Below are 115,343 nucleotides of genomic sequence, written 5' to 3'. Positions count from 1 at the left end.
CAGCTGAATATCTGCTATTTTTGCTAATTCTTGTATCCAGCGTTCTTTTAGAGCGAACAAATAAGCTGCTTTTTGTTCAAAGGCAGCAAATGACAAACGTAGCGCTTTTGTCATCGCCACAATCGCTGCGACATTTTCAGTGCCTGAACGCATTTGTAGTTCTTGACCTCCCCCTGCTAAAAGAGGAGATAGACGAATGCCGTTGCGAAGGTATAAAATTCCTGCTCCACGTAAACCATGAAATTTATGGGCGGACATCGTACATAGATCGATATGCGCCTTTTTTAAATCAAGAGGAACTTTTGTCACTCCTTGTACATGATCAACATGAAACACGATTTTCGGATGTTGCTTAAGCAGCTGACCAATTTGCTCAATCGGCTGGATCGCCCCCACTTCATTATTAACATGCATGACGGAAACGAGAATCGTCTCTTCGCGAATCGCGCGAGCCAGTTCGTCTATGTCTATGATCCCTTTTTCATTCACCGGCAAATAGGTTACTTCAAATCCCATTTGTTCAAGCTGTCTGCATGGCTCAGCCACTGATGGATGTTCAATCATTGTTGTAATAATATGGTTTCCACGCTGGCGATACTGGATCGCAGCACCTTTAATGGCAAAATTATTGGCTTCTGTTCCTCCAGACGTAAAAATGATTTCATTCGGTTTAACCCCTAACAAAAAAGCCGTCTGTTCCCTTGATTGCTCAAGCAGCCTTTCCGCTTTCATTCCAAGCTCATGAAGTGAAGAAGGGTTGCCAAAATATTTTGTAGCAACCGTCATAAATGAATCGATTGCTTCAGGAAATGGCTTTGTTGTAGCGCTATTGTCCAAATAAATCACGGCGGCCATTCCTCCTTTAAAATCATGATGCCGATACATGTTCCTAAAAATAATCCGTCTTTAATAATAAAAATAAAATCGTTGAACCGCAATTACATTATTCACGAAAAAACCGATAAATATCTCAGGTGTAGATATTTATCGGCCCCCCTGCTGACAAACGTTTTCATCCCGCATTACTCGCCCCGCTTGTCCGCTCTCATAAACGGCTTGTTTTGATTCGCCACTTCGCTCGGCGGCGTTCCTTATCTGCCAAGCATTTCAAAAATAATCCAAGGACAAAATGGAAAGAAAACAGTGGTAGACAAAGTCAATATGAACTTTGTCTACCGTACCATTTATCGATTTCTTCTTGTCATACTTTTTGCTTCAGCTCTTCTTTTTCTGTAAGAAGCTGGCGGACACGTTCCAATGCGCCGGGTTCGATTTTTTCAACAGTTGCTACCGCTTGTTCAAGCGCTTGCTCATAATCATAATTTCGAAATAGCATTTCAGCTTCTTCTAAGCCCTCTTTTACGGATGGATGCCGACGGCGGTAACGGTTTCCATATTGAATGACTTTTTCCACCAGATCCGCCTGCTCGAGCATGACAAATGTGCGTTCACATACGCGTTCTACTAAAATTGACGCTTCTGCAAGCGTTTGATTGACAGCCTCCATATTCAGGGGCTTGTCGTTCAGACGCAAAGCCACCTTCGTCAAAAGCGCCTTTGCTTCATCGAGCTGCAGTTTATAAGCTTCTGGAAGACCCGGCAACCGGCTTTTTCTTACCAAACGAACCGCTTCCGATAGCTTTTTTCTCATCGACTCAAGCTGTTCGCGTGCAGCCAGCTCATCCTTGCGCAAAGCTTGAAGCATTTCCCGGAACTGTTCATGCTCTTCTTTCATTGTTTGGATTTGGGCAAAAAGCTGCTCTAACTCCTCTTTAATGACGGAATGCGCGGTTTGTTCTCCCGCCATTCGATCTTGAATTAATGCAAAACGTTTGACAAGGTGCTGAATTTGTTTTTCAATGCTGCGATGCTTTTCAAGATCTTGAGCAGACAAATGGTAACTTTGCTGAACAAATAACGTTTCTGCTTCCGTCTGTTTTGATTCTTCGCTTAAATGACGCAGTTGCTCTTCAATATGAGGGATTTCTGTTTGCACATATTGATGTGCAAACACTTCTTTTTCGAGCAGATCGTAAAGAGTATCGATTTCTTCTTTTATTTCTTCAATTCCTTGCTTCGCTTCTTCAATGCGAAGATCGTGAATATAGCTGATATATTGCTTTAATTTTTCTTGCTTCTCAGCGGCTTCCTGCTCAATTTGAAGATGTTCAAGAATATAGCCCGTTTCCTTCATTTCTCTATACCCATCTAGAAGTTCAGTCAGCTGTGCCGGAATCGCTGTCTCGCATTCATTTAACAGCACAGGAATATCCTGAAGCATTTGCGCCAACTCACTCAGCTCGTTTTTTAAGCCAATTACTACTTCTCTTGCCGCTAAATAATTTCCTGAGCTGGTCAGCTCCTCAAATTTTTGAAATTCAGCATGGGCGCTTTCCATTTTTTCCGTTAGCTTTTCCTCAGCCGCTCCAAATGTATGACGATAAGCAAGCAGCGTTTTTTTCGTTTCTCGATAAGCCGCTTTAAGCTGCTCGATCTCTGCTCGATTCTGTTCTTCGCTGCCAATAAGATCGTTCAGTTCGGAGAGGATGGTTTGAATATCCTCTTCTACTTTTCGGAGCGTTTGTTCAATCTCGCGCAGCACACCTTTCGCTTTCGTATAACGATATTTTTCAAGAAATTCTTCCGCATCAAACAACCTTTCTTCCACTGCAGGAAGCTGAACGGCTGCAATGTCATCCCATTGCTGACGCCATTTTTCAAATAGCTGCTCTGTCTCCCCTGTCATATTCAGCTGCTTTACTTTCGAAAGCTCATCCGTGACAGGACGATTCATAATGGCGATTTTCCATGCTTCCAATCGATCAATCTCACGATAGATTTTCTTTTTATAAATGTAGTTATATATCATCCCCCCGCTAACGAGGAGTAAAATCACAATTACACTTTCCATAAAAAGCCCCCTTGCACCCGAGTTAGTCGATTCAAAATAAAGAGTGGTTTATCGAGAAGGCAAAAGCATTGAAATAATGTTTTTTTAATGTTTTTATGATACCATGTTAACGACACTTTTTGACCAAAATTTTTAATTTTTTTTACAGAAATCTTCATTTTTTTCACTATAAAAGCGAACAGGGGGAATCTATTTTGCGCGATGGGCACATTCATACGCCGTTTTGTCCGCATGGCAGCCGCGATTCATTTGAGCAATATATCGAACGAGCGATCCAACTCGGATATAAAGATATTTCATTTACCGAGCATGCTCCATTACCAGCAACGTTTGTCGATCCTGTTCCCGCTCAAGACAGTGCAATGCCATTATCACAGCTCGAAAGCTATTTGGTCACATTGCAAAATTTAAAGTATCGCTATAAAAGCGACATTACGATTCGGGTGGGACTTGAAGTTGATTTTATTGCTGGTTATGAAGAAGAAACAGCCCGTTTCCTTGAAACAATCGGTCCTGAACTGGATGATAGCATTTTATCTGTACACTTTCTCCCGCTTGATGATCAATATGTTTGCATTGATTATAGCGCTGATATGTTTTCTAAGATCATTCAAGCTTTCGGCTCGATTGACCGCGTATACGAAGCCTATTACCAAGTGCTGTTGCAATCTATTGCTGCTGATCTTGGCCCGTATAAACCAAGACGAATTGGCCATATGACATTAATTCAAAAGTTTCAAAAACAATTTCCTTGTTCCGTTTCGCTGAAGGAGCACATCCTGTCCATTCTTGACGAAATTCAACGCCGCCGTTATGAAATAGACTACAATGGAGCAGGAGTGAAAAAGCCGCTCTGTCAAGAACCTTATCCGCCTCATTGGGTTGTTGCTGAAGCCATCAAGCGAAACATTCCACTGATTTACGGTTCGGATGCTCATTGTGCCGGCGATCTTCATCAAGGAAGAGACATGATGATGGCTCGAGCACTTTTTATTTGAAATTCTTTTTCTATCGTCATAAAATAAGCGCATATCCAATTTCTATTCATGCAACTTAAAGATTAAACAATCGGTGCCTGCAAAAACGCACGGTCGGGAGACAAGTTGGTAACTTGCTTCGTTCACCCGATCATCGACTGCTCACATAAGAGCATATGTTGAGGGATCAAGTGATATCGATCATCGTTGCATGTCATAACTAGCATCACGGGTTCGGATTGTTTTTTAGTCAGTAGATGGCCGGCAGCAAAACCATTTCATATAGGTCTGAAGACGGGTGGCATGAACTTTTGTCGCGTGTTTAGAAAGTCAGTGAACCTAGCTTCGACCGTCTTTTTTTCTAAGACTACCATTAAATCCTCAAGATGCATGGATACTATAAAAACTGATTTCATATTTCAGCAGAAAAATTGATTGTAATCAATCCGACATCAGTATGATTTTTTATTCATACTATCGAACATAGGAAGAAACGTCATCCATTAAACAAGGTTGGCCCTCCTTCTCTTTTTTGTCGCCTGCTAGTAGGGCAATCATGCGTATAAACGCTTTTCAGGTAAAAAAAACAGTCAATGGCTTGCCGTGATCACCGCAGCAAAACAAGAGCATCATCTGCTCATTGGGGGATCCATGTTAATGCATCAAATGACGGCTATATCCCCCTAAATATTGCAACAACGAAGGGAGCGATCTTATTGTTTCATGCCATCACTTATAACGGAACTAAAGAAGAAAATTACCATTTAGTGATTAAGCAGCTGCGCTCGCTAATGGAAGGAGAAAGCAATGTCATTGCTAATCTAGCCAACGCTTCAGCTTTGTTGTATCAATTTTTAGATGAAGTGAATTGGGTCGGCTTTTATCTAGCAGAAGAAGAAGAGCTAGTACTAGGTCCATTTCAAGGGCTTCCAGCATGCGTACGTATTCCATTTGGCAAGGGAGTGTGCGGAACAGCAGCAAAAAATCAACAAACAGAGCGCGTTCCTGACGTTCATCAATTTCCAGGACATATCGCCTGCGATGCCGCCTCTCAATCGGAGATCGTCATTCCTATCATAAAGAATGGAAAATTAATCGGCGTTCTCGATATCGACAGTCCAATCAAAAATCGTTTTGACGAAATCGATCAGCACTTTTTAGAGAAATTTGTAGAGACGTTAGCCGATTCTTTGTCATGATCCCCACCAAGCACATAAAAGGAATCCATATATCAATTAGGATTCCTTTTATGCCTTATACTGATGATGATAATCTTTAACAAATACGCAATTTTTTCCTGACCGTTTGGCCATATAAAGGGCTTCATCAGCTCGTTTAAACAATTCCGTCGCTTCTTCATGACGATTTTTTTTCCAATAAGAAACACCACAGGAAACAGTGACAGAAGGATGGGTTTCCTCTCTCACCTTAATCGCAAGGCGATTGGCAACAGAAATGCCTTTTGTAAGACCGACTTTTGGCAAATAAATAGCCAGCTCTTCTCCTCCCCAGCGAGCGCCAATATCGCTTTCGCGAATGTTTTGCTTAATAATATCTGCTACTTGGATGATGACAGCATCTCCCGTTTGATGTCCGTATGTGTCATTGATTTCTTTAAAATTATCGATATCCACTAAAATAAACGTACCGAACGCATCTCTTTCCATTGATTTTTGGAGCTGTTCATCTAGATAATGACGGGAATACAATTTGGTCAAATAATCTGTCACTACGAGGCTTTCCAATTCCTCCCGCAGCATAGCATTGGCGAAAGCCAGCGTGGAATGATGAATTAATGATTGAAGCAGCTTAAACATTTCAAATGTAAAATAATAAGGCTGACGATGCAAAACGATGACGACTCCTTTTAATACTCTGTTTTGCACCATTGGAACAGCCATTAGCGAACGAAAAACAGGGGCGGATGACGATGCGTCTATTTTAGCCTCTCCTAAAAACACCATGTCCCGTTCTGTGCGAATTCGTTTTGAAACAAATTCAACATACTTTTTCCCTTGACGCGTGCGGAAAAAGGGTGTACTTCCAGGCTGTAGCTTTTTTTTATCAGAATCAAACAAAAAGAAACCGACTTCTTCGGCACCAAATGAAAGCTTAATCTGTTTGACCATAAATTCCAAAGCGTCCTGTAAGCGCAAATTAGCATTCAAACAATGCATCGTTTCGTTAATCAACTGCAAATCGGCAACCAGCCTGCGTGACTGCTCGTACAACTTCGCGTTCTCAAGCGCGCTTCCCGCAGTATTTGCCAACAATGAAATGAAATTAATTTCACTTTTCGGGAACTCCATAATATGTGGTGCAATAATTTCAATAACTCCATAAACACCTTGCGCACCTTTGATCGGTGCGTACAAAATTGATCGCTGAAGAGCAATAGAATCCTCAATTTGAACCTTTCCGGTTAAAAATGCCTGCATGGCTCCCATGTTTTCATCGGCATCTTCAAACATAATTGTTTTGATTGGCAAGCGGTCATGATATTGATGATCGTGGGACAAAAATAAATAGTATGTAAACGAAGGATAGACTTCTTGCAATGTTTCGATAATTTCTTCCAAAACATCTTCAATTTTCATTGATGCATGAATTTTAGTTGTGAAATGGTGAAGGAGCTCATATCGTCTTTCCTCTCCCAATCCTCGCGAAAATTTCTTCATTTTGCTAAACAACCGAGAAAAGTCCGCTTCAATTTGTTCGAGAAACGAAAGGCTCCATTGCCGCTTTATATAGATAAGCTGCAAAACCCCTAAAAACTCTTCAGAATGCCAAAGAACAATTTGTGCAGCTGTATATTGTTCATCGCGCTCATAGACATGGACTTTTTTCATCGAGCTATCTTCGTGAAATTTGGTATTAGGTAAAAAGTCGTAAAAAGGTTCTCCTTCTTTTGTCGTAACTTCGGGATAAAAGACTTTTTTAAAAGGATCAAATAAAAACAGCGTGGCTTCCTCTAGCATAAACTCCTGCTTCAGCAATAGAAGCAAGTGCATCATAACTTTTGAAAAATGGTCGTACTCCTCATACGACAGCATCCAATCAAAAAACTTTTCTTTAAAAGCTGTATACGCCTCTTTCTCCTCTATTTTCATCATTCCATTCACCTGCATCTATAGTCTTGTCTCTGTAACAAAAACACCGCCATTTATTGAAAAGAGTGAAAGTTTTTTTCAAAAAATTACATCTTTTATTATACCATACGAACGGACTATAAAGAAATAAAATGTTGAGGTTGACTTTATTTTATAAAAATCATATAATATCGTTTGTGTAAAATATAGCAGCCTATGTGGTCACCTTTATTGGTTCATTTTGTTCCTCTTCGTCAAGAGGTGTATCGTGTAACTCTTAGCTGCTAGAGCGAGGATACATGAAAACAAAATGGCCTTAATTGTTGATTCACGTCTGCTTTTATTTTACCTAAAATAAAAGCAAAAGGAGGAGCATTATGGCTCGTTATACAGGTCCAACATGGAAAATTTCTCGCCGTCTTGGCATCTCATTAAGCGGTACAGGTAAAGAGTTGCAAAAGCGTCCTTACCCACCAGGCCAACATGGTCCAGGTCAACGTAAAAAACTATCTGAGTACGGCTTGCAGTTGCAAGAAAAACAAAAGCTCCGTCATATGTACGGTGTAAATGAACGCCAATTCCGCAAAACATTTGACGAAGCTGGAAAAATGGCTGGTAAACACGGTGAAAACTTCATGATTCTTCTTGAATCTCGCCTTGACAACCTTGTTTACCGTTTAGGCCTTGCGCGTACACGTCGTCAAGCTCGCCAATTAGTGAACCATGGTCACATTCTAGTAAATGGAGGCCGTGTAGATATTCCATCGTATCGCGTGAAACCAGGACAAACTATTTCTGTTCGCGAAAAATCTCGCAACCTTCAAATCATTAAAGAAGCGTTAGAGGTTAACAACTTCGTTCCTGATTACTTAACATTAGATGCTGAAAAATTAGAAGGAACATACACTCGTTTCCCTGAACGCTCTGAGCTGCCAGCTGAAATTAACGAGGCATTGATCGTTGAGTTCTACTCTCGTTAATGTGAAAAATCCCTCTGGAGTATTCCAGAGGGATTTTGTTTACTATGATTTATATTGGATCAAATGGTACTTTTTCTTACCGCGTCGGATTACGGTAAACTGTCCTTCCACACGGTCCTCTTTTGTCAAGACTTTATTCACATCCTGTACCCTTTCGCCATTCACATAAATCGCGCCATTTGTTAAATCCTCACGCGCTTGTCGTTTCGATGAAACAATTCCGCTCGTGACAAGAAGTTCAAGAAGAGACACTTCCTCTGCTTCTCCTGTATACTCGAATGATGGAACATCGTGGAATCCTTGTCTAATCTCATCTGCTGTCAACTCAGAAATGCTGCCGCTAAATAAGGCCTCGGAAATTTTTATGGCTTGCCGCAGCGCCTCTTCTCCATGTACAAGCTTTGTCACTTCCTCCGCCAATGCTTTTTGCGCTGTGCGTTTTTCTGGCGCTTCCTGTAATTCTTTCTCTAGCTGTTCAATTTCCTCTTTTGTTAAGAATGTGAAATACTTCAAGTATTTGATCACATCCCGATCATCTGTATTAATCCAGAACTGGTAAAACTCATATGGAGACGTCTTTTCTTTATCAAGCCAGACAGCGCCGCTTTCCGTTTTACCAAACTTTGTTCCATCCGCCTTCGTGACTAAAGGAAGCGTCAAGCCAAATGCCTTCGCTTCTTCTTCCGTCTTGCGGATTAATTCTAATCCTGCTGTAATATTCCCCCATTGGTCGCTTCCGCCAATTTGCAGCCTGCAATTTTCATTTTGATATAGCTTTAGGAAATCAAAGGATTGCAAAATCATATAGCTGAATTCTGTAAAGGAAATGCCCGTTTCAATTCTCGATTGAACAGATTCCTTCGCAAGCATGTAGTTTAAGCCAAAGTTTTTTCCGACATCCCGCAAAAACGAAATAACATCCAAAGAACGAGTCCAGTCATAGTTGTTCGCAATTTTCGCTGGATTTTCCGCCGTATCAAAATCTAAAAAGCGAGATAGCTGTTCTTTGATTTTTTCGCTCCATTGCTGTACAATCTCTTTTTCGTTCAATGAGCGCTCGCTTTTCCTTCCACTTGGATCACCAATGAGGCCGGTTGCTCCACCAACGAGCGCAATAGGAAAATGTCCTGCCTGCTGAAATCTTCTTAAAGTCAAAATCGGTAATAAATGGCCGATATGCAGGCTATCAGCTGTCGGATCAAATCCGCAATATAAGCTGATTTTCTCTTCAGATAATAATTTTTCTAGTCCTTCGTGATCTGTGACTTGATTGATAAGCCCACGCCACTCTAATTCATGAAGTAAATTCATGCGCTTCACCTCTCCATAAAAATTAAAAACTCGTCCCTCCACATTGAAGGGACGAGTGTTGATCGCGGTACCACCCTACTTAGAGAGCATTCTGCTCCCTCGCTTGTTTGGATAACGGCCTCTCACCGTCTTTTGCTACTGAGCATTCGCAGAGCCGTTCGCAAAAGAAGCTCCAGGAGGTAATTCGCGTCTACCTTTGCACTGGTTCACACCAACCACCAGCTCTCTGAAACAGGGAGATAAACACTACTCATTCCTGTCATCGCTTAAATCATTCATTTTAGGATATACATGTTTTTACCACAATCCATTTGAATTGTCAAATATGATCGCAAAAAAGGACAAAAAGTCATAATATTTGACATTTTATATGATATAATAAAACTAATTTTTATTCTCTTACATTTGCCGTTAGCTTTCCAACCGAATGGATTTGGCTTTTTCTCAAAAAAAACCGAACGCCTTTTGCTGCATGATTGTGTAAAAGCCTTTACATGGAACGATTCGCTCCATCTATTCGTGAAGGATGAACTTCATGAACCGGGAAAGATGGATTCATTAGCATGCTTGTGGCGTAAGGTCAAATCGCTCACCCGTTGTCCTTGTGCTGCACGAAATCAAAAACTCACGGTCGAAAGGCAAGCCGGTCATCACCTGCTCACACAAGGATAAATGTTGAAGCGTCCATATTGCGACATGCTCAACTTATACTGGGACATTCACATATTTTTTAAGACATACTTGATTTTTATGGAGGCAAACATGGAACAGCCAAGACAACCGTTTTCCCTGCAAAAAGCGTTGCGAAACCTATATATCACGTATGAAATTGTGTGGAATGTTTTTCTTGTGTTCATCATTTTGCTTATTTGCGCTGCCTGCTTTGCTTTCGGAGTCGGTGCTGGTTACTTTGCCTCTTTAGTAAAAAATATGCCGGTTCCATCGTATAAAGAAATGAAAAAGGATATTTACAACTATGAAGAAACGACCCATATTTATTTTGCTAATCAGGTATACTTAGGCAGCTTCCGTTCCGATTTAGAGAGAGAGGAAGTGTCGTTAAAAGAGGTGTCCCCCTATGTTATTCAAGCGATTATCGCTACAGAGGATGAATACTTTTATACTCATCGCGGCGTAGTTCCAAAAGCAATTGCGCGCGCTTTGTTTCAAGAAGCAACGAATTCCTCCATGCGCACAGGCGGCAGCACGCTGACACAACAGCTTGTCAAAAATCAAATTTTGACAAACGAGGTATCTTTTGAACGCAAAGCCAAAGAAATTTTGCTTGCCCTCCGACTTGAACACTTTTTCAAAAAAGAAGAGATTTTAGAAGCGTATTTAAATGTGGTTCCATTCGGGAGAAATTCATCCGGTCGCAATGTTGCCGGCATTCAAGCAGCGGCAAAAGGGATTTTTGGCATTGACGCAAAAGATTTAAACTTGGCGCAGGCCGCTTTTTTGGCAGGTCTTCCACAAAGCCCATTCGGTTACACTCCGTTTACGAGCGATGGGCAAGTAAAAAAGGATCTTTCTCCAGCTCTGGAACGAATGAAATTTGTATTAAAGCGAATGAAAAGATTAGGCTATATTTCTCAAAGCCAATACGAAGAGGCTTTGAAATATAAGATTGCACAACATTTTGCACCGCCGCAGCCATCGCCATTTGAAAAATATCCATGGCTTACAATGGAGATCGAACAGCGATCAAAAGATATTTTAGCAGCTGTTTTAGCGCAAAAAGATGGTTATGAGAAAAAAGATTTACAAAACAATGCTCCCCTTTATCAGGAATATATAGCGAAAGCAGAAAAGCAACTACGGCAAAATGGATACGATATTTATACGACCGTTGATCAAGATATTTACGATCGCATGCAATCGATCGTCGCCAAGTATCCGTATTTCGGCCATGACGTGATCAGAACAGAAACCAATCAAGCGGGGCAAACCGTTCAGAAGACCGAACCGGTGGAAGTTGGAGCCATGCTCATTGAAAATAAAACAGGAAGAATCATCAGTTTTGTCGGCGGTCGAGACTACCACCGCCAGCAATTAAATCATGCGACGCAAGCCTATCGTTCAAATGGCTCCACGATGAAACCGCTTTTAGTTTATGCGCCAGCTATGGAAATGGGGGTTGTTCAGCCTGGTTCTGTCATTCCCGATGTAGATCTGTACGTTTCGACACCGAGCGGCCCATATCGTCCGAAAAACGCCGATCGCCGTACGCACGGGCTTGTATCCGTGCGACAATCTTTGCAGTATTCCTACAATATTCCGGCTGTCAGAACCTACATGAGAACGATTCATCAACGGCCGATCGCCTATTTAGAAAAAATGGGATTTACCAGCCTGACCCAATCGGATGCCTCCAACCTCTCGTTAGCTCTCGGAGCTTTAACAAAAGGGGTAACGGTCGAAGAGAACGTGAATGCATATGCGACCTTCGGCAACTCTGGAGCGTTTGTCGATGCTTATTTAATTGAAAAAATCGTCGCTAAAAACGGGGAAATCGTCTATCAACATCATAGCACTCCTATTCCCGTCTTCTCCCCGCAAACTTCCTATTTAATGATCGATATGATGCGCGATGTTATTCGCCAAGGTACAGCGGCATCCCTTCCGTCATTTTTAAAATTTCAAGCTGACTGGGCGGGAAAAACAGGGACGGGACAAGACAATAAGGACGCGTGGTTTGTCGCTACTAATCCTAATGTCACGTTTGGCGTTTGGATGGGCTATGATACACCTGCTCCATTGGAACAAACATATAAAGGGCTTTCTTACAGTAAACGAAACTTGTTGCTCTGGGCGCAGCTAATGAATGCAGCTTACGATGTCAAGCCAAGCTTGATTGCTCCAAAGCAACGGTTCAATATGCCAGGTGGAATTGTCCGCCGTGCCTATTGCTCGGTATCCGGACTTGTTCCATCAGACAGCTGCCAAAAAGCTGGATTAGTACGCTATGATTTATATAACACCAAGTTTACACCAAGAGAAGAGGATCGCTCCTTAACAAACGGGCGCTTTGTTGAAATCAATGGAAAGCGTTATGTAGCACTTGCTACAACGCCACGAGAATTCACAAAAGATGGAATTATATTAAGCAAGCAGATGCTCGACAAGCTCGGTATTAAGGAAGCAGATGCTGCAAAGCTGTTTCCAGATTCTTATACAGCAGCTGAAGAATTAAAAGAGAATGGCAAACGGCCAGATTCCCCTACAGCACGCTGGTCCAATCAAACATTGATATGGTCTGCCCTCCGTGAACCTGATGTCATCGGGTATCGAGTATACCGAGCGATTCATGAAGGTGCTTCGTTCCAAATGGTCGCAGCCATTAGAGCCGGCCAGCCGCTATCCTTTAACGATGGATTAGGCTCTGGTGTTTATTATGTCACGGCCGTTGATATTGCTGGAAAGGAATCCTCTCCTTCCAATGTGGTTGTCAAACAGACGAAGCCGGCAGAAACACCAACAACAACCAAACCATCCTCCTCGGCTCCTGCCTCAGAGGATGCACCATAGATACATTTTATACGTAATAACGAAAAACGGCTGACCCAATATTCGCGTCAGCCGTTTTTGCTATAATCATTAATCTTCCATCGTCGACAAATCTCCTGTCGGCAAGTTCAATTCCCATGCTTTTAACACGCGGCGCATGATTTTGCCGCTTCGTGTTTTCGGCAATTTATCACGAAACTCAATTTCCCGCGGAGCCGCATGAGCCGCTAATCCTTTCTTGACAAAAAGACGAATATCTTCAATCAATTCCTCAGACGGCTCATAGCCATCGCGCAACGAAATAAAGGCTTTAATAATTTCTCCTCGCACTGGATCAGGCTTTCCAATGACGCCTGCTTCAGCAACAGCCGGATGTTCAACAAGCTTACTTTCTACTTCAAACGGCCCTACGCGCTCTCCTGATGTCATAATCACATCATCAATCCGTCCTTGGAACCAGAAATAACCGTCCTCATCCATATAAGCCGAATCTCCCGACACATACCAATCCCCGATAAAATAGGATTCATATTTTTGCGGATTGTTCCAAATTTCCTTCATCATGGACGGCCAACCTTTGCGGATTGCCAGGTTCCCCATGCGATAAGGAGGCAATTCGTTTCCTTGATCATCAATGATCGCCGCTGTTACTCCAGGAATCGGCTTACCCATTGATCCAGGCTTGATTTCCATACACGGATAATTGCAAATGAGCTGTGCACCCGTTTCTGTCATCCACCACGTATCATGAATGCGGCGATGAAATACCTTTAATCCCCAGCGCACTACTTCCGGATTAAGCGGTTCTCCTACGCTTAAGATATGACGAAGTGAGCTCAAATCAAATTGTTTAATAATTTCATCTCCTGCTCCCATCAGCATTCGAAAAGCCGTCGGAGCGCTGTACCAAACCGTCACGCCGTAATCCTCGATTGTTTGATACCATATTTCCGGGCTGAAGCGTCCCCCGATAATCACGTTGGAAGCACCGCAGAGCCACGGGCCGAAAATTCCGTAAGAGGTTCCTGTTACCCATCCTGGATCCGCCGTGCACCAATATACATCATCCTCTTGTAAATCAAGCACCCATTTCGCTGTTTGATAATGCTGGATCATCGCATTGTGAACATGCAAGACGCCCTTCGGTTTTCCGGTAGAGCCAGATGTATAGTGCAAAATCAATCCATCCTGCCGATCCACCCATTCAACGTCAAAATGCTTACTTGCTTCATTCATGCGCTTTTTGAAGTCGATATATGGACCTTCCTCTTTAATTTGATCTCCCACTAACAAAACATACTTTAAGGCCGGAAGCTCATTGACAGGAACGCGCGGCAGCAATTCCGGAGTGGTGACAATGACCTTCGCTTCGCTGTCTTCCAGGCGATCGCGAACAGCCCCTTCCATAAACGCTTCAAATAACGGCCCAACAATCGCTCCTGTTTTAATTGCTCCAAGAACAGCAAAATACAACTCTGGCGAACGCGGCATAAAAACGAAGACGCGATCTCCTTTTTCTACTTCAGCGACTTGTTTGAATACATTGGCTGCCTTATTCGACCATTCTTTCATTTCTTTGAACGTATATTTTTCCTCGCGCGAAGCATCTCGATAATAAAGTGCGACTTTATTTTTCCGGAATGTCTCTACATGGCGGTCAATCGCCTCATAAGCCATATTTACGCGGCCTGTTTCCGACCATGAAAAATTTTTTTCAGCCTCTGACCAATCAAAATTTCGATAGGTTTCCTCATAATTGGCTAAATTGTGCTCCCCTTGTATGACTGATAGCGTTTCCACTTTCATTCCCCTATTTCCCCCTTATGTAAATGATTACATTTCCATTATAGTATAACTCATATAAATTCTCAATTTTTAAAAAATTAACTTTAAAAACAAAGTTTTTTGAAGTTTTTTTGAAAACGCTTTATCTTTCTTTTTTTCATGTATAATGGAACTGTGAGAAAAGATAACCAGGTGGTGACTGAATGGAACATAAAAAAACATATAATGCCAAAGAACTAAAAACTCCAAGAGGCACGCTGATCATCGAAGGGCCGGTGCCGCCCGAAAAGCTAGCAGCCTATGAATTTCACCATGACTTAACCGCATTCCGACAGCCAGAGCAACAGCATAAAGCACTGATCGAGATTGCTTGCCTTCCTGAAGGAAGGATTATCATCGCCCGCCATCATCACACCATTATCGGCTACGTCACATTTCTTTATCCTGATCCGCTTGAGCGCTGGTCTGAGGGTAACATGAGCAATTTGATCGAACTGGGGGCCATCGAGGTCATTCCTGAATTCCGCGGCTATCAAGTGGGCAAAAACTTGCTTATTGTTTCGATGATGGATGATGCAATGGAAGATTATATTATCATCACGACAGAATATTATTGGCATTGGGATTTAAAAAGAACCGGACTGAATGTGTGGGAATATCGTAAAATCATGGAGAAAATGATGAATGCTGGAGGACTTGTCTGGTATGCGACTGATGATCCTGAAATCTGCTCGCATCCGGCTAACTGCCTTATGGCCCGCATTGGAAAACGAGTCGATCAGGAATCCATTCAAAAGTTCGATCGCCTTCGGTTTATGAACCGTTTTATGTATTAAATCAGCAAACAAAGGGGGAGAAGGTATGATTGTTGAACAAATTATGAAAACAAACATCTTCACACTTCATCCAAACAGTACGATCACAGATGCGATCAACCTAGTCAAGCAGAAGCGCATTCGCCATATTCCGATCGTCGATGAAGAACAGCGCATCTTGGGCATTGTGACAGACCGTGATATTCGTGATGCAAGCCCTTCTATTTTCCATGCCCATGAACATTTAGAAGACTTTGAAAAACCGATTAGCACGCTGATGAAAACAGATGTGATTACAGGCCACCCTCTTGATTTTGTAGAAGAAATTGCGGCGTTATTTTATGAGCACCGAATTAGCTGTTTACCGATTGAAACAGATGGAAAATTAGTAGGAATGGTGACTGAAACGGATTTGCTGTACACGCTTGTACAACTGACAGGAGCGCATCAGCCTGGATCACAGATCGAAGTCAAGGTACCTAATTATAGCGGAATGCTAAGCGAAGTAGCAGCGGTCTTTGCGAAAAGAAATATGAATATTTCCAGCGTCCTTGTCTATCCAGATAGCGATGAACGCTACAAAATTCTTGTATTCCGCATTCAAACCATGAATCCTACCGGAATTATTGCTGATTTAAAAAACGCAGGCTACACGGTTCTATGGCCAAACCTACCGGGGGTTTCATCATGAAGAAGGATTGTGTGTTCGTATACTCAGATGCATTTCAAACTTACAAATTCAACGATGACCATCCATTTAACCAATTGCGCGTTAAACTCACTTATGATTTGCTCCAAGCTATCGATGCTTTAGAAGACGGACAAATTATTTCACCTCGCATCGCCACAGATGAGGAACTGGAATTGATTCACGACCGTGCTTACATTGAAGCCGTTAAAGCGGCTGGGCAAGGAAAATTAACAGATGAGATCGCCCTGAATTACGGACTGGGGACAGAGGATACCCCTATTTTTCCTAATATGCATGAAGCAAGTGCTTTGCTAGTAGGAGCGACGTTAACAGCTGTGGATTATGTATTATCAGGAAAAGCTGTCCACGCCTTAAGCCTAGGCGGAGGACTCCACCATGGGTTTCGCGGTAAAGCATCGGGATTTTGCATTTATAATGATAGTGCGGTAGCGATTAAATACATTCAAGAACGCTATGGGCTTCGCGTTCTTTATGTGGATACGGATGCCCATCATGGCGACGGAGTACAATGGGCCTTTTACGACGATCCGAATGTCTGTACGTTTTCCATTCATGAAACGGGAAGATATTTGTTCCCTGGAACAGGAAACATTACAGAGCGGGGGCACGGAAAGGGGTATGGGTTCTCATTTAATATTCCCGTCGATGCGTTTACCGAGGATGAATCATGGCTTGATGCTTACACGCAAGCATTGCGAGAAATCGCTGATTTTTTTAAGCCAGATGTCATTTTGACACAAAATGGGGCCGATGCCCACTACTACGATCCGCTTACTCATCTATCTGTCACAACGAAAACTTATCGTGAGATCCCAAGGCTGGCTCATGAAATCGCTCATCAATATTGTGACGGCCGCTGGATTGCCGTCGGTGGAGGCGGCTACGATATTTGGCGCGTCGTACCAAGAGCATGGTCATTCATTTGGCTTGAAATGACTGAACAATCAAACATTTCAGGAAACCTCCCGCAAGCATGGCTTGAAAAATGGCAGCCGTACTCTCCTGTTCCGCTTCCTGAAGCATGGGACGATCCAGAAGGATTGTATCCGCCCATTCCACGCAAGGGAGAAATTACTGAAAAAAACGCTCTGACTGTCGAGAAAGCGCTTTATCCCATTCGCAACCAACGTCCCAACATGAAGCAAAGCCTATGAAATTTCATATTTGGCGACATTCCTTGTCTGCCAACCGTTTTCAAGATATTCTGAGTCAGAAAAACAATGGTAGACAAAGTGAAAATTCACTTTGTCTACCACCAAAATCTTTGTTTATTTTGTTGATTCTCGATATTCAATGCGATGCGGCAGCACAACAATATGGTTTTCGACATGCTCTTTATTCATATATTTCGTGAGCAGCCGCATAGCCACCGCGCCGATATCATACATTGGCTGGACAACCGTAGTTAAGCGCGGGCGCACCATTGTCGCAAGCCGGGTATTATCAAACCCGACTACCTCCAATTGGTTTGGCACATGAATGCCATGGTCCTGCGCGCTATGAATCACTCCAAGCGCCATCTCATCTGTACCAGCAAATACGGCTGTTGGTCTATCATGCAATTCCATCATTTTTTCATACGCTTCGATACCCGAATCGTATGAATAGTCTCCTTCAATAATCAGCCCCTCATCATATGCAATTCCTCTCTCCTCAAGCGCACGCCGATAACCTGATAGCTTTTTCTGATTAATTGGATCATCAGCCGGTCCGGTCACATACGCTATGCGTGTATTTCCTTTATCAAGAAGATAGGTCACAGCTTCAAATGCGGCTTGCTCGTAGTCAATGTTTACCGATGGAATCGCATGATTTTGCTCAATGGTCGCCGCCAGCACAATCGGAACGGATGATTTCTGAAATTCGCTTACATGTTCATCCGTCATATTGCCCCCCATGAACACGATTCCATCTACTTGCTTTGCCAGCATCGTATTGAGCAAATGCAGCTCTTTCTCTTTGTTTTGATCGGAGTTGCTCAAAATGATATTATATTTATACATCGTAGCAATATCTTCGATTCCTCGCGCTAATTCGGCAAAAAAGATGCTCGAAATATCAGGGATAATCACGCCGACCGTTGTCGTTTTTTTGCTGGCGAGCCCGCGTGCGACAGCGTTTGGCCGATAGCCGAGTCGTTCAATGGCCTCCAATACCTTTTTTCTTGTCGACGGCTTAACATTTGGATTCCCATTAACTACTCGTGATACCGTTGCCATCGACACATTTGCTTCTCGAGCAACATCATAAATGGTTACATTCATTTATCCCACTCCTCTTATACCTCTATTTTATGACAATCGTCATCTTGTCTACTTATTATATTAGCAATATCATACGATACATTATGGAACAATGGCAACGTCTTGACAAATAATTTGTAAATGTTTTCGTATTTTATTCAAACTAAGACCAAAATAAAAAATCCCTTTCACCAGCGCGTATTCGCCCCGATGAAAGGGAAGGGTCGCGTGATTTACGCCTTCACCATTTGCCGCTGAAACGATTTTAATTCTTCCATAAATTCGTTAAATTGAGCAATATCCATTTGCTGAGCTGAATCTGATAAAGCAACGGCTGGATCAGGATGCACCTCGGCCATCACTCCGTCGGCACCGATTGCCAATGCCGCCTTGGCGCAAGGAAGCAATAGATCGCGTCTTCCAGTCGAGTGAGTCACATCGACAAATACCGGCAAATGAGTTTCTTTCTTTAAGATCGGCACAGCAGAAATGTCAAGCGTATTCCGCGTTGCCCGTTCATATGTGCGGATTCCACGCTCGCAAAGAATAATTTGATCATTTCCTTGCGACATAATGTATTCTGCAGCGTTGATAAACTCTTCGATCGTTGCAGCCAGTCCGCGCTTTAGCAATACCGGTTTATTTACTTGGCCGGCCGCCTTTAACAGCTCAAAGTTTTGCATATTGCGCGCACCGATTTGAATGACGTCGATGTAATCAAGGGCTGTTTCAATATCGGCAGGAGTCACGATTTCACTAATGACTGCTAAATCGTATTCGTCAGCAATTCTTTTCAAAATTTTCAGCCCTTCCACTCCAAGTCCTTGGAAGTCATATGGAGATGTTCTTGGCTTGTACGCTCCCCCGCGCAATAATTTTAATCCGTGCTGTTTCACCGCCTTAGCTACTTCAGCCACCTGTTCGTAGCTTTCTACTGCGCAAGGCCCCATCACAAAATATTGATTGCCGTCACCAATTTTTTCACCTTTAATGTTGACAATCGTATTTTCTGGCTTTTTCTTCCGCGAAACAAGCAGCGCTTTGCGATGATCGTCTTCTTGCAGCTCTAAGCCCGCTTTAAAAATTTCTTTAAAAATATGTTTCAACGTCGCCGTTTCAAACGGTCCGTCGTTATATTCAAGAATCAAATCGAGCATCTTTCGCTCACGAACTGGATCATAGCGATAAGTGCCCTGTGTTTCTTTAATTTTCCCAATTTCTTGGACAAGGCGGCCTCGTTCGTTAATCAATTTTAAAATCTGCAAGTTCACTTCGTCGACCCTTGCCCTTAACTCGTCTAATCTGTCGTTGCTCATGCTTTCTCATCCTTTCGTGGTTTATAAAAGTAAAAAAATATGATACATTTCTATTAATTAGACATTATAATCGAAATGGATACAATTGTCACTAAAAAACTTTAGCCATTAAACGCATTTAAGTAATAAAGCAGCATATGACAAATTTTAAAAGAAGGTGAATTGTCCGTGAACAATGAGACAGCCATTTTTGCATTAGATATTGGAACGCGCTCTGTTATTGGGGTTATTTTACAAGAAATGAACGGTGCTTATCAAGTATTCGATGTGATAGCAAAAGAACATGATGAACGGGCCATGCTTGACGGACAAATTCATGATATCCCGGCAGTCTCGAAAACCATTATAGAAATTAAAGAAGCATTGGAAAAAAAATATGGACCGTTGCGACGCGTTTCTGTTGCTGCCGCTGGAAGAGCCTTAAAAACTGAACGGGCTGAAGCGACGTTGTGGGTATCCGGAAAGACGATGATCACCAAAGAAGATGTGACGCATTTAGAATTAAGCGCTGTGCAGCAAGCACAAGCAAAATTGGCGGCACAGCAGCAAGAACAAAGCCATCATTACTATTGCGTAGGCTATTCTGTAGTGAACTACAAAATTGACGGACAAGAAATCGGCAGTTTAATTGACCAGCAAGGGACAGAAGCAGCCGTTGAAGTGATCGCCACATTTTTGCCTAAAATTGTGGTCGATTCTCTTCTGGCGGCTTTACAACGCGCCAACCTTGAAATGGAGGCGCTGACCCTTGAGCCAATCGCAGCTATTAATGTGCTGATACCGCCTACCATGCGCCGTTTAAACGTCGCGCTCGTCGATATTGGCGCCGGAACTTCTGATATCGCTATCACTGATCTCGGCACCGTAGTGGCTTATGGAATGGTTCCGGTTGCCGGAGATGAGATTACGGAAGCGATTTCAGACCAATATTTATTAGATTTTCCATTGGCTGAACAAACAAAACGCGAGCTTTCCAAAAACACAACCGTCACCATCACGGATATTTTAGGCTTTGAAACAGAAGTGAGCTGTGAAGAAATCGTTGCCTCCATTTCCGAGGCGATTGATCGGCTTACCCAAGCCATCAGTGATGAAATCTTGCTTTTGAATAACGGAAAGCCTCCAAAAGCCGTTATGTTGGTTGGCGGCGGCAGCTTGACTCCTCAATTGCCAAAACGACTGGCTAAAATGCTTGAATTGCCGGATCATCGCGTGGCGATCCGAGGAGTAGAAGCCATTCAAAAATTAACAATCAGTCCAGACATCCATCTGCATGGGCCAGAGCTTGTCACCCCCATCGGCATTGCCATTGCATCTCAGCAAAATCCGGTGAAGTATGTTAGCGTCTCTGTCAACGGACAGCTTGTTCGCTTATTTGATATGAAGCAGCTGACCATTGGCGACTGTTTGCTGGCCAGCGGCATTTCCATTTATAAGCTATACGGGAAACCAGGAATGGCTCTTGTTGTCACTGTCAACGGACAAACGATCACCATTCCAGGCACACACGGGCAACCTCCGCTCATTACGAAAAACGGCATTCCAGCTGCTTTAGACACCTCCATTCATGATGGAGACGATATTTTCATCGAAAAAGGGAAAGACGGGGAAGCAGTGTCCATTTCATTAAGAGAATTAATCGATGAGCTGCCGCGCAAAACCGTCACCATAAACGGAGACACGTATGAAATCAAAGCAGCGGTCTATCAAAACGGACAGGCTGTTTCTTTGGATACATATGTCCATGATCGCGACATCATTACCTTAAAAATGCCAGAAACCATTGAGGAATTGCTGCATGATCTCAACCTCTCTCAATGGCTGACAAAGCTCAAACCATTTATCGTCTATCTCAATCATTCTCCTATTGAAATCAAAGCATGGGCTGGGACTATTTATAAAAATCAGCTGGAAGCGCGGTTATCATCAAGCTTTGAGGATGGCGACATCATTGAACTTACAGACCAAGCGGCACCAACGCTTCGCGAGCTGGCTGACGCTCAGCAAATCCGTTTGACCTACTCCGTCCCTGTCCGTTTTAATGGAGAGTGGATTACTCTTTCCAAACCTTTGGTGCAAATTTATCGTAACGGACAGCTGCTTCATGAAGAGGATCAAGTTGAAAACGGATCGACTCTGGAACTGGTCGAAAGGAAAATGGAGTCATTTATTTTTCAAGATATTTTTAACTATGTTCAAATTGATATCCCTTCGTCTGCTTCAGCGACTTTCACGTTGCTAAAAAACGGGGAGCGAGTGACATTTTATGAACCTTTGGCTCCGGGGGATGAATTAGAAATGACTTGGGAGCCCATCCATATAAACAAAAAATCATAGGCTGATCCCAAGTGATAGGGGATCAGCCTATAATTTGCCGCTTCAGTTCATCGTACGTAATGCTCCAATGCGAGGTGTGCCATTTAACAGAGCCGTTTGCAAACAGCAACGCTTGAGGCGATTCATGCTTTATGCTGAATGTCTCAGCAATGTAATTGGAAAGTGGCCGTGCTTCTTGCACATATAAATAATACGCGGCCACTTCCGGATGATCCTCTACAAACTTCTCGTACTCCGCGAAAGCCGCTCGACTTATCGGACACGTTAGGCTATGTTTCAATAACAAAAAATGTTTGACTTCTTGAACGATTGGTTCAAATTGTTCTACTGTTTCAAGCTTTTGTTTTCCCACATTTTTCACTCCGCTTCATTTGGATGCTGTTTTTTCTGTTCCGCATCACTCAATGCCTGTTCTGTTTCTTTCAACAATCTGTCAATTGCTTCTTTATTGTTGTCCACTGGAATCCGGATCGCTTCTGTCTCCAGTTCAATTCCTTCATGTTCCTGCTCATTCATGTCGCTTTCCGTGTCTTTGGCTGCCGGTACTCTCTTAGCTACCTCTTTTGTTTTCTCTTTCGCAATTTCCAGCCATTCTGTAGCCTTTGTTTTAATTGGCTCCAAATTCCCTGTCACATTTATTTCTGCTACCCACTTTTTCCCCTTATCGCTTGTGAAAAGTAGGGCCGTCGCAGCTCCAACCACCCCGCCAACAATCGCTCCTAGCAAAAAACTCCCGTTATTTTTTCCCATCTTGCATCCTCCTTTTTAGTTTGTTTTTTTTCTTCTTTTCCATTTTCCCCATATTTCTAAAAAAGCATTTCCCCATTGCACCGCTTGAATGACTTTTTGCTCATTGCTCGACAACTGTTTAGCTAAAGAATCGTTAAACGTTTGGATCGTCGCTCCTACCTGTTTGACGGTGTCAAATAGCCTGTTTAAACTCTCCATTTTTTTCTGTACATCATCAGCTACCGCATTCGTTTTATGCAATAGTTGAGAGGTTTCCGTCCCGATTTCATTCACTTGCTTTTCCATTCCTTCGATTGTTTTCGTCAAGCTTTGCAATGTATCCTGCACTCTTTTCAATGTTTTAACTAAATACACAACTAAAATGAAAAAGGCAATCGCAACCAATGCTACGCTTAAATATAAAATGATTTCCACATTTTTTCCTCCTCAATGCAACCTTTCTTTAAAGAGACTATTCGACTTCTTATCGACAAATTCCTCCTCTAACATTCTATATAATTTGAAATTTTAACAGACAGGAACATGGCGCAAGCATACACACCAAATCAATGAATGAACATTTCTCGCCACATTGGTAACGCGTCTTTGCGTTCGAACAAACAACTGTCGAAAAATGGCGTACATCCCTAGACTGCTCCATCAAAGATGAGACAAACAGGATCAGTAAACATCCACGATCGAAAAAGTTTTGTGACTTGCCTTCCCACACGCATTCACGTGACGAAGGTTGGAGTCAAGACGTTTGATCCATTTATGGTTCCGTAGAGCAGCTTGTTTCGCCCACCTAAAACGGCCCTCACTCTATCATACAGCTGGTAAACATATCAAGTGACAGCTATTCTATTCAACAAATTGGGCAAAATAGGATACAATAATTTTGTATACATAGTAGGTAAAGCTTGTTGGTGAATCAAAGAAGACAAACGGGACGCCCATGTTCCCCTATGTTTGTCTGGTTGCGACAAACGGCAGGTTCCGTGCTATGCTGGCCATGAGATAGAAGACGCTCAGGTTTATCCTTGGCAATTCTGCATTTCTCAAGCAACGGCATGATCACCAATGCCAAAATCAATCGATTCGAATGGGAGGAAGCATAAATGAAAGATCCACGCATTGAGCAATTAGCCAAAACTCTAATTCAATACTCGGTTCGCCTGCAAAAGGGAGAAAAAGTATTAATTGAAAACTTCGGGCTTCAGCGCGAATTTGTCATCGCTCTCGTCCGGGAAGCCTATGCTGCTGGAGGATATCCGTTTGTATTGTTAAAGGATCATCAAATTGATCGAGCTCTTTTACTCGGTGCACAAGAGGAGCAATTTCAAATGATGGCCGACTTCGAAGCAAGCATCATGGCGCAAATGGACGCTTATATCGGGCTTCGGGCCGGTGACAATATTAACGAATTTGCTGATATTCCTGATGATAAAATGCGGCTTCATGGCAAAACCGTCATGCAAAAAGTGCATCGCGATATTCGTGTTCCCAAAACAAAATGGGTGGTGCTCCGTTATCCAAGCCCATCGATGGCTCAGTTGGCAAAAATGAGCACCGAAGCATTTGAAGATTTTTATTTTAATGTGTGCAATCTTGACTATAGCAAAATGGATCGAGCAATGGATGCGCTCGTCGATTTAATGAACAAAACCGATCAAGTGCGCATTACAGGACCAGGAACTGACTTGTCCTTCTCTATTAAGGATATTCCAGCCATTAAATGCTCTGGACAGATGAACATTCCAGATGGCGAAGTATACACGGCTCCTGTTCGTGATTCTGTCAATGGCACTATTTCGTTCAATACGCCGTCTCCTTACCATGGCTTTACATTTGAAAACGTCAAGCTAACGTTTAAAGATGGCCAAATCACGGAAGCAACGGCTAACGATACAGAACGAATTAATCAAATTTTCGATACAGATGAAGGCGCACGCTATATCGGTGAGTTTGCCATCGGCGTCAATCCATACATCCAGCACCCGATGCAGGATATTTTATTTGACGAAAAAATTGACGGAAGCTTTCATTTCACTCCGGGACAGTGCTATGATGATGCATACAACGGCAATCATTCCACCATTCACTGGGACATGGTGATGATTCAACGTCCAGAATACGGCGGCGGTGAAATTTATTTTGATGGAGTGTTAATCCGCAAAGACGGGCGCTTCGTCATACCGGAGCTTGAAGCGCTAAATCCGGAAAATCTCAAATAAGGTGTAATACAAAGAGCCGATTCATTGAATGAATCGGCTCCCCTCTTCTTCAAGCAGAAGAAAAGCACCTAGAATGAGCTCTCGGTGCTATGAATGAACGGTTTGCTCATATGCCTCTTGAAACTTTTGAATATCTCCGGCTCCCATAAATACCAGCACCGCACGCGCATGCTGCTTTAATACCGATGTATCGTCTTCTGTAATCAGGCGAGCATGTGGAATTTTCGCTTGCAAATCATAAATCGACAGCTGTCCCTGATGCTCACGGGCAGAGCCAAAAATATCGCACAAATACACCTGATCCGCTTGCTGAAGGCTCTCAGCAAACTCTTGCAAAAAGGTTTGCGTTCTTGTATAGGTGTGTGGCTGAAAGATCGCAACAATTTCACGATTCGGATATTTTTGTCTTGCCGCATCAAGCGTTGCCACAATTTCTCGCGGATGATGAGCATAGTCGTCAATCAAAATTTGATCGCCGATCTCTTTTTCACTAAACCGCCGCTTCACTCCTTGGAACGTTTTTAAACGTTCTTGAATAATGCGCACATCAATTTCTTCATAATGGCAAAGGGCAATGACCGCCAACGCATTGAGCACATTATGATCGCCAAAACGCGGGATTTCAAATGAAGCAAAAAACGTATTGCGAACAAATACATCAAACGAAGTTCCTTCTGTCGTTTTCACGATATTGCGCGCCTGAAAATCGTTGTCATCGCCAAAGCCATAAAACAAAACCGGGACCTTCGCTTGAATTTTTTGCAAATACTCGTCATCCCCGCATGCAATAATCCCCTTTTTCACCTGCATCGCCATCTCCTGAAAAGCGGCAAATACATCATCAATATTCGCAAAATAATCTGGATGATCAAAGTCAATGTTCGTCATAATCGCATAATCAGGGAAATACGATAAAAAGTGACGCCGATATTCGCAAGCTTCAAACACAAAATATTGGCTTCCTTCTACTCCTTTTCCAGTTCCATCCCCAATTAAATACGAGGTCGGTTTCGCTCCTTGCATCACATGAGCCAACAGCCCTGTCGTCGATGTTTTCCCATGTGCTCCTGTCACGGCAACACTTGTGAATTTTTGCAAAAAATCGCCCAAAAATCGATGATAACGAATAACAGGAACCCCTAATTCATGTGCCGCTTGAATTTCTTCATGCGTATCCGCAAATGCATTTCCAGCAATCACTGTACAGCCAGGGCGAATGTTCTCCCTGCTAAACGGAAAAATGGGAATTCCCCGCTCTTCTAGCGCTCTTTGTGTAAAAAAACGCTTTTCAACATCTGATCCTTGAACAATATACTTCATATCATGAAGAATTTGTGCTAACGCGCTCATTCCTGTTCCTTTAATGCCCACGAAATGGTAAACAGTCATATCGAAGACCTCCAACAATCGTCTGTCTGAACCTTTACGCCATAAAAATCGGCTCAATACGGAACCGATTGGTCTGGTTCGAGCATGATCGCTGTTTGATTCTGCTCATCTTCTTTGCAGAATCAAGCGACACTTTCCTCTGTAACACAGTATATGATGCTCCTATAGATTTGTCATTTGCCTGCTATATGTATTCTCACATTTCATCATTATATCACTGTTTTTCGTCAAAGACTATGATGAAAAAGGAAAACTGATAGTAGTTCCCTCTCTATCAGTTTTCCCCGCTTTCCTATATTGTATTGCCTTTACTCTACTTTTTCTAAACGAGGATTGGGGCGATATCGCCGCCCTGCCTTAGCTTGATGCTTGCCGTTTAACAGTACGTTATCTCCTGTAAAGCCAATATGAATTTTTAACAGGCTGCTCCCTACTCCATACATATCAACAGGAACCCCCTGTTGTTCAAATTCGATAATGCGCTGTTCATTAAATCCGCCGCTTACCACAATTTTAACATGTTCAAATCCTTCGCGGTCCAATGCTTCCCGCAGCGCAAAAATAAGCGGAGGATTCACCCCGCGCGGATCGAACGTCCCCAGCACTTCCGGATGACGGATAAAATATTGATCGATCATCGTACGTGATGTATCGACACGCACTCCTTTTAATTTATCGCCAAATTCCCTAGCTACACGAAGCGCATCTGTAATACAGTCATTATTATAATCGACAAGAACAACTAAATCATCCTCTGGATACTTCGCATAATACGCCTTCGCGGCCGCTACGACATCCCCATCAAACAATTGAATCAGCGCATGAGGCATCGTTCCCATCCCTTGCTTGCCCCACCATTCATTCATCGCATGAGTCGCTTGGGCCGTAGAACCGCCGATAAAAGCGGCATAACCATCGCCAGCTTGTTGCGTATAATGGTCATCACGATCCCCCATAAAAATAATCGGTTTTTGCACTCCAGAAAGCGCAGCCGCTTTTACAACGTTATATACGTTTGTCGCTACCGATGTGCGGCGCGCCAAAATACCGTCAATAATCCCTTCCAGATAGCCAAAATTTTGATAAGGCCCCGTAATGGTGAGCACCGTTTCAAACGGACTTATTTTGTCTCCGTCTTTTAGCGAGTAAATTTCTAATTTTTCCGGCTCATCGGCAAAAGTTTTAACGAGTGCAATCACTTCATCCGTGCCGCACAGCACCGCATGCTCTTTTTGGAAAAATTGCATGGTGACGATGTTATCTGGGCAAAATTCGCGCACGATTTCCCTCGTTTTCAAAAAATAGACAGCGGAAAACCAGCCATCGCGAATACGCTCATCAAACTTGAATGTCTGGTTGGTTAATCTCTTAATTTTTCCCTGTAATTTCAATTCAATTTCCTTCATATTCTGCTCCCTCGCCTGCTCTAATTTATATAGCCGATATGAATTATGTCACACCGTGATACGAACACCAATAGAAAAACTGACACCCCGTAAGGAAAAGGGAAAATCCCCCTTTCCTTACTGCTTCGCATGGACGCTGTCAAAAAATCCATCTGCTATATAGTCAATCATATCATATGACCTTCTTGCAAATGAGCCAACTCTTCTTCCGTAATCAATACATCACGCGGTTTACTGCCTCGCGCCTCCGAAATGATTCCCTGCTCCTCCATCATCTCCATCAGTCGCGCCGCACGGTTATAACCGATGCGGAAACGGCGCTGCAAGCTTGAGGTAGACGCTCCTCCTTGCTGTACAACAAATTCGCATGCTTCATAAAACAGTTCATCCTCTTCGTTTGATAAAGACGCCTGTTTTAAAAAATCATCCTGTTCGAATAAATAAGCTGGGGACATTTGCTGCTTCACATGGGACACCACTCGCTCGATCTCCTCATCGGACACAAAATTTCCTTGTATGCGCACCGTTTTCGATGTCCCATTCTCTAAAAACAGCATATCGCCACGTCCAAGCAGCTTTTCGGCCCCGTTTGTATCAATGATGGTCCGGGAATCGACTTGAGAAGAAACAGAAAAGGCGATTCTTGTCGGAATGTTTGCTTTAATTAAGCCTGTAATGACATCAACAGATGGGCGCTGTGTCGCCACGATTAAATGGATTCCGCATGCTCTCGCTTTTTGGGCAATCCGGCAAATGGCTTCCTCGACATCTGTTGGGGCAACCATCATTAAATCCGCTAGCTCATCAATGATAATGACGATATACGGAAGATGGTGCTCTGGTGTCTGCTCTCTTCTCACCAGCTCATTATATTTTTGAATATCCCTTACTCCAGTGTGAGCAAACAAGCTGTACCGCCGCTCCATTTCTTCAACTGCCCACTTTAATGCTCCTGTCGCTGCTTTGACATCGGTCACCACCGGACTGACAAGATGCGGGATGTCATTATATGGAGCCAGCTCCACCATTTTTGGATCAATTAATAATAATTTTACTTCATGAGGCGCCGCTTTATAAAGCAAACTGACAAGCATGGCATTGATGCAGACGCTTTTTCCTGAACCCGTTGCCCCGGCAATTAACCCATGCGGCATTTTCTTTAAGTCTGTCACCATTGGCATCCCCGATAAATCCAGGCCGAGCGCAACCGTCAGTGGCGAAGAACTTGCTCTAAAAGCTTCACTTTGCAAAATTTCACGGATCAATACTGGACGGCTTTGAGCGTTCGGCACTTCAATCCCAATCGTGCTTTTTCCAGGAATCGGCGCTTCGATGCGAATATCTTTTGCTGCTAGACTTAGTTTAATATCATCGGATAAGCTTGTAATTTTGTTCACCTTCACCCCCGGTGCCGGCTGCACTTCAAATCTTGTTACGGTCGGCCCTTGAGCTACATGCACCACTTTGGCTCCCACATTGAAATTGGCAAACGTCTCATTAAGCTGGGCACATTGATGATCCATCCATTCTTTATCATTCTCTTTTTGCTCCAACGGGGGCTGCAGCAATTCAAGCTGCGGAAAACGGTAAGCGGGTTCCCCTTGTTTTTTCTCTTTTTTTCGTGCCTCCCATTTTTCCCGATCCTGCTTGAGCATCATGACATTATACGGAATGCGAGAAGACGGGCGCTGTGTCGGCGCTTGTTTTTCTTGTGGTTCGTTCGATAAAGACGCTTCCGCATTTTGCTCCTCTGTCTTCGCTTCCTTCTCCTCTTCTGACGGTCTTCCGTCTTGCTCCTCTGATGGGGGAACATCAAGAAGCTGTGCCTCCTCACTATCCGCCACTTCTTCAATAGCATAGGGCTGTGCCTCCTCTTCATCGCTTAAAGCTAATGATTCCCCAAGCGACGGCTGATGTCCGATCGGCTCCTCTTCTTTCTCGCTTCCATGCTCTTTTTCATCAGGCAGATCCATGATGTATGTAATAGGGAGGTCCAGATGATGGCTCAAAAGCGAATCCTGCTTCTCCTCAGGGAGTTCCGTCTCACTATCCCACTTTTCCGGCTGCATTGGCTGCGGTCGTCCTTTATAACCGTAAATCGGCGAAGGTACTTCTGAAGGTCGGAAAGGACGCTTTTCCACCGCAGGACTTTCAGGTTCCCTTCTCGGCTTTTCTCTTCTTTCTTGTCTTTCTTCTGCTTCATCATACGTTTTGCTGCTTCTTTTACGACGCGTTGACGCTTCATCAGGAATCAACGGAAACCGAAACTTTCCAGTTGGATACTGATAAGTCACTTTCACATCGAGTTCAGCAGCTGTTTTCTCGATGGGCTGTTCTTTCCGCTCAATCGGCGGCTGCCTATCCTCTTCCTGCAACAAATAACGAACAAGCCGTTTTAACCATTTCATCTAGAATTCACTCTTTCTATTCTCTTTTCAACTCTCTATTTTACCAATTATAAAAAAAAAGTCACTAGAAGGATGCCTAGTGACTGAAATAAACTGCCCTCCACCGATGCTTCGCTTAAAGGTGGGAACTTCAAGCGACTTGTGCGTGTTCGCTTTCCTTCGTTCCGAAGGGGTCCGTTTGAACGATAGAAGATCCTATCCGTTGGCGATCTCCCATTGTCGTTCAGCTTCGCAAAACTTAGAAGTGGAAAACTTCTTTCAGATAAATGTTAAATAACATTATTTTGTAAAAGCTTGTCCAACTTGATAATCATCAGACAAAACTAAAATCCCTTTTTCTTGCGGAGCGTTTGGCAATTCAAGCTCGCGGGCGGAACAAATCATTCCGTAAGAAGGGACACCGCGCAATTCAGCTTCTTTAATGACAAGGCCGCTCGGCATAACCGCGCCAATTTTAGCTACTACCACCTTTTGCCCAGCATCCACATTCGGTGCTCCGCAAACAATTTGTAGCACTTCTGAGCCAACATCCACTTGGCATACGCTTAATTTATCCGCATTAGGATGTTTTTGTTTTTCTTTCACATATCCGACAACAAATTTGGGTGAAAAATCAGCTTCAATGAATTCCGTAAAGCCATTTTTCTCTAAAAGCTCATTGATGGCCTCAATTAACTGCTCGTCTACCTCCACCGCTGCATTTTCTTCAAAAGAGTAATGGTGAGAAACGTTAAAAATATTGTATCCTACTGTTTCGTTCGTCGTTTCGTCAAAGATGCGAACAATATCGCCCTTTTTTTCAAATGCGCGGCTTTCTGGGTTCATCGTCCTTAAAGAAATAAGCAACACATCGCCAATGCCTTCTCGATTATAAAATACGTTCATTGCACCTCTTCCTTTCTTTCCGACTATTGTTTTCCCTTATTTTTCCCTAATATAAAAACTGGTTCCAATTCGCCATTTTCATATAAAAATGATAGAGCAGTTACCGGCACATGGCCGCTTGCAAAAAAGCTCATTGTCAGCTGGGCAAGCACATCATATCCTGTTTCGTTTTGGATGTCGGCAACCACCAAAACGTCCTGATGAGGCACAGCCAGCACCATCGTTCCGGTGATTTTTTGGGCCATTTCTTCTAAAAAACGATCGTTTAAAATTCGGCTCGCATCATAGCCATCGTTTGTGTTCACAAAATAAAAACGATTTCCTGCCACTTCATCTTCTTTGACAGGAGTCTCTAAAGACCGGATGTTAAAGCGGGCAATCTCCTTGATTTGATGGACATCCCAATTTTCCTGCTCAATCAGCGTTTTGTCAATCAGACGATACGTGTTTCCTAAATCGAGCGCGTAGTAGATCCGTGTTTCAGCCGTATGCTCCTCGTAAATCAGCGGAATCCCGTCTTTTGTTTCTGTAGGAAACGAGGTAGAACGGATTACCGGATAAATGTCCTTTTCTTTCCCCGACAGCGTATGGGCTTCATGCATTGTATGGAGCGCTTGTTCAATATAATAGACAACCTCCTGAAGCGCTTCCTCCTGCTTTTCCTGCCATTTCGCAATAATGCCTGGCAACGAAACGGTGACACCTTTCTTGGTTTGCGAGTCTTCAATGCGAAGCGTATCCTTTTTGCTGTCAAACTGAAATGTCCAATCTTCACGCGCTAGCCGTTTTTCAATTTCTTTCGCCATTTGTTTACTATCCATTTGCATTTAGGGCTCCTTTACTGCAATCCTTGAATGAATTGCTCAATTTCCTCTTTTGTCTTTCTATCCTTGCTGACAAACCGTCCAAGTTCCTTTCCACGATCGTAAGCGACAAAGCTTGGAATGCCAAAAATATTTTCATCGGTACACACATCTAAAAGCTGGTCACGATCAATATAATAAAATTCGTAGTCAGAAAACTGTTGTTCAATTTCCGGCAAAAACGGTTCGATAAATCGGCAATCAGGGCACCATTCTGCTGAAAAAACGAAAATAGCCTTCTTTTCCTGTTTGATTGTTTGGTATTCTTTAGCTGTTTTAACCGTATTCATGATTTCTCCTCCTTTATTACTCCATTTTTCGTCCAAAACTCATACTGTCCTCTCAACAATTTAACAATATGGCTAAACATTTCGGTCCGATTCACGTAGCCATGTGTAAAAATACCGATGGCCCCTTCTTTTTGGCGGATATTTTGCTGACCAGTATAGGCTTCCATCACCTCGCCAAGCTCACGGCCGCTCCATACTCCTTCTGCCACCTCCAGCGGCAAAGGAATGCGTGCTCCCCCAGCGGAAACAACCATGCCATTCCGATCAACTAAAGCCCCCCAATTGCACACCCACAATTGGCTATCCGCCTCAACAACTCCTCCTTCAAGACCAATGGCGATATCTGCCTTCTCTTTCTCAAGCGCATGCTTCGCCCGATTGATCGCCCCTGCTCTTGTTTCTTCATCAGAAAAAGGTTGGGCAGCTACAGCAGAATCAACCTTTGTTGGTACAATTACATGGCGCTCATTGAAAAAAATAGCTTCGACAGCGGCTACCTTTGCTTGATTCGTTGTACCGACGGCAATTCTCATCATGTCATCCCCCTTTCACGGAAAAAGAGAAGCCTCATGAAGACTCCCCCCTCAGTTTGCTTGACGAATGGACTCCACTGTCGACTGATCACATTGTTTCACTAACTCTATTAATAGCTGTTTAGCTGCGGCATAATCATCGACATGAATAATGGAAGCATGGGAATGAATATAACGAGAACAAATGCCAATAACAGCTGAAGGAATGCCGCTGTTGGCAATATGTACTCTCCCAGCATCTGTAGCTCCCGGAGAAATAAAAAACTGATACGGAATGCGATGCGTTTCAGCTGTATCGAGAACAAATTCACGCATTCTCGGACTCATAATCATCGAACGATCATAGATGCGGACAAGCGCCCCTTTTCCGAGATGCCCAAATTCCTTTCGATCTCCTGTCATGTCATTGGCCGGGCTGGCATCCAATGCGAAAAAGATATGCGGCTGAATCATTTGGGCTGCTGTTTGTGCACCGCGCATTCCTACCTCTTCTTGCACGGTTGCCCCAGAGTACAAAACGTTAGGCAATTCCTCATTGTTTAATTCTTTTAACAGCTCAATGGCCAGCCCGCAGCCATATCGATTATCCCAAGCCTTCGCCAAAATTTTCTTCGGATTTTCCATTGGGGTAAATGGACAAATCGGCACAATTTGCTGGCCCGGCCGTATCCCCATGCGTTCCGCATCCTTCCGATCATCCGCCCCGATATCAATAAGCATATTTTTGATATCCATTGGTTTATTTCGCTGTTCCTCTCCAAGCAAATGCGGCGGAACAGATCCAATAACACCAATTACTGGCCCATGCTCTGTGATAATTTGTACCCGTTGTGCCAGCAGTACTTGGTTCCACCATCCGCCCAACGGCTGAAAACGGATCATTCCATTAGCAGTAATAGCCGTTACCATAAATCCCACTTCGTCCATATGACCAGCAACCATGACAATAGGCCCGTTTACATCGCCGCGTTTGACACCAAAAATACCGCCAAGCCGATCTTGTACGACTTCATCTGCATATTTCTGTAGTTCCTTTTTCATAAATTGCCGAACAAAACGCTCATTACCCGGTGCTCCCGGCAGTTCTGTTAATGTTTTGAACAGCTGAAGCGTTTCTACATTCATATGTTCCTAACCCCTTTTTCTTATGTCCTTTTTATTTTAGCGAACAACTCATATACTTTCCACTTTTCCCACATTTTTTTGAAAAATCAGGTATACTAAATAAAAGACCATGATTGAGGAGGGGAAAAAATGAGATGGAAAACATTTTTCGCAGGCGCCGCTGCCGGATTCGCAGCTGCTTATGCTGTCCAAGCCATGCGCGCACGCACATTCATTTCCTCAGAGAAGGCTCTCTCGTTGGCGAAAGCCGCTTTTCAACGCTCTGCTCCCATTAGTGGTTCGTGGATTCAGAGCGAACCAGAGACATACGAAAAAAACGGGCTTGTTTATAAAGTATATAAAGGCGGCATTTGCCGTGAGAATGAACAGTATGAAGTTTTCATCGACGCCTACACGGGAACCATTATTGACACATACAGACTTTCATGAAAAGAAATGAAGGACATCTCCTTTCGAGATGTCTCAGACTGTTAACAAATGCTTTTATGCTATGCCGCCGGCCTCGATCGGCTTCGTTCCTTGTCTGTCAAGCATCTTCAAGCCATTCTGATACGAAAAAGTGGCCATCCATTGATGACAGTTAAAATAGTGGTAGACAAAGTAAACATGAACTTTGTCTACCACAGCGAATCTCTCCTATCGAGATGCCTTCTCTTTTTCACGTTCTCGCGCAACGCTCGCGATCATTTCACCTGCTTCATTCCATTTGATGGCTCGATAGTAAGCGTCATGATAAAAACTCAGCCACGCTTGTTGATCCACCGCATATGGAATCCATTTTTGCTTTTGAGCAATGGATGTCATCGGATAGTCATCGTACGCTAACACCCATAGTACGTTTTGATGAGCATGTGTCGGCATTAAATCCGCTAAGTGAACGAGCCGTTCTCCTTCAGATTCGATGTGAATGATCGAATGGCCGTCGCTATGGCCTCCTGTATGGATCATTTTAATTTCTGAAACAATTTCTATTTCCTCGGCAAACGTGACCACTTGTTCAGCGATCGCTTCCCAATTTTCTTTCCAATATGTATTGCGTGAACGAATATTAGGCTCCCTCATTTCGTTCCATTCCACTTGTGATGTCACAATTTGAGCGTTTGGAAAAACGGAAGCAAACTGATTTCCTTGCCGTTTCGTTAGCCCGCAAGCATGATCAAAATGCATATGTGTCATCAAAACAAAATCGACATCATTTGGGGTCAATCCCAATTCATGAAGCGACTTCTCAATGCTTGACTCTTCCGTCACGCCAAAGTTGCGCTTCTGCTTATCCGTAAGCTTTCCATTGCCGACGCCAGAGTCGATTAAAATATTTTTGTTAGCCACTTGCAAAAGAAGCGGATCGGTCCGCAATTCAATTTGATTGTTGTCATTGCATGGATACTTTTTTGACCAGAGCGGCTTCGGAACAACCCCAAACATCGCTCCTCCATCTAAATGAGTCACCCCTCCGTTTAACCATGTAATTTGCACATTTCCCACCTTTAATCTTTCCATTTCCCATCACCTCCATTTATAGTGTAACATTTCGGTGAATTTTTCGAAAATAAAAAATAAGGCTGCCTCGATCTTTCGAAAGACAGCCTTATCATTATTTTGCCCGATACTTTACTTCACAGCGATAAATTCGATTGCCCTTGGCCGCAAACTTTTCTTCATATTCTGTCATCATATTTCCGGAAAAATCGCTATGATGAAGGTCCAAACTGACATATGTCAGGAGCAAGCCATATTGTGAGAAGCTCATAAGGGAATACTCGAACAACCCTTGGTTGTCTGTCTTGAAATGGATTTCCCCTTCAGATACTAAGATTTGTTCATATAATTCAAGAAAGGAATGATGAGTTAACCTTCTTTTTTCATGGCGTTTTTTCGGCCAAGGATCAGAAAAGTTTAAATAAATTCGTTCTACCTCGCCATTTTCAAAAAAACTAGCCAAATCTTTGGCGTTGACATTCAACAGACGCAAATTCGGCAGATCGTTTTCGATTAATTTATCGAGAGCAGATACAATCACACTTTCATACAGCTCAATCCCAATGTAATTAATCTCTGGGTTCTCCTTAGCCATTCCTGTAATAAACTGACCTTTTCCCGTTCCAATTTCAATATGGATGGGATGATGATTTCCAAATAATTCATGCCATTTTCCTTTGTATTGCTCTGGGTTTGGAACCACATATTGCGGATAAGCAGAAATTTTCTCCTTCGCCCAAGGTTTGTTACGTAAACGCATGCCAACACCTCTGTTTTTTTATCATCGTTGTCAACAATATCATGAATACCGATCAGTGTGCAAGATCAAAAAGAAAGAGTCCGCCGATGGCGCTTGAAGCTAGATGGCGCCTTGCTTTTTCTAAATTCTGAGATCATAAAGAAAAACAGTCGCGGCAACGACTGCTTGAGAATTGTATAAAACCGAAATGGTCCGCACATAGTAAGAAAAAAAGGATGAGTGCGTATGCCTTTAAACCATAACGATCAAATGACCGTATTAAAAGATATTTTATCCAATCACCAAACCGATTGCTGCGGTACGATAGCAGAATGCGAACAAATTGAAAGGCTTGTCAAATCTTTAATGGGAAATGAACAAGTCGGGTCACATGTAAAAAATGTTTTGCCTTCCATTTACCATTATGGACAAGCAGGAAAGAACAGCCCCAATCTTGATTCTCACATTTCCTCGTATCAACAGCAGTTATCGGAATGGGTGGACCAGCTTACTTAGAAATTAATATCGTTTGAAGGAAATGCAGGGATTGCTGCATTTCTTTTTCTGCGCATTTTTCTTTTTGCCAACTAAGCGTCTGCAACGTCTGTACAACTGCATACCATTTCATGCGCACACCTAAATCATCGGTCAGCTCCACTCCATAAAAGTGAAGCCATTCTTCCCATTTTTCCTCCGGAATATACCAATATAAAAGCATTCCGATATCGATGGCTGGATCGGCGATCATCGCCTCGTCCCAATCGATTAAATAAAGCTGGCCATCATCAGCAAGCAGCCAATTATTATGGTTCATATCGCAATGGCAAACTGCCCATTCATTACATCGAATCGAAGGAAGCTTCTCCTCGAGCCACGCAAACGCTTGCTTGACAAGAGGCTCGTCGCTCCATCCGGTTAACATGGATCGCAGCTGTTCCATCATCATTTGCGGCGACAGCGGTTTTTTTCCTAATCGTTTTAACATTTCCAGCAAATCTTGAGAGCGATGAATTTTCCGCAATAAATTCGCTACTTGCTCGCTTCCCATATCATGCGGTTTAAGCTCTCTCCCGTCTAGCCATTGCTGGGCTGTAATTACATCTCCGTTTTCCATTCGCTTTGTCCAGACAAGCTTCGGAACGATTCCTTCTGCGGACAAAACAGCAAGAAAGGGAGAAGAATTACGCTTCAAAAATAATTTTTTTCCATTATGTTCAGCAACATATGCATCTCCAGTAGCCCCACCAGCCGGAGTGATATCCCACTCCTTTCCCAGTAACTGTTCCAACGAAGTTCACCTTCAACTCATAAAAAATAAGAGACAGCAATCACCTGATGTTTTATTTTCAGACAATAGCTGTCTTACTAGATTTTATATGTGATTTGCTTTTTTCGTCAAGTCAGTCATTTTCGTAAGAACAAACGTACTGATTCCCTGGACTTCAATCTCTTGTTTCACGGTGTATAAAGGAGTCGTTCCGCTCGCTGTGTGATCGCACACGACATGCCATTCCTCCTCATCCGGAAGGGGTAAGCGCTCTGTTGCTTCTTGATTATGATGAATGACCAAAATATCGCTCCATGGCCCATATTCTTGCACGGATTGAAGATGATAAGCAATGACAGATGGCGGAGTCGCTTCAACCAATCGAAGATGTTTTTCGATTTCGGCAGACGTTGAAAAGCGGAAAGCCCGATGAAGCTTGCGCAGTTGAATCAATCCTGCAACATACCGCACATCCTTCTCATACAGGCTTTTTTGCCTCCAATCAAGCTGGTTAATGGCATCCGGAGCATTATAGCTGTTTTCTATCCCTTGCTTCGTCCGATAAAATTCTTGGCCGCTATGCAAAAACGGAATGCCTTGCGAGAGAATAACAAAAGCGGTGGCCAGCTTTTGCCGTTTCTGACGAATCTCTTCACTTTCATCCGCATTGGACACGCTCATTTTATCCCAGAACGTGTGATTATCATGTGATTCAACATAATTGACCGCTTGCGTTGGGTTCAGAAACATCCCTGCTTCTTTTTTAATTCGCACATTGCCTTGGATCGCTCGCATCGCTTGCTCACGGAAAGCCATATTTCCTAATGCAAACCCCTTTTCATGAATAGCAAAGGTACTTCCTTTGACATGATCGCGAAATCTGTCATTAAAATACGCAATACAAGGCAGCTTGTCAGCGTTGTTCATCGTAGCTTTTTGCTCAGCAGGAAGAGGGGTCGGCAAATCCCATCCCTCGCCAAGCAAAAGTGCGGACGGATCGAGCGCATGGACGACGGCCTCTACTTCTCTCATCGTCTCTATATCTAAAACTCCCATTAAGTCAAAACGAAATCCGTCCACCCCATACTCAGTCAGCCAAAAACGCACAGAGTCAACAATAAATTTTCGCACCATCCGTCGTTCCGATGCTATGTCATTCCCCACTCCTGTTCCATTGGATGGCATTCCATATAGATCATGTCGAAAATAATAACCAGGGACAATTTTTTCAAATGATGACTGCTCGCGAATATAGACATGATTATAAACAGCATCCATAATCACGCGAATTCCCTGTGCCTGCAAAGCACGGATCGCTTGTTTCAGCTCCTGAATCCGCGCATATGGATCAAACGGATTAGTGGCATAGCTCCCTTCAGGAGCGTTATAATGCAGCGGGTTATAGCCCCAGTTGTATTCCTTCAGCGGGTCTTTTTCATCTACTCCAGCAAAATCGTTAAATGGAAGCAGCTCTACATGCGTTACTCCTAGCTTCGCTAAATAGGAAAGGCCTGTAGTTGTATTATTTGGCCCGCTTGTTCCGAGCTCAGCAAGGCCTAAATATAACCCTTTGTGAGCCACCCCGCTATCTCCGTGAATGGTAAAATCGCGAATATGCACTTCATAAATAATCGCATCCGTCGGGGACGATAGCGGCGGCAGCGTTGACTTCGGCACATTTGTTTTCGTCAAATCGACGACAACCCCGTACTCTCCATTGACTGAAACAGCCATTGCGTATGGATCAACAGCCTCGCGCCAAACAAGGTTCACACATACTAAAAACGTATAATATCTTCCTTCAAGGTCTCCGGAAACTGTAGTCATCCATACTCCCTTTTCCATGCGCTGCAGCGGAATTTGCTCCTGCTTTCCTTCCGCCTCATCGAGCAATTTCACCTTCACCTCCGTCGCCGTGGGAGCCCAAAGCTTAAAAGTGGTTGCTTCTGGAGTATAGGTGATACCAAGGTCATTCCCTTCGTAATAAAACTGTTCATCAAATTCCGCGGTGCGAATGACTGCCCCGATTTGCAAATCGGTAAAAGCACCGTGATCATCATAAATAAGATATCTCTGCCCGATCTCGACAGCAAAATCGATCATACATTCATACTTAATACTCGTCCATAAATCTTCTCGCTTTGCCACTTGAAGCTGACATCGTTCCCCATTTGGCTTTTCGATAATAAAATTTCCGACCATTCCAGAATGATACGACTTCGGGACTAAAATCGTAATCACCGTCATCGCATCTAAATACGCTTCAAACGTTCGATGAACAGTTAACAAATTGGCACCTCCCAATATGAATAAACCCATTTTTTCATTTGTTTTGAGGATCAAGGAGGAAAAGACCTCGTACACGCTCTATTTTTTCCTTTCGCTGCTGAAAACTCCAACATCCCCTTAAAGCTGCTCGTCTTCTTTTTCCCACTCCCGCTCGTAATAATGGCTATAGCAGTGCTGCAATAAATGAGCGGCCGCTTTCAACTGAACGTGCTTAAGAGGAGCGGTCAATCCTCGCAATGAAGCAAACCACTGTTCATAGCTTCGTTTATCAATGAACTGCACATCGCTCGGTGCGTAACGGTAGTCAATATAACCGGAGCGGTTTAAAACCACCTTTTTAATGGGCAATTCGATTTGATAACGCTTATATAAATCCGAAATAATTTTTTCCATTCTCCGCAGAGAAAGAAGCGGATTCAACAGCTTTTTTTCATTTTCTCCGGCAATTTCTTTCCAAAATCGTTCCGCCGAGCCAACCATGATTTCTCCTTCCGCCAATGTAATACACCATGTGGCAGTCGGGCTCAATAAAATCACATCTAATTCGACAGGAGCGTTTTTCACTAAAACTACGGGCTTATATAAACATAAATACGTATCAGGAAAGCGTTGTAGAAAATATTTAAGCGGCTCTTCATAATAAAATTTTTTCTCAATCACTGATTCGTATTTCAAAGTTGAGCTTGCCCATTTCATTTGCAATTGGAATAATGTATCGAGAAATAGCAGTTTTAGATCATCAATGGTTTTAGGCTCTGTGATAAAGACTGAGGAAATAAAATCGTCCTCAGGGGAAGGGGTTGTTTTTACTTCCTCTTCCTGTTTCCATTCCGAACTTTGGAACCATCCTTTGACTGTTTGGAAAATAGAGCGCTTCTCCTCGAGCCATTCCCACGATTCATTGTCTGAGACATTTTGGCTTGCTTCTCCACTTTCCCATTGTTCCTTCACATTCTCCCATTGCTTTTTCTTGAGACGGATGAATTCACTCGCATAGCGGTATACATCGTTTTCATATCTTGAAATATAATCTTGAAGCTTGATTAATTGTCCCACACAAGCAACCCCCGAACTCATCAGTTTCTTTTTCTATCTTTCTATAATAAAACAGAAACAAATAATGGACAAAGGAAAGCAGCTAAAATAGCACTTAATGTCATCGCAATCGAGCTTATCGCGGCTGCTTCCTTTCCGATTTCCAACGCTTTAGCCGTTCCAACACCATGAGAAGCGGAGCCAAGCGCAATTCCAACACCAAGCGGATGCGTAATTTGCAAAGCCCGCAATAGAGGCGGTCCAAATACCGCTCCGAAAATCCCGGCAATCATCACATAAACAGCGGCTAAAGCCGGAATGCCGCCAATTTCCTTTGCAATATCCATGGCGATTGGCGAAGTGACGGATTTGGGAAGCAAAGAGAACAACACCTTTTTATTCAGATGAAACAAAACCGAAAAACAAGCTCCGCTTACAATCGCGATCATGGCGCCTGCACAAACCGCCTGAAAAATAGGCCAAAATTGACGCTTCAGCGTCTGACGATGATGGTAAAGGGGAAAGGCAAGAGCGACTACAGCAGGACCAAGCAATCGCCCAATCCATTTTCCTCCTTCCATATAGGTTTGATATGGAAGCTGAAACCACAACAAAACCGCAACGAGGGTCCCTGTAGTCGTAACAATCGGCAAAAGAAACGGTGTATAAAAGCGAACATATAATTTTTTCATGACTTCATAAACAACAAGGGTTAATAAAATAAAGTCGACAGCTCTTTCCATTATCTATGCATCCCCTTTGTCTCCTGATGAATTTCTGTTTCTTTTTCGGCTTTTTTCGCTCGCCATTGCCCGATCGCACCGCTTGCTGTCATGACCATTACCGTGCTTATCATCACAACCGCGATCGACAGCAAGCCCCTTCCCTGAAAAAGGGAGAGGTAATCCGCAATTCCAACGGTGGACGGAACAAATAAAAGTGGTAAATACGACAACAGAAACTGGGCTCCGTCACCAAGCCAGCGCTCTTTGACGACGCCTGACATCAACAGGAAAAACAACAACAGCATCCCGATGATGCTGCCCGGAATCGGCAAATGAAACCAATGCTGCAGCCACACGCCGATCCCATACAGCCCATATAAACCAGCCACTTGTACTGCTATAATCAAGGCTCGTTTCATGCTGTTCCTCCCTTTCTAATGGCTGAGCGGAAATAAAGCAATGGCTTCATATTTGGGCACTCGGTCAAGATGCGTTCGATACAAAATCACTTCTTTCACGGTAAAAGAGCCTTGAACACGCTCAAAGCTTTTTAACTTCTCTAATGAAAACTCTTCCTCCCCCTGCCATTTGCGGGCAATCGTAATATGCGGAGCAAATGGGCGTGCATCTAGCGTAAAACCAATATGTTCACATGCCCCATATACATCATTTCGCAGAGCAATAAGAGCCTGTTCTTGTTCCACCGTCTGCCACAGAATGCGCGGTGCCCGAGGCTGACCGAAAATTCCAATTTCCGCAAGCGTTAACGAAAAGCGTTCATGCTGTTGCCCGATTTCGTGTAATTTTTCGTAGACCGCTTCCCCCTTTTCCGTGGGCATCTCTCCTAAAAATGCCAAAGTTATATGGTAATCCTGCTGATGCACCCATGTGCGAAACGGGAAATGCGATTTCACGCTTTCACTCCATTTTGCCAGCTGCTCCTTTATCTTTTCTTCTAATGTAACGGCGATAAAATAATGCGTCTTGATCATCAGCTTTTACTCCCATCTACAATAACATTTGATTTTCTAGATTTTATCAAATTCTATTGGATAAAAAAGAACATCCCTTAAGAGATATCCTTCATCCTTTTTCTGTCCCATAATGCGATGATGGCTAAAATGGCTAAACCAGCCACTGTTAATAGGCTAAAAAACCAATAAATATCACTGGCATGGCTCTTGTCTAAAATGTAGCCGCCGATCACTGTACAAAACCAGCTGCCCAGTCCATTGCTGACTGCTGAATATAGCGAAACAGCCGTCACTCGAACGCTCTCCGGTGCCGTTTCCCGTACGTATTGCAAAGCTACTGGAATAAACAAACCGACAGAAAAGCCTTGAGCAACGGTGGTCACATAAATGAGCCAAAGCGGCGGCTCAAAGAAATAAAAGAACCAACGCAACGCTGAAACAGTCGCAGCAAAGGCTAAAATCGTGATCATGCCATACCGGCGGGTCAGTTTGTCTGTCATTTTCATAAACGGGGCTTCACTTCCAGCAGCCAATAAAAAGGCAAAACCGACTCCTGTCAGCGTCCCTCCCATTTCTTCCACAAACACCCCGAAATAAAAGTTGTTTGCATAAATCGGACCGAATACGAGAAAGGCCGCCGCTAAAAACAAAACAAACTTTGGAATTTTAAACAATTGCGCCATTCCGCGTACAACGGCTGTATTCATGGAATGACCTTCACGCGGCAGCTTCCAAGCAAGACCAGCTGACAATAACAACATAAAAGTGAGTATATAAAAAATAGCAACAAGGGAGAACGTTTCCGAAAGCCAGCCGCCGACAAGCCCTGCAAAAGCAAAGCCGATGGATCCCCATAAACGTATCGATCCATAATTTCCTGATGTTTTTTGCACATAATTTAATGTAATGCTATCAGAAATCGGTACAATCGCGCTTTGGGTAAAAGCTAACAGAACAGCCATAACCACAATCCACGTATATTGATGCACCGAAGAGTACATAACGCTAAATAAAGCTGTAAGCACAAACGCTGTCGTGAGCACGGTCACTGGCTTTTTCGTATAATCGCAAATCATTCCCCAAAGCGGTTGAATAAAAATGGTCACAATCGGACTTATCGACATAATCATCCCAATTTCCGTTCCTGAAAGCTTCATTTCATTTTTTAAATAAACAGATAACAAAGGAAAGAATGCCCCAAAACCAAAAAATGTACAAAAATAAACAAGTAAAAATACGATTTTCAATGGCAATATCTCGCGCCTTGCCGAGACCTCCATACTCCCCACGTCCTTTCATTCAGAAAAAACACCGCCCAGCACGGAGCGGTTATGGTTTCTTTCTATTGTAATGCGTTTTGAAAAGCTTTTCATTTCGCAAGTTCATAAATGGCCTGAGCATAAATCGCTGTTGCCTTCAGCAAATCGTCAATGATCATGTACTCATCCTTTTGATGAGCGACATCCGGTCTTCCCGGAAAAAGCGGTCCAAACGCTACTCCCGCTTCTAGAGAACGGGCATACGTTCCACCGCCAATCGAAAGAAGCGCCGCACGTTCTCCAGTTTGCTCTTCATATACACGCTGCAGCGTTTGAACAAGCATATGACGGCGATCGACATAATGCGGTTTGGAGTCGCTAAAATGGGTAAGAGAAAACCCGTATGGTTTTGCTGTTTGCTCAATCACTTGCTTTGTTTGTTCCAAATCGTTCGTTACCGGATAGCGCAAATTGATTCCGATCCTACCTCCCTTGCCCTCATGGTAGGAAAGAATGCCGACATTCACCGTAAGATCGCCGGTCATATCGTCAGAATAAGCAATCCCGAGCTTTTTCCCGCGAGAATCATCACGAAAGTAACGATCAAGAAATTGGACAAATGCTTTTGCTTGAGCATCAAGCGGCATATTCGCTAAAAAAGCAGCAAGCAACACTCCCGCATTCTTTCCTTGATCCGGTTCCATCGCATGGGCTGAAACTCCTTCCACCTGCAACGTGATTCCGTGCTCATGATTGATCGCTTTTCCCTTTACATGAAAGTCTGTTAGAAATTGCTGAAAACGCTGTTCCATCTCAAGAAGCAGCTTTGTTTCCGCGCGCAATTCCGCTACAGCCAAATCAGGAACCATATTATAACGTCTTCCTGCTTCTAACGATTCAAGCCGAATGCTTCCATTCTCATTGTCGGCCGCTGTGATTTGCTCCAAATTCAAATCAACAATTCCTTTTTCAGCGTAAATAATCGGAAAGTCTGCATCCGGCGCAAATCCCATTGTCGGCATTTCTTCGTGCTGAAAATAATGATCTACGCAGCGCCATTCGCTCTCCTCATCTGTCCCAATAATCATGCGCACGCGCTTATGAAGCGGCAAGCCAAGCTCCTTCACAATCTTCATCGCGTAAAACGCTGCCATCGTCGGCCCTTTATCATCAATCGCCCCGCGCGCATATATTTTTCCGTCGCGAATGTCCGCAGCAAACGGATCACTTGTCCAACCGTCGCCAGGCGGAACTACATCAACATGGCATAAAATGCCGATTAATTCATCCCCCTCTCCTATTTCTAAATGACCGGCAAATCCGTTCACATTCTTAACAAGAAATCCTTCCTTTTGTCCCTTTTTAAGCAAAAATTGCAGCGCTTCATCTACCTCCTTTCCAAAAGGCTGCGAGGCAGTCGCGCTTTTTTCATCCAACACGCTCGGTATTCTTAAAAATTCTTGTGTATCACGAATCAGTTCATTTTTTCTTTTAAGCACTTCTTCCAGCCAATTGATTTGCATATCTGCCACCTCATTTCATGGTCTCTTTTGCTAATAAAAATAAGTAAAAAGGGGTAAAAACAAACAATAATAAACATTTGTGTCACATTATATCTTGTAGTAGCTTGCCCCCGACAGCAGAAAAAATGGAGCGACTTCTTTTTCATCAGCGCTCTAAGTTCTATTTCCTCATTGTATGTAGCAGAAAAAGCTTATTTTGGTTCATAAAACCATGTTTTTTTCAATCATAACACAATCAAGTAAAAACAAACATATTTGTTACAAACAACTGAAAAATGTTGAAATATTTTGTAAATCGCAATAAATGTGTAGCATGTTTTGGTCTATTTCGTGTAAAATAGTAGTAAAAGAAAAACAACTAGATATAATCTCTCATCTTAGAAGCAGCGATGATGTTGTGCCATGCGAATTATGTAAGGATAGGGAGTGGTCTTTTGAAACCTTCTACTCATCGGATGCTAACGCGGATTAAGTCTGTTTACATGTTTATCAGCGAGAGAGGAACTGTAACAACGCAAGAGCTCGTTGATGAATTCGGCATCACTCCAAGGACAATTCAGCGTGATTTGAACGTGTTAGCATATAATGACCTAGTTCGCAGCCCAAGCAAGGGCAAATGGACGACAACCAATAAGAAGGTGAGGATGTCCTCGTAAGTCGGTCATTAGAAAAAAGGTGAGAGGTTATAAAAAAAACAAAACGGTCATTAGCCTCAACATACCGTAACCATGAATGAAAGATCATGAATATAGAAAAGGAACCTTATGCAAGATTTAAAGGTTCCCTTTTTTTATTTCATGTACTGAAACATTTTTCAGCATCTCTATTTCCTCTTCTGTTAATTCTCGATACTCCCCAAGCGCAAGCGACGGATCAAGCGCAAGCGGCCCCATTTGAATGCGTTTCAGATAAACAACGCGCTTGCCGACTGCTTGAAACATGCGTTTCACTTGATGAAATTTTCCCTCCGTAATGGTCACTTCGACATCCGAACGAGTCCCAGCTTTTAAAATTATCAATTCAGCCGGCTTGGTTTCATACCCATCATCCAAAATAACACCGCGACGAAATGCGGCAATATCCTCCTCATTGACTTCACCTTCAATAACAGCAAAATAGGTTTTGGGCACATGCTTTTTCGGAGACAACAGCTGATGAGCAAGCTGTCCGTCATTTGTTAATAAAAGCAACCCTTCTGTACCTTTATCGAGCCGTCCTACTGGAAATGGCGCAAAGATTTGATCTTCTTCTTCAAGCAAATCGACCACCGTTTCTTCCATGTCGTCTTCCGTTGCTGAAATTACTCCAGGCGGCTTATTCATCATCAAATAAACAAATTCTTTATACTCTACCTCTTCCCCCCAAACCGTAACGATTTGCGTCTCTGGATTCACCTGTGTTTTCGGATCTTTCACGATGACTCCATCCATTTTTACTACGCCGGACTTCAGCAGTTTTTTTACTTCTTTGCGCGTTCCATATCCCATATTCGCTAACATTTTATCAATCCGTAAACTCAACATAAACGCTCCTCTCCTAGTTTTATCGAAAGTATGAATTTAGACGTTTGCCTATTCCGCATCCTCCCATCCTTACATACAATACTTAAGAATAATAAAGAAAGGGGAATTTGCCCATGAGCAATTACTATCAATATTACTACCAGCAGCAGCCATATACAGGAGGATTTCCAGACTATCCAGCGGAGGCGGACACCGGATACGACAACCGATTCCCTACTACCCCCGCTCCAAGCGGTTTTCCAGGCGGCTTTCCAGGCGGTCATCCTGGACATTCGGGAACGCTCGAACAACGTTTAAATCGAATGGAACGAACCATTGAGCGGCAGGGAGAGCAAATTAACCGACTTAATCGCCGTCTTCAACGCGTTGAGCGTCGTCTTGGCATTCCTCCTACAGGTCAATTTTAAAAACGGAGATAAAAGAAGGCGGGTCACGAAACCGCCTTTTTTTTCCGCTGTAAAAAGGCAAAACGATTGCCAAATAAAGAGGAAATAAGCCCGAGCCGCTCGCTTAGCAAGAAATAGATCCCAGCACCAACCGCCGCACAAATGATCACAATGACCACTGATTCGACTTTTCCGCCGTTATAATGGAACAGCCATTGACATAAATGAAGCATAACAACCGCTCCGATCGACATAATCGCTGTCAAAATCATGACTAAAATCGTGCGCCGAATAACGAAATTGTAACGGTATTTTGTGTATTTTTGGATAATAAATAAATTAAACACGACCGAAAGAAAATATCCAAACGTAGTAGCTAAAATCGCTCCAATGGTAGCGAACTTTGTAATGAAGAAAGTATTTAGTGAAAGCTTGACTAATAATCCAAGCGTCAAACTTATGACTGTAAAGCGCTGCTGGTTGATGCCCTGCAATACGGCAGCGGTAACAGAAAACATCGCGAATAAAATCGCCGCCGGCGCATACCAGCGAAGCACTTGCTCGCCGAGCGGATCGTAGTTGTAAAACGCCGCATACATCGGCTCTGCCAAAATGGCCATTCCGACGACCGCCGGAACCGTTAAAAACATCACCACTTGAAACGTCTGATTTAAATATTTGCGAAACGATTTCCGGTCACCGGAGATATAAGCTTTCGTAATCGTTGGAATCAACGTCAAACCAAATGATGTCGCCAGCGTCACAGGAATAATGACAAGCTTTTGCGCCCATACATTAAAAATGGAATACGCTTCTTCGGAAATTTTCGCAAGCCCGATGCTGGCCATCGCCCGGTTAAAGGTAAATTGGTCAATCAGCTGATAGAGCGGTGTCGCGAGCCCAACAAACACAAATGGAGCGGCATACATAATTAATTCTTTATACATATCTTTTAAAGAAGGATGAAGCTGTCCCCGGTCTTGTGTGAGCAATTCGGCTAAATGCTCTTTACGTTTCCACCAATACCAAATTAATATGGCAAGTCCGCCTAGAGCGCCAATAAATGCCGCAAATGTTGCCAAGCTAATCGCTGTGACAAGCGACCCATGCAAAACACGCAGCACAATGTAACAACTGGCCAACAGAAAAATAATGCGGATCAGCTGTTCCACTACCTGCGATGCAGCGGTCGGTCCCATTGACTCGTGCCCTTGGAAAAATCCGCGGATTAAACTCATCACTGGCACGATCATTAAAGCGAAGCTGACAGCGCGAATGACGGTGACAACATCAGCAACGGAATTTCCCTCTACTTGTTTATCAATCACAAATGGAGCGATCCAAGGTGCGATCGTATAAAGAATCGCACAGGCGGCAATGCCGGTGATTGTCATTAGCAATAGCCCCGAGCGAAACAGCCGATAGCCCGTGCCGTATTCCCCTAGCGCATTGTATTTTGAAACAAATTTCGAAACCGCAAGCGGCACTCCCGCTGTAGCAAGGCTGATAAAAATTTGGTACGGCACATATCCATACGAATAAAGCGCTCCACCCCGTTCTCCGACAAGCGGATAAAACGGAATGACATACACTAAACCAAGAATGCGCGACAGCATCACACCCGCTGTCAAAATAAATGTTCCACGCAGCAATTTTGAAGCTGACATAACATCCCTTCCCTAGAGTGCATCTTTTCACAACTACTGTATTTTATCACATTTGCAGGCAAGTCGAGAAATTTTCATCTCTCGACTATAATAGAAAAAGAAAGGTTGGTGAAGCAAGTGAAGTATGATGTCATTGTGATCGGAGGCGGACCATCAGGATTAATGGCAGCGATTGCGGCCGGTGAACAAAAAGCGAACGTCCTTCTTATAGATAAAGGGGACAAGCTGGGGCGCAAGCTTGCGATTTCTGGAGGCGGACGCTGCAATGTGACCAATCGGCTGCCTGTTGAGGAAATCATCAAGCATATTCCAGGAAATGGCCGTTTTCTGTATAGCGCGTTTTCGATCTTTAACAATGAAGACATTATTCAATTTTTTGAGCGGCTTGGCGTTTTGCTGAAAGAAGAAGACCATGGCCGAATGTTTCCTGTATCAGATCATGCACAATCTGTTGTCCAAGCGCTAATCAATGAACTGGACAATCTTAAAGTACATATTCGCCTGAATACACCAGTTGCTGATGTGGAATATGAAAATGGAAAAGCGGTCGGCGTTACGTTAAAAAATGGAGAATTTATTGCCGCCAACAGCGTCGTCGTCGCCGTTGGCGGAAAATCCGTTCCTCATACGGGATCGACAGGAGACGGCTATGCATGGGCGAAAAAAGCAGGGCATACCGTAACAGAACTATTTCCGACAGAGGTGCCGATCATCTCCAATGAATCATTTATTCAAGAGCGCATATTGCAAGGACTCTCCCTGCGCGATATCGCATTGAGCGTTCTGAATCAAAAAGGAAAAACGGTTGTGACCCATCGAATGGATATGATTTTTACCCATTTTGGTATCTCCGGTCCGGCTGCGCTCCGCTGCAGCCAATTTGTCGTGAAAGAGCGAAAAAAAGCAAATGCGGTAACGATGAGTATCGATGCGCTTCCTGACGAAAACGAAGAAATGCTGTTTCAGCGCGTGGTTGCTGCCATCAAAAATGAGCCAAAAAAAGCGATCAAAAATCTCTTAAAAGGACTCCTTCCCGAACGCTATTTATTATTTTTATTAGAAAAAAACCATATAGATCCGCAAGCATCGGCAAGCACGCTCGCTCATGAAAAGATTCGCGCCTTCATCTCAAGTTGCAAGCATTTTATGTTCCATGTCCACGGCACTTTGCCAATCGAAAAAGCGTTTGTGACGGGCGGAGGTGTATCGGTAAAGGAGATCCATCCAAAAGAAATGGCATCCAAGCTAATGGAGGGACTTTATTTTTGCGGCGAAATTTTAGATATTCACGGCTACACGGGTGGATATAACATTACAGCCGCCCTTGTCACCGGACGGCTTGCGGGAATGAACGCGGCAAAACATGCTTTACTACATCGGGCTTAGCCATTTTCGCTAGGCCCGATAAATGACCATCGCTGAAAAGCAGTAAATCTGCTCTCCCTCTGACTCCATTAGAGCCACATCATATTTAATGTCGATAAGCTGTCCTTCTTTTAATCCTGATAAAAATTGATTGACGGATATTTCTAAATCTTTTTCATGCTCTTCATCAAATAATTTTACTTTGTACATTTTGCTTCGATCATCTCCCTTAGTCCTTTTTCATTTAGCCCTTTCTGGCAAAATTGAAAGGAAATCCATTTCAACCGCTTTGTGCGGTCAATGATCTGGCCAAGATGATAGGAGGTGTGTTCCACTACATGGTACATCCGATGCATATCGACTCCCTGATCCCATTCCAGCCGTTTTTCCACCTCCACTCGCCATTCATTGAATATTTCTTGCACATATTCGCATAATTCCCCGGAAGTCCAGTGACCATTTGGAAAATATTCTTCCATCCCATTAGAAAATTGGACCGTTGGATTCGAAAGTTGCAACGCGTTTCTGTGAATATGCTCACAAATATGCAAAATGATTCCGCCAATCGAATGGCTTTCTTCCGTTTCGCAACACCATATTTCGTTTTCGTCCAAGCATTGAATAGCCGCCAGCAGCTTCGGCAAATAATGATCGCACATTCGATGAAGCGAAATATGCAGAAATAGCGGCAAGCTACATTCTAGGCCCATTTTCATTCTCCTTTCTATCTAATCAACTTGCTTCTTACACGCGATCACTGCAAATGTATTGTTTATTTCCTTAAAGATATCGATTTTCCTCTTTTTGCTTTGGAAGAATCAAACGACAATATTTTGCTTTTTTTCACTACTGAATTAAAATATTGATAAAATATTTTCTTAACAAGTTTTTTTCACTCATTTTTCATCTTTTTTTAATATCGAACAAACCACGAACATCCGTAAATCGAATAGACGAATTTATTTTCCAAGATTATTAACAATCCGTGAAACTGCTATTTAACTGCTATTTTTCTGATTCAAGACCAAATGAAAAAATAGCGGACTGCATTTTTTAGTTTGATTTGAATATTAATATGATTAGGAATATAATGGTGACTAAGCGAAGGAGTTTTTTCATTTTTTGAAATTGCTTAACAACCTAACATTTTCTCAATATAGCTAATCCACTCCATGTATAAACACCATTGAAAGGACCTATTTTTACAAGCTAGAAACTCTGTTCTTTTTCGACTAAAAGCGGCAACATCTATGACTATCATCTTATTTTTTAGGACATAAACATGAAATGTGCGTTATATGTCCATGTTGAGAAAATGCTGTCGAAAAGACCTAGCTATCAAAAGAGGATTACCTTTATTTTCTCAATATAAAAAAAGGGGGGTAGGCATTGATTTATGTACATTTTGGGAGATAATATAGATATAGACATCGGGATGATTATCGCGATTAATCGTCAACAAAAAGGCATGACACAAGAAGAGCTATCCAAAGGGATATGTTCCGTTCCGTACTTAAGCAAAATTGAAAACAACAAAATCACTGCCAATGAAGAAATTATTGTGCTGTTATTGTCGAGATTGGGTCTCAGCTACGACAACATCGTTTCTGAGCAAAAGCAATTAAACGAGGATATTTTGGCGTGGTACCAGGCGATTATCGATCGCGACACAAGCCAAGCAGATCAATATGCCCATTCTTTGTCTGAAAAAATCAAATTTATCGAAAATATCAATCTCGTTATTCATTACAAGCTCACTTTATTGCGTTACCATCTTTATAAAAACCAGCTATCCTCCGCCTTAGAATTGATCGATTATTTCACCAAGATTAAAGGAAAGCTGACAAACGGGCAGTTGCTTTATTTCTATTGCTTTTACGGCATTTATTTATGCATGAATCAGCAATATGAAGAAGGAATCCAAAAATTCGAAATGGCCAAAAGCATTAGCGATAAAATGCGCTATACTGAGCCTGAACTGATCTATTATTTAGCGTTGACTTACTGTCATTTATATCGCCCTTCATTAACATTAATATATGGACATCAGGCACTGGAATTATTCGATTCTTCTTCATATTATTTAAGAAGTATTGACTGCCAAATGATGATTGGTATCAGCTATGTAATTATCCAGCAATTTCATCAAGCAAAATATTACTTTGAAAATATTTTAAATATTTCAAGAAAGCTAAAATTACCTGATATTATCGGAAAAGCATTGCACAATCTTGGCTATTTATATACAACAAAAGGGGATTCATCTAAAGCGATTGATTATTATTTAAAAAGTTTGAACTATGAGAAAGATGAGCTTGATTACTTAACGACTACTTACTACTTAGCTAAAGAATATGTTCTAATTAATGATATCGCTTCAGCAACAAAATGGATTGCCGATGCACTCGAAAGGTTAGAACAATCTCCTATTGCTGAACATTTGTTGCACAAATTTTATTGCTTACATCTAGAAATATCAGGAAAAGAGGAAGAACTAAAAATATATCTTGAACAAACTGTTATTCCTTTTTTCGAAAAAACCTATGACTGGATGTATTTGACCGACTGCTATGAAAAATTGGCGGATATGTACGCCAAGCAGTTTTTCTATAAAAAAAGCAGTCATTACTATCAATTAGCTAATAAAAAAAGAAAACAATATATTATTTAAAAGTTAAAGGAGGAAATCATATGAAAAGAAAGATTTTCGCTTCAATTCTTGCCCTTGTAACCGTATTGGGAGTAGGATTGACTGTATCAAATGACGGTCAATCCAAAGGCGCTCCAGTGCAACCAAACATCGTTTATCCTAACTATTGATCTAAACCTTTTAAAACTTTCAGCGACATTTTTTAGGCTGATGTCATCAACTGACATCAGCCTCTTTTTTTGGTTGCGGCATTTTATTCTACTTCTCCCTCCCATGCCAGCATGCCGCCGACCATATTGCAAACGCTGTAGCCCAGTTCCTGAAGGTAGTGGCAAACATTTTCGCTGCGCACCCCAGAACGGCAAATAAAAATGTACTCCTCTTCCTTATTGAATTCTTCTAGACGATGTGGAATCTCGCCCATTTTGATATGTTTCGCTCCCGGAATCATGCCATACGCTACTTCTTCGTCTTCACGCACATCGATTAAATTTAATTTTTCCCCTTTTTCCAGCCTTTGTTTAAGTTCCTCTGCTGTTATTTCTTTCATTTCTTCCATTTCTTTTTCTCCTTTCTTTTTAAAGCAAGTCCCTCACAGCCTGAAAGAGTGAGGGACTTGCTTTTGATTAATTGGCCACAATATTGACTAGCTTACCTGGAACGGCAATCACCTTACGTATCGTTTTTCCGTCGAGCTGTTCTTTCACTTTTGCGTCCTCTAAGGCGATTTGCTCCATTTGTTCTTTTGAAGCATCCGCTGGAACATGGAGCTTCGCGCGCACTTTGCCGTTCACCTGTACGACGATTTCTATCTCATCTTCGACTAATTTTGTTTCATCATATACAGGCCACGCTTCATATGCAATCGTATTTGTATGGCCAAGCTTTTCCCATAGCTCTTCGGCAATATGCGGACACACTGGAGATAACAATTTCACAAACCCTTCCATATACGCTTTTGGTAGAACAGGGGCTTTATACGCTTCGTTAATAAAGACCATTAATTGGGAAATCGCCGTATTGAAACGAATGGCCTCGTAGTCCTCAGTGACTTTCTTCACTGTCTGATGGTATACTCGCTCAAGCGTATCCCCTTCTGCCTGATCGACGATTTTCGGATTGAGCTCGCCATTTTCCTCAACAAATAATCGCCATACACGATCCAAGAAGCGGCGGGCACCATCCAGACCTTTTGTCGACCAAGCGATCGATGCTTCGAGCGGCCCCATAAACATTTCATATAAACGCAATGTATCGGCCCCGTGGCTTTCGATAATATCGTCTGGATTGACGACATTTCCCTTTGATTTACTCATTTTTTCGTTATTTTCGCCAAGAATCATTCCTTGGTTAAAGAGCTTTTGGAATGGCTCTTTTGTCGGCACCACGCCGATATCATATAAAAATTTATGCCAAAAGCGCGCATACAGTAAGTGCAGCACCGCATGCTCAGCTCCGCCGATATAAATGTCGACCGGCAGCCATTTTTGCAATTTTTCAGGATCAGCCAGCTGCTCGCTGTTGTGCGGATCAATATAGCGCAGGTAATACCAGCAGCTTCCCGCCCATTGCGGCATTGTATTCGTTTCTCGGCGACCTTTTTTGCCTGTTTGCGGATCAACGACATTGACCCAATCCTCGATATTCGCAAGCGGCGATTCGCCTGTTCCTGACGGTTTAATTTCACTGGTTTTCGGAAGCATCAGCGGAAGCTCTTCCTCCGGCACTGGCGTCATCGTGCCATCTTCCCAATGGATGATCGGAATGGGTTCACCCCAATAACGCTGGCGGCTAAAAAGCCAGTCGCGAAGGCGATAGGATACTTTCTTCTCGCCTTTTCCGTTTTCTTTAAGCCATTCAATCATTTTCTTAATGGCTTCTTCTTTATTTAAACCGTTTAAAAAGCCGGAGTTCATATGCTCGCCATCGCCTGTATACGCTTCTTTTGTCACATCGCCGCCTGCGACGACTTCCTTAATCGGTAAGTTGAATTTTTTCGCAAATTCATAGTCGCGTTCATCATGTGCTGGCACCGCCATAATCGCGCCTGTGCCGTAGCTCATTAACACATAATCAGCAATCCAGATTGGCAATTTTTCTCCATTTACTGGATTGACCGCATAAGCGCCTGTAAATACACCTGTTTTTTCTTTCGCTAAATCCGTGCGCTCAAGATCGCTTTTGCTTTGAATTTGCTGCAAATAGGCTTCTACTGCTTCTTTTTGCTCAGGTGTCGTAATTTGGGCTACGAGCGGATGCTCAGGAGCAAGCACCGCATACGTTGCGCCAAACAATGTATCCGGACGCGTGGTAAATACGGTAAATGTCTCGTCATGTCCGTCGACGGCAAAATGGACATTGGCTCCTTCTGAACGGCCAATCCAGTTGCGCTGCATTTCTTTAATGCTTTCTGGCCAATCCAGTTCCTCCAAATCCTCAAGCAAGCGATCTGCATAAGCTGTAATGCGAAGCATCCATTGCTTCATCGGCTTGCGGATTACCGGATGCCCACCACGTTCGCTTTTTCCATCAATAACCTCTTCATTCGCCAAAACCGTTCCAAGCGCCGGGCACCAATTGACAGGCACTTCATCAATGTAGGCTAAGCCTTTTTCATAAAGCTTTAAAAAAATCCATTGTGTCCATTTGTAATAATTTGGATCAGTTGTATTGACTTCGCGATCCCAATCATAAGAAAATCCTAGCGATTTAATTTGCCGGCGGAAGTTATTAATATTTTGTTCCGTAAACTTGGCCGGATCGTTTCCAGTATCTAACGCATATTGTTCAGCTGGCAAGCCAAACGCATCCCATCCCATTGGATGAAGCACGTTATATCCTTGCATGCGCTTCATTCGCGCTAAAATGTCAGTCGCTGTGTATCCTTCTGGATGCCCGACATGAAGGCCGGCTCCCGAAGGGTAAGGAAACATATCAAGCGCATAAAATTTTTTCTTTCCTTCCTCTTCGCTCGTCTTAAATGTTTTGTTTTCTTCCCAATATTTTTGCCATTTTTTCTCAATGTCAAGATGATTAAAGCTCATGTCACGTCCTCCCATCTTTCTGTTTCTATTTCCAAAGTGTTAACAAAAAAGAAAATAAAAAACCCCTCGCCCTTCACAAGGGACGAGAGATTGAACTTCCCGCGGTACCACCCTGTTTAGCGCACAAAAAACGTGCGCCCACTCGATTCCTTAACGCAGATTCACGGCGAACATTATTAGGCAAAACAGCCGTTCATATTCGCAACTCAAAGGCGAGTTCATGAACAAACTTCGGTTGACTTGCACCATCCGTCAACTCTCTGCATTCCGTATTGCTCACTACTAATCCTTTTCACTGTTATTTGACAATATTTTATTATAATCATTATTTTAAGAAATTTATCGGCTTGTTGCAAGTAAAGGAAAAAAATAAATGAGGCCCATCCTCTCCCCCTCTTTTTCCTGTTATTCCTTTGCCCACATTTCTTCCGGATTTAGCTCATAAATGCCATTTTCGCGATACATATAGTTGTGAATAATAAATTCGCGGCGAATCGTCGCGTAGTCATCATGAAATTTTTTAATATACTCATTTAACTGCTTTTCTTCATATTTCTCTCCTTTTTTCAGGCCTTTTAGCATGTGCTCCAGTACGATCAGTTTCTTTTTGCGTTGAGCTGGAAGATGCTTCAGCCGTCCTTCGCACGTGAAGAAATGGTCAATAACCTTTTGCCGTTCTGCCGCTTCTTTTCTATCTTTTTCCTTCTCCGCTTGCTCCGTTAAATCCGTTAACGCTGCTGCGTAATGATCAATCACTGGCTTATTTAAATAAAAATAAATGGTATTGCCGTCGCGCCGTTGATAAACGACATTCACTTCTCTTAGTTTATGCAAATGATGGGTAATGGTCGGGGGAGTCAAGCCAAGTTTTCCTGCGATTGCCTGTCCATGCAATGGCCCCTCAGCAAGCAGCTTTATCATGCGCAAGCGCGTGGGATCGCCTATCGTTTTAAAAAAGCTCACTAACCGGCTTAATTGCATCGGTTACGCCTCCTTTTCATCTGTCACCCTTAAAATTCGATGCAAATCTAATTAGATATATATTGAATTAATGGCGTATTGTCAATAAAAAACATTCGGAAGAACTCCGAATGTTTTAGACAGCAGCTTTTGTTTCGATTGGACTTTCTTGCTTAAGCTTGCGGTCATAAATCGCTGTCGTCAAAATGGCAATAAGAACAAAAACAAATAGGATCGCAAGCAGTGGCTTCATTCCAGCATGATCCACAACCAAACCGCCAAGAACTGGACCGATCATTCGTCCTGCCGTTGCCGTGCTGTTCACAATTCCTTGATAAAATCCTTCCTTTTCCTGTGATGCCAGCTGGCTGGCCACGGTTGGAATCGCGGGCCAAACCATGATTTCAGCGATGGTCAACACAACCATCGCGGCAACAAAGTGCCAAAATGCACTCGCCTTCCATAAAATCAAAAAGGAAAGGGCAAAAATAAAAAAGCCAACGATCATTTGCGGCTTCAGTTGATTGGACCAACGGCTTAACAGTTTTCCAAGAAGCGGTTGCGCCAGCACAATCAGCACTCCGTTTATGGTCCAAAGCAGGCTATATTGCCTTAATGAAAGGCCAAGCTGTTGGGTGTAAGCCGCAACAGTCGTAGACCATTGAACATAGCTTAGCCAGCATAAAAAATAACCGGTGCATAAAATCAAAAACGCACGCCACGCCGTTCGTGAATGTATAGAGACAGAAGCAGCATTTTTAATGGATGGTTTTTGCCCACTCTTCCATTGAACAGCCTTTAATCCAAAAAGAACAACAACCAAAAACAAAAGGTACATAAGAGTATTTGTGATGAAAATCCACTCAAACGAATAAGAAGCAATCCAGCCACCGAAGGATGAGCCAGCGGCTACCCCAATGTTGATCGCCACGTAGACTGCATTGAACGCCCTTCTTCCTCCTTCTGGCCAAATTGCGCCTGCATAAGCATTCACAACCGGAAAAACAATGCCAGATCCCAATCCGATCACGGCAAGTAAGATAGGATAAGCAGGCCATCCATGGAAAAAAACGAGAAAAACAATGGCCACTAAAGTCGTCACCGCTCCTAGCATTAATGACCGAAAGCCGCCCCATTTATCAAATAAAATCCCACCGAGCAGATTGCCAACGATCGTCGCAGCAGAATTCAGCATGAGCACAACCCCAGCTACCGCCAAAGATTTATGCAGCTCTTCATGAACATAAATCGCATTTAAGGGCCATAAAAAAGAAGCCCCTGTTACGTAAAAAACCATCCCAATCAGCAGCATCCAAAGCTCACGGGGCATACAAGTTCCTCCTAAAATGATTTCCATTTCCAAATTCATTGTATTCGTTTTTCAAAATTAACGCAATCAAAAAGCAATAGCGGCTTTGATACACATGGCGGCGATATAGAAATAAACTCGTGGGCCCAAAACTCATGGTCAGGAGGCAAGCGGTGCTTACCTCAGCCACGCCAAAACGCCGAAAGCGGACGATCGGCTGCTTACATAGGGAACAAAATATAGAAGCACCCAAGTTCTATCGCTCATCTCATCGGTGCAGGCAATGCCTAAAAAAATGGAGCTCGATTTTTTCTCCTTTCTGTTCAATCTTTTACACCGCTTCCTTTCCACAAAAAAGAGCTTGCCTATACATAAAAATAGGAAGCTCCTTGAACTCTTATGATTCAATATGCTGTTTCGATTTTTGCGGCTGTCCGCCCGTTTGCTCATACGCTTTTTTAGACTGTTTGACGGGGTCAAACTCTTTTCCTAATTCGGGATCGTTATGTCTCGTGGTTTGTTCGGGATTGTTTTGCTTGGAGCGTTTTTTCATGTTACCGGTTCCTCCTTTTTTAGTGATCCAGCAAAATCATGTCATTTTGCAGCTGCTCCAATTGCAATCGCATACGATGCAGCTGTTCACGCTGCTGGGCATTACAGCTTAAAGCCAAATGAGCTAAATCGTTTACTGTATTTTCAAGCATTTGCTGGGCATTCGTGTATTCCGTATCGTTATAATGCTCTTGCTTTTGCGCTTGATGATATTGATCCTTCGCATAGCGAACGACATCCTCACAATGCTGTAAAAATTGTTCAACTGATTGCCGCGTTGCCATTCTGTCCCCTCCAACTGAAAAATAATCATTTTCCACTTTTAATGTGCGCGATTCTTGTTTCCATTATGACGTTAATGATTGGCAACGGTCGATTTTTCATAAAAATCATGCTACAATGCTGAAATGACATGATGCAAACAAAAGGGGGATGCTCATGAACCCATTTCCATATACGACAGACCATAAACGCTACCATACATGGAACTATCACCTGCGACAAACATTTGGTCATAAAGTGTTCAAAGTTTCACTTGATGGAGGCTTTGATTGCCCTAACCGCGATGGCACAGTGGCTTATGGCGGATGTACCTTTTGCAGTGCAGCCGGTTCTGGCGATTTCGCGGGAAATCGTTCGGACGATTTAGTGACTCAATTCCATCATATTAAAGAAAAAATGCATGCTAAATGGAAGGAAGGGAAATATTTAGCCTACTTCCAAGCTTTCACCAATACACATGCTCCTGTTGAAGTGCTGCGCCAAAAATATGAAACCGTGCTTGGCCTAGACGGGGTCGTCGGTCTATCGATTGCCACCCGCCCCGATTGTTTGCCAGATGATGTCGTCGAATATTTAGCAGAATTAAATGAGCGAACGTATTTATGGGTCGAGCTTGGCCTGCAAACCGTCCATGAACGAACAGCGCTGCTTATTAACCGGGCTCACGATTTTTCTTGCTATGTAGAAGGAGTCAAGAAGCTTCGCAAGCACGGGATTCGCGTTTGCACTCATATTATCAACGGATTGCCGCTCGAGAATTATGATATGATGATGGAAACAGCTAAAACAGTGGCTGAGTTAGATGTCCAAGGAATTAAGATTCACTTGCTGCATTTGCTAAAAGGAACGCCAATGGTGAAGCAATATGAAAAAGGATTGCTGAAGTTTTTATCTTTTGATGAATATATCCAGCTTGTTTGCGACCAGCTCGAAATTTTGCCTCCTGAAATGATCGTCCATCGCATTACCGGAGACGGTCCCATTGATTTAATGATCGGGCCGATGTGGAGCGTTCATAAATGGGGGGTTTTAAATGCTATTGATGCCGAACTGAAAAAACGCAATAGCTATCAAGGGAAATACTGCACAAAGGAAGGGACAGCGATATGAAGCTTGCACGCATTCTCCCGTTTGCCCGTTCGCTGATTGACTTAGCGATAAAAAAAGGAGACATCGCCGTCGATGCAACGGTCGGAAACGGCCACGACACTCTATATTTAGCAGAACGTGTCGGAAAAGAGGGGCATGTGTTTGGCTTCGATATTCAATCACAAGCCATTCAAAACACAATGGGACGCCTACAAGAGCATGGTGTAATGGAGCAAGTGACATTGTTTCAAGCGAGCCATGACCAATTAATTGAAAAGATTCCGCAGCGCCATCACGGTCAGATCACCGCCGCCATTTTCAATCTCGGCTACTTGCCTGGCGGTGATAAACAAATTGTAACAAAGCCGCATTCCACCATTCGAGCGCTCGAACAGCTATTACAAATCATGGCACCGGAAGGCATCATCGTTTTGGTTATTTATCACGGGCATCCCGAAGGAGCGATTGAACGGGATGCATTGCTTAAGTATGTGCAAACATTAGATCAAAAGCAGGCCCATGTATTGCGATATGAGTTTATCAATCAAATCAACAGCCCTCCATTTATTGTAGCCATTGAAAAAAGATAAAAGTCCCACAAGCGTTGATCATCCAAGAACGGCAACAGCCCCATCCATTTGCCCGCAAAACGTTCTTTGTTTAAGAAGGGATTGCCGACTACAAAAAAAAGCGTGGAATCCAGCAAGGCCGATTCGTTTTATTGGTTGATCCACACACTTAGCTCAGCTTCATTCTTTGTCTGTTCAATGTTTGATGCGGAATGGATGAAGTTCAAAATAAATAGAAGACCAACTCAAAATGGACTTCGTCTACCATAAAAAGGGCTGTCCAAGCTATGGACAGCCCTTTACTTTATCCATTTCTGCCATGCTCGATACATGCGTCCATTCCAATAAAAAAAGTGAGAAATAGCTCCGCCGCAACGGATCAAACGCTTGGCCAATCTTTGTACTTCGCGCTGTTCATTCACCTTTCCATCTGATAAATACAGACCTAGTAACCCGCGGTGAATCAAACGATGAAAAGCTCCATGCGGCAGCTCCTCCACATGGCGATCCGCCTCCTCGATAAAATGACAAAGCCGTTCAAATAAAGCCGCGTCATTCGGATAATAAAAGCAAAAATTCAGATCTCCGCCGTTACGGTCCTCTTCTTGATCAATAAAATAATCAAGCAAAATGTGCAGTCCCTGAATATAAGGAAAATAACCGTTACGGACGCGCAAAGCCATCTCATCGTTAAACGAATCGGTAAATGCGTAGGCAACTAGGCAAAAAATTCCAAGAGTCGAACCGGAACAAGCGGAAAATTCATACCACTCCATCGGTGGAAGATGATGTTTATGCTCTTCAAACCACCGTTCAAGGCGCGGTACCCGTTCTTCTTGCTTCACATGCTTATGTACTTGCAAATTGCAATAATAGCCTGCCAGCTCCTGCAAAAATGGAGCAATAATGTGATAATGCTTCACTTGTTTCAGCACATTTTGGCAGGTATGAACAAGCTCCCAAAGGTAGCCGCCATCATTTTGTTCATTGCGATGGCGATAATAATTGAAAGGAATCGCGTCAGTCCGCAGCGCATCTGGCATCGAAGCATGCAATGTTTGAAAATCAAGCGGGTCAAGCGATGTGCTGCGGTCACATAAATTATCAAGATAATCGCTAATGGTTTGGTAAGCTACAATAAAACGGATACAGGGCGCTATATCCTCTTCAGCCAATAACGCTAAAATAGAACCTCCCTCACAATGAAAGGTTTTCGTTTCAATACTGGCCAGCGCTTGCCTTCGCAGCTCCGGATCAGGAATTGCCTCGGCTTTTCGCTTCCAATATGCTAATTCGCGGTGTACGACAGGAAATACATCGCGATAAACTCTCCTCATTAAAGAAACTGGATGCTTCGGAATACTCAACAAGCTCACCCCAACCTCATGCCGTTTACAATGTTTTTTGCAGCTGCAGCTGCGTTTCTAAAAATGCCTTTGCGTATAAAAAGACCGCTTCACGCTCCGGTTCATTAAAAATTTCGTGATATAGTAAATTCCATTCCTTATACACCTTTTCTGATACTGGCAATTTGTCAAACCATTCTTTTACAACTACTTTATCCACAATTTTATCGTTTCCGCCCTGCATGAGCAACAATGGAATATCGGAAATTTTATGAATTTTGCGAGAGGCTATTTGCATCGCTTTCACTAATTCACGATACCAGCGAACAGATACCTTCGTGACATAGAGGGAATCATTTTTATCCATCTCGCGTACTTCTTCATTTCTTGTCGCTGCTTCTACTGATAGTCCTGAGTCAAACAGCATGGAAGGAGCGATATGGTTTAATACCTTCGATAATAGATCCAAGCCTTTAGACGGATAAGTGACTAACCCTAAGCAAGGTGAAGATAAAATCGCGCCTTTGACGGGCAAGCGTTTCTCCTGCAAAGCACGGATGACCACAAGTCCCCCCATGCTATGCCCAAGCAAAAAAATCGGCAACTGAAAAGCTTGGGCGGCCTTAATCCAGTCTGCGACTTCATTGATATACTCATCAAATGATCCAATATGCCCTCTTTTCCTTCTCGTCGTGGTTCCCTGTCCTGGGAGGTCACCCATCACTACGTGAAAGCCATGTAAACGGAACATCTCGATCAGCCATTTATAGCGGCCATGATGCTCAGCCGCACCGTGAACGATAACCACCACCGATTTTGCCTGCTCTGCTTCCCATTTCCACATGCCAAAATCCCCCTTTCGCATTTACGAATATAAAAAAAGTTTGTACACTTATAGTAAATACATACCTTCATCAGAAGAAAGGAAGAAGTCCATGATTTATCCGTATAAAGATAAGCATCCGCAAATTGCAGAATCAGCGTTTATCGCCGATTATGTAACGATTACCGGCGATGTGATCATCGGTGAAGAAACAAGCATCTGGTTTAATACGGTCATCCGAGGCGATGTCGCTCCGACAAAAATCGGCAATCGCGTCAATATTCAAGATAACTCGATTTTGCATCAAAGTCCAAATAATCCGCTCATTATTGAAGATGACGTCACCGTCGGACATCAAGTCATTTTGCATAGCGCGATCATTCGTAAAAATGCGTTAATTGGCATGGGCTCTATTATTTTGGATGGAGCCGAAATTGGTGAAGGGGCATTTATCGGTGCAGGCAGCCTTGTCCCGCAAGGCAAAAAAATTCCGCCGCGAACGTTGGCGTTTGGGCGTCCTGCTAAAGTGATTCGCGAGCTGACAGAAGAGGATGAAAAAGAAATGAGCCGCATCCGCCGCGAATATGTGGAAAAAGGCCAATACTACAAATCGCTGCAGCTTCGCGCGAAAGAATCTTCTGACTGATAGGGATGATTCACTATTTTCAAAAGACCCGATCATCATCTTTTCGCTTCGCTTAAAAATTCTCCTTTTTTTCACTGAGAATATGATATGATAGGGTATGAATTTTGAAAACAAGGGAGAAAACAGCATGTCGTCTAGTCTTATTTTATTGCTTGCGCTCATCGTTCTTTTACTTGGAGCCATTACGATTTATTTGCTAAGAACGGGCTGGAAAATGATTGTTGTCGCCTTTTGCCTGGCCATGCTAGCATTGGTGATGCTTCGTCAGCATGAATTTAAAGCGGCGATTAATCGTTGGAAGCAACTGGATTTCATGAAAGAGGAAGCGAGCTTGCGCCGGGTCGTTTCCACTTTTATTGAAGAGGACATCAAACCTTTCGTTTTGCTCGATGTCCCGCTGATCTCTCAGCTTCCTGAGCTGCCGCGCGGCTGTGAAGTAACTAGTCTCGCCATGCTTCTGCAAGACGCTGGAGTGAAAGTCGACAAGATCACCTTGGCAAAGCAAGTAAAGAAGGACCCGACTCCGTTTCAACGGCGAAATGGCAAAGTATACTTTGGAAATCCGCATGATGGATTTGTCGGCGATATGTATTCTCTAACTACTCCGGGACTGGGGGTATATCACGAACCAATTGAACAGCTCGCCAAGAAATATTTGCCGCATCGAATTGTCAATTTAACCGGCAGCGATTTTAGCGAGCTGCAAAAATATCTTTCTCAAGGCTCGCCCATTTGGATCATTACAAACAGCACATTCAAAAAGCTCCCAGCCTCCGCCTTCCGCGAGTGGGATACTCCAAGCGGCCCTATTCAAATCACCTACTACGAGCATTCTGTTGTGATTACTGGATATGATAAGGACTATATTTATTTTAACGACCCGCTGAAAAAGACAAAAAATCAAAAAGCACCCAAAGCCGAGTTTTTAGATGCTTGGGTGCAAATGGGAAGACAAGCAATCACTTATCAATCGGATTAGATTGATAATGGTTGTTTGTCTTTTTTATATAAATAGGAAAAATCATACTTTTTTTCAACATAAACCTGATGCCAAATTAAAAAGGCAAACACAGTCCAAAGCTTTCGGCTATTGTCTGCTTTTCCTGCACAGTGCTCATCAAGAAGACGATACAGCTGATTTTTATGGAATAAATAATCCGTATCGCTTTCTTTAATTAAATTTTTCGCCCAATCATGCATTTCATTTTTCAACCAATGGCGAATCGGAACTGGGAACCCAAGTTTTTTACGGTGTAAAACGTGGTCAGGAACAATACCTTCTGCTGCTTTTCGCAAAATATACTTCGTTGTCTGCTGCGCCGTTTTCCATTCAGGAGCGATTTTGGCTGCTACCGCAAACACCGCTTTATCTAAAAATGGAACACGCAGCTCCAGCGAATGCGCCATTGTCATTTTATCCGCTTTTAATAAAATGTCTCCGCGAAGCCATGTATGGATATCGACATACTGCATCCGATTGACAGGCGGATAATCCGGCGTTTCCTGATAAAGAGAAGCCGTAATATTCGTATACTCCAGTCCACTACGATAACTTTTCAGCAAGCTTTGCTTTTCTGCTTCACTGTACATTTTCGCATTGCCGATATATCGTTCCTCCATCGGTGTTAAACCGCGTTCAATAAAGCTTTTCCCTTTTACTCCATCAGGAAGAATGCGGGCAATCATTCGCAATGCTGACTTCGCCGCCTGAGGCATTCGTTCAAAAACCTCCAGCGATTGCGGCTCACGGTAAATATTGTAGCCGCCAAATAACTCGTCAGCCCCTTCTCCTGAAAGGACAACGGTTACGTGCTTTCTTGCCTCGCGAGCAACGAAATAAAGCGGAACAGCCGCCGGATCAGCAAGCGGATCGTCCATATGCCACATAATTTTTGGAAGTTCATCCATATATTCTTGAGGAGAGATGACATAGCTAATATTTTCGACTCCCAGTTTTTCCGCCGTTTCCTTCGCTACGTCAATCTCGCTGAATCCTTCACGCTCAAAGCCAACAGAAAACGTCTTAATGTTGGGATGAAATTGCTTGGCAATCGAAGCAATAAGCGATGAATCAATTCCTCCTGATAAAAATGATCCGACAGGCACATCGCTGCGCATATGCACCTTCACCGAATCAAATAATACCTCGCGAATTTCTTTTACAAGCTCATCTTCAGATTGAACAACGGGCTGAAAGTTCGCTTTCCAGTAGCGATGGATCGTCAATGGTTCGCCAACTTTCTTTTTGATATAGTGGCCAGGCTCCAGCTTGCGGATTCCGGCAGACATCGTCATCGGTTCAGGGACATATTGAAATGTTAAGTAGTGCTGCAATGCTTCATAGTCAAGTAAATCATTTTCTATCGCATGCAAAATGCTTTTTTTCTCCGATGCAAAAAAGGTGCGGTCTTCCTCTTCCATATAGAAGAATGGCTTGATTCCAAAAGGATCCCGAGCGGCAAAAACCGATTTTTCTTCCTTGTCCCAAATGACAAAGGCAAACATGCCGCGCAGCTTTTCGACCGCTTTTTCTTTTTCATGGCTATATAAAGCAATAATGACTTCTGTATCGGAGTGGGTCGCAAATGGATATCCTTTTTGCAATAATTCATCACGCAGTTCAATATAGTTGTAAATTTCACCGTTAAAAATAATCCAATATTTTTCGTTTTCATACGATAACGGCTGATGACCAGCTTCTAAATCGATAATGCTGAGACGTCTAAAGCCGAAATGAACATGTTCATCAAAAAAATATCCATCATCGTCAGGACCGCGATGAGTAATCATGTCATTCATTTCTTCAAACGTTTTTTTCCATTGTTCATCAAGTGTTTTTGGATGATCATGGACACAACCTATAAAACCGCACATGCCGTTTCACCTACTTCTTTATATTCAACTCGAAAATTATACCACAGATTTGGACATTTGGAACGTTACATTTATTTTAACCATTGATTACAATAAATTAGTCGAACCTTATCAACATTCGTTGCAAATCAAACAGAAAAGAGAAAGAGAGCTACATATTCATGTAACTCTCTTTTGATGCCTTATCACTTCGCCAATGCAAGAGCCTGCTCTTTTAACGCTTCCGCTTTGTCTGTGCGCTCCCATGGAAGATCCACATCCGCGCGGCCAAAGTGACCATAGGCCGCCGTTTGTTTGTAAATCGGACGGCGCAAATCAAGCATTTTAATAATGCCAGCAGGACGAAGATCAAAGTTATTGCGCACCACTTCAATTAAAATGTCTTCAGATACCTTTCCTGTGCCAAATGTATCAATGGCGATGGACACTGGTTTTGCCACGCCGATTGCATAGGCTAGCTGCACTTCGCATTTTTCAGCAAGGCCAGCAGCGACAATATTTTTAGCGACATAACGCGCAGCATAGGCTGCCGAACGGTCAACCTTTGTCGGATCTTTTCCTGAAAACGCGCCACCGCCGTGGCGAGCATAGCCTCCATATGTGTCAACAATGATTTTACGGCCTGTTAATCCAGCGTCTCCCTGTGGACCGCCGATCACAAAACGACCTGTTGGATTGATAAAGTATTTTGTATTTTCGTCGATTAATTCCGCTGGAACAACTGGTTGAATCACATGTTCTTTAATATTGCGCACGATTTGCTCCTGCGTAATTTCTGGATGATGCTGTGTCGAAACAACAATCGTGTCGATGCGTACCGGCTTGCCATTTTCATCGTATTCCACTGTTACTTGCGTTTTGCCATCTGGACGCAAATACGGCAAAATATCTTCTTTGCGCACTTCTGAGAGACGGCGAGCTAATTTGTGCGCCAGCGAAATCGGCAGAGGCATAAGCTCTTTTGTTTCATTGCAAGCAAATCCAAACATCAATCCTTGGTCGCCCGCGCCAATCGCTTCGATTTCTTCGTCAGTCATCTGACCTTCACGCGCCTCTAATGCCTGGTCAACACCCATGGCAATATCAGGTGATTGCTCGTCGATCGATGTCAATACTGCGCATGTATCAGCATCAAAGCCAAATTTCGCACGAGTATAACCAATTTCGCGAACCGTATCGCGAACGATTTTCGGAATATCCACATATGTGGATGTCGTAATTTCTCCGCTCACTAATACAAGACCCGTTGTTACGCTTGTTTCGCATGCTACGCGGGCATTTGGATCTTTTGCTAAAATCGCATCTAAAATCGCGTCGGAAATTTGGTCGCAAATTTTATCAGGATGGCCTTCTGTAACAGATTCAGAAGTGAATAAACGGCGTTTGGCTGACATTCGTTGTTTTCCTCCTCTTATGTTCATGTTTGAGAGACGCCGCCTTTTGCGCCTCTGATCACTGAAAAATTGATACGGCACTCATTCCCCCGCTTATATAAACGAAAAAACCTTTCCTTCGATATCGAGGAAAGGTGATTTGCTTTCATATCGCGCCTTTCACTCTTATCGTTCAAGGGCTATGCCTTGCCACAGGTTAGCACCATTTCACATGTATAATTGTTGTGACGGTTGCTGGGTTTCATTGGGCCTGTCCCTCCACCAACTCGGGATAAGAGTAACCGTTCAATATGTTATCATAGCTTAATCAACAAAAAAAAGTCAACATGATTCGGCAAAATTTTTTCATGTTGCACAGGGTAATTTTCTCCATATGTATTTGCAACAAAATAGACAAAAAATAAACGTGAAAAATTACGTTAAATAGTATGGACTAATTATTTAAATGTGTTATACTAATTTCAGGTTTATAACTTTACAAAAAGGTAGGTTTTGTAGATGAGCATTGTTGATGTTACCAATAAGTTGAATATACTGCTCCAACGGCAAAACATACAGCAAAATTTGTCTGTTTCTCAACTAGTAGAAAAAGTTCTTGAGCGCAAAGAAGGAATGCTGACAGCGACTGGCGCGGTTGCCACTACAACTGGAAAATATACGGGACGTTCACCAAAAGATAAATATATTGTAGCGGAAGCCTCCACAAAAGAAAAAATCGATTGGGGCACAGTTAATCAACCGATTTCCGAAGAAGTCTTTGATCAATTATATCATAAAGTCATCGACTATTTAATGCAAAAAGATGAGATATTCGTATTCAAAGGCTTCGCTGGAGCTGATCCGGCCTATCGCCTGCCTATTCAGGTTATCAATGAATTTGCTTGGCACAATTTATTCGCACATCAGCTTTTTATCCGTCCGACACAGGAAGAGCTGGAAACACACGATGCACAGTTCACAGTCATTTCCGCACCAAACTTCAAAGCGGATCCAGCTGTCGATGGAACAAAATCAGAAACGTTTATTATCATTTCGTTTGAACGCCGCATCGTGCTCATTGGCGGTACTGAATATGCGGGAGAAATTAAAAAATCCATTTTCTCTGTGATGAATTTCCTTCTTCCAGAGCAAAACATTTTACCAATGCACTGCTCGGCAAACGTCGGTCCAGAAGGAGATGTCGCACTATTTTTCGGATTATCAGGAACCGGAAAAACGACGCTTTCTGCCGATCCGAAGCGCCGTTTAATTGGAGACGATGAACATGGCTGGTCCAATAGCGGAGTGTTTAACATTGAGGGCGGCTGCTATGCAAAATGCATCAATCTTTCACGTGAAAAAGAGCCGCAAATCTTTGATGCGATCCGCTTTGGCGCTGTACTGGAAAACGTCGTTCTAGATGAAAACACACGCACTCCTGACTACGACAACGCAACGTTGACCGAAAATACGCGCGCAGCGTATCCGATTCAATCGATCGACAATATTGTTGATCCAAGCGTCGCTGGCCATCCGGCAACTATCGTGTTCTTGACAGCTGACGCATTCGGCGTTTTACCGCCAATCAGCAAGCTTACAAAAGAACAAGCGATGTATCATTTCTTGAGCGGCTATACAAGCAAATTGGCTGGCACAGAACGCGGCATTACGTCACCGCAAGCAACGTTCTCGACTTGCTTTGGAGCTCCGTTCCTACCGCTTCCAGCAACACGTTATGCAGAAATGCTCGGCAAAAAAATCGACGAGCATCAAGTACAAGTGTTTTTAGTGAATACAGGCTGGACCGGTGGGGAATACGGAGTCGGCAGCCGCATGAAACTGCAATATACGCGAGCAATGGTGCAAGCAGCCCTTGAAGGCGAGTTGAACAACGTCGAAACGGTACAAGATCCAATTTTTGGGTTACAAATTCCGGCGCATGTTCCTGGAGTGCCTGATGAAGTATTGCTTCCAAAAAATACGTGGGCTGATCAAGAAGCATACGAGCAAAAAGCAAAAGATCTTGCCGCAAAATTCCGTGAAAACTTCAAAAAATTTACGAATGTCGATCCAAGCATTGAAAAGCTTGGCGGACCAATTGCTTAATATTTAGGGGGCATCTTCCGTCGTGTAGATCCCCCCTTTTTTTGTACATGTAGCAACCCTAAAACTTGCATAAACCTCTCCCACCTCCATTTCGTTAAGAGGGAGAAGACTTCTCGGTCCATGTGTTAAAATTCCTCTTCACCCATTTTGGTCCTGATTATATGGAAAGCCGCTTAGCCAATCACTTGGACTAAGCGGCTTTTCCAGATCTTTTAAAATAGGGAGCGTCCCCACGACACCCATTCCCCGCTATCGGGATCAATCGATGCGAGACGGAGCCAGCCATTTTTCACTTTTTGAGAAAAAGGCAAGTGCTCGGTGAGCAAACGCTCAATATAGTAACGCGGCGCTTCAATGACAACAAGCAATCGAAGCGGCGAATGAAATAACTCCTGATCCGAAGCGGCTACGGACTGCCAAGGCAGCCCAGTAAGCAAATCGCTGGCGTTGCCTTGCATCACTCCAATCCCGGAAGTGACCGTCTGCGTCGTTTTGCTGCCGCTTCCGTAATAGTGAGGGGCAACGGTCGATGCGTAATATTGCAAATTAATCCATTGTCCTACTGTAGCCGGTCCGCTGATAATGCCCGAGAGAAGCTCACCAGTAGGATCTTGTCGCCAATCGTAGCTGTGTAAAAATACTCTTCCATCGAGATGGCAATGCTTTGTTCGGCTACGGCTGCCAATTACAAACGCGGCATTTCCCGCAAGCCCCCATTCCGGGCGAATTTCACTCCAGTCAACAGCCCGACGCTGTACCTCCGCTACCGCATCATTTGGTCTTTTTCCAATGGACGGCAATTTTGCACACCGCTCCTCATTCGCATTCCGGCTTACTTTAGGAAGCACGCTTTCTACTAAGTGGAACGCCTGCTGTGCTGATTCTGATAACACCGGAATTTCAATCCAGCGCAGTTCATCGATCGTTGTCACATGCTCTGCAGCCACAAATACGGTTTCATCTGGAATGACGATACCGCGTTGCGCAAGTCCCTCGCGTACTTCTGGCAAATTGCCAAGAGCGGCAAACACTCGGGCATTAAATGCTCCCGCTGCTCCGCCACATGCACCGCAATCGAGCGAAGAAGCATACGGATTATTCACTGTTGCGCTTTCATGGCCGCATACGATCACCAATGGCGCAAACGATGAAGTCAGTCCTATACTGTGAAGCAGCTGCTGAACGTATTGAATTTTTTCCTCCGTTGAAAATCCGATGGGCAGATCTGATGCTTCTGATTTCTCTTGCCGTTCGAGCACCAGCGCTGTTGACGGCTTTTTCTCCATCGTCTCTTCTATCTTTCGGAACAAATGACCTGCCTTCTCAGGAGCGGCGCTGCGCATAAGAGTATGCAATCCAAGCCAAGATCCGCTCATTTCGGGCAATAATAAACTCGCTAGCAAATTTTGCTTTACTTTCTTAAATATTTGTCCGGCAAACCGGAACATATTGCGACGGCGTCGATAATCCGTCATGCTTTCCGGTACAGCAGCCACTTCACAAATCTCCTGCTGCGGTTGGACGATGGCCGGACATGATGGGTGAGTATGATGGCTATCCAGTTCACGCGTCTTGATCGGAATGCCAAAAAATCCAGCACATCCATACGTTTCAAATGGTCCGGCTTCTTCAAGATGACGGCGAAACACTTCTGAACGAACGTCAATGCAAAAAAGAAACTGGGCAGCAGGTTTCTGCTCATCTGCAGAACAAGAAGATCGAATCGTTGTCTTTAACTGTTCTTCATACGTTTCTTCCCATGCCTCAAGCCAAAGGCGGTATCGCTCCAAGCGCCAAAAGCGGTCGGCAAACGCTAGGCGGGCGCATTGTTCCTCTGCTTTCAGTTGCTGCCATTTAGCTGCTGTCATACCTCCCCAATGTAGCCACGCAACCAATAGCTGACGCCAATCATCAGCAACATCATCGTCCATGCTAGGATCCAATGGCAAATCCGGAGCCATCAATGCCCATTCTAGCGAAAGACGAATGGCCAAATAATCGACGAGTAAGGCGGTATCTTGACCCGTTTGTTTAGAACGCCAGAGCAACATGCCAGCCCATCCCGGCAAAGCCAGAAGGTGGGCTTCAAGATAGTTGACCGCTGTCTCTTCATCTACGTTCAATTCAGACAAGACGCGCTGCAACGCCAGCTCTGGAGCACTCGGCCAGTCAAAAAGCCGTTGCCGTTCATCTTTCGTCAACGCCGGATCATGCCCGACCAGCTGGCGCCAGGCGCCAAACAATCCAAGCTCTCGAAATGGCAGCCCCCACGCCGCCTGTCCTTCATCTAAAAACAATTTGCACCATTTTATCATTTGCTGATCAAGACGTTGTTTTTGCTTGCTATTATGCGCACTTAACGGCTGAATAACCGCGTTCCGCCAAGAAGTAGCTGTCGGCAACTGATTCCATTCAGAGGAAGCCAACCATTCCGCTGGTACCTCATCATTCCAAAGAAAGGCGCGGCATAATCGTTCTGCTTCATGGCGAGGCACTGAAAGATTCTGTGCATCAAGCCAGCGATGCAGCTTTCTCTCCAAAAATGAGAGATCAATTTCGCCTTTTTCAAGCGCTGCACGAAAGGATGCCATCGTCGGATATAGATGGATGCCAGGCATGCGTTGAAATCGTTCGGCCACTTCTGAAAATGGTAAATATTCAAGTTCCATCCACGGATGACGGGCAATGAAAGTAGAGATAGGCCAAAGCGGAGCAATGACTTCGCTTGCCTTCTCGACTATCTTAGCGATTGGGCGCTCTATGCCAGACACCGCTTTTCGTGTTGCCTGCTTGCGGGGACGTTCAAGCGAAATGGCCTGTTTACTCATCACTAGCTCCCTCCTTCACATAAATGCTCAAATAGTGCGGGTGTGGTTCAACAGTTGATAGGCGCGGCTCCCCAAAATGAACAAGCCACATATAGAATCGGACAAACAATAGAGATGAACGATGCCGAACAATCCAGAAAGTAACGATAGCAGCAGAAGCAAACAATACAAATGCCAGCCATTCGAGCGCAGACGGCGGTGCGCTTCCAGATGGTAACGCAGCTTGCACAAACTCCGTCAAGAAATGTCTTACTTCTTCAGAAGCTAATGCTAGCATGACCACCGTCACCAACCCAAGCCAGCGCCCTTCACGAAAATCGGCAAGACGTCCCCAGGCTATCATCATCGATGCTCCAAGAAGCAATGCGCTGAAAAGCCGAGTCGGCTCTGAAGGAGAAGCAATCCAAAACGCCATCCCCACTGCTAATCCTATTAAAGCGCCTCCCCACCAGGATCCGCCTCCTTTCACACGCACAATGCGTTCAGGACGCGGTACAACAGATCCTGATTGCAAGAACAATGTCGCTTTGAACAATCCATGCAAAATCAGATGAACCACAGCTGCCCCGTAAGCGCCTAAAGCACATTGAACGAACATCACTCCCATTTGCGCCATCGTTGAAGCGACTAACTGCCTCTTATAATCGACGTGGACAAAGCTAATACCTGTACCGAGCAAAATAGATAGAAAGGCGATAATAAATAGCGCCTCATGCGCCGCTGGCATGTTAAATAGTGGGGAAAAGCGCGCCAACAGCAGGCCGCCAGCATTAACGAGTCCTGCATGCATCACCGCTGATACAGGAGTCGGAGTCACTGCAGACTCAAGCAACCAGCGATGAAACGGCCATTGTCCCGCCGGAATCAGCGCAGCCAATAGCAATAATCCGTTCATTGCTATTCTTCCCCAAAAGCTTATCTCTGCCAATTGATCCGCTAATAAAGCGGCCGACATGCTCCATTTCCCCGTCACAGTCCATATCCATACAGCCAACACCGCCACTGCCAGCCAACTTGCCAAAAACATGATTCCCATTTGCATCGCAGCCGCGCGTGACGGCGCCCATTCCCTTTTTAACCATGTCAACACGGCAAGACCAACGAATGGCAGTCCCCAACAAATGGCCATTACGCGCAAATCATTGCTGCTCCATATGACCGATGCCGCTCCAGCAGTCCATGTTAACAGCCAAAAATAATGCCGGTATGCGCGATCGCCATGCAAATAGCGCAGCGAAAACGTTTGAATGATCCAACTGAGTAAAGAAATATAGAAGGCCATAAGCCAACTAATTCCATCGAATCTCCATGCTCCAACTTCCGTCCCTGATCCCGCTCCGATCCATCCGATAAGCGCCGCGGCCGCCGGCAGCAGCAATAAACGGGTATGAATGTATACGTAACGCTCCGGAATACGCGAATATAGACATAGGGCACCGCTGACAAATACGATTCCTACTGAAATAAACCAACTCCATATAAATAACAATCCGTTTCCCCCTCTCCTTCTCCTCCGTGCATGGTGCTTATTAATGACGTTGGAAAGAAAAGAAAAAACCGACTATGCCATTGGACAGAGGCGCCTTTTTCAGCAAAAGGCTGCCCTTCTGTCTATCAATGAATCATAGCCGGTTTATCTTCATTCCATCTATGTGATTTCCAGATCGTAGAAGATCTCCCGTCCCTGCTTTTCCATGATTGGGTTTCCTCCAACAAGCCGAGGTGAACGCCACCCTGCTTTTTGAAGAACTCCCTGCATGGAAGAATATACAAATATTATGATATTTACTATAAAAAAGTTATTATCATTATACAACAATTTTGTCAACTTTGCATCCTTTATTTTTTATATGACTCATGATCGTAATAAATACAACGAAAAGATGCAAGCCAAGCGCTTATCAACAAAAACGATTTTGCTCCGAGGCAAAATCGTTTTTGATCCATTCGCGATTTCATTGGGAGGCAGAGGGCTCCAGATCCATCTAGAAAATGCTAGTTGGTCGAATGAAGCGAGATGAGTTCATATGTGATAATCGTTCGGTTATTCGCCAGTTCTAGCTTTTTAACTACTGCTTGTCCGCTTGCTTCGCTTTGCAACGTCCGCTTTACTTCAAGGGGGATATCGATTGGATAAAGGCGGTATCCTTCCTTTTCAAGCACAAACAAATTATCTTCAATTCGCTGTTCTTTTCCCTTTGTCACAATCAATGTTTGCAATTCTAATGGCATCCCCATTTATATCTACATCCTTTCCTCTTCGTTCTTTATTTATAGTATCATGACCGTCCCTGCTGTTTCATCCATTCCGCTAAACGATGAACCGTTTCCCGATTGTCCTTTGGTGGAAAATAATGTGTGAAGTCAGGGAAATACCAAGCCGTCACAGGCTTTTCTAGTTCTTTTAGCCGCTTTTCAAGCCGATAAGCATGTTCTATCGAGACGTTGTGATCTTTTTCGCCATGAATAATCAGCACAGGCGCTTTGATGCGATCAATGCTATAAAGCGGTGTTCGCCAACGATAGCGCTCCGGATATTTTGTCGGCGTTCCGCCAATGACCCGCTTCATCATTTTTCGCAAGTCAAGCCGCTCCCAATACGTCAACATCACATCGGAAACTCCTCCCCAAACAACAACTGAACAAATTTGATTTTCTAAGATAGCTGTATGGAGGGCCATAGCTCCTCCGCGAGAAAAACCGAACACGTGAATGCGTCTGCTATCTACCTGCGGGAGGTTTTGTAGCACCCGAAAAGCACTTAACGCATCATAGCGATCTTCTCCAACAAAATCTTCATTTCCTTCCCCACCCTGATTGCCGCGATAAAAAGGAGCCATGACGACAAATCCCTCAGCTGCAAATTGCGTAATTCGGGAAAGACGCACCTTCCCAACATTTTTCATTCCGCCGCGAAGATAAAGGAAGCCATCATAAGTCCCTTTAGCTTTCGGTATCGCTAAAAATCCTTTTACTTGCAATCCTTGCGATAAATAGGTAATTAAGAATACATCGATATGCGGATTAGGTGATGGAAATCGATGTTTCTCTATGATCTGTCCATCCATGTCTTTCTTCCTTTCCATAGGCATTCACACATTTTTTCCGACAGCATACGATAAGGTACATATTTAACATCTATTACTAAGGAGGTTTATAACAATGAAAAAATGGCTGCGCACCGCGCTGATTTCATTTTTCACCATTAGCTTCGTCATCTCGGCAGCCTGCGAAAAGCAGGATCAGCCTTCTGTACAAAAAGTTCGCGTTGCAGAAGTCACCCGTTCCATTTTTTACGCTCCTCAATATGTTGCCATTTCTAAAGGATTTTTTAAGAAGGAAGGGCTTGATGTCGAATTATCAACCGCATGGGGCGGAGACAAAACGATGACATCCCTGCTCTCCGGCGGCTCGGATATTGCCTTAGTCGGTTCCGAAACATCGATCTATGTCTATAGCCAAGCAACGAAAGATCCTGTTATTAATTTTGCCCAATTAACCCAAACAGATGGGACGTTTCTCGTTGCTCGCAAAAAAATCGATCATTTCTCTTGGGATTCACTAAACGGAAGCACCTTTCTCGGTCAAAGAAAAGGCGGCATGCCGCAAATGGTCGGGGAATTTGTCCTCAAAAAACACGGAATTGATCCGAAACAAGACTTAAAGCTCATTCAAAATATTGATTTCGCCAACATTCCTAGTGCATTTGCCAGCGGTACAGGAGACTATGTTCAATTATTTGAGCCAACTGCCAGTATTTTTGAACAGGAAGGAAAAGGATACATTGTCGCTTCCTTTGGAACAGAATCCGGGCATGTTCCATATACTTCCTTCATGGCCAAACGAAGCTTTATCAAAAATAATCAAGCAACGATCCAAAAGTTTACTCGCGCTCTTTATCAAGCGCAGCAATGGGTCGAAACCCATACCGCTGCAGAAATTGCAAAAGCCATCCAACCATACTTTAAAGATACAGATATTTCCATTATTGAAAAAGTCGTCGATCGCTACAAAAAACAAGGCAGTTATGCAACTGACCCCGTTCTTGACGAAGAAGAATGGAACAACCTGCAAGCCATTATGAAAGAAGCAGGGGAATTGCCGCCACACTCAGACTATTCCGCGCTTGTCGACAACTCCTTTGCGAAAAAAACAATCGAAAAATAAGAACGGCAGGTGAACAAGATGAGTTTTTTAGTTGTTCATGACATCAGCCACACGTATTTTACCGAAAAAACAGCTACTACAGCCTTAGAGCATATATCCTTGTCCATCGATCAAGGAGAATTCGTTTCTTTTATTGGTCCTAGCGGCTGCGGAAAAACCACCTTGCTTTCTATCATTGCCTCTCTTATTCAGCCGACAGAAGGAACCGTCACGCTGGAAGGGAAAAAAATGCAGGCCATTCATCCAGCTGTCGGCTATATGCTGCAGCAGGACTATCTATTCCCTTGGAAAACAATCGAAGAAAATCTTTTTCTCGGTTTAAAGATTATGGAGATTGATACCCCAGAAATGCGAGCCAGCGCGCTTTCATTGCTTGAACGCATGGATCTAAAGGGAACGGAAAAGCATTACCCGAATCAATTGTCAGGAGGCATGCGCCAGCGAGCTGCCCTAGCCCGGACGTTGGCAACGGATCCGAAAATTTTGCTGCTTGATGAGCCATTTTCCGCTTTAGATTATCAAACCAAACTCAGATTAGAGGAACTCGTTTGGCAAACCTTGAAAGAATACAGCAAAACCGCCTTGCTTGTCACTCATGATATTGGCGAAGCCATTGCCATGAGCGATCGAATTTTCTTATTCGCAGCTAAACCCGGACGCCTTGTACGAACGTTCCTCGTACCTAGCGAGCTTCGGCAGTTGCCGCCATTTGCCGCCCGGCAGCATCCGTCCTTTTCCGAGCTGTTCCAATTTCTTTGGAAGGAGCTGGATTCACTTGAAACCACTTACTAATCACAAGCCATCCTTGCATGACCAGTATCTTGCATCGCTTCGAAAAGAGAAACGGTGGGTTCGTTTTTATCAGCTCATCATTTTCGTTGGTTTTTTCATGCTTTGGGAGGCTGCTAGCCGCTATCAATGGATTGATCCGCTTTTGTTCAGCTCCCCGTCAAAAATCTGGTCATTGTTGATGGGAAAGATAGAAGATGGATCGCTTTTTTCACACATTGGTGTTACCTTATTTGAAACCGTGCTTGGATTTATTCTTGGTACGCTTCTTGGCACATGCTTAGCCGCATTGCTTTGGTGGTTTCCGCGCTTTTCTAAAATCGCTGATCCGTATTTAGTCATTTTAAACGCCATGCCCAAAGTAGCGCTCGGTCCGATTTTAATCGTCGCATTTGGACCTAATTTTTCTTCGATTATCGCGATGGGAACCGTTATCTCTGTGATCATTACCACCATCGTCGTCTATACCTCGTTTCGCGAAGTGGACGCGAATTATATCAAGGTGCTCAAAACTTTCGGAGCCAGCCGTTTTCAATGCTTTAAAGAAGCCGTTCTGCCCGCTTCATTCCCAGCCATTATCTCCACTTTAAAAGTGAATGTCGGCTTATCTTGGGTTGGAGTGATCGTCGGTGAGTTCCTTGTTTCCAAGCAAGGGCTTGGGTACATGATTATTTATGGATTCCAAGTATTTAATTTCACGCTCGTTCTGCTAAGTCTGCTTATTATTGCTGTTTTAGCCACTTTGATGTACCAAATAGTGGCTTTAATCGAAAAATCGCTGATCAAAAACCGATAGAGACGTTCAATTACAGAGAACGTCTCTTTATTTCTTCAAGTGTATACATAAGCACATCGTCTTTCATAATAAAACTGAAGCGTTCATCTGTTCTTACATGCTGAGGCAGTTCCTTTAACAGAACTGGGCCATCTGTTTCCAAATAGGTGGACTGTGGCTGAAGCGCTTCAATTTCAGCAAAATAAATATTTTTAATCATCTCATTTCCAATTTTGTACTGCCCGATATATTCCAGCTGTTCGATGACTCCCCCGGTCTCTTCTCTCACTTCGCGAATCGCTGCTTGTTCAGGTGTTTCCTTTCCTTCCCTCTTTCCTCCAGGAAACTCTAAACCACGTTCGCGATGATTGGTCAGCAACCACTGCTGGTGGTAACGGCAGACGACCCAAACATGATCGGGCGTTTTGGAAAACGGATGGTCAGCAAATGACAACTGCACTTGATTTCCATAATAGTCCCAAAAAACAAACATCCTTATCAAACTCCATTGTCATGATCTTTATTCCTATTATACTTCTCACTTTACTCGCAGTGCCAGTTAAGCTTAAGCGCTATATAATGTGTCGGCCAGCCAATAAAAGCCGATTGGCATCGCTTCATTCCCCGCTTTTCTGCCGTAGTCGCACACCGTTTGTTTGCCGACTGGAATGTTTCAGCATGCTTTTTTGAATTTACGGGCAAATGCGTTTGTTTCGAGGAGAAAAGCGGAAAAGCTTGTGTGTCATCCTATCATTCTGTGGTTTTTTATTAAAAACAATGGAGCATCAACACCTGTTTACTTGCTTATACCAAGAAGCCACTTGGCATGTCCAGCTTCAAGTGGCATTTATATTATAGAAACCTCAAACATTCGCCGTACTAACTTCTCGCAAAAATAAAGAGAGGCAGCCTGCAGCCGAAAAATCAACTGATTAGGCAGCCTTCTTCATAAGAAATACAAAAAACGATAAAGAAAATGAAAGAACTAGGTGAACTGCACTCCGTTATTTTTGAAATTCTTCTTCAAAGTTGTCGGCTAGCGAAAACACAATAATCCGTTCTCCTGTACGGGTGCTTATATCTGTATGAACACTCATTACTTGTTTTCCCGTCATCGTTACGATGATCTCTCTTAGCTGCTCGCTGCCTGATTCAATTAAATCTGAGCGAATTCTTTTAACAGCCAACAGCCCTTCTTTTGTCTCTGCCAATTTTTGTTCAGCAGGTGTTAAAAGTCCGCGCATTTGCACAATAATCATATTGCGGATAATATCCGTTTTAACGGATATGGGGCCCCTCCCCAAATACTCTTTCTCCCATTGCGTCAGAGCCCGGCTAATTTGATCTTCCATCTCTCCTTTAGATTTCATTCGTATTTCTCCCCCTTCGAAACAAAAACGGCATGCTCCACTATAAAAAGTGAAACATACCGATCCATCTCGGTTCACATCACATCACTTAATCCATTCGTTCGCTTCTTCCTTTTGCTCGTCTCCTTCACAAAAGCGCGAAAGCTGTCCATGTCATTTAGTTATCAAGTCCTTGTCTCAATTTATTTTTTATTATAGCGAATCGATTTGGACTGTCAAGAAAAACAAAGGTATGACATGAAGCGCAGCAGCCCATCCTTATTCTTGAACCCATCCCATTGAGCGAATATGCTGCCTTGCTTCTTCATTTCCTAATTTATAAATAAGCTGATAAATTTTTTTCATCGTATCATCGTATGCATCGTTTTCGCGATCATAATGATACTGTATATATGGAACATGCGCTCTCCAAAACGCCTGCCAATCAGAGGAATAGTTTTGATCAAAATATTCCCTTAATTGAATAATTTCTTCGTCCGTTGCCTCGATTTGAAAATCCCATGGAGACGCTGTCTTTACTTGAGAGATTTCACCGTGAGCAATCGACACATAATACGTTTTTTTATTTTGCTCTTTCACACCCTTCAGCTCCTTTACAATCTGTCCTATTCGTAGTGTGGATGAACAAATAAAAATTATGCTTATTTAGCCCGATCTTTTAATAATTCAATTGCTTTTATCAGAAAGCCCGGAATAGGTAATCCTGTCCTTCCTACATTTTCAACAATTGAAATGACTTCATTCGCCATATAAAAGAAGGTCGTTGCATCACGAATAAAATGATTGTTCTGTCCTAAGGCAAGATCGATTAGATGTGCCACTGCTACTAATACAAAAATCAATAATTTCCGCACAATCCCCCGAAAACCGATCTCGCTTGACAGCTTTCCTTCAAGAGCCCCTGCAACAATACCAGTTATATAGTCAATCACGACGAAGCAAACTAAAATCACCACTAATATGTCCAATCCTCCAAATACAGATGAAACAAATGAACCAATGAGCGAAATTCCGAAAAAAAATGAATGTTTGGCCACGGTTTCCCGCCTTTCATGTTTCATAGGTCAAAAGTGTTGATTCAACAATATCACATCTGTTGATGATCTATGATTTCATGCAAGAAATGCGGAAGAGCTAGACCGAAAAGAAGTCTTTCTTCCTTATTTCCTGAATCAAGGAGACAAAGGGGGGATCTTTTCCGTACTACCCCTTGTTAAAAAGGAACAGGCATAGAACATAATCATCAACACGCCTAATGGAGGGATCATGGACAGGCAGATAGCTTTTCTGATGCCACAATCGATTGATCCAAAATACGAAAATGGCTGAAAAGCCTCGTTATGTGGTAAAGTGATAAAACCATCGATGATCAACACGTAGTTACTCTATTTTATGAAAATAGAAAAAAAGAGTGTAAACAACTGCCCAAACAGCAAAAAAGATCGCTCCCGATATGGAAGCGATCTTTTTTGCTTATTTGCCAAGAAACGATTTTAACATCCACACGTGCTTTTCAAGGCTTTGGTGGATTCCTAAAAGCATATCTCCCGTTGTTTCATCCCCTACCTCATCAGCTAGCTGCATTCCATCTTTTAGCTCTTGAATCATCGTCTCAAAGTCGCTGACAAGCGCGCCAACCATCTCTTCAGCTGTTTCATTGCCTTTTGCTTCTTTAACAGACGCGCTTTCGAGACAATCTTTCATTGTAGCGACAGGCGCTCCTCCTAGCGCAAGCAGCCGCTCTGCTAACTCGTCAATATGGAGGGCTGCTTCATTGTATAATTCTTCGAATTTTGTATGCAATGTAAAAAATTGCTGTCCTTTGACAAACCAATGATAATTATGGAGTTTGATGTATAGTACACTCCAATTGGCAATCTGTTTATTGACCATGTCCGTTAGATTTTTCATCTTGATCCTCTCCTTCACCATATTTTTTACAAAATAAACTTACATTTCTAATTATAACCTATTTCATGCCCATCTCGCAAAAAACGGAAAAATTCTTCTCTCTTTTCAATTATAAATACAAGGTGGACGACCCATTATTTTAATCTATTTGCCCGCAAAGCATTCGTTGCTCTAGAAGAATATGCTCAAACTTACTCCCATTGGTTTTGTTCGATCATCCACCTACTTAACTACCATTGCTTCACTCCTTTTACTTGTGCCATATCAATAGAAACGAACATATGTATAAATCCGATCAGAAAGTAAATGGGTCGATTGTTTTTGCGGCATGCTGGTGCATGGGAACACCGTCGCTTTCAACCCTAGGCATCACGCTTCAAAGCAGTTCGTTTTTTGCCTCTTTATCTTATGTCACTGTTTCCATTTAAATGGCTACAATCTTATTCGTTCCCTTTCTCAGCGCTTATGATGAACCGCTCCCATCTATATTCCGTTAAGAGATGGGAGACTTCTCGGTGGAGTATGTTAAAATAAAGAGAGGAATCAAACATAGAAAGTGGGGAGCCAATGTTTACAATCCTTATCATTTCCATCATCATTATTTTAGTCGTTCTTATTCTGGCTGTCGCCACCACATCAAAAGCCTATCAATACAAGCATACCGTCGATCCTATTGATAACAATCCGCATTTACCAGAACACAAGCAGAAAGAAAAAAACGAAGGCGGCCATGTTTAAATGGCCGCCTTACGATTATCCAAATACTTTCTTCAGTTCTTCCTTATCTTGTTCCAGCCAAAAACGCATTAGACGCTTAGCTCCCTCTAAATCATGAAGCTTCGCCTGCCCGCATTGCTGTTCCGTTGCAGCTGGGACTTCTGTTGCATTTACCGCATCCTTCATTGTATCTTCAAGCAGATCGATAATTTCCTCCACAGTAGGAGAACCGCTGACAACTAAATAGTAGCCTGTTTGACATCCCATTGGTGAGATATCAATGATATCAAAATGATCGTATTTTTCCGCATGCTTGCGAATATTGAATGCAAGCAAATGCTCAAGCGTATGAATAGCATCGGGCTTCATCGCTTGCTTATTTGGCTGGCAAAAACGAATGTCAAATTTATTCACAACGCCATCGCTTCCCACTTTATGCACGCCGCAATGTCTCACATACGGCGCTTTCACAGCGCAATGGTCGAGTTCAAAGCTTTCTACTGAAGGCATTGTATCACTCCTATCGTTATTTTCTAAATACTATCATACACATAAATCCGATTTTTTTCATCTACTTTATACGGATTATTCAAAGGTGATGACTTGTGCGATTTATGATACATTGATGATAGTATATTTTATTCACTGGGTGTGATGCAAATGTTGAAACGCTTATTGATCGCTCTCATTCGTTTTTATCAAATGGTGATTTCTCCGTTAAAGCCGCCGACATGCCGTTTTTATCCGACATGCTCCCATTACGGTCTTGAAGCAGTTAAGCGCTTTGGCGCAATCAAAGGAGGCTGGTTGACGATCAAACGCATTGTCAAGTGTCACCCCTTTCATCCTGGAGGCTTCGATCCAGTCCCGGAAAAATGGGAAGATGCCAAATAAGCATGGGCTTGCGGCTTATTATCGTGCATTTTCATGTAATGGCAGCAAGTCCGTCTTTCTTATAGCTACACGTAATGATTAACTAACTGCATGGGTGAATAAAAAGAAAAAAAATACTATTCAAATCGTAATGATTACGATATAATAAATGAGACCATTCATCTCTGCTTGGTAAAAATGAGAAAGGAGAGCATTCATGAGACGAAAAACACTGTTAACCATCATTCTTCTTGTTGGATCAATCATGCTGTTTGGCTGCAATAAACGTGAAGAAGCAACCGATACAAACAAGCCAAAAAACACACTTACTATTTATACGACTGTTTATCCGTTGCAAGATTTTGCGCAAAAAATTGGTGGACGCTACATAAAAGCAGAAAGCATTTATCCTCCTGGCGTTGAGGCACATACATTTGAACCGACAACGCAAACGATGAAAAATTTAGCAGATGCTGATGCATTTATTTATATCGGCCAAGGAATGGAAGGATTCGTCGATCAAACGAAACAAGCACTAAAAAACGAGCATGTAAAGCTCGTGGAAGCTTCTAAAGGAATTCAATTGCTTGATTCTGCCCATCACGATGAAGAAGGGGAAGAACACGAAGGGCATGAAGAAGCGGAAGGGCACGATGACGACGGTCATCATCATGGCGATAAAGATCCCCACGTTTGGTTAGATCCTATTTTATGCATTACAATTGCCGAAAACATAAAAAATGCTTTGATTGAGCTAAAGCCAGATGCGAAGGAAACATTTGAAAACAATTTTGCCGCTTTAAAACAGCAGTTGCTTGATATAGATCAACAATTGCAAGCTGTAGTAAAAGACGCTCCTAAAAAAGAACTTCTTGTTTCTCATGCAGCCTACGGCTATTGGGAAAAAAGATATGGCATTGAGCAATTAAGCATCGCGGGTCTTTCACCGACTAATGAACCTTCACAAAAAGAGCTGGCTCAAATGATTCAACTCGCGAAAAAGAAACAAATTCATTATGTCATCTTTGAACAAAATGTCACACCAAAGGTGGCTGAAGTTGTCAAAAACGAAATCGGCGCTGAAGTTCTTCGCCTTCATAATTTAGAAACACTTACAAGCGAAGATATAAAAGAAAATAAAGACTACTTCACCATCATGCATCAAAATATCAACGTATTAAAACAAGCGTTGCAATAATAAAAAAAACGAAACCACACTGTCCACTTGACAGTGTGGTTTCGTTTTTTCCTATGATTTCTTCTCTGCATATTTTTTAGAAATATGTGGATAATAACAGCAGCTAATCATGAATGGAAGGACGGTCTTTTTATGGATGATTTGGTCATTGCCCGCTCTCTATTTGGCACTACTATGGCGTTTCATATTATTTTTGCGTCTCTCGGTGTGGGAATTCCGCTAATGATTTTATGTGCCGAACTGCTCTATCAAAAAACGAAAAATCGCGACTATGCAGTTATGGCTAAAAGATGGACAAAAGGGATAGCAGTACTGCTGGGAGTTGCCATTCCCTCCGGAACCATTGCCGGCGTCCAGCTTTCATTGCTATGGCCTGGATTTATGGAAGTGATCGGCAAAGTGATGGCGCTGCCTTTCCAAATTGAAATCTATGCTTTTTTTGTTGAGGCATTATTCATGTCTATCTACGTATATGCCGCTGATCGTATTTCGCCGGCCATGAGAATTTTGAGCGTTACTCTTGTTGCCCTTGGCGCAAGCGCTTCCGCTATTTTAATTACAAATGTTCATGCTTTTGAAGGCACTCCCGACGGTTTTCGCATCGAAAACGGCCAAGTCGTTGACGTAGATCCTTGGGCTGCATTTTTTAATCCCAGCTTTTTTGTCACCGCTGGACATGTAACAGTTTCAGCCTTTATGACAGGAGCATTTGTCCTTGCTTCAATTTCTGCTTACAAAATGTTGCGGGAAAAAAATAAACGCGTTCTTGAATTTTATCGTAAAGCACTGATGCTTTCGCTTGTTGTTGGCGGGATTTTTTCTATTTTAACAGCGCTGAATGGCCATGAAGCCGCACAGCTTTTGCATGAATATCAGCCGGAAAAGCTGGCAGCAGCTGAAGGATTGTTCGAAACGCAATCGCACGCTCCTCTTGCCATTGGCGGTTTTACAGATCCTGACACGCAATCGGTGAAATGGGCAATCGAAATTCCATGGCTCCTCAGCTTTCTTGCCGGTAATAGCTTTGATACCGTTGTACAAGGATTAAACGATTTTCCTAAAGAATGGTGGCCGCCATTATTTATCCATACACTATTTAATGCGATGGTAGGCATCGGCTCATTCCTTATCCTGCTCTCCTTGATCGGATTGGTTTGGAGCAAAGTGATGAAACGCCCTGCGTTTCCTCGTCCGCTGATGTGGGCCATTATCGCTTCCGGACCTCTTTCCATGCTGGCTATTGAATTTGGCTGGATCTTTGCCTGTACAGGCAGACAGCCATGGGTTATATACAGGATGATGAAAACAGAGGACGCTGTGACACAATCGGAGAATTTGGCACTGCTGTTTATCTTGTTCGCAGCCATCTATATTGTATTAAGCATCGCCGTCGTTCTCGTATTAAAATACTATTTTCGGCGCCATCCTGTCATCAACGAACTAGATTCACAGGAAACCGGACATTCAAATCATTTTACGCAATAAGGAGGCGAGGAACATGACAAATGAACTCATTGCCATCACTGTGCTATGGGGATTTATTTTTATCTATGCGGTCATGGCAACCATGGATTTTGGAGCTGGTTTTTGGTCGATGATTTATATGAATCGGGAAAAAACAGCCGCAACCAATATTGCCAATCGCTATCTTTCCCCTACATGGGAAGTGACCAATGTGTTTATTGTGGCAATCGTTGTCGCGCTTGTCAGCTTTTTTCCTGGAGCGACCTTTTTGTTGGGAACTGTTTTATTAATTCCCGGGAGCATTATTTTACTGCTTCTCGCGATTCGCAGCGCTTTTTTAGTATTTGCCCATATCGCTAAGGAATATGAAAAAGTGCTGACCTACATTTCGGGAATCAGCGGCATGATCATCCCAGCTCTACTGATTAGCGTCTTGCCAATCACACATGGCGAATTTATTGAAACGGTTGACGGGGTCGCAAAACTGAGAATGGATAAGCTGTTTACAAGCCCGCATGAATATGCGTTCATTGGCTTCGCCATCTCCAGCACATTGTTTCTTTCTTCCCTGCTGCTTGCCGACTACTCCAATGAAGCGAATGAGCTGGAGGCATATCAAACCTATCGCAGAGATGCTCTCATTCTCGGACCCATTTCCTTATTAATGGCGCTTTTTATTATGCTGACGATGCAGGATGAAGCACCTTGGCTGTACGAGCGAATAATGGACTATTTGCCATGGCTCATCGGTTCCGTGGCCATGTTTTTTGTAGCGGGGGCCGCTCTATTCTTGCCGTCTGCCAAGCATCAGTCCATACGGGGAAAACCTCGATTAGCGGTCGTCGCCATTGTCATTCAATACTTTTTAGCGAGCTACGCTTATGGAAAGGCCCACTTGCCATATATGATCTATCCGGATGTCACGATTCAGTCAGGTTTCACTCATCCGAATACTTTTCGCGCGCTGTTTATGTCATACATCATCGGGTTTGTTATTCTCTTTCCGGGATTCATCTATTTTTGGCGATTATTTATGAAGGATAAACGCTATCTTCAAAAAAATGATCCATCATAACGTTTGGCAGTTATTGAGATCGTCATAAAAAAGCCGTTTTGGCCATGGTCAAAACGGCTTCCCGGTGACTTTATTCAAGTGAACGCACATATTCCGCAATAGCGGCTATTTCTCCTTTTGTTAAGCTTGTCACCTCTTTTGTCTGATGGCGCTGAATGGCTTCTTCGATCGTTTTGGCGCTGCCATCATGCAAGTAAGGGGCCGTCGCCCAAACTCCTCGCAATGTCGGCGTATCCCATTGTTTTGGTGTGCGAGGGTTGGCAAAATGGGCTCTCGCGTCTCCATTTGAAGCTTTATCCTGTGGATTCGCTGTGCCAATATCATGTAAATAAGCGGTATTCGCTATCGTCAATACTCCTTGATCGTCCACTGCTTTTGTACTATCTGTAAAATATTCTCCTCGATGACAGCTGAGACAGTTCCCTTTACCGTTAAACAACTTTTCGCCTTCTTGCGCTTTTGCTGTCAAGCTTCCATCTTTATTTCGATACGGGCTTTTCGGTACAGGAAACGAATGAGGATCATCTAAATACGCAAGAATCGCATCATACATATGCTGCACATCCGATGGCAGCGGCTTCCCTGGATCAAGGGCCATCATCCCGCCCATTTCATTTTGTACCGTATGAATGTAATCGCTAAAATCATCGCGAGAGCCATCCCACATAAACAATCCCGTCTTGGTCGTTAGCACATTGCTTGGCACGTTGCGCGGCCCTTTGGGCGTCAAAAGTGTCAGCCCGTTTATTTCCCCGTCACTATGGCAGGAAGCACAACTCATCCAGTTATTTCCTGTAATATCGATCGCAAATTCGTCGCTATTCGCGCTATAAAAAATCGTCTTTCCTTCACGGACAAGTGGTGATAAAGAATCTTTGGCAATTAAGCGTATCGTTCCTTTTACTGATCTTGCTTTCGCATAAGGCGCTTTGCCTCCTGTATGAATGACGGCAAGATCATGGCTCATTGCATTGTGGACAAATAATTGCTTTCCATCCGGTGAAATTACAATCCCTCTCGGATTATTCCCTTCAATGCGCCGCAAAATTTGGGTTGCGTTTCCGCCGCGTTTTAAATCAAATACGACTAAATCTTCGCTTCCTGACATCACTGCGTACATTTTGCTTCCATCTGGCTGAAACACAATATCATATGGATTCGAAACAATGATCGTTTCATTTTTCACATCTTGGACATTGATTTCCGTGAATAATTCCTTTCTCTCATCCACCAATTCTCGATCGGATGCAAGATCAATGACAGAAATGGCCGGAAAAACCGTTTCTTCAAACTGAATCGGCGTATCAATATTCGTCAGTAAATGAGGAATGTAGGCTTTTTTTCCATCTGGTGCAATGACAAACTGCTCAAGCGTGTTCGGAATACCTTGGCTCTTTTTCCGATCCTCCTGATCCGGTGATGGCGCTAACGTAATTTCTTTGATGACTTGATTTTTTTTCGTATCAATCACACTTATTTTTCCATCTAGATAATGAGGTACATACAACTTTCGGCCATCAGCCGTTAGCGCCAGCGTACGCGGTCGATCACCAACTGGAATTTCTTTCGTTTCTTTTTGCTTTTCCAAATCAAATACTGATACCGTTCCTGAACGATAATTAGCTACGTAAAGCGTTCTTCCGTCCTGGCTTGTCACAACTCCAAATGGTTCAATTCCTGTTTTTAAATGACCCATCACTTTTTTCTCTTTAAGCGAAATAATATCTACTCGGTCATCATGCATACAGGACACGTATAAAAATTGTTCGTCCGGACTTAATGCAAGCTGTCTAGGCTCCTTTCCGACAGCAATCTCTGCTTTTTTCTGATTCGTCTTTGCATCGATTAGCGTGACAGAAGGAACATCAATATTGGCGATATACAGCATAGTTCCTTTTTTGTTAATGGCAATATTGTCGCTGTGGACGGCATAGTGGCGAATGGTTTTTTGGTCTGAATGAAACACTGGACTTGCCTGACAACTCGTTAGAATCAGAAAAAAAATAAGTAAGACCCCTCTTTTCATCAGCGTTTCCCCCATTTTGATTCACGAAAATGAAAACCATTATCATTTTATATGAAAAAGCGGCAAATCTCAATGCTTGCCGCTTTTATCCATTATTTATTCTTTTTTTGGTTTTACTTCCACATTCAATAAAATTGGCGCAATTCCATATTTTCCGTGTCCTGCTTGCACTTGTGGCACATTGTCCCCATCTGTATTGCCTGATTTGTCGCCTTTTATATACACATCTCCGGTATCCCAAAATTCACTGGCCTGCATTCCTTCCTTGATGCTTGGACCATCAATAATCCGATCATAAAAATCAACATAGCGCGAAATGATGGTCTCTCTTTCCAGTACTTTGACAGGCTGATCGGAGTCCGTGTTATTGAGATTGTTAAGGGCAATGCGCAGCACACCTGATAACGCTCCAGCTACAAATGGAGTATATTTCATTTCATTTTTTCCCGTCTTATAAACACGGAGTTTTTGATCCCAAAAATGCTTGTCCATCGCTTCATAAATTTTACGTGCCGCCTCCCGGTATTGCTCGTCTTTCGTCGCTAAAAATGCCGCTGTGAGACCGCGAATCGCACCGAGTTGGGCAAGAAGAGTAGGTTCGTCTGTTTCAGGACCTTGACCAATGATCCAGCCATTTGCTACAAGGCCATCTTCCCTTATTAATTCATTCATGATAAAATCAGCTTGTTTTTTGATCAGTTCAAGTGCACGTTTTCCTTCAGGAGTGCCAAGGCCTTGGGCATCTTCTCCGCTTGCGTAACCCACAGGCAATCCATCAATCGCGCGCTCAAAAATGCGCAGCGCTTCCATCGTATAGCCTGCCTGGAACGTATCTACTCGTTTTCCTTGTGCACTTCCGTTATTCTCTTCAACAAAAGCGCCTACTTCTTGATTAAAGTGCATGGCATCAATATTTTTAAACACCTGCAATAGCACATCGCGATTCACTGAATATGGATCATTCGAAACAACATCATTCGTTGGATTTTGATCGAGATTTTCTTTCGGCGCACTTGGATATGGCGATCCGTCAAATACAGCTAGAAAAGCAGGATTTTGATTTTTATTATCCGGCCGCTGATCTGTCACACCATAGAATTCTGATGCAGGCCAAAGCATCAGCCATTGATCTTGCAACAAGCTTCTTTTATCCTTCACAATGAGCTGTTTTACCTTTGGCGCCAATTCATTCCCATCTTCTATCACCTCAATTTCATGAGGCAAATATACCCAGCCGCTTTGAGGATTATATTGGCTTCCTGCTGCTTTTGTTAGCCCTTGCTGTTTCGCACTGTAAAATAAATGGTCGCGGACAAAATTAAGCTTGTTCCAAATTTCTTCAGTTAAAATCATGCCTTGCATGCCATCTGCGGAGCTTACTCCAAGCGCAATGTTAGGATCTTGATCGTCATTTTTGGTTTTCGCTTCAATCTCTTCATCTTTATCAACGGTATGTAAGCCACCTAAAAAATCTCCAGCCCATAATGCCTGTTTTAAAAATGTGCCGCCATAGGCAGAAGGAGTTAATCGTTTCTCCATTTTGCTCCGATCCCAACGAAGCGATTGAAAATCGACTTGATAAACCGGAACATAGGTTTTGTCATTATTTTCCGCATACACGTCTGTATCGACTTTTTGGGCATAATGCGGATCACCGCCTGCATATTCAATCATTGTCGGAAACATATTGCGGAAAATTTCTTCATGCGCATACCCTACACTGTCAGCCAATTGGTAAAATCGCTCTGCCAACACCTCATCGTTTGACTTCTGCGCTTTTTGCGCCTGCTGCTCTGTCATTGGGCCATAAATCAAATGCAGCCCAAGTCCCGACTTCTCCGTGACCTCGTACATTGCTTCTTCTGAGTATTCGTATGATTCAATCCCTGCAATATAATCAAATTTTGTCGGTTTATCCATTTTACGCGCATCCAATACATCCAAATCAAGTCCAAGCCCCTCGGCCAAAGGCTCCCCTGACAACTCAAATTCTGAATACGCAAACATGTTGCCGGCTGTATCAAAAGAATAATCGTTCACCGGCACAGAAATATTGGCTGATGTCTCACCTTTCTGTTTTTTCTCGCTCGCTTCATTGGTTGGTGAACACGCTGAAGCCAGCAAGAGTGATGAAATCATGGCCGTTGTCGTCATAACCTTCCACGGTTTTTTTCCCATAGCTACATCCCCCAGTAACTTTAAAACGATTTTCATTATCATCTATGTTTATTTTATCTTAATTTATTTTGTTTTCAACTGTTTTAAACGATTTTGCGCAACGACAGCCTGTATTTGGCATTGTCCAGTGAGAAGCGAACAAAATTCTACTGCTACTGTTTTAGAGCTCTCTCTTCTTTCGCTCTCAAATGCCGCTGCTATCCTATTCATATAATAAGAATAAAACGCTTCATCCTCTTGGAGGATAAATTTGCGGATGATGCACATTTCATCTTGTTTGTATGCAATATCAACATCGACATGTTTCGCCCCATATTCAATTCTCTCAAATAAAAGAAACCAGTCAATCGTCGGGTCTAAAAAACGAAGTAAATAGTCGGTCGTTTTCGCCAGTACTGTATAATAGTGGATGTTGGAATGAAACACTTCTTGATCTACGTGGCGCCAATGTTTTTCTACAAGCTTTAATACAAGTGAAGCGGATCGCGACGAAGAAGGAGCCTGATAATATTCTGTAATGATTTTTTTCATCGCTTCACCTACTAGCTGACACCAATTTTGAGGCATACATAGCTTGACGGCACTCATTTATGTATCCCTCCACCTCTCAATTCGCTTGTTTCGTTACTTTCGCTTTTTGCAGCACAGGATGAATAGAACTCCATGAACGCTTTACAAAATAAATCGGTTTTTCTTGGTTTTTCGCTTTTTGCTTAATTACTTTGGCTAAATTATGATTAACATAGTCGGTCATCACCAGAACAAGATCGATATGTTCAGGAATATCCCGCTTAACCATATTCACTTTGCGGCCATCCAGATGAATAATTTCCTTAAATCCTGAATTTATCAATTTATCGGTAATATTTCCGAGATGATCAGCACCTACTACAAGCAACGATGACATATTTTCTTTCCCTCCATTGCTTTCAACTTTATTTTTATTCTAATTGAGAATGATTCTCTATGTCAATAGATATAAAATTTCTTATTATTTCCGTTATATCTTTTTTTAATCAGTCAAAAATAAAAATGTATTAAATTTACTAAACTTATGGAGGGAATCACGATGGCAAAAGATGTGCTTTGTGAAGTGAAAAACTGTCATTACTGGGCAGAAGGAAATCGCTGCAGTGCAGAAGCCATTTATGTAGTCAGTCACACCGGAACAGAAGCTTCTAACTCTGGCGAGACGGACTGTAAAACGTTCGTACCAAACGACGAGCTATAAAAGAGCTTATCTTTATCCGCATTTTACCATAATTCGGAATTTTCCCTGTTATGTCATAGAAAAAGCGGGACACAGGCTGTGCAGAAGAAAACGAAATAGGCTAGCAGTTGTCTATCGTTTCAATTTGTATCAATTCCTTTATATGAATAGTTAAGCCATAAAAATAAAAAGAGGTTCATCCGTTTATATAGACGGATTACCTCTTTTTTTATTGTTCGTGTTTTGGAATTAAATGAATTAATTGGCGCCGCAACAGCTTTTTGGCCGCATTGCGCGGCAGCTCATCTACTATATATATACGTTTTGGCACCTTGTACTTTGCCAAGCGCTCCCGACAAAATTCTAAAAGCTGTGGCGGTGTAACCGATACGCCATTTCTCAGTTTAACAAAAGCATAAGGCACCTGTCCCCAGCGCTCATCTTCCACTCCCGTCACTCCCGCTTCTTCGACCGTTTCATGCGAAAGCAGTATCGCTTCAATCTCTGCCGGATAAATATTTTCACCGCCAGAAATAATCAAATCGGATCGGCGATCAAGAACATAAAGAAACCCTTCTTCATCTATATAGCCCATATCCCCTGTATAAAACCAGCCATTCCGTAACGCTTTTTTAGTTGCTTCTGGCCGATGCAAATATCCTTTCGCTACATTTGGCCCCTTCACAACAATTTCTCCAGGTTCATACGGCCTAGCTGTTCGCCCATCCGTTTCGACGCGAAGCTGAGCGGGAAAAAGCGTTTTTCCTGCTGACCCTAGCTTAGAAAAACTATACTCTGGCGCTAATGTAACAATTTGTGATGCCGTTTCTGTCATTCCATAAGTTTGATACACAGGAATTCCTTTATCGCGGCACGCTTCCAGCAGCGGCTTTGGCGCGGGTCCTCCCCCAAGCAGCATACACCGGAATGTATGGGGATATGTCAAGCTTCCCAATTCGGAAATCATTTGCTGTAGCATGGTGCTGACAACAGACATAATCGTGGCTTTTTCTCCTAGAATGATCTCATTTGCTTTTTTCGCATCAAAGTGCTGCATCACATAAACGCTCATTCCATAAATCACACTTCTCATCAAGATCGACAACCCACTTATATGAAAGAACGGAACAGCGGCAAGCCAACAATCCCTTTCCAATAAGCCTAAATTTAAAGCTGAGCCAATCGCGCTCCACCAATGATTTCCATAAGTTTGTAATACTCCCTTTGGCTTTCCTGTTGTGCCCGATGTATACATAATTGTTGCTACTTCGTGAAAATCATATTCTTGCTGAAGCGGCACCTCTTGCTCTGGCAATGAAGCAAGCTCTGTTGCCGTTACAACAGGAACTGAGCTGCTGTTGGCATCATCGCGCCATTGTTCATCGACAATCCACCATTTCGCTCCGCTATCTTCAATTTGCCAATTCAATTCTGAGGCTGTTAATCTTATATTTTGCAACAATACAACGGCTCCAATATAATGAAGTCCATGAATGATTTCCACCATCGCCGTGCTATTTTTCATCAATATAGCGACAATATCACCGCGTTGGACGCCAAGATAAGCTAGCCTTCCCGCCGCTCTTACCGCTGCTGTATGAAGCTCAGCAAATGTTTTTTGCCCACTTCCCTCGTAAACAGCAATGCGTTCTGGAGTCAAAAACGCACGCTGCATAAGCCAGTTTGGTGTTGATGTATACATAAAGTCCCCTCCTTTGCTTGATACAAAGAAGCAGCTTCAGACTGTTAACGAACGTTTTCATCCTAAGTGAATCGCATCACTCATCCGCTCATGAGCATCTCGGTTTGATTCGCTCATCTTCGTTTGCTGCGTTCCCTGTCCATCCAGCGTTTTCAAGACAGTCTAAATGAAAAGACCCTTAAAATAACGGTAGACAAAGTCTAAATGGACTTTGTCTACCGTTCTACAGCTTGATCCATCACATTCAAGCTGCTACGTTTTTGCATTATGGAAAACGCGGGAACTGTTTGAAATCCGGTTTGCGTTTTTCTTTGAACGCATCTCTTCCTTCTTTTGCCTCTTCTGTCGTATAGTAAAGTAATGTAGCATCGCCAGCAAGCTGCTGAATGCCTGCTAAGCCATCAGAGTCAGCATTGAATGCCGCTTTTAGGAAACGAATCGCTGTTGGGCTTTTTTCTAAAATTTCTTCCGCCCATTTTACCGTCTCTTCCTCTAGTTGTTCCAACGGAACCACTTTGTTGACAAGTCCCATTTCTAATGCTTCTTGAGCGTTATATTGGCGGCATAAGTACCAAATTTCACGAGCCTTTTTGTGGCCAACGATACGAGCTAAATAACCGGCTCCATAGCCTCCGTCAAAGCTTCCTACCTTCGGACCTGTTTGTCCAAAAATAGCGTTATCTGCTGCAATCGTTAAATCGCAAACAACATGCAATACATGTCCACCGCCGATCGCATAACCGGCTACCATTGCGATGACCGGTTTAGGGATCACGCGAATCAGACGCTGTAAATCCAATACGTTCAAGCGTGGGATTTGATCCTCGCCTACATAGCCACCATGGCCTCTCACTTTTTGGTCCCCGCCAGAGCAAAACGCTTTTCCGCCTGCACCCGTTAAAATAATGACGCCGATATTGGCATCATCACGAGCGTATGAAAACGCATCAATTAACTCTTGAACCGTCTTTGGACGAAAGGCATTATGTACTTCTGGACGGTTGATCGTGATTTTAGCAATGCCATTGTACGTTTCGTATAGAATATCTTCGTACTTGCGCTCAGCTACCCATTCAATCGCCATTCACACATCCTCCTCTTTCAATAAACTCATTTATTATTTTAGCAAAAATTTCTGGTTGTTCCACATGAATTGCATGTCCCGCATCGGAAATTTTCGACATGTACGAATTGGGCAGCAGTTCAACCATCTTTGACGCTATTTGGCAAAATTTCTGATCAAGTTCCCCGCAAAGAAGCAGTGTTGGGGCTTTTATTTGCGACAAGTGTTCCCACCAAGAGGGCTGTCTTCCTGTTCCCATGCCGCGCAAGCTATTGGCTAGCCCTTTGGCTTGATGCCTTAATCGTTCTGTACGAATTCGCCTTCTGGCCGTCTCAGGCAGCTGTCTTTGCGTAGCAAAAAGCGGCTGTTGCTCCCATTTGTCAATAAATGCTTGCACTCCATATTGCTCAATTTCCATCGCCAGCGCCTCATCGTTCTGAATGCGCAATTGGCGTTCCTCTTCGGTCTTTAGTCCAGGCGAGCTGCTTTCTAGCAACAATGTTTCTACTTGCTGCGGATAGCGAACGGCAAAGGTAAGCGCGAGCCTTCCCCCCATCGAATAGCCAAGAACGTGAGCACGATGAATTTCCAGCTGCTGCAACAATTCATGCAAATCAGCCGCTACGCTTTCGATATGATAGCGGTCGAGTTCATCCGGACACTCTGTTAAACCATGTCCTATAATATCAACCATAACGAGCTGCCAATTTTTCCAATACGGAATAAGCGGATACCATGTTTCTGTACTCCCTGTAAAGCCGTGTAGCAATAAAAGCGGCGGACCTTCCCCATAAACTTCTACATGATAGGAAACACCGCGAATCCGTTTTTTCATAATCTTCCCCTTTTTTGAAGAAACTCCGTTATTCTCTCTGTGACATTTTTCCAAAGCCATTGATGTTTGGTTACATTTTCTTTCCTTGATGTACACAGCTCGATGACATGCAGCCCTTGAGATTGGATAGAATGCTTTACGTAATAACGGAACTCGTCCCATGTATCCACCTTTTGATAATAGCCATCATACATGCGGATAATATGCTCAAACCGCAAATCGGTCGGAGTGCCAAACAATGCTTCAAAATGCTTTTCTTGCCTTGCTTGCGGCAAAAATGAAAAAATGCCGCCTCCATTATTATTAATAACAATAATGGTCGCATGCAGCTGATAAAGCTTCGCTGCTAGCAAGCCATTTAAATCATGATAAAAGGAAAGATCGCCAATCACAAGCACAAGCGGATCGGCTTCAAGGCTAGCTCCTAAAGCGCTTGAAACAACCCCATCAATGCCATTGGCGCCACGATTCGCCATTAAGCGGATTTGCTTATCGTTCGTCATAAAAAACGTGTCGGCATCGCGAACCGGCATGCTGTTGCCGACAAATAGCGTAGACTTCTCTGGTAAAAGCTCCGTCAGCTCGATAAATACTTTTCCTTCAAACATTTCTTCTTCTTTTCCTGCTTCCAAAAGCTCTTCTTTAGCCAGCTTATTGATGTCCTGCCATAGTTGCATCCATTCGTTTGGCACACGGCGATCAGCGGACCCAAGTTCCGCTAAGCGTCGGCAAAATTCAATTTCGTCACAATAAATCATTTGCGAAGCAGTAAAAGTTGGCTCACGCCATCCGCCTTCCCCGTCCACCACAATTTGGGTAATGGACGGATGCCGCTTTAGCATAAGTAAAAGCGGTTTTGAAATCGGCATGGCACCAAATCGAATAACAACGTCTGGAAGCAGCGCTTCCGCTATTGCTGCGTCTTTAAAAATAGCATCATAGCTTTCAATAATATAGTCTTTCGTATGAGTTCCACTGCGCAACTGAGAAAGTGGATCAGCCAAAATCGGGTATTGTAGCGCTTCGGCAAGTTCAGTGACCGCTTCCGCAAATTCCGGCTCATCCATATTTCCGCAAACAATAAGGCCTTTTTCAATACATGAAAGCTGCTTATATAATTGATGAAACTGCGCATCATCTAGTGTTTTTTTACCGATAGCAATTTGAATATAAGATGCTTCCTTTTCGTTAATTTGCTCCCATGTTTGATCTGTAACAGCTGGCACAAGCGGTTCACGGAGCGGAAAATTTAAGTGGACAGGACCTCGCGGCGCACTCATCGCCACGGCTGCCGCTCTCGCTGCCATCATTCGAGCATAGCGCAGCATTTCATTTGAGCTTTCTGGAAGCGCCATATCGACAAACCATTTGGCATGCTTTCCATACAAATGAATTTGATCGATTGCCTGCGGCGCTCCGACATCGCGGAGTTCATGAGGACGATCAGCTGTAAGAACGACGAGAGGAACCCTTGAATAATAGGCCTCTACTACAGCAGGTACATAGTTTGCCGCAGCCGTTCCCGATGTACAAAGAAGAGCGACAGGTTTTCGTTTGGCTTTTGCCATCCCCAATGCAAAAAAAGCGGCAGAGCGCTCATCAATATTCATATGTACGCGCATTTTTGGATGCTCTGCCATCACCATGGCAAAAGGGGTAGAGCGCGATCCCGGACTTACGACCACATCTTCTATCCCGGTCTTGGCCAGCTCATCTACAAACGCAGAGACATACAGTGTTAAATCATCGCTCATCTTGCTTCACTCCTAATGCGGATAACATTGGTTTCAATTTCACGTTTGTTTCTTCATATTCGCTGAACGGCTCTGAATCGCCCACAACACCGCATCCCGCAAAAAGGAAAGCTTCATTTCCTTGCAGCAAACCGGAGCGAATGGCAACGGCAAACTCTCCATCTCCCATTGCATTCATCCAACCAATGGGAGCAGCATACCATCCTCGGTCTAGCGGCTCAGCTTCTCGAATCATTTCAAGCGCCTTCTCTTTTGGAGCTCCTCCAAGGGCAGGGGTCGGATGAAGCCGTTCCACAACCGAAAGCAAGGAAACACGGCTGTCGCTTTTACCGATCACAGGAGTATATAAGTGTTGAATATCTCTCATTTTTAGCAGCTGTGGTTCCGGGGAAATTTTGACATCCTCACACACATCCTGCATCGCTTGTCTAATCATTTCGACAACGAACCGATGTTCGTGTAAATTTTTTTCATCCTGTAAAAGCACTTGGCCAAGGGATTCATCCTCACTGCTTGTACGTCCGCGACGAATCGAGCCAGCTAAACACGTTGAATAAAATGTATGTTCTTCTTTTTTTACAAGCTGTTCAGGGGAAGCACCGATAAAACAGCTGCCGGCTTGTTCAAATGCAAACAGATAGCTAAACGGCTGCTGCTCACACAAGTGCTCCAGCACGGCGCTTGGCGTGAGCTGTCCATCAAATTGAAGGCGTACCTCTCGCGCTAACACCACTTTATCAAAACTTCCTTGTTGTATTCCGTCAATGATTTGCCGCACAGCATGTATCCATTCATCCGTTCGGATCTCTTCGTATGTCACACAACGCGGAAGAGAGGGAGTTGAATGGAATGATTTGGTATATAACAACCCAAGCAGGCGATCAATTTCTTCAAGCATGCTCTGGTTATTTTTTGAAGGAACCGTAATCGTAATCATTGCACAGTCTTTTTTTAGAGATAATAGAACCGTCGGAACAATAAATTTTGCATTTGAAAAATGCGTCCATTTATCTGTTTTCTTTTTTAAAGGATCAAATGAAAAGCCTCCAAATAAAACAGGGGTTGCTTTCTCTTCCTCACCATGCACTTCTGTCATATTTAAAAAATCGTGCCATTTTTCTTCAATGATGGAAAAACGCGGGCCATCTCCCTCCTCATCGATGACATATGTACAGCCTATCCCAGCGTAAACAACCTCGTTTGAACGATCAGACCAATAAAAACGCTCAGAAAACGAGCTCGTTTCTCCCAGCTTAAACAAATAAACTGGGGCAATAGACGGTACGATTCCGCTCCAGCTTACAAACGGCTGACACGCGGATTTTGTTATCATCTCTAGTTTTTTTCGAATTTGATGCTGATATAAAGTCGCCACTGCCATCCCGCTTTCTTGTTATTACTAAACTTTTTGATGAAACTAGATTCCTGAAAAGTTATTATCACTTCCCATTATATATAACAGGAAATAATTTATCTATTCCTAAGGGGTTGACACCTGTGAAGGGTTTACCTACACTTATTTTGAATATTTTTTGAGCTATGCTTTGATTTTATCCTAATATGAGGGGTATGATTTATGCAATCACCATTACCTAAACATCAACCAACACCTTCGTTGAAATACAATCGAAGCTGGCGTGTATGGTGGAACCTGACACGTCCCCATACTTTGACGGCTGCTTTCGTGCCTGTTTCGATTGGAACTGCTTTAGCTTTTCGGGAAACAGCTGTTCATCTTACATTATTTTTGGCTATGCTTATTGCTTCATTATTAATTCAAGCAGCGACCAATATGTTTAATGAGTATTATGATTACAAGCGCGGCTTAGATTCCTCCGAGTCTGTTGGTATTGGCGGAGCCATTGTTCGGGAAGGAATTGCACCTAAAACCGTATTGTTGTTAGCGTTTTCCTTCATCGCAATCTCTATTCTAATTGGTGTATATATTTGTATGAACAGCAGCTGGTGGATTGCTGTCGTCGGCACGATTTGTGTAGCAGCAGGATATTTTTACACAGGCGGACCGATTCCGATTGCTTATACTCCATTCGGAGAGCTTGCGGCAGGATTTTTTATGGGACTTATCATCATTTTAATTTCCTTTTTCATTCAAACAGGAACCATTACATTCGTTCCAATTGTTGTTTCTATTCCAATTGCCATTTTAGTTGGGGCCATTTTGCTTGCTAACAATATTCGCGACCTTGACGGGGATCAGCAGCACGGACGGAAAACCCTTGCAATTTTAATCGGCAGAACCAACGCGATCCGTCTATTAGGAGGGATGTTTATCGTCTCCTTCGCTTGGATGATTGGATTAATAGCTTTACATGTCGTTTCTCCTTGGACGCTGCTTGTTTTCCTAAGCGTGCCGAAAGCTGTGGCAGCTACAAAAGGATTCATTGGAAAAACCAAACCGATTGAAATGATGCCTGCGATGAAAGCGACGGCACAAGCCAATACACAGTTTGGCTTTTTGTTGGCGATTGGGCTGCTCATCGGTCACTGGCTATAACACGGTTGCCTAACCGTGTTTTTTTTTATTTTTCGTTCATACTACATCATAAAAGCGAATTTTGAGGAAGGGGTATTTCCTAATGTTAACCAATCAACAAATATCTGCCTTACAGGCACAGCTTCTAAAGGCAAAACAAGAGCTAGAGAATCGCCTTCATCATAATGATCATTTCGGCTTGGAAAGAAGCCATGCCCACGATTCAGTCGGCGAGTTAGCAAGCTACGACAATCATCCAGCTGATGAGGCAACAGAATTGTATGAGCGAGAAAAAGATTTGGCACTTAATGAGCATGCGGAAAGAGAATTAGCTGACATTCATCATGCGTTGGCGGCTATCGATGACGGAACCTATGGCATTTGTGAAACATGCCGAAAGCCGATTCCATATGAACGTCTGGAGGCATTGCCAACGACTACATTTTGCAAGGAGCATAGTGCAGATCAATCCGTTTCACACCAGCGTCCTCTTGAAGAAGGCGTGCTGATGCCCCCATTTGGAAAATTTGATTTTGATCATCGCGATGTTGTAGCGTATGATGCCGAAGATGCCTGGCAAGATGTAGCACAATACGGAACATCCGATACACTATCCGATCTTTGGCAGGATGTGGACCATTATAACGAAGCATACGCAGAAGCAACAGAAAACGTAGGATATGTCGAGGATTTCGAAAACTTTGCTGCTGTTGATTTATATGGTCAGCAGATGGCCGTTTACCCTACGCAGAAACATCAAAGCTTTGAACGTGTATTAGATGAAGAACAGATCATGTCAAATATCGGCGATTTGCCAGCATATGAAAAGGAGCCTTATACGCAAGACGAAGCTAAACCAAAAAGATCTTAAGATGAAAAAGGCCATGGATCTGCATCTTGTTATAAGCAGCACTGGCCTTTTTATTCGCACACTCAGCTCTCCATCATCCTAAAGCAAAACAGAAAAGCAGCATTTTCAAACATCCTAACCGATATAAAAAACACTTTAACATGTGGGATTTTGCAACGCCTCTCCCTAGCGAAGGCAAGCCGCCCGCTCGCCTCCGACTAGCAATATTTCGTCAAGGATTGGTTCGATTTTTAAGTTATATTGATGGAAAAAACATTGGTTTGTTAGTGAAACTAAAAGGGATTTCCTTCCGTATAAAGAATAGATTCATCATAAAAAGTCATTTAGAGGTGAAAAAAATGAATGCACACGACATTGACTACACCCTGCATGGAGATGACATGCAGTTCGTAGAAATCGAATTAGATCCACAGGAAAGTGTTATTGCTGAGGCAGGCGGCATGATGATGATGGAAGATGGAATTGAAATGGAAACGATTTTTGGTGATGGAGCAAGCACCGGCAAAGGATTTCTTAGCAAGCTTGTTGGTGCCGGAAAACGGCTCTTGACCGGAGAAAGTTTGTTCATGACCGTCTTTACGAATAACGGAACAGATAAAAGACGCGTCGCCTTTGCCGCTCCTTATCCCGGAAAGATTATCCCTGTTGATTTAAGCGAGCTAGGCAGTAAAATCATTTGTCAAAAGGATTCGTTCCTTTGCGCTGCTAAAGGAGTCTCCGTCGGCATCGACTTTCAGCGAAAGCTCGGTACCGGCTTCTTTGGCGGTGAAGGGTTTATCATGCAAAAGCTGGAAGGAGATGGACTTGCCTTTTTGCATGCTGGGGGAACCATTTATAAACGTGAGCTTCAGCCTGGGGAAAAGTTGCGAATCGATACTGGCTGCTTAGTCGCTATGACAAAAGAAGTGAACTACGATATCGAGTATGTCGGCAAAATCAAAACAGCCTTTTTCGGCGGAGAGGGGTTATTTTTTGCTACGTTAAGCGGTCCGGGAACCGTTTGGGTGCAATCGTTGCCGTTCAGCCGTCTCGCTGATCGTATTATCGCTTCCGCTCCAAGCTCAGGTGGCCGATCTGTAGGCGAGGGAAGCATTCTTGGAGGCATTGGAGATTTGCTCAATGGAGACGATTAATCTCTTATGTATAAAAGAGGGCACAGATGGTTCTGTGCCCTCCATACTTCATCCTGCGTCATTGGCTCTATTCCTTGTTTACCAAGTGTTTATTTTCAATCCCGACTGATGTAGTTGAACGGATGATGCGTCAAATGATTGTAGACATAATCAAGATGGACGTTGTCGACCACCTAGAGAACACAGATGGCTCTGTGTTCTTCTTGTTCATTAGATAAGAGGATGAATGTCCCATATTTCATTTGCATATTCTTGAATGGTTCGGTCGCTTGAGAAATGGCCCGAATGAGCAATATTGATCGCGCTCATTTCCATCCATTTTTCCCTATCCTGGTACACTTCGGAGATTTTTTCTTGCGTTTCGGCATAATCAGCAAAATCGCGCAGCACAAAATATTCATCATTTTGCATTAAAAGCGAATCGTAAATCGGTTCAAAATGATCGTGCGCGTCTGGAAAAAATCCATTGACTAACTGATCAACGACTTGCTTGATTCTTCGATCATGGTGATAATACTCATGAGAACGATAACCACCATTCTGATAATAATTCAAAACTTCCTCAGCCGTTAATCCGAAGATGAAAATATTCTCCTTGCCTACTTCCTCAAAAATTTCAATATTGGCTCCATCCATCGTGCCAATGGTAATGGCACCGTTCATCATAAATTTCATATTCCCTGTTCCCGAAGCTTCCTTGCTAGCTGTGGAAATCTGCTCGCTAATATCGGCTGCCGGAAAAATATCCTCTGCTAAAGATACGCGATAGTTCTCTAAAAAAATCACTTTCAGCTGTTCATTTGTTTGGGGATCATGATTTACTTTTTCCGCAAGAGAATTAATCAGCTTAATAATTCGCTTCGCATAATAATAGCCTGGCGAAGCCTTTGCCCCGAAAATAAAGGTACGAGGATAAATCGAAAAGCTCGAATCCTCTTTCAATCGATTGTAAAGGTACATAATGTGCAAAACGTTCAAAAGCTGGCGTTTATAAGCATGAAGCCGTTTAACCTGCACATCAAAAATCGAAGACTCGTCAACGGCGATGCCAGTTTGCTCGTAAATGCGTTTAGCTAAAATCGCCTTTCGCTGCTGCTTTACTTTAGCCAATGCTCTTTGAAAAGAGCGGTCTGATGCATAGGACGTTAAATCGAGCAGCGTTTCCGGCCGCTGAATCCACCGTGCTCCAATCGCTTCCGTAATTAACGAAGCAAGCTGCGGATTTGCTTTTAGCAACCAGCGGCGATGCGTAATGCCATTGGTTTTATTATTAAATTTTTGCGGAAATACTTCATAAAATTGCTTCATTTCACGTTTTTTTAAGATTTCCGAATGAAGCTTTGCCACTCCGTTTACACGATAACTTCCGACCACTGCTAAGTGGGCCATTTTAACAAGTCCATGAGCAATAATCGCCATATCCTCAATTCGTTTCCATTCACCTGGATACTTATTCCATAAACCACGACAAAAGCGCTCATTAATTTCTTCGACAATCATGTAAATGCGTGGAAGCAATGGCTGAAAAATATGAATGGGCCATTTCTCTAACGCTTCTGATAATGTTGTGTGATTCGTATAAGACACTGTGTTCGTCGTAATCTCCCATGCATCTTCCCAGCTCATTCCTTCTTCGTCCAACAACACCCTCATTAACTCTGGAATCGCTAAAACTGGATGCGTATCATTCACATGAATGGCTACATGCTTATGCAAGTTAGATAAATTCCCGTACTGACGACGATGAGCGCGAACAATGCTTCCGACACTCGCCGCTACAAGAAAATATTGCTGTTTAAGACGTAAAATTTTCCCCTCATCGTGCGTATCATCTGGATATAGAAATTCTGAAATAGCTTCCGTTTCCCGCTTATACTGCATGATACTTTTATGTTTAGGAAAGGTTTTAGAAGGTTCGGCGCTCCAAAGGCGAAGAGTATTAACCGTTTTGGTTCCATAGCCAATCACAGGCATATCGTAGGGAACAGCTGTTACTTTTTCGCTATCTGTATGACGGAATACCAGCCTTCCTCCTTCATTTGATACCTCTACTCTTCCCCAGAAGTTCACTTCAATTGCTAAATCTTCCTTTCTCACCTCCCAAACATTCCCATGTCTCAACCATTGCTCTGGAAGCTCCACTTGATAGCCATCGACAATTTTTTGATCAAACAGCCCATGCTTATATCGTATTCCACAGCCATGTCCGGGCAAATTTAACGAAGCAAGAGAATCCAAAAAACAAGCGGCAAGGCGGCCAAGACCGCCATTCCCTAGTCCCGCATCCGCCTCGCTTTCCTCAATTTCTTCTAAATCAATGCCCAGCTCTTTTAATCCTTTTTCGACTACATCACGGATTCCAAGATTTAATAAGTTACTTCCCAAAAGACGGCCAAGCAGAAATTCAATGGATAGATAATACACCTGCTTGCTGCTTTTCGCGCGACTCCGCTCATTTGTCCGAATCCAATCCTGGCTTATATATTCGCGAACCATATTCCCTAACGTATGATATTGATCGCGCACGGTCGATTCCTCAAACCGCTTTCCATACATCATCTCAAGTCTTCTTAAAAAAACCATTTTAAACTCTTCTTTGTTAGAGAACATGACTTCCACTCCCAGCCATTAATTCGTCATAAAGCTGATTATACTTAAACGCCGACTGCGCCCAGCTGTAATCTCGGCTCATCGCTTCTTTCACAAGCTTTTCCCATATTTCTTTTTGCTTATAAAATTCAAGCGCTCGACGAATGGTATACAGCATATCATGCGCATTAAAATTTTTAAAACTAAATCCATTGCCTTCACCCGTAAACTCATTAAACGATTGGACAGTATCGTTTAATCCGCCTGTTTCTCGCACAATTGGAATCGCGCCATATCGCAATGCAATTAATTGCGCCAAGCCGCACGGCTCAAACTGGGATGGCATTAAAAATAAATCGGTGCCTGCATAGATTTGATGAGCCAGCTCTTCGTTAAATCCAATATATACTTTTACTTGATGAGGATATGTCATCGCCATTTCATGAAAGAAATGTTCGAACTCCCGATCTCCCGTTCCCAGAACAATAAACTGGACATTTTCCGCAATGATTTCATGAAATACACATTTCACTAAATCAAGTCCTTTTTGCTTCGTTAGACGGGTCACCATGGCGATAATCGGCGTATCTTCTTCGCTGCGCAAACCGAATTTTTGCCTGAGCGCTTGCTTATTAATTTCTTTGCGCGCAATCGTGAACTGATCATATGGAATCGCAATGTGCTGGTCTTTTTTTGGATTGTATATTTCATCATCAATTCCGTTTAATATGCCGAAAAGATCGCGTCGGCGAGCTCTCAGAAGCCCATCGAGCTTTTCTCCGTAATATTCCGTTTGAATTTCTTCTTTGTAGGTGGGACTAACAGTCGTAATCATATCTGCAGACACAAGAGCTGCTTTCATAAAGCTGACGTTCCCATAAAACTCTAAATAATCAATCGTAAAATAGCGCTCACTGCTCAAATTAAGCAAATCCTCTAAAATGCTGCGAGGGAAAATCCCTTGAAACTGTAAATTATGAATCGTAAATACCGTGCGGATATTTCCATAAAACGAATTGTTTTTATACTCTTCCCGTAATAAAAATGGAATCATCCCTGTGTGCCAATCATGGCAATGAATAATTTGCGGCTGGAAGGAAATAGCAGGAAGTGCATCTAAAACAGCTCGACAGAAATAGGAAAATCGTTCTCCGTCGTCATAATGGCCATATAAACTATCACGTTTAAAATAGTATTCGTTGTCGATAAAATAATAGACAACTCCTTCGTATTCCAGCATTTCAACTCCGCAATATTGACGGCGCCAGCCGACTCGAACAACCAGCTCCGCGACCTTTTTCATTTGCTTTTTAAATTCTGCTGAAATCATTCCATATTTAGGAAGAATCACACGGATATCTGTGCCTAATCGTTTGAGTTCTTTCGGCAACGCACCAGCTACATCTGCCAAACCGCCCGACTTCACAAAGGGTACGCATTCTGACACAACAAACAAAATTTTCACTGATTCATCAACTCTCCTTGTACAGTTCCTTTACGAACAACAAATGGATGCTGCTCCGAACCTACGATCTTAACGCCATTTTCAACCTTCACATCTTTATCCACAATAACAGAATTCAGCTCGCATTGTTCACCAATATGGCTTTTTTGCATAATAATACTGTTTTTAACAACCGTCCCCTTTTCTATTTTTACTGCTCGAAAAATAATGCTGTTTTCAACATGTCCTTCGATCATGCATCCATTAGCCACTATTGAATTTTTGACAACAGCATTTTCTGTATATTTAGTAGGCGGCGCATCCTTCACTTTTGTATAAATAGGACGCGATTTAACAAATAGCTGATTCCAAATGGTTGGATTAAGCAGCTCTAAGCTATGACGAAAATAGCTTTCGATAGAGTCAATGACAGCCACATATCCATAATGCTCATAATCACATATTTTCAATTGATGAAGATGATCGTGGACAACATCGATGATGCTATTGTAGCCTGTATGAATTCGGTTCGCAATTAAATCCAGAAGGAGAGAGGTTTCTAACACGAACATTCCAAGCGAACGGCCTTGATGACGTATTTCTGTAATATCGCACTGATTATCGATATGACGCTTTAACACAGCCTCATAGTCAATATTGCAAACGGTATAGCTATTGCAAATGAGCGCATACTTTTGTTTGCTGCGTAAAAAGTAGTCAATATGCTGTTCAAAATGTTGGAAAGCCCCTAAATGATGCGCCGGAATATTTAAATCTGAGGAAGGAAAGAAAAAGAGCCCATCTCGTTTTCGACTCAAATCCCAATTTTTCCCTGAACCTAAATGATCCATCAATGATCGATAGTGATACTTTGGGAAAATAGCGATGCTTTGCATACCTGAGTTCACCATGTTTGATAGGACAAAATCTATTAAGCGGTATCTTCCTGCAAATGGAATTGCTGCAATGGAACGATGCAGCGTCAGCTCATATAGCGACTCCATATACCTTGTGTCATCTATTACCCCTAACATCGTTTTATTCATCGCTGTTCATCCTTTCTCAACGATTTCTGAGCTCTGTGCCTGCAACCATTCTTGTGTAACAAGAAAAATCTCATCATCAAATGCAGACGGGCGAATGACCATTCCCGGCGGGATCTCAAGCTCTGACGGTACAATGGCTCTTTCAATATAGGCATTTTCACCAATCACTACATCCGGCATAATGACACAGTCTCTCACAATCGCTCCCTTTTGAACATAAACTCCCTGAAAAACAACGGAATGGTCAATGGTTCCCTCAATAATGCATCCTTCATTCACCAGCGAGTTAATCACTATTGCATCTGGAGAGATATACTGAGGAGGTTGATTTGGATTAACGGAATAGATCTTCCATGATTGATCAAACAAATTTAATTCACATTCTGGATCTAATAAATCCATATTTGCCTCCCACAGGCTTTTCACTGTTCCGACATCCTTCCAATATCCTTTAAATGGATAAGCCATAAGCCGTTTCTTTTCTTTCAATAATAGCGGAATCACATCTTTGCCAAAGTCATGACTTGAACTCGGATTTTCATTGTCGATTTGCAAGTATTCCTTTAAAACACTCCAATTAAAAATATAAATTCCCATCGAAGCGAGGTTGTTTTTTGGGGCAGACGGTTTTTCTTCAAACTCTACAATCCGCATTTCTTTGTCTGTGTTCATGATCCCAAATCGGCTCGCTTCGGCCCAAGGCACTTCAATAACAGAAATCGTCACATCCGCATTTTTGGCGATATGATAATCCAGCATTTTGGCGTAATTCATCTTATAAATGTGGTCACCTGAAAGAATCAACACATATTCCGGATCATACTGCTCAATATAGTTCATGTTTTGATAAATGGCGTGCGCTGTTCCTTCATACCATTTTACCCCAGATGATTCAGAATACGGGGGTAAAACGGTCACTCCTCCATTTCTTCGATCTAAATCCCAAGCGCTGCCAATACCAATATATGAGTGTAGAAGAAGCGGCTGATATTGAGTCAATATTCCTACCGTATCAATACCGGAATTGGAGCAGTTGCTTAGCGTAAAATCAATGATTCGATATTTTCCTCCAAACGGAACGGCTGGTTTGGCTAGCTGTTTGGTCAATGAATTTAATCGACTACCTTGTCCGCCGGCCAACAACATGGCGACGCATCTTTTCTTCACCATCTACACTTCTCTCCCCTCGTTTTTTCATTGGGCGCAACACAGAAATTCCAAAAGGTGGGATAGTCATTTCGATGTGGTATGGTTTTCCATGAAACGGCTCTTCGAGAGCAGTCATCGGTTTTTTATTAATATAACCACATCCTCCATATAGGGAAGCGTCGCTGTTAAAAGCTTCCTTATACGTGGCAAGCAGCGGAACGCCTACCTTGTAATCATGGTATGCCGTTCCAGTAAAGTTACAAACGACAACTAATATATCATTCTCTTTATTGCTTTTGCGAACAAACGAAAAGATGCTCTGTTCAGCGTTATGCACATCAATCCATTCGAACCCTTCTGGCGAATGATCCAGCTCATAAAGAGGCTTATGACGTTTGTAAAACTTTATTAAGTCTTTCACATACACACTCATTTTTCTATGCATCTCAAAATCAAATAACATCCAATCAAGTTGATCCAAATCCTTCCATTCATCAAATTGACCGAATTCCCCTCCCATAAACAATAATTTTTTTCCTGGATGAGTAGCTAAATACCCATATAATAATCGCAGTTGCGCAAATTTCTGCTCATATTCGCCAGGCATTTTATTTAATAATGATTTTTTTCCGTGCACTACCTCATCATGTGAAAATGGCAAAATAAAATTTTCTGAGTATGCGTATAGCAAAGAAAAAGTAACTTTATGATGCAGATATTTACGATGTTCGGGAGCCGCCTCCATATAGGTCAGAATGTCGTTCATCCAGCCCATATTCCATTTATAATTAAATCCTAAGCCTCCTTCATAAGTCGGCGCAGTCACCTTCGGCCAATCTGTAGAATCTTCAGCAATCATTAACAATGAAGGATCATAGGAAAAGACAGCTTCATTTAGTTTCTGCAAAAATTCCACGGCGTAGTGGTTTTTATGAAGGACATGACTGTTGGGCCAATAAAGCATATTAGCTACTGCATCAACGCGAAAGCCGTCAATATGGAAATACTCCATCCAAAATAATGCATTCGAGATGAGAAAGCTTCGAACCTCAGGCTTCCCTAGATCAAAATTGGCTGTTCCCCACACCGGATTCTCACGATCCTGTATATTGACATATTCATATGTTGGGGCTCCATCAAACATGTATAGGCCATGTGCATCTTTACAAAAATGACCAGGGACCCAGTCTAAAATCACTCCTATTCCAGCTTGATGGCACTGATCAATAAAAAACATGAAATCATGTGGAGTTCCATAGCGGCTTGTAGCGGAATAATATCCTGTTCCTTGATATCCCCATGAGCGATCGAGCGGATGCTCAATTAAGGGAAGCAGTTCAATGTGAGTAAACCCATTTTGCACTACATAAGGGATTAGTTCTTCTGCTAGCTCTTGATAGGAGTAAAAGCTTCCATCTTCCTTCTTTTTCCATGAACCTAAATGAACTTCATAAATGAATAACGGTTGATCGTAAGCTGGTTTGCGGCGTTTCTTTCGCTGCCACGCTTTATCATTCCAATGATATCCATCTAATGAATATACAATAGAGGCCGTACGAGGACGAAGTTCGGAATAAAATGCATATGGATCCGCTTTAAGTAGTACTTGCTCATTTTCTGTAACAATTTCATATTTATATAAGTGTCCCTCTAAATTTTCAGGGATAAATATGGTCCATACGCCTTGATCGTTTATTTTGGTAAGCGGGTGATCTTTCCCGTTCCAGTTGTTAAAGCTTCCTACAAGTCGCACAGCACGCGCATGAGGAGCCCATACACTAAATCTTGTTCCAACCACCCCTTCATTTCTTACGATATGAGCGCCAAACATTTTATAGCTTTTATATAAGCTTCCTTCATGAAACAAATGAACCTCAAAATCTGTGGGATTTGTTGCTATCAACGAGCATCTCATCCTTTCACTATAGTTTTTTTATTTTGCCAATATTTCATTACGATCCTAATTGCTCCATGTTAAATGAAAGATGAAGCAGTTTGTTTTTTCTTCTGAACCAACATCTTCTTTTTTCCATTGTCCAACGCCATACACTGCTTCACTTATTGGCTTATCCATTAGTATTTATTTAATTAGATTCGACATTGATTTATAAATTCCTTGATAAAATGTGTTTATATTTTGTGACAATTCTCACCAGGAAATTTCATACAAAAAGAGGATGAAGGGATTCTCTTTTTCCCCTGCTTTTGCTTGTTCAATCATTGGATGTCCAAACAATATTATTTTTCAGGCTAAACCATTAGATTCGCGAACACTTTGTTGCTTTGCCACGCGTTTATGTGATGAAAGATAGGCTACAAACCTCTGTGCACACATTCGTCATATTCTTTTCTAGAGTCGCTTTGCTCAATCTTCAAGCTATATTTATTATGATTGACTGATAAACATTCCCTTATCTCGCGCAATTTCCAGCTATATGCCCTTTCTCTTATAGGATGGACACAATAAGGCATTTGCCACTCTCGGAGAACAAGCGGCTATATTATGAACAAAAGATTAAGATAAGAAGCTTTCAAAAATGGTACAAAGCTATGATTTGCAAATTGCTTGTTTGCGGCATATAATTTATAATAAATATCTAATGATAATTATTCTAAAAAAGGGGTGTACTATGAGTTACTCTGACTATCATCACCTGCCTCATGTCAAAGAACAAAACAAATCAAAACGAACATTATGGATTACCCTTTTCCTAACGCTGTTTTTTGCCCTTGTTGAAGTCATTGGCGGAGTTTTATCTAATTCGCTTGCACTTCTTTCTGATTCAGCTCATATGGCCTCAGATGTGCTGGCGCTCATTTTGAGTATGGTTGCTCTGTATCTCGCATCGCGGCAGCCCAATAAAACATTTACGTTTGGATATTTGCGATTTGAGATTATTGCTTCCTTTTTAAACGGATTGGCACTTGCAATGATCGCTATTGGCATCTTTATCGAAGGAATTCGACGGTTCATTCATCCTGAGCCTGTTCATTTTCAGCTGATGCTTACAATTGCTACAATTGGGCTGATCGTTAATCTTATCTTAACAATCGTCCTTAGCAGAAGCACAAAAGAAGAGGAAAATTTAAATGTGAAAAGCGCTTTATGGCATTTTATCGGCGATCTTTTGAGTTCAATCGGAGTTATCGCTTCAGCTATTATCATCTATTTCACGGAATTTGCCTTAATAGATCCATTGATTAGTATGATTATAGGAGGAATTATTTTTACAGGAGGAGCAAAAATCATCCGCGAATCGTACTTTATTCTTATGGATTCTGTTCCATCGCAGTTTGATCTTGAGCAAATACGCTCTGACATTAGCGGTATTAAAGGGGTAGAAGATGTACATGACATGCACATTTGGGCGATTTCTTCCGACCATTATTCCTTAACTGCTCACGTATTTATCAATGAACACATTCAGCCATTCTGTGTTATTTTAGCCATTAATGAAATGCTGGAAAGGAAATATAGAATTAAACATTCCACGATTCAAATTGAACATGCTTACTTTCATGATCATGGAGAGTACGGAGAAAAATTTCTTCGCCAAAAAAACAAAGCACCAAAAAAGCCGAGTAGCCCTAACGAATCATTTTGAGTTTAGGGAATATGAACATGAGTAGAAAAATTATGCCGACCTTTCTGTTTTTATGGTCGGCCTTTCTTTGTATTTATTATTCATTTACATTTGACATTTTGTCAAGTTAAAAATTCGGAATAATCAAAAACAGAAGTGCACAATATTATATAGATCAAGTTTTTTTATAAATGTTGCTCTCTAAATAATTGGAGGAACGAATATTTTTGAGGCGTATGATGTAACTTATTATGTTAACATAATAGAGTTATACCGTTTTTCCACGGTCGGTGATCGAGCATCATCTCTTCTCCCGTGTGTTTTGAAGATGACACTCGTTTTATCTTTAAATGATTTTATATAAAGTAAAAAACACTATGCTTTAGCACAGTGCTTTTTACTTATGACCCGTACGGGATTCGAACCCGTGTTACCGCCGTGAAAGGGCGGTGTCTTAACCACTTGACCAACGGGCCTTGCATTCAGCAGTGGCGGAGAAGGCGGGATTTGAACCCGCGCGCCGCAAAAACGCGACCTAACGGTTTAGCAAACCGTCCCCTTCAGCCACTTGGGTACTTCTCCAATGGCTCCGCAAGTAGGATTCGAACCTACGACCTACCGGTTAACAGCCGGTTGCTCTACCGCTGAGCTATTGCGGAATAGTGGATAAACACAAAAACTAACGAATCATTATTCGTATTTTTCTACTGCCTCTTCCTCTTCAAGACATTCGAAGAAGTACAATGCGTCGAGGCAACTCGCTGTTTGCTCAGAGGAGAAATGCTCGTCGCTGAGCGATTGCGGAATAGTAGATGAAAACAAAAGCTAACTGACCAATGTTATAGAAGAAATTCACAGAACACCTATAGATAGGCAGCACATGTCACCAAACTTTATGCAAAGAAAACGCTTTACAAAAAGAAAGATGGGCCTAAGTGGACTTGAACCACCGACCTCACGCTTATCAGGCGTGCGCTCTAACCAGCTGAGCTATAGGCCCGTATACAAGCGGGTGATGGGAATCGAACCCACGACATCAGCTTGGAAGGCTGAGGTTTTACCACTAAACTACACCCGCATAATTATCAAATTTTTTATTACAAATTTCTAGTGTCCCGATATACCATGCCTCTTCCTCTACCAGTTCATTCTAAGATGCTTTGTGCGTCGAGGCAACTCGTCGCCTATTCAATGATGTATCGCTCGTGGCTGAGGTTTTACCATTAAACTACATCCGCGCGACTATCAAATCTTTTATCACAAATGTCTTGGGATAATATGTATGGGGCGACTAGTGGGAATCGAACCCACGAATGCCAGAGCCACAATCTGGTGCGTTAACCACTTCGCCATAGCCGCCATTACTTTAATAAATCGATGCCGGCTGCAGGACTTGAACCCGCAACCTACTGATTACAAGTCAGTTGCTCTACCAATTGAGCTAAGCCGGCTTTATCTATAGAACTAACCATAAAAGCACATGTTCTGTGCCTCTTCCTCTTCAAGACATTTCAAGATGTCCAATGCGTCGAGGCAACTCGCAGTCATTTCACCGATGCTCCGCTCGTCTCTACCAATTGAGCTAAGCCGGCATTCATAAGATGCGTTGGATAAAATAAATGGTGGCTCGGGACGGAATCGAACCGCCGACACAAGGATTTTCAGTCCTTTGCTCTACCGACTGAGCTACCGAGCCATACATATTTTATGGCGGTCCCGACGGGACTCGAACCCGCGATCTCCTGCGTGACAGGCAGGCATGTTAACCACTACACTACGGGACCAACCGTTTTATTTGGTTGCGGGGGCAGGATTTGAACCTGCGACCTTCGGGTTATGAGCCCGACGAGCTACCAGGCTGCTCCACCCCGCGATGACAAAATTATATTTTTTTCAATCAATAGTATGTATGGTGGAGGATGACGGGATCGAACCGCCGACCCCTTGCTTGTAAGGCAAGTGCTCTCCCAGCTGAGCTAATCCTCCTAAAAGTGACCCGTACGGGATTCGAACCCGTGTTACCGCCGTGAAAGGGCGGTGTCTTAACCACTTGACCAACGGGCCATTACATGAAATAGTGGCGGAGAGCAAGGGATTCGAACCCTTGAGACGCTGTTAACGTCTACACGATTTCCAATCGTGCTCCTTCGACCACTCGGACAGCTCTCCAAAATGGCTCCGCAAGTAGGATTCGAACCTACGACCTACCGGTTAACAGCCGGTTGCTCTACCGCTGAGCTATTGCGGAATAGTGGATAAACACAAAAACTAACGAATCATTATTCGTATTTTTCTACTGCCTCTTCCTCTTCAAGACATTCGAAGAAGCACAATGCGTCGAGGCAACTCGCTGTTTGCTCAGAGAGGAAATGCTCGTCGCTGAGCGATTGCGGAATATGTTTAATATAAAGCCTAGCAACGTCCTGCTCTTGCAGGGGCGTTAGCCCCAACTACCATCGGCGCTGGAGAGCTTAACTTCCGTGTTCGGGATGGGAACGGGTGTGACCTCTCCGCCATCATCACTAGGCTTATTATTTCAAACAGACAAGTATTATTATAACGAGCATTTCGCCCATGTCAAGAACTTTTTGTTCTTTCAAAACTAGATAACAGATCAGAGAAGAAAGGATAGGCGGTGCTTTTCTTGATGTCTTGCTCCCCTTTTCGTATTGGTTAAGTCCTCGATCGATTAGTATCCGTCAGCTGCACGTGTCGCCACGCTTCCACCTCGGACCTATCTACCTCGTCATCTTCGAGGGATCTTACTTGCTTATGCAATGGGAAATCTCATCTTGAGGGGGGCTTCACGCTTAGATGCTTTCAGCGCTTATCCCTTCCGCACATAGCTACCCAGCGGTGCCCTTGGCAGGACAACTGGTACACCAGCGGTGCGTCCATCCCGGTCCTCTCGTACTAAGGACAGCTCCTCTCAAATTTCCTGCGCCCGCGACGGATAGGGACCGAACTGTCTCACGACGTTCTGAACCCAGCTCGCGTACCGCTTTAATGGGCGAACAGCCCAACCCTTGGGACCGACTACAGCCCCAGGATGCGATGAGCCGACATCGAGGTGCCAAACCTCCCCGTCGATGTGGACTCTTGGGGGAGATAAGCCTGTTATCCCCGGGGTAGCTTTTATCCGTTGAGCGATGGCCCTTCCATGCGGAACCACCGGATCACTAAGCCCGACTTTCGTCCCTGCTCGACTTGTAGGTCTCGCAGTCAAGCTCCCTTCTGCCTTTACACTCTTCGAATGATTTCCAACCATTCTGAGGGAACCTTTGGGCGCCTCCGTTACTCTTTGGGAGGCGACCGCCCCAGTCAAACTGCCCACCTGACACGGTCTCCCACCCCGATCAGGGGTGCGGGTTAGAACTTCAGTACGACAAGGGTGGTATC

General features: G+C 43.1%; 101 protein-coding genes, 14 tRNA genes, 2 rRNA genes, 1 riboswitch and 2 other annotated features (1 of these 120 running past the window's edge). Of the genes, 34 read left to right on the top strand and 83 right to left on the bottom strand.

Annotation, left to right across the window (positions count from 1 at the left end; all coding sequences use genetic code 11):
* Both B6A27_RS10270 and ezrA read right to left on the bottom strand, forming a co-directional pair.
* Positions 1 to 846, bottom strand: the 5' portion of a protein-coding gene (locus tag B6A27_RS10270) for a cysteine desulfurase family protein (RefSeq protein ID WP_066146582.1). Its footprint begins 297 nt before the window's first position; only the first 846 of its 1,143 coding nucleotides appear in the window; the start codon lies at positions 844 to 846; its stop codon lies off the left edge, out of view.
* A 355-nt stretch (positions 847 to 1,201) separates the two neighbouring features.
* The gene (gene ezrA / locus B6A27_RS10265) at positions 1,202 to 2,911 is read right to left on the bottom strand and encodes a septation ring formation regulator EzrA (RefSeq protein WP_080862056.1); all 1,710 of its coding nucleotides are present in this window, start codon (positions 2,909 to 2,911) and stop codon (positions 1,202 to 1,204) included.
* 194 nt (positions 2,912 to 3,105) lie between these two features.
* Here ezrA and hisJ point away from each other — a divergent pair, with 194 nt between their 5' ends.
* Positions 3,106 to 3,909: a histidinol-phosphatase HisJ gene (gene hisJ / locus B6A27_RS10260; protein WP_066146481.1), complete on the top strand. Its 804-nt coding sequence runs from the start codon at positions 3,106 to 3,108 to the stop codon at positions 3,907 to 3,909.
* A 695-nt stretch (positions 3,910 to 4,604) separates the two neighbouring features.
* Entirely contained in the window at positions 4,605 to 5,087 is a 483-nt protein-coding gene (locus tag B6A27_RS10255) for a GAF domain-containing protein (protein ID WP_044745915.1), read from the top strand.
* 48 nt (positions 5,088 to 5,135) lie between these two features.
* Here the strand turns inward: B6A27_RS10255 and B6A27_RS10250 are convergent, their stop codons facing one another.
* The gene (locus tag B6A27_RS10250; protein WP_080862055.1) at positions 5,136 to 6,998 is read right to left on the bottom strand and encodes a sensor domain-containing diguanylate cyclase; all 1,863 of its coding nucleotides are present in this window, start codon (positions 6,996 to 6,998) and stop codon (positions 5,136 to 5,138) included.
* 356 nt (positions 6,999 to 7,354) lie between these two features.
* Between B6A27_RS10250 and rpsD the strand changes: the two genes are divergently transcribed.
* A complete protein-coding gene (rpsD, locus tag B6A27_RS10245) occupies positions 7,355 to 7,957 on the top strand; it encodes a 30S ribosomal protein S4 (protein ID WP_044745913.1) in 603 nt (200 codons plus the stop codon).
* Between the two features lie 42 nt (positions 7,958 to 7,999).
* Here the strand turns inward: rpsD and tyrS are convergent, their stop codons facing one another.
* Entirely contained in the window at positions 8,000 to 9,268 is a 1,269-nt protein-coding gene (gene tyrS / locus B6A27_RS10240; RefSeq protein WP_044745912.1) for a tyrosine--tRNA ligase, read from the bottom strand.
* Between the two features lie 44 nt (positions 9,269 to 9,312).
* Positions 9,313 to 9,540: a binding site (T-box leader), on the bottom strand.
* 490 nt (positions 9,541 to 10,030) lie between these two features.
* Between tyrS and B6A27_RS10235 the strand changes: the two genes are divergently transcribed.
* Complete coding sequence (locus tag B6A27_RS10235; protein ID WP_080862054.1) at positions 10,031 to 12,796, top strand: transglycosylase domain-containing protein; 2,766 nt, start codon at positions 10,031 to 10,033, stop codon at positions 12,794 to 12,796.
* 69 nt (positions 12,797 to 12,865) lie between these two features.
* Here B6A27_RS10235 and acsA read toward each other — a convergent pair whose 3' ends face one another.
* A complete protein-coding gene (acsA, locus tag B6A27_RS10230) occupies positions 12,866 to 14,581 on the bottom strand; it encodes an acetate--CoA ligase (RefSeq protein WP_080862053.1) in 1,716 nt (571 codons plus the stop codon).
* 182 nt (positions 14,582 to 14,763) lie between these two features.
* Between acsA and B6A27_RS10225 the strand changes: the two genes are divergently transcribed.
* The 3 genes from B6A27_RS10225 to B6A27_RS10215 are packed head-to-tail and all read left to right on the top strand — an operon-like array spanning position 14,764 to position 17,241.
* Positions 14,764 to 15,396: a GNAT family N-acetyltransferase gene (locus B6A27_RS10225; RefSeq protein ID WP_044745909.1), complete on the top strand. Its 633-nt coding sequence runs from the start codon at positions 14,764 to 14,766 to the stop codon at positions 15,394 to 15,396.
* A gap of 25 nt (positions 15,397 to 15,421) precedes the next feature.
* Entirely contained in the window at positions 15,422 to 16,066 is a 645-nt protein-coding gene (locus tag B6A27_RS10220; protein ID WP_066150162.1) for an acetoin utilization AcuB family protein, read from the top strand.
* Positions 16,063 to 17,241, top strand: a complete 1,179-nt coding sequence (locus B6A27_RS10215; protein WP_080862052.1) for an acetoin utilization protein AcuC — start codon at positions 16,063 to 16,065, stop codon at positions 17,239 to 17,241. Before B6A27_RS10220 ends, B6A27_RS10215 begins: the two co-directional genes overlap by 4 nt.
* A gap of 114 nt (positions 17,242 to 17,355) precedes the next feature.
* On the opposite strand, the gene ccpA is transcribed toward B6A27_RS10215, so the two are convergent.
* Together ccpA and B6A27_RS10205 are read right to left on the bottom strand one after the other, a co-directional pair.
* Positions 17,356 to 18,351: a catabolite control protein A gene (gene ccpA, locus B6A27_RS10210; RefSeq protein ID WP_044745906.1), complete on the bottom strand. Its 996-nt coding sequence runs from the start codon at positions 18,349 to 18,351 to the stop codon at positions 17,356 to 17,358.
* 212 nt (positions 18,352 to 18,563) lie between these two features.
* Positions 18,564 to 19,646 carry a bifunctional 3-deoxy-7-phosphoheptulonate synthase/chorismate mutase gene (locus B6A27_RS10205; protein WP_044745905.1) on the bottom strand — a complete coding sequence of 361 codons (1,083 nt, stop codon included), beginning with the start codon at positions 19,644 to 19,646 and terminating at the stop codon, positions 18,564 to 18,566.
* Positions 19,647 to 19,814: 168 nt separating this feature from the next.
* Here B6A27_RS10205 and B6A27_RS10200 point away from each other — a divergent pair, with 168 nt between their 5' ends.
* On the top strand, positions 19,815 to 21,983 hold the full coding sequence (locus B6A27_RS10200; protein WP_080862051.1) for a cell division protein FtsA: 2,169 nt from the start codon (positions 19,815 to 19,817) through the stop codon (positions 21,981 to 21,983).
* Positions 21,984 to 22,005: 22 nt separating this feature from the next.
* Here the strand turns inward: B6A27_RS10200 and ytxJ are convergent, their stop codons facing one another.
* The 3 genes from ytxJ to B6A27_RS10185 are packed head-to-tail and all read right to left on the bottom strand — an operon-like array spanning position 22,006 to position 23,147.
* Positions 22,006 to 22,335: a bacillithiol system redox-active protein YtxJ gene (gene ytxJ, locus B6A27_RS10195; protein WP_066150151.1), complete on the bottom strand. Its 330-nt coding sequence runs from the start codon at positions 22,333 to 22,335 to the stop codon at positions 22,006 to 22,008.
* Between the two features lie 5 nt (positions 22,336 to 22,340).
* Positions 22,341 to 22,733: a YtxH domain-containing protein gene (locus B6A27_RS10190; protein WP_066150148.1), complete on the bottom strand. Its 393-nt coding sequence runs from the start codon at positions 22,731 to 22,733 to the stop codon at positions 22,341 to 22,343.
* A gap of 15 nt (positions 22,734 to 22,748) precedes the next feature.
* Positions 22,749 to 23,147 (bottom strand): DUF948 domain-containing protein, encoded by a 399-nt coding sequence (locus B6A27_RS10185; RefSeq protein ID WP_066150144.1) that lies wholly within the window; start codon positions 23,145 to 23,147, stop codon positions 22,749 to 22,751.
* Between the two features lie 683 nt (positions 23,148 to 23,830).
* On the opposite strand from B6A27_RS10185, the gene B6A27_RS10180 reads away from it, so the two are divergent.
* The gene (locus B6A27_RS10180; RefSeq protein ID WP_066150141.1) at positions 23,831 to 24,946 is read left to right on the top strand and encodes an aminopeptidase; all 1,116 of its coding nucleotides are present in this window, start codon (positions 23,831 to 23,833) and stop codon (positions 24,944 to 24,946) included.
* An 87-nt stretch (positions 24,947 to 25,033) separates the two neighbouring features.
* On the opposite strand, the gene murC is transcribed toward B6A27_RS10180, so the two are convergent.
* The 8 genes from murC to B6A27_RS10140 form a co-directional block, all read right to left on the bottom strand.
* Positions 25,034 to 26,335 carry a UDP-N-acetylmuramate--L-alanine ligase gene (gene murC, locus B6A27_RS10175; RefSeq protein WP_080862050.1) on the bottom strand — a complete coding sequence of 434 codons (1,302 nt, stop codon included), beginning with the start codon at positions 26,333 to 26,335 and terminating at the stop codon, positions 25,034 to 25,036.
* Positions 26,336 to 26,643: 308 nt separating this feature from the next.
* Positions 26,644 to 27,741 carry a nicotinate phosphoribosyltransferase gene (locus B6A27_RS10170; RefSeq protein WP_066150138.1) on the bottom strand — a complete coding sequence of 366 codons (1,098 nt, stop codon included), beginning with the start codon at positions 27,739 to 27,741 and terminating at the stop codon, positions 26,644 to 26,646.
* A 167-nt stretch (positions 27,742 to 27,908) separates the two neighbouring features.
* Positions 27,909 to 30,149, bottom strand: a complete 2,241-nt coding sequence (locus tag B6A27_RS10165) for a DNA translocase FtsK (protein WP_080862049.1) — start codon at positions 30,147 to 30,149, stop codon at positions 27,909 to 27,911.
* A 279-nt stretch (positions 30,150 to 30,428) separates the two neighbouring features.
* Positions 30,429 to 31,034 (bottom strand): YtpR family tRNA-binding protein, encoded by a 606-nt coding sequence (ytpR, locus tag B6A27_RS10160; protein ID WP_044745896.1) that lies wholly within the window; start codon positions 31,032 to 31,034, stop codon positions 30,429 to 30,431.
* A 23-nt stretch (positions 31,035 to 31,057) separates the two neighbouring features.
* Entirely contained in the window at positions 31,058 to 31,855 is a 798-nt protein-coding gene (locus tag B6A27_RS10155; RefSeq protein ID WP_080862147.1) for a DUF1444 domain-containing protein, read from the bottom strand.
* A 17-nt stretch (positions 31,856 to 31,872) separates the two neighbouring features.
* Positions 31,873 to 32,187 carry a thioredoxin family protein gene (locus B6A27_RS10150; RefSeq protein ID WP_080862048.1) on the bottom strand — a complete coding sequence of 105 codons (315 nt, stop codon included), beginning with the start codon at positions 32,185 to 32,187 and terminating at the stop codon, positions 31,873 to 31,875.
* A complete protein-coding gene (locus B6A27_RS10145) occupies positions 32,184 to 32,723 on the bottom strand; it encodes a DUF84 family protein (protein ID WP_044745894.1) in 540 nt (179 codons plus the stop codon). The genes B6A27_RS10150 and B6A27_RS10145 overlap by 4 nt, the downstream gene beginning before the upstream one ends.
* A 48-nt stretch (positions 32,724 to 32,771) precedes the next feature.
* A complete protein-coding gene (locus B6A27_RS10140) occupies positions 32,772 to 33,845 on the bottom strand; it encodes a M42 family metallopeptidase (RefSeq protein WP_044745893.1) in 1,074 nt (357 codons plus the stop codon).
* A gap of 129 nt (positions 33,846 to 33,974) precedes the next feature.
* On the opposite strand from B6A27_RS10140, the gene B6A27_RS10135 reads away from it, so the two are divergent.
* Positions 33,975 to 34,274: a PepSY domain-containing protein gene (locus B6A27_RS10135; protein WP_066150131.1), complete on the top strand. Its 300-nt coding sequence runs from the start codon at positions 33,975 to 33,977 to the stop codon at positions 34,272 to 34,274.
* A 54-nt stretch (positions 34,275 to 34,328) separates the two neighbouring features.
* On the opposite strand, the gene B6A27_RS18650 is transcribed toward B6A27_RS10135, so the two are convergent.
* From B6A27_RS18650 to trmB, 3 genes are all read right to left on the bottom strand, one after another.
* Positions 34,329 to 34,469, bottom strand: coding sequence for a hypothetical protein (locus tag B6A27_RS18650; RefSeq protein WP_161491041.1), 141 nt, complete (start codon positions 34,467 to 34,469; stop codon positions 34,329 to 34,331).
* Between the two features lie 12 nt (positions 34,470 to 34,481).
* Entirely contained in the window at positions 34,482 to 35,345 is an 864-nt protein-coding gene (locus B6A27_RS10130; protein ID WP_066150128.1) for a YtnP family quorum-quenching lactonase, read from the bottom strand.
* Positions 35,346 to 35,439: 94 nt separating this feature from the next.
* Positions 35,440 to 36,084 (bottom strand): tRNA (guanosine(46)-N7)-methyltransferase TrmB, encoded by a 645-nt coding sequence (gene trmB / locus B6A27_RS10125; RefSeq protein WP_066150125.1) that lies wholly within the window; start codon positions 36,082 to 36,084, stop codon positions 35,440 to 35,442.
* Between the two features lie 225 nt (positions 36,085 to 36,309).
* On the opposite strand from trmB, the gene B6A27_RS10120 reads away from it, so the two are divergent.
* Positions 36,310 to 36,579 carry a YtzH-like family protein gene (locus tag B6A27_RS10120; protein ID WP_066150122.1) on the top strand — a complete coding sequence of 90 codons (270 nt, stop codon included), beginning with the start codon at positions 36,310 to 36,312 and terminating at the stop codon, positions 36,577 to 36,579.
* Here B6A27_RS10120 and B6A27_RS10115 read toward each other — a convergent pair.
* The 8 genes from B6A27_RS10115 to pepV form a co-directional block, all read right to left on the bottom strand.
* On the bottom strand, positions 36,572 to 37,351 hold the full coding sequence (locus B6A27_RS10115; RefSeq protein WP_066150118.1) for a phosphotransferase family protein: 780 nt from the start codon (positions 37,349 to 37,351) through the stop codon (positions 36,572 to 36,574). The two genes, B6A27_RS10120 and B6A27_RS10115, sit on opposite strands and share 8 nt — an antisense overlap.
* Positions 37,352 to 37,435: 84 nt before the next feature.
* Positions 37,436 to 39,619, bottom strand: a complete 2,184-nt coding sequence (pulA, locus tag B6A27_RS10110; protein WP_080862047.1) for a type I pullulanase — start codon at positions 39,617 to 39,619, stop codon at positions 37,436 to 37,438.
* Positions 39,620 to 39,736: 117 nt separating this feature from the next.
* A complete protein-coding gene (locus B6A27_RS10105; RefSeq protein ID WP_080862046.1) occupies positions 39,737 to 40,675 on the bottom strand; it encodes a nuclease-related domain-containing protein in 939 nt (312 codons plus the stop codon).
* A 41-nt stretch (positions 40,676 to 40,716) separates the two neighbouring features.
* Complete coding sequence (locus B6A27_RS10100) at positions 40,717 to 41,397, bottom strand: LrgB family protein (RefSeq protein WP_080862045.1); 681 nt, start codon at positions 41,395 to 41,397, stop codon at positions 40,717 to 40,719.
* Positions 41,397 to 41,798 (bottom strand): CidA/LrgA family protein, encoded by a 402-nt coding sequence (locus B6A27_RS10095; protein ID WP_080862044.1) that lies wholly within the window; start codon positions 41,796 to 41,798, stop codon positions 41,397 to 41,399. The genes B6A27_RS10100 and B6A27_RS10095 overlap by 1 nt, the downstream gene beginning before the upstream one ends.
* Positions 41,799 to 41,813: 15 nt before the next feature.
* A complete protein-coding gene (gene thpR, locus B6A27_RS10090; protein ID WP_080862043.1) occupies positions 41,814 to 42,371 on the bottom strand; it encodes an RNA 2',3'-cyclic phosphodiesterase in 558 nt (185 codons plus the stop codon).
* Positions 42,372 to 42,448: 77 nt separating this feature from the next.
* Positions 42,449 to 43,633 carry an MFS transporter gene (locus B6A27_RS10085; RefSeq protein ID WP_066150101.1) on the bottom strand — a complete coding sequence of 395 codons (1,185 nt, stop codon included), beginning with the start codon at positions 43,631 to 43,633 and terminating at the stop codon, positions 42,449 to 42,451.
* A gap of 89 nt (positions 43,634 to 43,722) precedes the next feature.
* Positions 43,723 to 45,135 (bottom strand): dipeptidase PepV, encoded by a 1,413-nt coding sequence (gene pepV, locus B6A27_RS10080; RefSeq protein WP_080862042.1) that lies wholly within the window; start codon positions 45,133 to 45,135, stop codon positions 43,723 to 43,725.
* 434 nt (positions 45,136 to 45,569) lie between these two features.
* On the opposite strand from pepV, the gene B6A27_RS10075 reads away from it, so the two are divergent.
* The gene (locus tag B6A27_RS10075) at positions 45,570 to 45,791 is read left to right on the top strand and encodes a DeoR family transcriptional regulator (RefSeq protein ID WP_080862041.1); all 222 of its coding nucleotides are present in this window, start codon (positions 45,570 to 45,572) and stop codon (positions 45,789 to 45,791) included.
* Positions 45,792 to 45,908: 117 nt separating this feature from the next.
* On the opposite strand, the gene B6A27_RS10070 is transcribed toward B6A27_RS10075, so the two are convergent.
* Positions 45,909 to 46,655 carry a pseudouridine synthase gene (locus B6A27_RS10070; RefSeq protein WP_080862146.1) on the bottom strand — a complete coding sequence of 249 codons (747 nt, stop codon included), beginning with the start codon at positions 46,653 to 46,655 and terminating at the stop codon, positions 45,909 to 45,911.
* Positions 46,656 to 46,771: 116 nt separating this feature from the next.
* Here B6A27_RS10070 and B6A27_RS10065 point away from each other — a divergent pair, with 116 nt between their 5' ends.
* Positions 46,772 to 47,065 (top strand): hypothetical protein, encoded by a 294-nt coding sequence (locus B6A27_RS10065; protein ID WP_080862040.1) that lies wholly within the window; start codon positions 46,772 to 46,774, stop codon positions 47,063 to 47,065.
* Positions 47,066 to 47,088: 23 nt separating this feature from the next.
* Here the strand turns inward: B6A27_RS10065 and B6A27_RS10060 are convergent, their stop codons facing one another.
* Positions 47,089 to 48,711 carry a putative polysaccharide biosynthesis protein gene (locus tag B6A27_RS10060; protein ID WP_080862039.1) on the bottom strand — a complete coding sequence of 541 codons (1,623 nt, stop codon included), beginning with the start codon at positions 48,709 to 48,711 and terminating at the stop codon, positions 47,089 to 47,091.
* A 117-nt stretch (positions 48,712 to 48,828) separates the two neighbouring features.
* On the opposite strand from B6A27_RS10060, the gene B6A27_RS10055 reads away from it, so the two are divergent.
* Positions 48,829 to 50,097, top strand: a complete 1,269-nt coding sequence (locus B6A27_RS10055) for a BaiN/RdsA family NAD(P)/FAD-dependent oxidoreductase (RefSeq protein ID WP_066150096.1) — start codon at positions 48,829 to 48,831, stop codon at positions 50,095 to 50,097.
* Between the two features lie 9 nt (positions 50,098 to 50,106).
* On the opposite strand, the gene B6A27_RS10050 is transcribed toward B6A27_RS10055, so the two are convergent.
* Both B6A27_RS10050 and B6A27_RS10045 read right to left on the bottom strand, forming a co-directional pair.
* The gene (locus B6A27_RS10050; RefSeq protein WP_044745878.1) at positions 50,107 to 50,286 is read right to left on the bottom strand and encodes a sporulation protein Cse60; all 180 of its coding nucleotides are present in this window, start codon (positions 50,284 to 50,286) and stop codon (positions 50,107 to 50,109) included.
* Positions 50,274 to 50,786, bottom strand: coding sequence for a hypothetical protein (locus B6A27_RS10045; RefSeq protein WP_236631833.1), 513 nt, complete (start codon positions 50,784 to 50,786; stop codon positions 50,274 to 50,276). The genes B6A27_RS10050 and B6A27_RS10045 overlap by 13 nt, the downstream gene beginning before the upstream one ends.
* A 686-nt stretch (positions 50,787 to 51,472) precedes the next feature.
* Here B6A27_RS10045 and B6A27_RS10040 point away from each other — a divergent pair.
* Together B6A27_RS10040 and B6A27_RS19240 are read left to right on the top strand one after the other, a co-directional pair.
* The gene (locus B6A27_RS10040) at positions 51,473 to 52,747 is read left to right on the top strand and encodes a helix-turn-helix domain-containing protein (protein WP_080862037.1); all 1,275 of its coding nucleotides are present in this window, start codon (positions 51,473 to 51,475) and stop codon (positions 52,745 to 52,747) included.
* Between the two features lie 20 nt (positions 52,748 to 52,767).
* A complete protein-coding gene (locus tag B6A27_RS19240) occupies positions 52,768 to 52,896 on the top strand; it encodes a hypothetical protein (protein ID WP_255375093.1) in 129 nt (42 codons plus the stop codon).
* A gap of 83 nt (positions 52,897 to 52,979) precedes the next feature.
* On the opposite strand, the gene B6A27_RS10035 is transcribed toward B6A27_RS19240, so the two are convergent.
* The 6 genes from B6A27_RS10035 to B6A27_RS10010 form a co-directional block, all read right to left on the bottom strand.
* Positions 52,980 to 53,285 carry a rhodanese-like domain-containing protein gene (locus B6A27_RS10035; protein ID WP_066150087.1) on the bottom strand — a complete coding sequence of 102 codons (306 nt, stop codon included), beginning with the start codon at positions 53,283 to 53,285 and terminating at the stop codon, positions 52,980 to 52,982.
* 67 nt (positions 53,286 to 53,352) lie between these two features.
* On the bottom strand, positions 53,353 to 55,770 hold the full coding sequence (gene leuS / locus B6A27_RS10030) for a leucine--tRNA ligase (RefSeq protein ID WP_080862036.1): 2,418 nt from the start codon (positions 55,768 to 55,770) through the stop codon (positions 53,353 to 53,355).
* Positions 55,771 to 55,845: 75 nt separating this feature from the next.
* Positions 55,846 to 56,075 (bottom strand) — a binding site (T-box leader).
* Between the two features lie 100 nt (positions 56,076 to 56,175).
* Positions 56,176 to 56,751: a DUF2087 domain-containing protein gene (locus tag B6A27_RS10025; protein ID WP_066150081.1), complete on the bottom strand. Its 576-nt coding sequence runs from the start codon at positions 56,749 to 56,751 to the stop codon at positions 56,176 to 56,178.
* Positions 56,752 to 56,866: 115 nt separating this feature from the next.
* The gene (locus B6A27_RS10020; protein WP_080862035.1) at positions 56,867 to 58,060 is read right to left on the bottom strand and encodes an MDR family MFS transporter; all 1,194 of its coding nucleotides are present in this window, start codon (positions 58,058 to 58,060) and stop codon (positions 56,867 to 56,869) included.
* 376 nt (positions 58,061 to 58,436) lie between these two features.
* A complete protein-coding gene (locus tag B6A27_RS10015; protein ID WP_066150075.1) occupies positions 58,437 to 58,592 on the bottom strand; it encodes a glycogen biosynthesis protein GlgD in 156 nt (51 codons plus the stop codon).
* A 19-nt stretch (positions 58,593 to 58,611) separates the two neighbouring features.
* A complete protein-coding gene (locus B6A27_RS10010; RefSeq protein WP_044745870.1) occupies positions 58,612 to 58,875 on the bottom strand; it encodes a YtzC family protein in 264 nt (87 codons plus the stop codon).
* A 154-nt stretch (positions 58,876 to 59,029) separates the two neighbouring features.
* Here B6A27_RS10010 and mnmL point away from each other — a divergent pair, with 154 nt between their 5' ends.
* A complete protein-coding gene (gene mnmL / locus B6A27_RS10005) occupies positions 59,030 to 59,983 on the top strand; it encodes a tRNA modification radical SAM protein MnmL/YtqA (RefSeq protein ID WP_080862034.1) in 954 nt (317 codons plus the stop codon).
* Positions 59,980 to 60,552 (top strand): tRNA 5-(aminomethyl)-2-thiouridylate-methyltransferase MnmM, encoded by a 573-nt coding sequence (mnmM, locus tag B6A27_RS10000; protein WP_080862033.1) that lies wholly within the window; start codon positions 59,980 to 59,982, stop codon positions 60,550 to 60,552. Before mnmL ends, mnmM begins: the two co-directional genes overlap by 4 nt.
* Before the next feature lie 278 nt (positions 60,553 to 60,830).
* Here the strand turns inward: mnmM and B6A27_RS09995 are convergent, their stop codons facing one another.
* Positions 60,831 to 61,898: a tetraprenyl-beta-curcumene synthase family protein gene (locus tag B6A27_RS09995; RefSeq protein ID WP_080862145.1), complete on the bottom strand. Its 1,068-nt coding sequence runs from the start codon at positions 61,896 to 61,898 to the stop codon at positions 60,831 to 60,833.
* A gap of 25 nt (positions 61,899 to 61,923) precedes the next feature.
* Positions 61,924 to 62,721, bottom strand: a complete 798-nt coding sequence (locus B6A27_RS09990; protein ID WP_066150063.1) for an alpha/beta hydrolase — start codon at positions 62,719 to 62,721, stop codon at positions 61,924 to 61,926.
* 91 nt (positions 62,722 to 62,812) lie between these two features.
* Between B6A27_RS09990 and B6A27_RS09985 the strand changes: the two genes are divergently transcribed.
* Positions 62,813 to 63,346 carry a gamma carbonic anhydrase gene (locus tag B6A27_RS09985; protein WP_044745866.1) on the top strand — a complete coding sequence of 178 codons (534 nt, stop codon included), beginning with the start codon at positions 62,813 to 62,815 and terminating at the stop codon, positions 63,344 to 63,346.
* A gap of 127 nt (positions 63,347 to 63,473) precedes the next feature.
* Positions 63,474 to 64,325, top strand: coding sequence for a C39 family peptidase (locus B6A27_RS09980; protein WP_066150059.1), 852 nt, complete (start codon positions 63,474 to 63,476; stop codon positions 64,323 to 64,325).
* Here B6A27_RS09980 and asnB read toward each other — a convergent pair.
* Entirely contained in the window at positions 64,322 to 66,220 is a 1,899-nt protein-coding gene (asnB, locus tag B6A27_RS09975; RefSeq protein WP_066150056.1) for an asparagine synthase (glutamine-hydrolyzing), read from the bottom strand. The genes B6A27_RS09980 and asnB overlap by 4 nt on opposite strands.
* A 185-nt stretch (positions 66,221 to 66,405) precedes the next feature.
* The gene (gene metK / locus B6A27_RS09970; protein ID WP_044745863.1) at positions 66,406 to 67,614 is read right to left on the bottom strand and encodes a methionine adenosyltransferase; all 1,209 of its coding nucleotides are present in this window, start codon (positions 67,612 to 67,614) and stop codon (positions 66,406 to 66,408) included.
* A gap of 162 nt (positions 67,615 to 67,776) precedes the next feature.
* Positions 67,777 to 67,892: riboswitch (SAM riboswitch) on the bottom strand.
* 220 nt (positions 67,893 to 68,112) lie between these two features.
* Between metK and pckA the strand changes: the two genes are divergently transcribed.
* Positions 68,113 to 69,699: a phosphoenolpyruvate carboxykinase (ATP) gene (pckA, locus tag B6A27_RS09965; RefSeq protein WP_080862032.1), complete on the top strand. Its 1,587-nt coding sequence runs from the start codon at positions 68,113 to 68,115 to the stop codon at positions 69,697 to 69,699.
* Positions 69,700 to 69,911: 212 nt separating this feature from the next.
* Here the strand turns inward: pckA and B6A27_RS09960 are convergent, their stop codons facing one another.
* The 4 genes from B6A27_RS09960 to B6A27_RS09940 form a co-directional block, all read right to left on the bottom strand.
* Complete coding sequence (locus B6A27_RS09960; protein WP_080862031.1) at positions 69,912 to 72,527, bottom strand: DUF2309 domain-containing protein; 2,616 nt, start codon at positions 72,525 to 72,527, stop codon at positions 69,912 to 69,914.
* Positions 72,520 to 74,016: an NADH dehydrogenase subunit 5 gene (locus B6A27_RS09955; protein ID WP_139788109.1), complete on the bottom strand. Its 1,497-nt coding sequence runs from the start codon at positions 74,014 to 74,016 to the stop codon at positions 72,520 to 72,522. Before B6A27_RS09955 ends, B6A27_RS09960 begins: the two co-directional genes overlap by 8 nt.
* Before the next feature lie 506 nt (positions 74,017 to 74,522).
* On the bottom strand, positions 74,523 to 74,765 hold the full coding sequence (locus tag B6A27_RS09945) for a DUF2584 domain-containing protein (protein ID WP_066150041.1): 243 nt from the start codon (positions 74,763 to 74,765) through the stop codon (positions 74,523 to 74,525).
* A 41-nt stretch (positions 74,766 to 74,806) separates the two neighbouring features.
* The gene (locus B6A27_RS09940) at positions 74,807 to 75,595 is read right to left on the bottom strand and encodes an alpha/beta hydrolase family protein (RefSeq protein ID WP_080862029.1); all 789 of its coding nucleotides are present in this window, start codon (positions 75,593 to 75,595) and stop codon (positions 74,807 to 74,809) included.
* A 94-nt stretch (positions 75,596 to 75,689) separates the two neighbouring features.
* Here B6A27_RS09940 and B6A27_RS09935 point away from each other — a divergent pair, with 94 nt between their 5' ends.
* The 3 genes from B6A27_RS09935 to B6A27_RS09925 are packed head-to-tail and all read left to right on the top strand — an operon-like array spanning position 75,690 to position 78,279.
* Positions 75,690 to 76,694, top strand: a complete 1,005-nt coding sequence (locus tag B6A27_RS09935; RefSeq protein WP_066150035.1) for an ABC transporter substrate-binding protein — start codon at positions 75,690 to 75,692, stop codon at positions 76,692 to 76,694.
* Between the two features lie 18 nt (positions 76,695 to 76,712).
* Positions 76,713 to 77,486 (top strand): ABC transporter ATP-binding protein, encoded by a 774-nt coding sequence (locus tag B6A27_RS09930; RefSeq protein ID WP_044745856.1) that lies wholly within the window; start codon positions 76,713 to 76,715, stop codon positions 77,484 to 77,486.
* Positions 77,470 to 78,279 (top strand): ABC transporter permease, encoded by an 810-nt coding sequence (locus tag B6A27_RS09925; protein WP_066150032.1) that lies wholly within the window; start codon positions 77,470 to 77,472, stop codon positions 78,277 to 78,279. The genes B6A27_RS09930 and B6A27_RS09925 overlap by 17 nt, the downstream gene beginning before the upstream one ends.
* A gap of 10 nt (positions 78,280 to 78,289) precedes the next feature.
* Here B6A27_RS09925 and ytkD read toward each other — a convergent pair whose 3' ends face one another.
* From ytkD to B6A27_RS09900, 5 genes are all read right to left on the bottom strand, one after another.
* The gene (gene ytkD / locus B6A27_RS09920) at positions 78,290 to 78,751 is read right to left on the bottom strand and encodes an RNA deprotection pyrophosphohydrolase (RefSeq protein ID WP_066150029.1); all 462 of its coding nucleotides are present in this window, start codon (positions 78,749 to 78,751) and stop codon (positions 78,290 to 78,292) included.
* Positions 78,752 to 79,262: 511 nt separating this feature from the next.
* On the bottom strand, positions 79,263 to 79,628 hold the full coding sequence (locus B6A27_RS09915; protein WP_044745853.1) for a Na-translocating system protein MpsC family protein: 366 nt from the start codon (positions 79,626 to 79,628) through the stop codon (positions 79,263 to 79,265).
* Positions 79,629 to 79,886: 258 nt separating this feature from the next.
* Entirely contained in the window at positions 79,887 to 80,207 is a 321-nt protein-coding gene (locus B6A27_RS09910) for a hypothetical protein (protein ID WP_044745852.1), read from the bottom strand.
* A 62-nt stretch (positions 80,208 to 80,269) separates the two neighbouring features.
* Positions 80,270 to 80,689 (bottom strand): phage holin family protein, encoded by a 420-nt coding sequence (locus tag B6A27_RS09905; protein ID WP_066150026.1) that lies wholly within the window; start codon positions 80,687 to 80,689, stop codon positions 80,270 to 80,272.
* Between the two features lie 412 nt (positions 80,690 to 81,101).
* The gene (locus tag B6A27_RS09900) at positions 81,102 to 81,539 is read right to left on the bottom strand and encodes a Dps family protein (RefSeq protein WP_066150023.1); all 438 of its coding nucleotides are present in this window, start codon (positions 81,537 to 81,539) and stop codon (positions 81,102 to 81,104) included.
* A 567-nt stretch (positions 81,540 to 82,106) separates the two neighbouring features.
* Here B6A27_RS09900 and ytzI point away from each other — a divergent pair.
* Positions 82,107 to 82,277 (top strand): YtzI protein, encoded by a 171-nt coding sequence (gene ytzI, locus B6A27_RS09895; RefSeq protein ID WP_080862028.1) that lies wholly within the window; start codon positions 82,107 to 82,109, stop codon positions 82,275 to 82,277.
* A gap of 15 nt (positions 82,278 to 82,292) precedes the next feature.
* Here the strand turns inward: ytzI and B6A27_RS09890 are convergent, their stop codons facing one another.
* Positions 82,293 to 82,766: an S-ribosylhomocysteine lyase gene (locus B6A27_RS09890; RefSeq protein ID WP_027409561.1), complete on the bottom strand. Its 474-nt coding sequence runs from the start codon at positions 82,764 to 82,766 to the stop codon at positions 82,293 to 82,295.
* Positions 82,767 to 82,916: 150 nt separating this feature from the next.
* On the opposite strand from B6A27_RS09890, the gene yidD reads away from it, so the two are divergent.
* The 4 genes from yidD (at position 82,917) to B6A27_RS09870 (ending at position 86,866) form a co-directional block, all read left to right on the top strand.
* On the top strand, positions 82,917 to 83,150 hold the full coding sequence (yidD, locus tag B6A27_RS09885; RefSeq protein WP_044745849.1) for a membrane protein insertion efficiency factor YidD: 234 nt from the start codon (positions 82,917 to 82,919) through the stop codon (positions 83,148 to 83,150).
* Between the two features lie 196 nt (positions 83,151 to 83,346).
* Positions 83,347 to 84,327: a metal ABC transporter solute-binding protein, Zn/Mn family gene (locus B6A27_RS09880; protein WP_080862027.1), complete on the top strand. Its 981-nt coding sequence runs from the start codon at positions 83,347 to 83,349 to the stop codon at positions 84,325 to 84,327.
* Between the two features lie 132 nt (positions 84,328 to 84,459).
* The gene (locus B6A27_RS09875) at positions 84,460 to 85,812 is read left to right on the top strand and encodes a cytochrome ubiquinol oxidase subunit I (protein WP_080862026.1); all 1,353 of its coding nucleotides are present in this window, start codon (positions 84,460 to 84,462) and stop codon (positions 85,810 to 85,812) included.
* Positions 85,813 to 85,825: 13 nt separating this feature from the next.
* The gene (locus B6A27_RS09870; RefSeq protein ID WP_066150013.1) at positions 85,826 to 86,866 is read left to right on the top strand and encodes a cytochrome d ubiquinol oxidase subunit II; all 1,041 of its coding nucleotides are present in this window, start codon (positions 85,826 to 85,828) and stop codon (positions 86,864 to 86,866) included.
* A gap of 70 nt (positions 86,867 to 86,936) precedes the next feature.
* On the opposite strand, the gene B6A27_RS09865 is transcribed toward B6A27_RS09870, so the two are convergent.
* From B6A27_RS09865 to B6A27_RS09850, 4 genes are all read right to left on the bottom strand, one after another.
* Positions 86,937 to 88,892, bottom strand: coding sequence for a beta-propeller fold lactonase family protein (locus tag B6A27_RS09865; RefSeq protein WP_080862025.1), 1,956 nt, complete (start codon positions 88,890 to 88,892; stop codon positions 86,937 to 86,939).
* A 96-nt stretch (positions 88,893 to 88,988) separates the two neighbouring features.
* The gene (locus B6A27_RS09860) at positions 88,989 to 91,070 is read right to left on the bottom strand and encodes a hypothetical protein (RefSeq protein ID WP_080862024.1); all 2,082 of its coding nucleotides are present in this window, start codon (positions 91,068 to 91,070) and stop codon (positions 88,989 to 88,991) included.
* A 63-nt stretch (positions 91,071 to 91,133) separates the two neighbouring features.
* The gene (locus tag B6A27_RS09855; protein WP_080862023.1) at positions 91,134 to 91,658 is read right to left on the bottom strand and encodes a hypothetical protein; all 525 of its coding nucleotides are present in this window, start codon (positions 91,656 to 91,658) and stop codon (positions 91,134 to 91,136) included.
* Positions 91,659 to 91,677: 19 nt separating this feature from the next.
* Positions 91,678 to 91,977 (bottom strand): DUF2325 domain-containing protein, encoded by a 300-nt coding sequence (locus B6A27_RS09850; RefSeq protein WP_080862022.1) that lies wholly within the window; start codon positions 91,975 to 91,977, stop codon positions 91,678 to 91,680.
* Between the two features lie 162 nt (positions 91,978 to 92,139).
* Between B6A27_RS09850 and B6A27_RS09845 the strand changes: the two genes are divergently transcribed.
* Positions 92,140 to 92,301 (top strand): DUF1540 domain-containing protein, encoded by a 162-nt coding sequence (locus B6A27_RS09845; RefSeq protein WP_080862021.1) that lies wholly within the window; start codon positions 92,140 to 92,142, stop codon positions 92,299 to 92,301.
* Between the two features lie 208 nt (positions 92,302 to 92,509).
* Here B6A27_RS09845 and B6A27_RS09840 read toward each other — a convergent pair whose 3' ends face one another.
* From B6A27_RS09840 to B6A27_RS09820, 5 genes are all read right to left on the bottom strand, one after another.
* Complete coding sequence (locus B6A27_RS09840; RefSeq protein ID WP_080862020.1) at positions 92,510 to 93,982, bottom strand: o-succinylbenzoate--CoA ligase; 1,473 nt, start codon at positions 93,980 to 93,982, stop codon at positions 92,510 to 92,512.
* 265 nt (positions 93,983 to 94,247) lie between these two features.
* Complete coding sequence (gene menB, locus B6A27_RS09835; RefSeq protein ID WP_044745840.1) at positions 94,248 to 95,066, bottom strand: 1,4-dihydroxy-2-naphthoyl-CoA synthase; 819 nt, start codon at positions 95,064 to 95,066, stop codon at positions 94,248 to 94,250.
* A complete protein-coding gene (gene menH / locus B6A27_RS09830) occupies positions 95,056 to 95,880 on the bottom strand; it encodes a 2-succinyl-6-hydroxy-2,4-cyclohexadiene-1-carboxylate synthase (RefSeq protein WP_080862019.1) in 825 nt (274 codons plus the stop codon). The genes menB and menH overlap by 11 nt, the downstream gene beginning before the upstream one ends.
* Positions 95,877 to 97,634 (bottom strand): 2-succinyl-5-enolpyruvyl-6-hydroxy-3-cyclohexene-1-carboxylic-acid synthase, encoded by a 1,758-nt coding sequence (gene menD, locus B6A27_RS09825; RefSeq protein ID WP_080862018.1) that lies wholly within the window; start codon positions 97,632 to 97,634, stop codon positions 95,877 to 95,879. Before menD ends, menH begins: the two co-directional genes overlap by 4 nt.
* Positions 97,624 to 99,009 (bottom strand): isochorismate synthase, encoded by a 1,386-nt coding sequence (locus B6A27_RS09820; protein ID WP_080862144.1) that lies wholly within the window; start codon positions 99,007 to 99,009, stop codon positions 97,624 to 97,626. The genes menD and B6A27_RS09820 overlap by 11 nt, the downstream gene beginning before the upstream one ends.
* 201 nt (positions 99,010 to 99,210) lie before the next feature.
* Between B6A27_RS09820 and B6A27_RS09815 the strand changes: the two genes are divergently transcribed.
* From B6A27_RS09815 to B6A27_RS09805, 3 genes are all read left to right on the top strand, one after another.
* Entirely contained in the window at positions 99,211 to 100,149 is a 939-nt protein-coding gene (locus tag B6A27_RS09815) for a 1,4-dihydroxy-2-naphthoate polyprenyltransferase (RefSeq protein WP_044745837.1), read from the top strand.
* 82 nt (positions 100,150 to 100,231) lie between these two features.
* Positions 100,232 to 100,999, top strand: a complete 768-nt coding sequence (locus B6A27_RS09810) for a yteA family sporulation protein (protein ID WP_080862017.1) — start codon at positions 100,232 to 100,234, stop codon at positions 100,997 to 100,999.
* A 338-nt stretch (positions 101,000 to 101,337) separates the two neighbouring features.
* A complete protein-coding gene (locus B6A27_RS09805) occupies positions 101,338 to 102,132 on the top strand; it encodes a TIGR00266 family protein (protein WP_080862016.1) in 795 nt (264 codons plus the stop codon).
* 210 nt (positions 102,133 to 102,342) lie between these two features.
* On the opposite strand, the gene B6A27_RS09795 is transcribed toward B6A27_RS09805, so the two are convergent.
* The 5 genes from B6A27_RS09795 to glgB are packed head-to-tail and all read right to left on the bottom strand — an operon-like array spanning position 102,343 to position 110,275.
* Complete coding sequence (locus B6A27_RS09795; protein ID WP_080862014.1) at positions 102,343 to 104,742, bottom strand: glycogen/starch/alpha-glucan phosphorylase; 2,400 nt, start codon at positions 104,740 to 104,742, stop codon at positions 102,343 to 102,345.
* Positions 104,732 to 106,186: a glycogen synthase GlgA gene (gene glgA, locus B6A27_RS09790; protein ID WP_080862013.1), complete on the bottom strand. Its 1,455-nt coding sequence runs from the start codon at positions 106,184 to 106,186 to the stop codon at positions 104,732 to 104,734. The genes B6A27_RS09795 and glgA overlap by 11 nt, the downstream gene beginning before the upstream one ends.
* Positions 106,183 to 107,211 carry a GlgC family sugar phosphate nucleotidyltransferase gene (locus B6A27_RS09785; RefSeq protein ID WP_044745831.1) on the bottom strand — a complete coding sequence of 343 codons (1,029 nt, stop codon included), beginning with the start codon at positions 107,209 to 107,211 and terminating at the stop codon, positions 106,183 to 106,185. Before B6A27_RS09785 ends, glgA begins: the two co-directional genes overlap by 4 nt.
* A gap of 6 nt (positions 107,212 to 107,217) precedes the next feature.
* Positions 107,218 to 108,381 (bottom strand): glucose-1-phosphate adenylyltransferase, encoded by a 1,164-nt coding sequence (locus B6A27_RS09780; protein ID WP_066149977.1) that lies wholly within the window; start codon positions 108,379 to 108,381, stop codon positions 107,218 to 107,220.
* On the bottom strand, positions 108,332 to 110,275 hold the full coding sequence (gene glgB, locus B6A27_RS09775) for a 1,4-alpha-glucan branching enzyme (RefSeq protein WP_080862012.1): 1,944 nt from the start codon (positions 110,273 to 110,275) through the stop codon (positions 108,332 to 108,334). The genes B6A27_RS09780 and glgB overlap by 50 nt, the downstream gene beginning before the upstream one ends.
* Before the next feature lie 715 nt (positions 110,276 to 110,990).
* Between glgB and B6A27_RS09770 the strand changes: the two genes are divergently transcribed.
* Positions 110,991 to 111,965, top strand: coding sequence for a cation diffusion facilitator family transporter (locus tag B6A27_RS09770; protein WP_080862011.1), 975 nt, complete (start codon positions 110,991 to 110,993; stop codon positions 111,963 to 111,965).
* Between the two features lie 383 nt (positions 111,966 to 112,348).
* On the opposite strand, the gene B6A27_RS09765 is transcribed toward B6A27_RS09770, so the two are convergent.
* From B6A27_RS09765 to B6A27_RS09690, 16 genes are all read right to left on the bottom strand, one after another.
* A tRNA-Glu gene (locus B6A27_RS09765) sits at positions 112,349 to 112,420 on the bottom strand.
* 13 nt (positions 112,421 to 112,433) lie between these two features.
* Positions 112,434 to 112,526 (bottom strand) — tRNA-Ser (locus tag B6A27_RS09760).
* Positions 112,527 to 112,528: 2 nt separating this feature from the next.
* A tRNA-Asn gene (locus tag B6A27_RS09755) sits at positions 112,529 to 112,603 on the bottom strand.
* Between the two features lie 267 nt (positions 112,604 to 112,870).
* Positions 112,871 to 112,944, bottom strand: a tRNA-Ile gene (locus B6A27_RS09750).
* A 7-nt stretch (positions 112,945 to 112,951) separates the two neighbouring features.
* A tRNA-Gly gene (locus B6A27_RS09745) sits at positions 112,952 to 113,022 on the bottom strand.
* Between the two features lie 205 nt (positions 113,023 to 113,227).
* Positions 113,228 to 113,303: transfer RNA gene (locus B6A27_RS09740), tRNA-His, on the bottom strand.
* A 19-nt stretch (positions 113,304 to 113,322) separates the two neighbouring features.
* Positions 113,323 to 113,395: transfer RNA gene (locus tag B6A27_RS09735), tRNA-Thr, on the bottom strand.
* Between the two features lie 169 nt (positions 113,396 to 113,564).
* Positions 113,565 to 113,640 (bottom strand) — tRNA-Phe (locus B6A27_RS09730).
* Between the two features lie 12 nt (positions 113,641 to 113,652).
* Positions 113,653 to 113,728 (bottom strand) — tRNA-Asp (locus B6A27_RS09725).
* Positions 113,729 to 113,740: 12 nt separating this feature from the next.
* A tRNA-Met gene (locus B6A27_RS09720) sits at positions 113,741 to 113,817 on the bottom strand.
* Between the two features lie 37 nt (positions 113,818 to 113,854).
* Positions 113,855 to 113,930 (bottom strand) — tRNA-Val (locus B6A27_RS09715).
* Positions 113,931 to 113,936: 6 nt separating this feature from the next.
* A tRNA-Glu gene (locus tag B6A27_RS09710) sits at positions 113,937 to 114,008 on the bottom strand.
* A 14-nt stretch (positions 114,009 to 114,022) separates the two neighbouring features.
* A tRNA-Ser gene (locus B6A27_RS09705) sits at positions 114,023 to 114,113 on the bottom strand.
* Positions 114,114 to 114,117: 4 nt separating this feature from the next.
* Positions 114,118 to 114,192, bottom strand: a tRNA-Asn gene (locus B6A27_RS09700).
* A gap of 162 nt (positions 114,193 to 114,354) precedes the next feature.
* A 5S ribosomal RNA gene (gene rrf / locus B6A27_RS09695) occupies positions 114,355 to 114,471 on the bottom strand.
* A 142-nt stretch (positions 114,472 to 114,613) separates the two neighbouring features.
* Positions 114,614 to 115,343: ribosomal RNA gene (locus B6A27_RS09690) — 23S ribosomal RNA — on the bottom strand; the annotation flags it as partial.

Origin of the sequence: Anoxybacillus sp. UARK-01 (genome assembly GCF_002075365.1) — a bacterium.
Lineage (GTDB): Bacteria > Bacillota > Bacilli > Bacillales > Anoxybacillaceae > Anoxybacteroides > Anoxybacteroides rupiense.
The sequence above is the reverse complement of the archived record's forward strand: the minus strand, read 5'-3'. Positions and strand labels throughout refer to the sequence as shown.

What these genes read in the sequence shown, in the direction of transcription:
- menH (WP_080862019.1), bottom strand. Translation starts at nt 95,880, where the DNA reads ATGAAAAAACGGATTCGCGGTGTTTCCTATCATGTAGAAGTTTATGGG.
- B6A27_RS10150 (WP_080862048.1), bottom strand. Translation starts at nt 32,187, where the DNA reads ATGAATACGGTTAAAACAGCTAAAGAATACCAAACAATCAAACAGGAA.
- B6A27_RS10100 (WP_080862045.1), bottom strand. Translation starts at nt 41,397, where the DNA reads ATGGAAAGAGCTGTCGACTTTATTTTATTAACCCTTGTTGTTTATGAA.
- tyrS (WP_044745912.1), bottom strand. Translation starts at nt 9,268, where the DNA reads ATGAATTTACTTCATGAATTAGAGTGGCGTGGGCTTATCAATCAAGTC.
- B6A27_RS09815 (WP_044745837.1), top strand. Translation starts at nt 99,211, where the DNA reads ATGCAATCACCATTACCTAAACATCAACCAACACCTTCGTTGAAATAC.
- B6A27_RS09960 (WP_080862031.1), bottom strand. Translation starts at nt 72,527, where the DNA reads ATGAGTAAACAGGCCATTTCGCTTGAACGTCCCCGCAAGCAGGCAACA.
- B6A27_RS09875 (WP_080862026.1), top strand. Translation starts at nt 84,460, where the DNA reads ATGGATGATTTGGTCATTGCCCGCTCTCTATTTGGCACTACTATGGCG.
- B6A27_RS10170 (WP_066150138.1), bottom strand. Translation starts at nt 27,741, where the DNA reads ATGAAGGAAATTGAATTGAAATTACAGGGAAAAATTAAGAGATTAACC.
- acsA (WP_080862053.1), bottom strand. Translation starts at nt 14,581, where the DNA reads ATGAAAGTGGAAACGCTATCAGTCATACAAGGGGAGCACAATTTAGCC.
- B6A27_RS10205 (WP_044745905.1), bottom strand. Translation starts at nt 19,646, where the DNA reads ATGAGCAACGACAGATTAGACGAGTTAAGGGCAAGGGTCGACGAAGTG.
- B6A27_RS09985 (WP_044745866.1), top strand. Translation starts at nt 62,813, where the DNA reads ATGATTTATCCGTATAAAGATAAGCATCCGCAAATTGCAGAATCAGCG.
- ezrA (WP_080862056.1), bottom strand. Translation starts at nt 2,911, where the DNA reads ATGGAAAGTGTAATTGTGATTTTACTCCTCGTTAGCGGGGGGATGATA.
- yidD (WP_044745849.1), top strand. Translation starts at nt 82,917, where the DNA reads ATGTTGAAACGCTTATTGATCGCTCTCATTCGTTTTTATCAAATGGTG.
- B6A27_RS09850 (WP_080862022.1), bottom strand. Translation starts at nt 91,977, where the DNA reads ATGTCATCGTTGCTTGTAGTAGGTGCTGATCATCTCGGAAATATTACC.
- B6A27_RS09860 (WP_080862024.1), bottom strand. Translation starts at nt 91,070, where the DNA reads ATGGGAAAAAAACCGTGGAAGGTTATGACGACAACGGCCATGATTTCA.
- B6A27_RS09890 (WP_027409561.1), bottom strand. Translation starts at nt 82,766, where the DNA reads ATGCCTTCAGTAGAAAGCTTTGAACTCGACCATTGCGCTGTGAAAGCG.
- B6A27_RS10145 (WP_044745894.1), bottom strand. Translation starts at nt 32,723, where the DNA reads ATGATGAGAATTGCCGTCGGTACAACGAATCAAGCAAAGGTAGCCGCT.
- B6A27_RS10095 (WP_080862044.1), bottom strand. Translation starts at nt 41,798, where the DNA reads ATGAAACGAGCCTTGATTATAGCAGTACAAGTGGCTGGTTTATATGGG.
- B6A27_RS09780 (WP_066149977.1), bottom strand. Translation starts at nt 108,381, where the DNA reads ATGGTGAAGAAAAGATGCGTCGCCATGTTGTTGGCCGGCGGACAAGGT.
- glgB (WP_080862012.1), bottom strand. Translation starts at nt 110,275, where the DNA reads ATGAGATGCTCGTTGATAGCAACAAATCCCACAGATTTTGAGGTTCAT.
- ytzI (WP_080862028.1), top strand. Translation starts at nt 82,107, where the DNA reads ATGTTTACAATCCTTATCATTTCCATCATCATTATTTTAGTCGTTCTT.
- B6A27_RS09785 (WP_044745831.1), bottom strand. Translation starts at nt 107,211, where the DNA reads ATGAATAAAACGATGTTAGGGGTAATAGATGACACAAGGTATATGGAG.
- asnB (WP_066150056.1), bottom strand. Translation starts at nt 66,220, where the DNA reads ATGTGCGGTTTTATAGGTTGTGTCCATGATCATCCAAAAACACTTGAT.
- B6A27_RS10085 (WP_066150101.1), bottom strand. Translation starts at nt 43,633, where the DNA reads ATGGAGGTCTCGGCAAGGCGCGAGATATTGCCATTGAAAATCGTATTT.
- B6A27_RS10040 (WP_080862037.1), top strand. Translation starts at nt 51,473, where the DNA reads ATGTACATTTTGGGAGATAATATAGATATAGACATCGGGATGATTATC.
- B6A27_RS09855 (WP_080862023.1), bottom strand. Translation starts at nt 91,658, where the DNA reads ATGAGTGCCGTCAAGCTATGTATGCCTCAAAATTGGTGTCAGCTAGTA.
- B6A27_RS10065 (WP_080862040.1), top strand. Translation starts at nt 46,772, where the DNA reads ATGAGCAATTACTATCAATATTACTACCAGCAGCAGCCATATACAGGA.
- B6A27_RS10235 (WP_080862054.1), top strand. Translation starts at nt 10,031, where the DNA reads ATGGAACAGCCAAGACAACCGTTTTCCCTGCAAAAAGCGTTGCGAAAC.
- mnmL (WP_080862034.1), top strand. Translation starts at nt 59,030, where the DNA reads ATGAACCCATTTCCATATACGACAGACCATAAACGCTACCATACATGG.
- B6A27_RS09935 (WP_066150035.1), top strand. Translation starts at nt 75,690, where the DNA reads ATGAAAAAATGGCTGCGCACCGCGCTGATTTCATTTTTCACCATTAGC.
- ccpA (WP_044745906.1), bottom strand. Translation starts at nt 18,351, where the DNA reads ATGAATGTAACCATTTATGATGTTGCTCGAGAAGCAAATGTGTCGATG.
- B6A27_RS10060 (WP_080862039.1), bottom strand. Translation starts at nt 48,711, where the DNA reads ATGTCAGCTTCAAAATTGCTGCGTGGAACATTTATTTTGACAGCGGGT.
- trmB (WP_066150125.1), bottom strand. Translation starts at nt 36,084, where the DNA reads ATGCGTTTACGTAACAAACCTTGGGCGAAGGAGAAAATTTCTGCTTAT.
- B6A27_RS09840 (WP_080862020.1), bottom strand. Translation starts at nt 93,982, where the DNA reads ATGTATACATCAACACCAAACTGGCTTATGCAGCGTGCGTTTTTGACT.
- B6A27_RS19240 (WP_255375093.1), top strand. Translation starts at nt 52,768, where the DNA reads ATGAAAAGAAAGATTTTCGCTTCAATTCTTGCCCTTGTAACCGTATTG.
- B6A27_RS09770 (WP_080862011.1), top strand. Translation starts at nt 110,991, where the DNA reads ATGAGTTACTCTGACTATCATCACCTGCCTCATGTCAAAGAACAAAAC.
- B6A27_RS09940 (WP_080862029.1), bottom strand. Translation starts at nt 75,595, where the DNA reads ATGGATGGACAGATCATAGAGAAACATCGATTTCCATCACCTAATCCG.
- B6A27_RS09870 (WP_066150013.1), top strand. Translation starts at nt 85,826, where the DNA reads ATGACAAATGAACTCATTGCCATCACTGTGCTATGGGGATTTATTTTT.
- pckA (WP_080862032.1), top strand. Translation starts at nt 68,113, where the DNA reads ATGAGCATTGTTGATGTTACCAATAAGTTGAATATACTGCTCCAACGG.
- mnmM (WP_080862033.1), top strand. Translation starts at nt 59,980, where the DNA reads ATGAAGCTTGCACGCATTCTCCCGTTTGCCCGTTCGCTGATTGACTTA.
- B6A27_RS10155 (WP_080862147.1), bottom strand. Translation starts at nt 31,855, where the DNA reads ATGGATAGTAAACAAATGGCGAAAGAAATTGAAAAACGGCTAGCGCGT.
- murC (WP_080862050.1), bottom strand. Translation starts at nt 26,335, where the DNA reads ATGACTGTTTACCATTTCGTGGGCATTAAAGGAACAGGAATGAGCGCG.
- ytpR (WP_044745896.1), bottom strand. Translation starts at nt 31,034, where the DNA reads ATGAACGTATTTTATAATCGAGAAGGCATTGGCGATGTGTTGCTTATT.
- menD (WP_080862018.1), bottom strand. Translation starts at nt 97,634, where the DNA reads ATGAGCGATGATTTAACACTGTATGTCTCTGCGTTTGTAGATGAGCTG.
- B6A27_RS10140 (WP_044745893.1), bottom strand. Translation starts at nt 33,845, where the DNA reads ATGAATGTAGAAACGCTTCAGCTGTTCAAAACATTAACAGAACTGCCG.
- rpsD (WP_044745913.1), top strand. Translation starts at nt 7,355, where the DNA reads ATGGCTCGTTATACAGGTCCAACATGGAAAATTTCTCGCCGTCTTGGC.
- B6A27_RS10190 (WP_066150148.1), bottom strand. Translation starts at nt 22,733, where the DNA reads ATGGGAAAAAATAACGGGAGTTTTTTGCTAGGAGCGATTGTTGGCGGG.
- B6A27_RS10215 (WP_080862052.1), top strand. Translation starts at nt 16,063, where the DNA reads ATGAAGAAGGATTGTGTGTTCGTATACTCAGATGCATTTCAAACTTAC.
- B6A27_RS10010 (WP_044745870.1), bottom strand. Translation starts at nt 58,875, where the DNA reads ATGGCAACGCGGCAATCAGTTGAACAATTTTTACAGCATTGTGAGGAT.
- B6A27_RS09880 (WP_080862027.1), top strand. Translation starts at nt 83,347, where the DNA reads ATGAGACGAAAAACACTGTTAACCATCATTCTTCTTGTTGGATCAATC.
- B6A27_RS09810 (WP_080862017.1), top strand. Translation starts at nt 100,232, where the DNA reads ATGTTAACCAATCAACAAATATCTGCCTTACAGGCACAGCTTCTAAAG.
- ytkD (WP_066150029.1), bottom strand. Translation starts at nt 78,751, where the DNA reads ATGTTTGTTTTTTGGGACTATTATGGAAATCAAGTGCAGTTGTCATTT.
- B6A27_RS10165 (WP_080862049.1), bottom strand. Translation starts at nt 30,149, where the DNA reads ATGAAATGGTTAAAACGGCTTGTTCGTTATTTGTTGCAGGAAGAGGAT.
- thpR (WP_080862043.1), bottom strand. Translation starts at nt 42,371, where the DNA reads ATGATCAAGACGCATTATTTTATCGCCGTTACATTAGAAGAAAAGATA.
- B6A27_RS09845 (WP_080862021.1), top strand. Translation starts at nt 92,140, where the DNA reads ATGGCAAAAGATGTGCTTTGTGAAGTGAAAAACTGTCATTACTGGGCA.
- B6A27_RS09865 (WP_080862025.1), bottom strand. Translation starts at nt 88,892, where the DNA reads ATGAAAAGAGGGGTCTTACTTATTTTTTTTCTGATTCTAACGAGTTGT.
- B6A27_RS10020 (WP_080862035.1), bottom strand. Translation starts at nt 58,060, where the DNA reads ATGCCCCGTGAGCTTTGGATGCTGCTGATTGGGATGGTTTTTTACGTA.
- B6A27_RS09930 (WP_044745856.1), top strand. Translation starts at nt 76,713, where the DNA reads ATGAGTTTTTTAGTTGTTCATGACATCAGCCACACGTATTTTACCGAA.
- B6A27_RS09915 (WP_044745853.1), bottom strand. Translation starts at nt 79,628, where the DNA reads ATGAAATCTAAAGGAGAGATGGAAGATCAAATTAGCCGGGCTCTGACG.
- B6A27_RS10250 (WP_080862055.1), bottom strand. Translation starts at nt 6,998, where the DNA reads ATGAAAATAGAGGAGAAAGAGGCGTATACAGCTTTTAAAGAAAAGTTT.
- B6A27_RS10120 (WP_066150122.1), top strand. Translation starts at nt 36,310, where the DNA reads ATGCCTTTAAACCATAACGATCAAATGACCGTATTAAAAGATATTTTA.
- B6A27_RS09900 (WP_066150023.1), bottom strand. Translation starts at nt 81,539, where the DNA reads ATGAAAAATCTAACGGACATGGTCAATAAACAGATTGCCAATTGGAGT.
- B6A27_RS09990 (WP_066150063.1), bottom strand. Translation starts at nt 62,721, where the DNA reads ATGTGGAAATGGGAAGCAGAGCAGGCAAAATCGGTGGTGGTTATCGTT.
- menB (WP_044745840.1), bottom strand. Translation starts at nt 95,066, where the DNA reads ATGGCGATTGAATGGGTAGCTGAGCGCAAGTACGAAGATATTCTATAC.
- B6A27_RS10220 (WP_066150162.1), top strand. Translation starts at nt 15,422, where the DNA reads ATGATTGTTGAACAAATTATGAAAACAAACATCTTCACACTTCATCCA.
- B6A27_RS10045 (WP_236631833.1), bottom strand. Translation starts at nt 50,786, where the DNA reads ATGGGCCTAGAATGTAGCTTGCCGCTATTTCTGCATATTTCGCTTCAT.
- B6A27_RS10035 (WP_066150087.1), bottom strand. Translation starts at nt 53,285, where the DNA reads ATGGAAGAAATGAAAGAAATAACAGCAGAGGAACTTAAACAAAGGCTG.
- metK (WP_044745863.1), bottom strand. Translation starts at nt 67,614, where the DNA reads ATGTCAGCCAAACGCCGTTTATTCACTTCTGAATCTGTTACAGAAGGC.
- B6A27_RS10180 (WP_066150141.1), top strand. Translation starts at nt 23,831, where the DNA reads ATGAAAGATCCACGCATTGAGCAATTAGCCAAAACTCTAATTCAATAC.
- B6A27_RS10225 (WP_044745909.1), top strand. Translation starts at nt 14,764, where the DNA reads ATGGAACATAAAAAAACATATAATGCCAAAGAACTAAAAACTCCAAGA.
- B6A27_RS10135 (WP_066150131.1), top strand. Translation starts at nt 33,975, where the DNA reads ATGAGATGGAAAACATTTTTCGCAGGCGCCGCTGCCGGATTCGCAGCT.
- B6A27_RS09945 (WP_066150041.1), bottom strand. Translation starts at nt 74,765, where the DNA reads ATGGGGATGCCATTAGAATTGCAAACATTGATTGTGACAAAGGGAAAA.
- B6A27_RS10015 (WP_066150075.1), bottom strand. Translation starts at nt 58,592, where the DNA reads ATGAAAAAACGCTCCAAGCAAAACAATCCCGAACAAACCACGAGACAT.
- B6A27_RS09980 (WP_066150059.1), top strand. Translation starts at nt 63,474, where the DNA reads ATGTCGTCTAGTCTTATTTTATTGCTTGCGCTCATCGTTCTTTTACTT.
- B6A27_RS10025 (WP_066150081.1), bottom strand. Translation starts at nt 56,751, where the DNA reads ATGCAATTAAGCCGGTTAGTGAGCTTTTTTAAAACGATAGGCGATCCC.
- B6A27_RS09905 (WP_066150026.1), bottom strand. Translation starts at nt 80,689, where the DNA reads ATGAAACATGAAAGGCGGGAAACCGTGGCCAAACATTCATTTTTTTTC.
- B6A27_RS10130 (WP_066150128.1), bottom strand. Translation starts at nt 35,345, where the DNA reads ATGGAAAGATTAAAGGTGGGAAATGTGCAAATTACATGGTTAAACGGA.
- pepV (WP_080862042.1), bottom strand. Translation starts at nt 45,135, where the DNA reads ATGCAAATCAATTGGCTGGAAGAAGTGCTTAAAAGAAAAAATGAACTG.
- B6A27_RS09805 (WP_080862016.1), top strand. Translation starts at nt 101,338, where the DNA reads ATGAATGCACACGACATTGACTACACCCTGCATGGAGATGACATGCAG.
- B6A27_RS09795 (WP_080862014.1), bottom strand. Translation starts at nt 104,742, where the DNA reads ATGTTCTCTAACAAAGAAGAGTTTAAAATGGTTTTTTTAAGAAGACTT.
- B6A27_RS10050 (WP_044745878.1), bottom strand. Translation starts at nt 50,286, where the DNA reads ATGTACAAAGTAAAATTATTTGATGAAGAGCATGAAAAAGATTTAGAA.
- leuS (WP_080862036.1), bottom strand. Translation starts at nt 55,770, where the DNA reads ATGAGCTTTAATCATCTTGACATTGAGAAAAAATGGCAAAAATATTGG.